Source organism: Pseudomonas sp. Sample_22, assembly GCF_004307635.1.
Taxonomy (GTDB): domain Bacteria; phylum Pseudomonadota; class Gammaproteobacteria; order Pseudomonadales; family Pseudomonadaceae; genus Aquipseudomonas.
The window spans coordinates 1-115,343 of sequence record NZ_RCNY01000022.1 but is presented as its reverse complement, the minus strand read 5'-3'; the positions used below and the strand labels follow the sequence as shown (position 1 = coordinate 115,343).

General features: G+C 60.0%; 101 protein-coding genes (1 of these 101 running past the window's edge). 36 read left to right on the top strand and 65 right to left on the bottom strand.

Going from position 1 to position 115,343, the window contains the following annotated elements:
• From D8U73_RS05575 to D8U73_RS05465, 22 genes are all read right to left on the bottom strand, one after another.
• Positions 1-354, bottom strand: partial view of a type II secretion system protein GspK gene (locus D8U73_RS05575; protein WP_130903913.1) — the 5' portion only. The gene continues 477 nt to the left of window position 1, outside the view; 354 of the gene's 831 nt are visible here — the first part of the coding sequence; its start codon is at positions 352-354; its stop codon lies off the left edge, out of view.
• Positions 351-884: a type II secretion system protein GspJ gene (locus D8U73_RS05570; protein ID WP_130903912.1), complete on the bottom strand. Its 534-nt coding sequence runs from the start codon at positions 882-884 to the stop codon at positions 351-353. The genes D8U73_RS05575 and D8U73_RS05570 overlap by 4 nt, the downstream gene beginning before the upstream one ends.
• A complete protein-coding gene (gene gspI / locus D8U73_RS05565; protein WP_130903911.1) occupies positions 877-1,260 on the bottom strand; it encodes a type II secretion system minor pseudopilin GspI in 384 nt (127 codons plus the stop codon). Before gspI ends, D8U73_RS05570 begins: the two co-directional genes overlap by 8 nt.
• Positions 1,253-1,720, bottom strand: a complete 468-nt coding sequence (gspH, locus tag D8U73_RS05560) for a type II secretion system minor pseudopilin GspH (RefSeq protein WP_056852276.1) — start codon at positions 1,718-1,720, stop codon at positions 1,253-1,255. The genes gspI and gspH overlap by 8 nt, the downstream gene beginning before the upstream one ends.
• Positions 1,721-1,723: 3 nt before the next feature.
• Positions 1,724-2,173, bottom strand: a complete 450-nt coding sequence (gene gspG, locus D8U73_RS05555) for a type II secretion system major pseudopilin GspG (protein ID WP_056852275.1) — start codon at positions 2,171-2,173, stop codon at positions 1,724-1,726.
• A gap of 3 nt (positions 2,174-2,176) precedes the next feature.
• Complete coding sequence (gene gspF, locus D8U73_RS05550) at positions 2,177-3,385, bottom strand: type II secretion system inner membrane protein GspF (protein ID WP_130903910.1); 1,209 nt, start codon at positions 3,383-3,385, stop codon at positions 2,177-2,179.
• Positions 3,386-3,388: 3 nt separating this feature from the next.
• Positions 3,389-4,870 (bottom strand): type II secretion system ATPase GspE, encoded by a 1,482-nt coding sequence (gene gspE, locus D8U73_RS05545; protein ID WP_130903909.1) that lies wholly within the window; start codon positions 4,868-4,870, stop codon positions 3,389-3,391.
• The gene (gene gspD / locus D8U73_RS05540) at positions 4,867-6,795 is read right to left on the bottom strand and encodes a type II secretion system secretin GspD (protein WP_130903908.1); all 1,929 of its coding nucleotides are present in this window, start codon (positions 6,793-6,795) and stop codon (positions 4,867-4,869) included. The genes gspE and gspD overlap by 4 nt, the downstream gene beginning before the upstream one ends.
• Before the next feature lie 8 nt (positions 6,796-6,803).
• Entirely contained in the window at positions 6,804-7,319 is a 516-nt protein-coding gene (locus tag D8U73_RS05535; RefSeq protein WP_130903907.1) for a type II secretion system protein N, read from the bottom strand.
• A gap of 7 nt (positions 7,320-7,326) precedes the next feature.
• Positions 7,327-7,893 carry a cytochrome b/b6 domain-containing protein gene (locus D8U73_RS05530; RefSeq protein ID WP_347238261.1) on the bottom strand — a complete coding sequence of 189 codons (567 nt, stop codon included), beginning with the start codon at positions 7,891-7,893 and terminating at the stop codon, positions 7,327-7,329.
• Between the two features lie 49 nt (positions 7,894-7,942).
• The gene (gene gbpA / locus D8U73_RS05525; protein ID WP_130903906.1) at positions 7,943-9,409 is read right to left on the bottom strand and encodes an N-acetylglucosamine-binding protein GbpA; all 1,467 of its coding nucleotides are present in this window, start codon (positions 9,407-9,409) and stop codon (positions 7,943-7,945) included.
• Positions 9,410-9,702: 293 nt separating this feature from the next.
• The gene (gene hemE / locus D8U73_RS05520) at positions 9,703-10,770 is read right to left on the bottom strand and encodes a uroporphyrinogen decarboxylase (RefSeq protein WP_056852270.1); all 1,068 of its coding nucleotides are present in this window, start codon (positions 10,768-10,770) and stop codon (positions 9,703-9,705) included.
• 246 nt (positions 10,771-11,016) lie between these two features.
• On the bottom strand, positions 11,017-12,435 hold the full coding sequence (locus tag D8U73_RS05515) for an FAD-dependent oxidoreductase (protein WP_056852269.1): 1,419 nt from the start codon (positions 12,433-12,435) through the stop codon (positions 11,017-11,019).
• Positions 12,436-12,468: 33 nt separating this feature from the next.
• Entirely contained in the window at positions 12,469-16,914 is a 4,446-nt protein-coding gene (gene gltB, locus D8U73_RS05510) for a glutamate synthase large subunit (protein ID WP_130903905.1), read from the bottom strand.
• 350 nt (positions 16,915-17,264) lie between these two features.
• On the bottom strand, positions 17,265-18,857 hold the full coding sequence (locus D8U73_RS05500) for an AAA family ATPase (RefSeq protein WP_130903904.1): 1,593 nt from the start codon (positions 18,855-18,857) through the stop codon (positions 17,265-17,267).
• 10 nt (positions 18,858-18,867) lie between these two features.
• Entirely contained in the window at positions 18,868-19,968 is a 1,101-nt protein-coding gene (aroB, locus tag D8U73_RS05495; RefSeq protein ID WP_056852266.1) for a 3-dehydroquinate synthase, read from the bottom strand.
• Positions 19,969-20,119: 151 nt separating this feature from the next.
• On the bottom strand, positions 20,120-20,638 hold the full coding sequence (gene aroK, locus D8U73_RS05490) for a shikimate kinase AroK (RefSeq protein ID WP_056725695.1): 519 nt from the start codon (positions 20,636-20,638) through the stop codon (positions 20,120-20,122).
• Between the two features lie 4 nt (positions 20,639-20,642).
• Positions 20,643-22,718 carry a type IV pilus secretin PilQ family protein gene (locus D8U73_RS05485; protein WP_130903903.1) on the bottom strand — a complete coding sequence of 692 codons (2,076 nt, stop codon included), beginning with the start codon at positions 22,716-22,718 and terminating at the stop codon, positions 20,643-20,645.
• A gap of 13 nt (positions 22,719-22,731) precedes the next feature.
• The gene (locus D8U73_RS05480) at positions 22,732-23,259 is read right to left on the bottom strand and encodes a pilus assembly protein PilP (RefSeq protein WP_056852264.1); all 528 of its coding nucleotides are present in this window, start codon (positions 23,257-23,259) and stop codon (positions 22,732-22,734) included.
• Positions 23,256-23,879, bottom strand: a complete 624-nt coding sequence (pilO, locus tag D8U73_RS05475; RefSeq protein ID WP_056852263.1) for a type 4a pilus biogenesis protein PilO — start codon at positions 23,877-23,879, stop codon at positions 23,256-23,258. Before pilO ends, D8U73_RS05480 begins: the two co-directional genes overlap by 4 nt.
• Positions 23,876-24,442, bottom strand: coding sequence for a PilN domain-containing protein (locus D8U73_RS05470; RefSeq protein ID WP_130903902.1), 567 nt, complete (start codon positions 24,440-24,442; stop codon positions 23,876-23,878). Before D8U73_RS05470 ends, pilO begins: the two co-directional genes overlap by 4 nt.
• Positions 24,442-25,503, bottom strand: a complete 1,062-nt coding sequence (locus D8U73_RS05465) for a pilus assembly protein PilM (protein ID WP_130903901.1) — start codon at positions 25,501-25,503, stop codon at positions 24,442-24,444. Before D8U73_RS05465 ends, D8U73_RS05470 begins: the two co-directional genes overlap by 1 nt.
• Positions 25,504-25,716: 213 nt before the next feature.
• On the opposite strand from D8U73_RS05465, the gene D8U73_RS05460 reads away from it, so the two are divergent.
• On the top strand, positions 25,717-28,158 hold the full coding sequence (locus D8U73_RS05460) for a penicillin-binding protein 1A (RefSeq protein WP_056852260.1): 2,442 nt from the start codon (positions 25,717-25,719) through the stop codon (positions 28,156-28,158).
• A gap of 244 nt (positions 28,159-28,402) precedes the next feature.
• Here the strand turns inward: D8U73_RS05460 and D8U73_RS05455 are convergent, their stop codons facing one another.
• The 3 genes from D8U73_RS05455 to rpmE all read right to left on the bottom strand — a co-directional run bounded on the left by D8U73_RS05455 (position 28,403) and on the right by rpmE (position 30,896).
• A complete protein-coding gene (locus D8U73_RS05455; protein ID WP_056852259.1) occupies positions 28,403-29,671 on the bottom strand; it encodes a malic enzyme-like NAD(P)-binding protein in 1,269 nt (422 codons plus the stop codon).
• A 182-nt stretch (positions 29,672-29,853) separates the two neighbouring features.
• Positions 29,854-30,642 (bottom strand): thermonuclease family protein, encoded by a 789-nt coding sequence (locus D8U73_RS05450; protein WP_130903900.1) that lies wholly within the window; start codon positions 30,640-30,642, stop codon positions 29,854-29,856.
• Positions 30,643-30,677: 35 nt separating this feature from the next.
• Positions 30,678-30,896, bottom strand: coding sequence for a 50S ribosomal protein L31 (gene rpmE, locus D8U73_RS05445; RefSeq protein WP_008047849.1), 219 nt, complete (start codon positions 30,894-30,896; stop codon positions 30,678-30,680).
• A gap of 166 nt (positions 30,897-31,062) precedes the next feature.
• Between rpmE and D8U73_RS05440 the strand changes: the two genes are divergently transcribed.
• The 10 genes from D8U73_RS05440 (at position 31,063) to D8U73_RS05395 (ending at position 44,060) form a co-directional block, all read left to right on the top strand.
• A complete protein-coding gene (locus D8U73_RS05440; protein WP_056852257.1) occupies positions 31,063-33,282 on the top strand; it encodes a primosomal protein N' in 2,220 nt (739 codons plus the stop codon).
• 270 nt (positions 33,283-33,552) lie between these two features.
• A complete protein-coding gene (gene argS, locus D8U73_RS05435; RefSeq protein ID WP_130903899.1) occupies positions 33,553-35,289 on the top strand; it encodes an arginine--tRNA ligase in 1,737 nt (578 codons plus the stop codon).
• 1 nt (position 35,290) lies between these two features.
• Positions 35,291-36,001 (top strand): SPOR domain-containing protein, encoded by a 711-nt coding sequence (locus D8U73_RS05430; protein ID WP_056852256.1) that lies wholly within the window; start codon positions 35,291-35,293, stop codon positions 35,999-36,001.
• A gap of 232 nt (positions 36,002-36,233) precedes the next feature.
• Positions 36,234-36,764, top strand: coding sequence for an ATP-dependent protease subunit HslV (gene hslV, locus D8U73_RS05425; protein ID WP_007975582.1), 531 nt, complete (start codon positions 36,234-36,236; stop codon positions 36,762-36,764).
• 55 nt (positions 36,765-36,819) lie between these two features.
• Complete coding sequence (gene hslU, locus D8U73_RS05420) at positions 36,820-38,157, top strand: HslU--HslV peptidase ATPase subunit (protein WP_056852255.1); 1,338 nt, start codon at positions 36,820-36,822, stop codon at positions 38,155-38,157.
• A 119-nt stretch (positions 38,158-38,276) separates the two neighbouring features.
• On the top strand, positions 38,277-38,648 hold the full coding sequence (locus tag D8U73_RS05415) for a DUF971 domain-containing protein (RefSeq protein WP_130903898.1): 372 nt from the start codon (positions 38,277-38,279) through the stop codon (positions 38,646-38,648).
• A gap of 261 nt (positions 38,649-38,909) precedes the next feature.
• Positions 38,910-40,589, top strand: a complete 1,680-nt coding sequence (gene phaC, locus D8U73_RS05410; protein WP_130903897.1) for a class II poly(R)-hydroxyalkanoic acid synthase — start codon at positions 38,910-38,912, stop codon at positions 40,587-40,589.
• A gap of 141 nt (positions 40,590-40,730) precedes the next feature.
• Positions 40,731-41,585, top strand: coding sequence for a poly(3-hydroxyalkanoate) depolymerase (phaZ, locus tag D8U73_RS05405; protein WP_056852252.1), 855 nt, complete (start codon positions 40,731-40,733; stop codon positions 41,583-41,585).
• Positions 41,586-41,699: 114 nt separating this feature from the next.
• Complete coding sequence (phaC, locus tag D8U73_RS05400; RefSeq protein ID WP_056852251.1) at positions 41,700-43,382, top strand: class II poly(R)-hydroxyalkanoic acid synthase; 1,683 nt, start codon at positions 41,700-41,702, stop codon at positions 43,380-43,382.
• A gap of 60 nt (positions 43,383-43,442) precedes the next feature.
• Positions 43,443-44,060, top strand: a complete 618-nt coding sequence (locus D8U73_RS05395) for a TetR/AcrR family transcriptional regulator (RefSeq protein ID WP_130903896.1) — start codon at positions 43,443-43,445, stop codon at positions 44,058-44,060.
• A gap of 58 nt (positions 44,061-44,118) precedes the next feature.
• Here D8U73_RS05395 and D8U73_RS05390 read toward each other — a convergent pair whose 3' ends face one another.
• From D8U73_RS05390 to D8U73_RS05380, 3 genes are all read right to left on the bottom strand, one after another.
• Entirely contained in the window at positions 44,119-44,991 is an 873-nt protein-coding gene (locus tag D8U73_RS05390) for a phasin family protein (protein ID WP_056852249.1), read from the bottom strand.
• Between the two features lie 10 nt (positions 44,992-45,001).
• On the bottom strand, positions 45,002-45,424 hold the full coding sequence (locus tag D8U73_RS05385; protein WP_130903895.1) for a phasin family protein: 423 nt from the start codon (positions 45,422-45,424) through the stop codon (positions 45,002-45,004).
• A 242-nt stretch (positions 45,425-45,666) separates the two neighbouring features.
• Positions 45,667-45,942, bottom strand: a complete 276-nt coding sequence (locus D8U73_RS05380; RefSeq protein WP_056852247.1) for a polyhydroxyalkanoic acid system family protein — start codon at positions 45,940-45,942, stop codon at positions 45,667-45,669.
• A 154-nt stretch (positions 45,943-46,096) separates the two neighbouring features.
• Here D8U73_RS05380 and ubiE point away from each other — a divergent pair, with 154 nt between their 5' ends.
• The 10 genes from ubiE to D8U73_RS05330 all read left to right on the top strand — a co-directional run bounded on the left by ubiE (position 46,097) and on the right by D8U73_RS05330 (position 54,236).
• Complete coding sequence (gene ubiE, locus D8U73_RS05375) at positions 46,097-46,867, top strand: bifunctional demethylmenaquinone methyltransferase/2-methoxy-6-polyprenyl-1,4-benzoquinol methylase UbiE (RefSeq protein ID WP_007989286.1); 771 nt, start codon at positions 46,097-46,099, stop codon at positions 46,865-46,867.
• The gene (locus D8U73_RS05370) at positions 46,867-47,490 is read left to right on the top strand and encodes an SCP2 domain-containing protein (protein ID WP_130903894.1); all 624 of its coding nucleotides are present in this window, start codon (positions 46,867-46,869) and stop codon (positions 47,488-47,490) included. Before ubiE ends, D8U73_RS05370 begins: the two co-directional genes overlap by 1 nt.
• Entirely contained in the window at positions 47,487-49,091 is a 1,605-nt protein-coding gene (gene ubiB / locus D8U73_RS05365) for a ubiquinone biosynthesis regulatory protein kinase UbiB (RefSeq protein WP_056852245.1), read from the top strand. Before D8U73_RS05370 ends, ubiB begins: the two co-directional genes overlap by 4 nt.
• 81 nt (positions 49,092-49,172) lie before the next feature.
• Complete coding sequence (gene hisI / locus D8U73_RS05360) at positions 49,173-49,580, top strand: phosphoribosyl-AMP cyclohydrolase (protein WP_056852244.1); 408 nt, start codon at positions 49,173-49,175, stop codon at positions 49,578-49,580.
• Positions 49,573-49,905, top strand: a complete 333-nt coding sequence (locus tag D8U73_RS05355) for a phosphoribosyl-ATP diphosphatase (protein WP_046816939.1) — start codon at positions 49,573-49,575, stop codon at positions 49,903-49,905. The genes hisI and D8U73_RS05355 overlap by 8 nt, the downstream gene beginning before the upstream one ends.
• Positions 49,906-49,930: 25 nt before the next feature.
• On the top strand, positions 49,931-50,203 hold the full coding sequence (locus tag D8U73_RS05350; RefSeq protein ID WP_056852243.1) for a twin-arginine translocase TatA/TatE family subunit: 273 nt from the start codon (positions 49,931-49,933) through the stop codon (positions 50,201-50,203).
• 10 nt (positions 50,204-50,213) lie between these two features.
• On the top strand, positions 50,214-50,654 hold the full coding sequence (tatB, locus tag D8U73_RS05345; protein WP_130903893.1) for a Sec-independent protein translocase protein TatB: 441 nt from the start codon (positions 50,214-50,216) through the stop codon (positions 50,652-50,654).
• On the top strand, positions 50,651-51,445 hold the full coding sequence (tatC, locus tag D8U73_RS05340) for a twin-arginine translocase subunit TatC (protein ID WP_056852241.1): 795 nt from the start codon (positions 50,651-50,653) through the stop codon (positions 51,443-51,445). Before tatB ends, tatC begins: the two co-directional genes overlap by 4 nt.
• Complete coding sequence (locus D8U73_RS05335; protein WP_130903892.1) at positions 51,442-52,149, top strand: 16S rRNA (uracil(1498)-N(3))-methyltransferase; 708 nt, start codon at positions 51,442-51,444, stop codon at positions 52,147-52,149. The genes tatC and D8U73_RS05335 overlap by 4 nt, the downstream gene beginning before the upstream one ends.
• 170 nt (positions 52,150-52,319) lie before the next feature.
• Entirely contained in the window at positions 52,320-54,236 is a 1,917-nt protein-coding gene (locus D8U73_RS05330; RefSeq protein WP_056852239.1) for a methyl-accepting chemotaxis protein, read from the top strand.
• A 175-nt stretch (positions 54,237-54,411) separates the two neighbouring features.
• On the opposite strand, the gene mdoH is transcribed toward D8U73_RS05330, so the two are convergent.
• From mdoH to hutC, 17 genes are all read right to left on the bottom strand, one after another.
• Positions 54,412-56,982: a glucans biosynthesis glucosyltransferase MdoH gene (gene mdoH, locus D8U73_RS05325; protein ID WP_056852238.1), complete on the bottom strand. Its 2,571-nt coding sequence runs from the start codon at positions 56,980-56,982 to the stop codon at positions 54,412-54,414.
• The gene (locus D8U73_RS05320) at positions 56,975-58,789 is read right to left on the bottom strand and encodes a glucan biosynthesis protein G (RefSeq protein ID WP_130903891.1); all 1,815 of its coding nucleotides are present in this window, start codon (positions 58,787-58,789) and stop codon (positions 56,975-56,977) included. The genes mdoH and D8U73_RS05320 overlap by 8 nt, the downstream gene beginning before the upstream one ends.
• Positions 58,790-59,110: 321 nt before the next feature.
• On the bottom strand, positions 59,111-59,548 hold the full coding sequence (dtd, locus tag D8U73_RS05315; RefSeq protein WP_056852236.1) for a D-aminoacyl-tRNA deacylase: 438 nt from the start codon (positions 59,546-59,548) through the stop codon (positions 59,111-59,113).
• Entirely contained in the window at positions 59,545-60,516 is a 972-nt protein-coding gene (gene pip / locus D8U73_RS05310) for a prolyl aminopeptidase (RefSeq protein WP_056852235.1), read from the bottom strand. The genes dtd and pip overlap by 4 nt, the downstream gene beginning before the upstream one ends.
• A gap of 104 nt (positions 60,517-60,620) precedes the next feature.
• Complete coding sequence (locus tag D8U73_RS05305; protein WP_130903890.1) at positions 60,621-61,538, bottom strand: alpha/beta hydrolase; 918 nt, start codon at positions 61,536-61,538, stop codon at positions 60,621-60,623.
• Positions 61,538-62,485 (bottom strand): choline ABC transporter substrate-binding protein, encoded by a 948-nt coding sequence (locus D8U73_RS05300; protein ID WP_130903889.1) that lies wholly within the window; start codon positions 62,483-62,485, stop codon positions 61,538-61,540. The genes D8U73_RS05305 and D8U73_RS05300 overlap by 1 nt, the downstream gene beginning before the upstream one ends.
• Positions 62,486-62,691: 206 nt before the next feature.
• Positions 62,692-63,492 carry an N-formylglutamate deformylase gene (gene hutG, locus D8U73_RS05295; protein ID WP_130903888.1) on the bottom strand — a complete coding sequence of 267 codons (801 nt, stop codon included), beginning with the start codon at positions 63,490-63,492 and terminating at the stop codon, positions 62,692-62,694.
• Between the two features lie 10 nt (positions 63,493-63,502).
• Positions 63,503-64,708 (bottom strand): imidazolonepropionase, encoded by a 1,206-nt coding sequence (hutI, locus tag D8U73_RS05290; RefSeq protein ID WP_130903887.1) that lies wholly within the window; start codon positions 64,706-64,708, stop codon positions 63,503-63,505.
• A gap of 131 nt (positions 64,709-64,839) precedes the next feature.
• Positions 64,840-66,378, bottom strand: coding sequence for a histidine ammonia-lyase (gene hutH, locus D8U73_RS05285; RefSeq protein ID WP_130903886.1), 1,539 nt, complete (start codon positions 66,376-66,378; stop codon positions 64,840-64,842).
• A gap of 111 nt (positions 66,379-66,489) precedes the next feature.
• On the bottom strand, positions 66,490-68,013 hold the full coding sequence (hutH, locus tag D8U73_RS05280; RefSeq protein WP_056852230.1) for a histidine ammonia-lyase: 1,524 nt from the start codon (positions 68,011-68,013) through the stop codon (positions 66,490-66,492).
• A gap of 168 nt (positions 68,014-68,181) precedes the next feature.
• Positions 68,182-69,012 (bottom strand): glycine betaine/L-proline ABC transporter ATP-binding protein, encoded by an 831-nt coding sequence (locus D8U73_RS05275; RefSeq protein ID WP_056852229.1) that lies wholly within the window; start codon positions 69,010-69,012, stop codon positions 68,182-68,184.
• Positions 69,009-69,860 carry a proline/glycine betaine ABC transporter permease gene (locus D8U73_RS05270; protein WP_008058061.1) on the bottom strand — a complete coding sequence of 284 codons (852 nt, stop codon included), beginning with the start codon at positions 69,858-69,860 and terminating at the stop codon, positions 69,009-69,011. The genes D8U73_RS05275 and D8U73_RS05270 overlap by 4 nt, the downstream gene beginning before the upstream one ends.
• Positions 69,861-69,930: 70 nt before the next feature.
• Entirely contained in the window at positions 69,931-70,899 is a 969-nt protein-coding gene (locus D8U73_RS05265; protein WP_130903885.1) for an ABC transporter substrate-binding protein, read from the bottom strand.
• 69 nt (positions 70,900-70,968) lie between these two features.
• Positions 70,969-72,441 carry a cytosine permease gene (locus tag D8U73_RS05260; protein WP_130903884.1) on the bottom strand — a complete coding sequence of 491 codons (1,473 nt, stop codon included), beginning with the start codon at positions 72,439-72,441 and terminating at the stop codon, positions 70,969-70,971.
• Positions 72,442-72,573: 132 nt separating this feature from the next.
• A complete protein-coding gene (gene hutU / locus D8U73_RS05255; RefSeq protein WP_130903883.1) occupies positions 72,574-74,241 on the bottom strand; it encodes a urocanate hydratase in 1,668 nt (555 codons plus the stop codon).
• A 578-nt stretch (positions 74,242-74,819) separates the two neighbouring features.
• On the bottom strand, positions 74,820-75,389 hold the full coding sequence (locus D8U73_RS05245) for a HutD family protein (protein ID WP_130903882.1): 570 nt from the start codon (positions 75,387-75,389) through the stop codon (positions 74,820-74,822).
• Entirely contained in the window at positions 75,386-76,096 is a 711-nt protein-coding gene (hutC, locus tag D8U73_RS05240; protein ID WP_162135916.1) for a histidine utilization repressor, read from the bottom strand. The genes D8U73_RS05245 and hutC overlap by 4 nt, the downstream gene beginning before the upstream one ends.
• A gap of 146 nt (positions 76,097-76,242) precedes the next feature.
• On the opposite strand from hutC, the gene D8U73_RS05235 reads away from it, so the two are divergent.
• Entirely contained in the window at positions 76,243-77,607 is a 1,365-nt protein-coding gene (locus D8U73_RS05235; RefSeq protein ID WP_130903881.1) for a formimidoylglutamate deiminase, read from the top strand.
• Positions 77,608-77,659: 52 nt separating this feature from the next.
• Here the strand turns inward: D8U73_RS05235 and D8U73_RS05230 are convergent, their stop codons facing one another.
• Both D8U73_RS05230 and D8U73_RS05225 read right to left on the bottom strand, forming a co-directional pair.
• Positions 77,660-78,229 carry a lipocalin family protein gene (locus tag D8U73_RS05230; RefSeq protein WP_056852223.1) on the bottom strand — a complete coding sequence of 190 codons (570 nt, stop codon included), beginning with the start codon at positions 78,227-78,229 and terminating at the stop codon, positions 77,660-77,662.
• Positions 78,230-78,260: 31 nt separating this feature from the next.
• The gene (locus tag D8U73_RS05225) at positions 78,261-78,515 is read right to left on the bottom strand and encodes a hypothetical protein (protein ID WP_130903880.1); all 255 of its coding nucleotides are present in this window, start codon (positions 78,513-78,515) and stop codon (positions 78,261-78,263) included.
• A gap of 279 nt (positions 78,516-78,794) precedes the next feature.
• Here D8U73_RS05225 and D8U73_RS05220 point away from each other — a divergent pair, with 279 nt between their 5' ends.
• On the top strand, positions 78,795-80,687 hold the full coding sequence (locus D8U73_RS05220) for a methyl-accepting chemotaxis protein (RefSeq protein ID WP_201783970.1): 1,893 nt from the start codon (positions 78,795-78,797) through the stop codon (positions 80,685-80,687).
• A gap of 133 nt (positions 80,688-80,820) precedes the next feature.
• Here the strand turns inward: D8U73_RS05220 and D8U73_RS05215 are convergent, their stop codons facing one another.
• From D8U73_RS05215 to D8U73_RS05195, 5 genes are all read right to left on the bottom strand, one after another.
• Positions 80,821-81,423 carry a DUF924 family protein gene (locus D8U73_RS05215; RefSeq protein WP_056852221.1) on the bottom strand — a complete coding sequence of 201 codons (603 nt, stop codon included), beginning with the start codon at positions 81,421-81,423 and terminating at the stop codon, positions 80,821-80,823.
• A gap of 3 nt (positions 81,424-81,426) precedes the next feature.
• Complete coding sequence (locus tag D8U73_RS05210) at positions 81,427-82,437, bottom strand: class 1 fructose-bisphosphatase (protein WP_015093094.1); 1,011 nt, start codon at positions 82,435-82,437, stop codon at positions 81,427-81,429.
• Between the two features lie 214 nt (positions 82,438-82,651).
• Complete coding sequence (locus tag D8U73_RS05205; RefSeq protein ID WP_130903879.1) at positions 82,652-84,016, bottom strand: DUF3999 domain-containing protein; 1,365 nt, start codon at positions 84,014-84,016, stop codon at positions 82,652-82,654.
• Positions 84,013-87,228, bottom strand: coding sequence for a DUF2339 domain-containing protein (locus tag D8U73_RS05200; protein WP_130903878.1), 3,216 nt, complete (start codon positions 87,226-87,228; stop codon positions 84,013-84,015). Before D8U73_RS05200 ends, D8U73_RS05205 begins: the two co-directional genes overlap by 4 nt.
• Before the next feature lie 163 nt (positions 87,229-87,391).
• Positions 87,392-89,842, bottom strand: coding sequence for a glycogen/starch/alpha-glucan phosphorylase (locus tag D8U73_RS05195; RefSeq protein WP_056852218.1), 2,451 nt, complete (start codon positions 89,840-89,842; stop codon positions 87,392-87,394).
• A gap of 255 nt (positions 89,843-90,097) precedes the next feature.
• Here D8U73_RS05195 and D8U73_RS05190 point away from each other — a divergent pair, with 255 nt between their 5' ends.
• The gene (locus tag D8U73_RS05190; protein ID WP_056852217.1) at positions 90,098-90,535 is read left to right on the top strand and encodes a YkgJ family cysteine cluster protein; all 438 of its coding nucleotides are present in this window, start codon (positions 90,098-90,100) and stop codon (positions 90,533-90,535) included.
• A 215-nt stretch (positions 90,536-90,750) separates the two neighbouring features.
• Here D8U73_RS05190 and typA read toward each other — a convergent pair whose 3' ends face one another.
• Positions 90,751-92,571 (bottom strand): translational GTPase TypA, encoded by a 1,821-nt coding sequence (typA, locus tag D8U73_RS05185; RefSeq protein WP_046815270.1) that lies wholly within the window; start codon positions 92,569-92,571, stop codon positions 90,751-90,753.
• Positions 92,572-92,710: 139 nt separating this feature from the next.
• Positions 92,711-94,165 carry a tRNA uracil 4-sulfurtransferase ThiI gene (gene thiI, locus D8U73_RS05180; protein WP_056852216.1) on the bottom strand — a complete coding sequence of 485 codons (1,455 nt, stop codon included), beginning with the start codon at positions 94,163-94,165 and terminating at the stop codon, positions 92,711-92,713.
• Positions 94,166-94,493: 328 nt separating this feature from the next.
• On the opposite strand from thiI, the gene glnA reads away from it, so the two are divergent.
• The 6 genes from glnA (at position 94,494) to ntrC (ending at position 100,399) form a co-directional block, all read left to right on the top strand.
• Positions 94,494-95,900 carry a type I glutamate--ammonia ligase gene (glnA, locus tag D8U73_RS05170; RefSeq protein WP_056852215.1) on the top strand — a complete coding sequence of 469 codons (1,407 nt, stop codon included), beginning with the start codon at positions 94,494-94,496 and terminating at the stop codon, positions 95,898-95,900.
• A gap of 184 nt (positions 95,901-96,084) precedes the next feature.
• Positions 96,085-96,504: a cupin domain-containing protein gene (locus tag D8U73_RS05165; protein ID WP_056852214.1), complete on the top strand. Its 420-nt coding sequence runs from the start codon at positions 96,085-96,087 to the stop codon at positions 96,502-96,504.
• A gap of 25 nt (positions 96,505-96,529) precedes the next feature.
• A complete protein-coding gene (locus D8U73_RS05160; RefSeq protein WP_130903877.1) occupies positions 96,530-97,039 on the top strand; it encodes a DUF4124 domain-containing protein in 510 nt (169 codons plus the stop codon).
• Complete coding sequence (locus tag D8U73_RS05155; RefSeq protein WP_130903876.1) at positions 97,036-97,650, top strand: DUF4124 domain-containing protein; 615 nt, start codon at positions 97,036-97,038, stop codon at positions 97,648-97,650. The genes D8U73_RS05160 and D8U73_RS05155 overlap by 4 nt, the downstream gene beginning before the upstream one ends.
• Before the next feature lie 230 nt (positions 97,651-97,880).
• A complete protein-coding gene (gene glnL, locus D8U73_RS05150) occupies positions 97,881-98,966 on the top strand; it encodes a nitrogen regulation protein NR(II) (RefSeq protein WP_056852211.1) in 1,086 nt (361 codons plus the stop codon).
• Positions 98,963-100,399, top strand: a complete 1,437-nt coding sequence (gene ntrC / locus D8U73_RS05145; protein ID WP_056852210.1) for a nitrogen regulation protein NR(I) — start codon at positions 98,963-98,965, stop codon at positions 100,397-100,399. Before glnL ends, ntrC begins: the two co-directional genes overlap by 4 nt.
• 532 nt (positions 100,400-100,931) lie before the next feature.
• Here ntrC and D8U73_RS05140 read toward each other — a convergent pair.
• The gene (locus tag D8U73_RS05140) at positions 100,932-101,372 is read right to left on the bottom strand and encodes a hypothetical protein (protein ID WP_130903875.1); all 441 of its coding nucleotides are present in this window, start codon (positions 101,370-101,372) and stop codon (positions 100,932-100,934) included.
• Here D8U73_RS05140 and D8U73_RS05135 point away from each other — a divergent pair.
• Complete coding sequence (locus tag D8U73_RS05135) at positions 101,371-101,826, top strand: tRNA (cytidine(34)-2'-O)-methyltransferase (protein ID WP_056852208.1); 456 nt, start codon at positions 101,371-101,373, stop codon at positions 101,824-101,826. The genes D8U73_RS05140 and D8U73_RS05135 overlap by 2 nt on opposite strands.
• A gap of 172 nt (positions 101,827-101,998) precedes the next feature.
• On the opposite strand, the gene secB is transcribed toward D8U73_RS05135, so the two are convergent.
• Genes secB through D8U73_RS05120 form a run of 3 tightly spaced genes read right to left on the bottom strand, consistent with a single transcriptional unit; the run spans position 101,999 to position 103,196 of the window.
• Entirely contained in the window at positions 101,999-102,484 is a 486-nt protein-coding gene (gene secB / locus D8U73_RS05130) for a protein-export chaperone SecB (protein WP_056852207.1), read from the bottom strand.
• A 42-nt stretch (positions 102,485-102,526) separates the two neighbouring features.
• A complete protein-coding gene (gene grxC, locus D8U73_RS05125) occupies positions 102,527-102,781 on the bottom strand; it encodes a glutaredoxin 3 (protein WP_008058538.1) in 255 nt (84 codons plus the stop codon).
• Between the two features lies 1 nt (position 102,782).
• Positions 102,783-103,196, bottom strand: a complete 414-nt coding sequence (locus D8U73_RS05120) for a rhodanese-like domain-containing protein (RefSeq protein WP_056852206.1) — start codon at positions 103,194-103,196, stop codon at positions 102,783-102,785.
• Between the two features lie 154 nt (positions 103,197-103,350).
• Between D8U73_RS05120 and gpmI the strand changes: the two genes are divergently transcribed.
• The 5 genes from gpmI to D8U73_RS05095 all read left to right on the top strand — a co-directional run bounded on the left by gpmI (position 103,351) and on the right by D8U73_RS05095 (position 109,909).
• On the top strand, positions 103,351-104,880 hold the full coding sequence (gene gpmI / locus D8U73_RS05115) for a 2,3-bisphosphoglycerate-independent phosphoglycerate mutase (protein ID WP_130903874.1): 1,530 nt from the start codon (positions 103,351-103,353) through the stop codon (positions 104,878-104,880).
• Positions 104,881-105,133: 253 nt separating this feature from the next.
• Positions 105,134-106,426: a murein hydrolase activator EnvC gene (locus D8U73_RS05110; RefSeq protein ID WP_056852204.1), complete on the top strand. Its 1,293-nt coding sequence runs from the start codon at positions 105,134-105,136 to the stop codon at positions 106,424-106,426.
• Between the two features lie 31 nt (positions 106,427-106,457).
• A complete protein-coding gene (locus D8U73_RS05105) occupies positions 106,458-107,777 on the top strand; it encodes a S41 family peptidase (RefSeq protein WP_056852203.1) in 1,320 nt (439 codons plus the stop codon).
• Position 107,778: 1 nt separating this feature from the next.
• Positions 107,779-108,570, top strand: a complete 792-nt coding sequence (locus tag D8U73_RS05100) for a divergent polysaccharide deacetylase family protein (RefSeq protein ID WP_056852202.1) — start codon at positions 107,779-107,781, stop codon at positions 108,568-108,570.
• Between the two features lie 103 nt (positions 108,571-108,673).
• Entirely contained in the window at positions 108,674-109,909 is a 1,236-nt protein-coding gene (locus D8U73_RS05095; RefSeq protein WP_130903873.1) for a trypsin-like peptidase domain-containing protein, read from the top strand.
• Between the two features lie 3 nt (positions 109,910-109,912).
• Here the strand turns inward: D8U73_RS05095 and D8U73_RS05090 are convergent, their stop codons facing one another.
• From D8U73_RS05090 to D8U73_RS05060, 7 genes are all read right to left on the bottom strand, one after another.
• Entirely contained in the window at positions 109,913-110,668 is a 756-nt protein-coding gene (locus D8U73_RS05090; RefSeq protein ID WP_056852200.1) for an ABC transporter substrate-binding protein, read from the bottom strand.
• 78 nt (positions 110,669-110,746) lie between these two features.
• Positions 110,747-111,517, bottom strand: a complete 771-nt coding sequence (hisF, locus tag D8U73_RS05085) for an imidazole glycerol phosphate synthase subunit HisF (RefSeq protein WP_056852199.1) — start codon at positions 111,515-111,517, stop codon at positions 110,747-110,749.
• A gap of 9 nt (positions 111,518-111,526) precedes the next feature.
• Positions 111,527-112,264: a 1-(5-phosphoribosyl)-5-[(5-phosphoribosylamino)methylideneamino]imidazole-4-carboxamide isomerase gene (gene hisA, locus D8U73_RS05080; RefSeq protein WP_015093076.1), complete on the bottom strand. Its 738-nt coding sequence runs from the start codon at positions 112,262-112,264 to the stop codon at positions 111,527-111,529.
• A gap of 42 nt (positions 112,265-112,306) precedes the next feature.
• On the bottom strand, positions 112,307-112,567 hold the full coding sequence (locus D8U73_RS05075) for a DUF2164 domain-containing protein (protein WP_056852198.1): 261 nt from the start codon (positions 112,565-112,567) through the stop codon (positions 112,307-112,309).
• Complete coding sequence (gene hisH, locus D8U73_RS05070) at positions 112,568-113,206, bottom strand: imidazole glycerol phosphate synthase subunit HisH (protein ID WP_008080553.1); 639 nt, start codon at positions 113,204-113,206, stop codon at positions 112,568-112,570. It lies immediately after the preceding gene.
• A complete protein-coding gene (hisB, locus tag D8U73_RS05065; RefSeq protein ID WP_007939452.1) occupies positions 113,206-113,799 on the bottom strand; it encodes an imidazoleglycerol-phosphate dehydratase HisB in 594 nt (197 codons plus the stop codon). Before hisB ends, hisH begins: the two co-directional genes overlap by 1 nt.
• Before the next feature lie 374 nt (positions 113,800-114,173).
• The coding region (locus D8U73_RS05060; RefSeq protein ID WP_130903872.1) for an OFA family MFS transporter at positions 114,174-115,343 on the bottom strand (1,170 nt) is incomplete at its 5' end.

Sequence of the window (115,343 nt, the reverse complement as noted above, 5' to 3'; positions counted from 1 at the left end):
GCGCGCCCAACGCTTGAGCGTGACCTGATCAACCTGCCCCTGAATCAACAGGGCATTAAGATTGAAGCGTCCGGCCAGATCCTCGATGGCAAAGCTGATCTGCGCGTCCTCCATGACGAAAGCCGGGATCTGATCAGGTAGACGGTCGCTGTCTTTGTGCTGTGCCATCAACAATGACAGCGCCAAGGTTTCTCCGGCCATGCCGAGCTGACGCAAATGCAGTTGATGCAGTTGTTGCCCGGTGCTTTGCAGCAACAGTCGATGACTGCGCAGCACGCCACCGATGATCACCAGTGCCAGGCTCATGACCAGCAACACGCTGATCAGCGCCACACCGCGTTGGCGTGTCCTCACAACAGTGCACCCGGCAACAACATCACTCGACGGATCGCCTGGTATCGTCCCGTCGATACCTGCATTTCCACGGCCAGCGGTGCCTCTGCGGTAAGCCAGTCGCCGCGCCAGCCGGTGCGAGCGTCGAACAGACGCCAACGCAAGTCGCGGACATCATCGAGCAGCTTTTGCCGCTGCACCACCGACGAGCCTTCTGCCCGGCTCTCTCGCCACAACGCGCCATTGTCGAGACGGTAAGTCAGCGCTTGCCGCTCGCTGCGCGGCAGGTCCAGCGGGTTGCGCCAATTGCCGCGCTGCCATTGCAATTGCGTCTGTTGCAATACGACTGGCTGTTGCGTGATGTGCAGCACGTCACGCTCAATCACGGCGATGGCGCGCTGCAAACTACGCAACTCACGCTCATGGGCAGTACTGCCCTGCTGCACCCGTACCACACCATCGAACAGCGTCCAGCTGGCCAGCCCCAACACGGCGAAGATCGCCATGGCGATCACCAGTTCCAACAGGGTGAACCCGATCTGCTTATTCATCACGATCAGCGATCCAGGCAGTGACTTGATGCAGGGACTGGTCACGATCGGCCAGGCTGACTTCAATGTCGACTGTGAGCAGGCGCGGCTCCGAGCTGTCACCAACACGCTGGCGCAGCAGCCAGTCGCGACTGGCCATGTGCACCGTGTGCTGCGACTGCCCATTGGCTGGAGCGGATTGCAGACGTAGTTCATTGAGTTGATTGTCCGCCACCCACGCCGCCAACAGCCGTTGTTCGACGACAGCCGATTGCTTGACCACGTATTGGCTCGCAGACAGCACAGCAGTCGCCAGGGTCGCAAAAACCGCCAGCGCCACCATGATCTCCAGCAGAGTGAAGCCGTCCATGCGTGAGGCCAGACAGGGCTTAACCATCAATCACCACCTCACCAATGCCATCGCTGGAAAGGCTCGACCAGATCCGGTCCCTGGCCTCGAACGTCAATGTGAACGTGCTGGTTTCATCACTGCTCAGCATCAGTAGTTGAGGCGGGCCTTCGTCAGCGCCCAGGCTGACGGAATAACCATCCTGCTTCAGGCGCAACCGCAGATGATCGGGCCATCGATAAACAGCGGTCAGCGCTTCCCAACCCCGCACCTCGAGCCGCATCGCCCGGTATCCTTCGGCACTCAAGCGCACGCCGTATTCCTGCCCGTCGATGACCGCTCTTTCGCGCAATTGCCGAATGACCCCGGCGAGGGCGTCCGCTTCGCGTCGAGCCTGTTGCGCGGGGTTCATGCCGGTGGCGAAACTGACCATGCCCGCCAGCACGCCGATCAATACGATCACGATCATCAATTCCAGCAAGGTAAATCCTCGACAACGACGCGGCATCAATCAACCGCCCCAGTTGCCGATGTCGGCCGCATGCCCTTCACCGCCCACCACGCCATCGGCACCAAGGGAGTACAAATCGTAAGTGCCGTCGACCGATTGCACACCGGGATTGAGGTACTGATAGGGTGTATTCCACGGATCCACCGGCACAGATTTCAAGTAGCCATTGGGGTTCCAGTTGCGCGCTGCAGGCAGGCCGGACGGGCGTTTGCTCAAGGCTTCAAGCCCCTGTTGCGTCGAGGGATAGTTGAAATTGTCGAGGCGATACATCTCCAGGGCAGTGGCGATGGCCTGGATGTCGACTTTGGCGGCGGTGACTTTGGCCTGATCGGGACGGCTCATGAACTGCGGTACCACAATGGCCCCCAGAATGCCGATGATGACCACCACCACCATGATTTCGATGAGGGTAAAACCGCGTTGCAAAGGACTGCGACGTAAAGCGTTCATGGATCAATTCACCAATTGGTTGAGGCTGAGTATCGGAAGCAGAATCGCCAGCACGATCAGCAGCACCACGCCGCCCATCAGCACCAGCATCGCGGGCTCGAATAGACTCACTACCAGCGCGATCCGCGCGGCGAGGCTGCTTTCCTGTTGTTCGGCGGCGCGGCTGAGCATGCGGTCGAGTTCGCCGGCCCGTTCGCCACTGGCGATCATGTGCAGCATCATCGGCGGGATATCGCCGCTGATTTCCAGGCCACGGGTCAGGGTGCCGCCTTCGCGGACCGCACGGGCAACGTCGGCCATGCGCGCGCGAATGCTCAGGTTGCCGATCACAGCGGCGGCGATTTCCAGTGCGTCGACCAGGGGAACCGCGCTTTTACCGAGAATTGCCAGGGTGCTGGCGAACCGTGCGGCTTCCATTTCCCGCAGCAATTGACCGGCGATCGGCAGATTCAAGACCGACCGATGCCAACGCATCCGCCAGAGCGGCTGACGCAGACTCCAGCGCCAAAGGCCGCCCACCATCGCCAGCGCGCCAAACAGCCACAGGCCATGGCTGCGCAGCCCGTTACTGACACTGATCAAGGCCCGGGTCAGCCAGGGTAAGGGTTGCCCGCTGTCGACGAAGATTTTCACCACGTCCGGCACCACGTAACCCAGCAGAAAGCCGACGATGACAACGCTGGCGAGCATCAGGATCAACGGGTACACCAGCGCCATCTGAATTTTTTGTCGCGACGCCTGGCGGGCCTGGGTATACGCCGCCAGCTGCTCCAGCACATGCCCCAAATGGCCCGAACGTTCACCGGCCGCCACGGTTGCGCGGAACAATTCAGGGAATGCCTTGGGAAATTGCGCCAGCGCCGCGGCCAGTGCATGGCCCTCCATCACCCGGCTTCTGACGGCTGACAGCAGCCCGGCAATCCGACGTCTGGCACTTTGTTTCGCAACGGCCTCAAGGGCTTCTTCCAGAGGCAAACCCGCCTGAACCAATGTCGACAACTGCAATGTCAGCAGTGCCAGATCGGCGGCACTCAGCCGCCCAGCGCCCGGTGTGGAATTCATGCCGCCAGCAGTCCGGATCTCACTCACGTCGCGGGGCCACAGCCCGCGCGCACGTAACAGTTGCCGGGCGTGGCGAGGGCTATCGGCCTCCAGCCGCCCTTTGCAGCGACGGCCCTGAGCATCATCTGCGCGGTAATCGAAGGTCGGCACGTCCTAGTCCTCCCGAGTCACGCGCAGCAACTCGTCGAGGCTGGTCTGGCCGTCGATCACCCGCTGTCGGCCATCCTGAAACAGGCTGCGCGCTCCCTTGCGAGCCTCGTCGGTCAATGCCTGCTCGCTGGCACCCTGATGAATCAGCGTCGAGATTGCCGGCGTCACGCTGATCAATTCATAGATGCCGATCCGCCCGCGATAACCGTGCTGACATTGTTCACAGCCCACGGCCCTGAACAGTTGCAACGTCGTCGCCCTGCCCAGCCCCAGTCGCTGGCAAGCCGCCGCATCAGCGCCGTACGGCGCCTTGCAATGCGGGCACAACGTTCGCAGCAACCGTTGGGCCAACACCCCCACCAGTGACGAGGCCAACAGATAGGCATCCACCCCCATGTCCACCAGACGCGTCACGGCACCGACCGCGCTGTTGGTGTGCAACGTCGACAGCACCAGATGACCGGTCAGCGAAGCCTGCACGGCAATTTCCGCCGTTTCGCGGTCGCGGATTTCACCGACCATCACCACGTCCGGGTCCTGCCGCAGAATCGCCCGCAACCCCCGGGCGAAGGTCATGTCGACTTTCGGATTGACCGGCATCTGCCCGACGCCGGGCAGGTGGTATTCGATGGGATCCTCGACCGTCAGAATGTTGCGAGTCTGGTCGTTCAGGCTGCTCAACGCAGCGTACAGGCTGGTGGTTTTGCCCGAACCGGTAGGCCCGGTCACCAGCAAAATCCCGTGGGGTTTACTCAGCAATTGCTGCAACGCCAAGAGGATGTCATCCGGCATCCCCAGACGCGACAACTCCAGGCGCCCGGCCTGTTTGTCGAGCAGGCGCAAGACTACCCGCTCACCGTGGGCTGAGGGCAACGTCGAAACCCGCACATCCACTTCATGCCCGGCCAGTCGCAGGGCTATTCGGCCATCCTGCGGCACCCGCTTTTCGGCAATATCCAGCCGCGCCATGACCTTGATCCGCGACACCAGCAGCGTCGCCAGTTCCCGCCGTGGCCGAAGCATTTCCCGCAGCTGCCCGTCGACGCGCATACGCACGCAAAGGTACTGCTCGAAGGTTTCCAGATGTACATCCGAGGCATGCTCGCGTACCGCTTCACTGAGCAGCGCGTTGATCAGGCGGATGATCGGCGCATCACCCTGTTGTTCAAGCAGGTCGGCGGTTTGCGGTACCTGGTCCGCCAGACTCAGCAGGTCCAGTTCTTCGTCCAACCCTTGAGCGACTTGCTCGGCAGCGCTCTGGCCTTCGCGGTATGCCGTCGCCAGCCGAGTCGCAAATTCATCCGCAGGCAACAGCCGCATCGGAAGGTCCCGAGCACAGCGCCGACGGACTTCGGTCAGGGCGGTCAGCGGTGTATCACTGCGCAGCACAATGCTGGGCTCGCCTTCCTCCCACACCAACAGCACGCCGAAACGCCGTGCGAAACCAAAGGGCAACGACTCTGCACCCTCCATCGGGCGGCTCATGGCGCCGGTGGCGCCGACTGGCGCAGGTCGAACACCGGCGCATTGGAAACCGGCTCAAACAACTGACGCGCATCCGCTGGCAGCAGCAACGAGTTGTTTTCCCGCGCCCCTGGCTGACTCAAGTCCCGCAGTGCGTTGTAGCGTCGCTGGCTGACATCGCTGAGGTCTTCTGTACTGCGCACAATGGTCGGCCGCAAGAACACCATCAGATTGCTTTTGGTTTGCGTTTCCCGGGTCCAGCGAAACAACGCCCCCAGGTATGGAATATCGCGCAGCAGCGGCACTCCGCTTTTTTGCGTGCGCACGCTGTCGCGGATCAGGCCGCCAATAACGATGATTTCACCGTCATCGGCCAGAATGGTGCTCTTGAGCGCGCGTTTGTTGGTGATCAAGTCTGAAGAGTCGATGCCTGAAACCGACGGCGCGATATCCGACACCTCTTGCTCGACCTCAAGGCGCAGGGTCGAGCCTTCGTTGATGTAGGGTTTGATCTTCAGGCTGATGCCGACGTCCTTGCGTTCGACCGTGGTGAACGGATTGTCCGCACCACTGCTGTTGGTGGCGTAGGAACCGGTTTTGAACGGTACGTTCTGGCCGACGATGATTTCCGCTTCCTGATTGTCCAGGGTCAACAGGCTCGGGGTGGACAACAGGTTGCTATGGGTATTGCTGGCCAGCGCTGAAATCAACGCGCCGAAACGATCACTGCCCAGGTGCAGCAGCGCGCCTTCCGGCGCCGATTTTTTCTCGTCGAACTTCAACCCGCCGACGATAGGAATGTCGGTGCCGGGAAAGTTGATGAAGCCTTTCGCGTCACCAGTGTTCAAGCCCCACTGCACGCCAACGGCTTCGGCAATGTCGCCGGAAATCTCGACGATGGCAGCATGGATCAGCACCTGCGCTCGCGGCTGATCCAGCTGACGCACGATGCTTTCGATGGTCCGGACCTGTGCCGGCTCGGCAATCAGTACCAGCGCATTCTGGCTCTCGTCGGCCTTGATCATGAATGTCGTACTGGGCGCAATGTCCTTGCCTGCGCCAACGGCCGGAGCGACTTTTCGGCCCTGGCCCATGCTTTCCAGAATTTCCGCCAGCTGCCTGGCATCACTGTGACGCAGACGAATCACCCTGGCGTTGTCCGGGGTCGCGGTCGCCGGGATATCCAGACCACGAGCCAGCTCGGTCAAGCGTTGGCGAACCGCCGGCGGACCGATGAGGATCAGACGGTTGGTTCGCGTGTCAGCCAACACCTGAATCGAGGTATCGGCATTACGCTTGCCCAGTGACGATTCCATCACCGACACCACGTCGCTGACCTGAGCGTGGCGCAGCTGAACCACGGCGTGCATGCTGCTCTGCCCGGAATCCAGTTGTCGCACCACGTGGGCGATTCGTTGCGCATTGGCCGCCGTGTCGGTTATCACCAACGCATTGGCGGATACCGAAGGCCCGACGTAGCCATTGACCGAGACCAGTGGCCTGACCAGGCCTGCAATGTCGTTGGCGCTGCTGGTGTTCAATTCGATGACCTGAGTGACGAATTGCGACGCCGTGGTGTTTTTTGCCGAACCGGTGCCGGCACGGGTTTTTGCTTCGGTCACGGGCGTGATCAGGATCCGGTCGCCTTCATCGATGACCGTGAAGTTATGGGCATCGAGCACCGAGTAGAACAGGCGCCGAACACCCTCACGATCGAGGGCCTGACGGGACATCACCGTGACGCGCCCGGAGACCCTGGGATCGAGCACCACGGTAGTGCCGAGAATGCTGGAAATTTCCTCGACAATGTCCCGCAGCTCGGCGTTATTCATCGCCAACTGCCATTTTTCTTCTGCTGCCTGAAGTCCCCAGGGGAAGGCCAGGCTCAACAACAATGCAAGCAAAAGCAGCGGGCGAAAACGACGTACGCCAAGGAAAAGCTTCATGACTGTGATCACTCTGACGGCCCGGATAACGGGTGTAGATAACGCGCGGGAACAGCGGAGTCGTGCAGGTCGTCCGGCGACTCGAGTTGACGCAGAAAACGCTCGGCGGGTGGTAGCAGTGCGAGTCGCTCTTCTCGCCCCTTGTTCCACAGCACCACTTGATTCGCCTCGACACGACGCAGCACGCTGCCACCCGGCAAGCGCTCGCCTACCTGATACATGCGCGAGCCTTGAGCATCGACCAGCAACGCTCTGGACGCACCGTTGCTGACGACAAAACTGGCCTGCAAGGTCAGTGGCTCGGCACTGGCCAGCAGCGTTGTGCCTTTCATCAGCCCCATGACGGTTGCCACGGCCGTGGCATCCGAAGGCGCTTGGGAGGGTGACGGCGCTGCCGCAAGAACCGGCAGAGGCATGGCCAGATGTTCACGAAAACGCCACTCTTGCCACAGCAGAAATACCGCGTAGCCAATGGGCACCATCAGCAGGCAAAAACGGCCCGCTACGTTCAATGAATGCTTCATTGGCGGATCACTCGAACCTTTCGTTAGAACGATTGCCGCACAATCGCAGAGACATCCGGCGCAATATCCGGTGCCCGCGTGCCTCGTGCACGATCACCGCGCCCACGTGCAGTGCAATCAGTGCCGCAAGCACCCCACACGCCCACACATGCACCGTGGTGAACAGCGCGAGAAGGTCGGCGTCGTCCAGCGGCTGAGCAATCTGGAACAAGCCGAACACATCGATCGGGCGGTCCATCATCAGGACACCCGTGATCAAAACCAGACTTACGGTGAAATAAATCAGCACGTGAGCAAGCAATACCAACCGTTCCATGAGTGCTGAAGCCAGCACATTCATGTGCTGGAGATGCCAGGCAAAAATAAACAAACGCCAGAAGAAAACCGGAATGAACACTGTGGTCAATGAAACATTGATAAAAGCCACCCGGTGCTTGATCGGCGCCGGCACATCAATGCCGGCTGCATAGAAACCGGATGCCAAGGTCCAAACGATGACCATGGCCGATATCCAGTGCAGCAGCACACGTTGCCTGGAGTAACCCAAAACCGTCATTTTCAACTCGATGTTCAAAAAAACTTCAGGCGACCTTCACAGGCCACCTGAAGTCATGCGAAAGGATTTAGAGTTTGTTCCACGCCATGTGCCAATGCGCACCGACGCCAGGCTCAAATCCATTAGCGCTTGGGCTGAATTGCTTGCAATAACCCGACTCAGGGAAAGGTTTGCACTCAAAGACTTCGTTGGTCTTGGGTTGCAGCACTTTGGTCCCGGCGGTGTAGCCGCTGATGCCTTCCGGGAACACGAAGTCGTAGTCGACGCCTGCACCTTCACCGGACAGTTTCGTGGTCTGGGTATCCTGGCGAGTGGTCCGACCGTCGAGGGTTGTGCCGACCAGGGTCAGGGTATGAGCTCCAGGATTACTGCGAACATCAATCGCCAGCCAGGAAGCACCGCTGTCCACTTGAGCAGAAGTGGAGCCAACCGGCTTGTTGCTCGCGTCGAACAACGTCGCTTCGACGTTCATCTTGCGATTGGACATGATGCTGAAATCGACCTTGGCCAGGCCTTTGTCCAACACATACTCAGCTTGTTGCGAGGCTACCGAGAGACGAGCCGCGGTATCTTCCTCCATCTTCAATTGCACTTCGTAACGGGTCACGCCGCTTTCTTTCTGTGCGTATACGCTGTTGTTGCCTTTGACCGGTTCGATGTTGCCGCTTTCATCGCGAACGCCTGCGCGAACCAGTTTATGAGCCTTGTTGATAGCTTCTGCCAACTTGAACGACCAATTGGCGGGCGAGCCTTCATCGGCCGACTCGATGGCAATCTCGACACTGTATTCAGGGTTCTCGCCATTGGCGGAGAACGCACGTGCCTTGACCTTGTCCCCGACCAGCAACGCGGTCGAAGGCGAAATGCTGCCCACGGAAGCCCAGCCACCCGGCAGCTCGGGTTCTGCCAGGATGTTCACGTCTGCCACGTTGTAGAACGCGGCGTCGGTGTCGCCGACGGTCCAGATTGCCAAAAGGACGTGGTGACCGGATTTGTCAGCAGGGATGGTGCAGTTGTGTTTGTCACTGTTTGACGGCTTCTGATTGCCGCCGTCGATGGTGCAGAACGGCGTGCTTTCGAACGTGGCACGCTTGAGCGCTTCGTTAGGGTTCCAGCCGTTTCGGCTAATGAAATATTCGTGTTTGGTGGCTGGGTGAGCGGCCGTGTAGCGCCACTGGAAATCAATCGTGCGGTCCTTGATTTCCGTCAGTTGCCAACGGGTCGCTGATTGGGCGTCCAGGGCAGAGAAGCTCGAGTGACCGCCGCTTGCAATCTTGCCATCGACCGGCCCCTGCAAAGGCGCGCCACCGACACCAGCGGGAAAGCCCTTGAAGGTTTCACCGACACTTTGTGGCTCGTATTGCGCGCCGCCACAGTTGGTATTCACACCTTTCTGACAGGCCAGTGCACGCGACGGCGGAGTTTCCAGATAACCATGAGCAAAAGCACCTTGAGATGCCAACATTGCCGATAACAGGATCATTGAAGAAGTGCAGGCAGCAAACGCACTTCCCTTGTAAGAAGTATTTTTCATCAAATGAATTCCAGACTGCTTATCGAAATTTAAGGCGCGCATTGCTGGCGCCACTGTTTGCGATGTTGCTCATCCTCGGGGATGAACAAGTGTCTGAAACCTTACTTGGATGATGGCGTTTTCTATGTAGGGAAAGTCTCTCCTAGCCGCGGGAACAGTCTCTACGACTAATACTCTGACACGAGACGACATAGTTCTTACAAGCGGTAACCCAAAAGCAAACAGCAAAAGGTGGGCATGAAAAAGCCTGTCGGGCGCCAGGCCGGACAGGCTGTCAATTACCGCAAAAACAGTTACTCGTGATACTGCGCCGACAACTCATGCACCGCGCGCAAGAACGCGCCGGCATGTTCCGGGTCGACTTCCGGCGTGATGCCGTGCCCCAGGTTGAACACGTGGCCACTGCCCTTGCCGTAGCTGGCGAGGATGCGGCCCACTTCATTGCGAATCGCTTCAGGCTTGGCGTAAAGCACGGTCGGGTCCATGTTGCCTTGCAGCGCGACCTTGTCACCGACACGGGCACGGGCGTTACCGATATCGCAGGTCCAGTCCAGGCCCAGTGCATCGGCGCCCGCCTCGGCGATGCTTTCCAGCCACAGACCGCCGTTCTTGGTGAACAGGATCACTGGCACCTTGCGCCCTTCGTGCTCTCGAATCAAACCGCTGACGATTTTCTTCATGTAGGCCAGCGAGAACTCCTGGTACGCCGCTGCCGACAGGTTGCCGCCCCACGTGTCGAAAATCTGCACCGCTTGCGCACCTGCCATGATCTGGCCGTTGAGATAGCTGGTGACCGACTGTGCGAGCTTGTCCAGCAGCAGGTGCATGGCTTGCGGGTTGTCGTAGAGCATCGCTTTGGTCTTGCGGAAGTCTTTCGACGAGCCGCCTTCGACCATATAGGTGGCGAGGGTCCACGGGCTGCCGGAGAAACCGATCAGCGGAACGCGCCCGTTCAGTTCCCGGCGAATGGTGCTGACCGCATCCATCACGTAGCCCAGGTCTTTGTGTGGATCGGGGATCGGCAGGGCTTCGATGTCGGCCAGGGTGCTGACGACTTTCTTGAAGCGCGGACCTTCGCCGGTTTCGAAGTACAGGCCCTGGCCCATGGCATCAGGGATGGTCAGGATGTCGGAAAACAGGATGGCCGCGTCCAGTTGTGGATAGCGGTCCAGCGGCTGCATCGTGACTTCGCAAGCGAACGCCGGGTTCATGCACAGGCTCATGAAATCGCCGGCCTTGGCACGGCTGGCGCGGTATTCAGGCAGATAGCGACCAGCCTGACGCATCATCCACACAGGGGTGACGTCAACAGGTTGCTTGAGCAGGGCGCGCAGGAAACGGTCGTTCTTCAGGGCAGTCATGTCGGCATCCGGAAAAAAAGTGCGGGCATTTTCTCAGAGCCGGACGCAAAAGGCACGGCAAGCGCCGCACCTTTTGTCTATCGGGTCAATTTGTCGCGGGGAAACCCGTAACTCGCAACACCACAAAGCACTGTGGGAGCTGGCTCGCCAGCGATGGCACCACTTCGGTCTACGTTGAAAACCGAGGTTTCTGCATCGCTGGCAAGCCAGCTCCCACAGGTATTGCGTTGCAGTTTCGACCGGGGGTCAGACGCCCAGGTAATCCAGGATCCCTTCAGCCGCATTGCGGCCTTCGAAGATCGCCGTTACCACCAGGTCGGAACCGCGAACCATATCGCCACCGGCGAAGATTTTCGGGTTGCTGGTCTGGTGCTTGTACTGACCTTGTTCCGGCGCCACGACGCGGCCCTGGCTGTCGGTCTGGATGCTGAACTGCTCGAACCAAGGCGCCGGGCTCGGACGGAAACCGAAGGCGATGACCACGGCATCGGCCGGGATGATCTCTTCGGAGCCCGGGATCGGCTCTGGGCTGCGGCGGCCACGGGCATCCGGCTCGCCGAGACGGGTCTCGACCACCTTCACGCCTTCGACCTTGTCTTCGCCGACAATCGCGATCGGCTGGCGGTTGTAGAGGAATTTCACGCCTTCTTCCTTGGCGTTCTTCACCTCTTTGCGCGAGCCTGGCATGTTCGCTTCGTCACGACGATAAGCACAGGTCACCGACTTGGCGCCCTGGCGGATCGAGGTACGGTTGCAGTCCATCGCCGTGTCGCCACCGCCAAGTACCACGACTTTCTTGCCTTTCATGTCGACGAAATCTTCCGGCGACTTTTCAAAGCCCAGGTTGCGGTTGACGTTGGCGATCAGGAAGTCCAGCGCGTCGTACACGCCCGGCAGGTCTTCCCCGGCAAAGCCGCCCTTCATGTAGGTGTAGGTGCCCATGCCCATGAATACCGCATCGTATTCTTCGAGCAGTTGCTCGATGGTCACGTCCTTGCCCACTTCGGTGTTCAGACGGAACTCGATGCCCATGCCGGTGAAGACTTCACGGCGATTGCTCAGCACGGTCTTTTCCAGCTTGAACTCGGGGATGCCGAAAGTCAGCAGACCGCCGATTTCCGGGTTCTTGTCGAACACCACCGGGGTCACGCCGCCACGTACCAGCACGTCCGCACAGCCCAGGCCAGCAGGGCCTGCGCCGATGATCGCGACACGCTTGCCGGTCGGCTTGACCTTGGACATGTCCGGGCGCCAGCCCATGGCGAACGCGGTGTCGGTGATGTATTTCTCGACCGAACCGATGGTCACCGCGCCGAAACCGTCGTTGAGGGTGCAGGCCCCCTCGCACAGACGGTCTTGCGGGCACACCCGGCCGCAAACTTCCGGCAGAGTGTTGGTCTGGTGCGACAACTCGGCGGCCTGGAGGATGTTGCCCTCGGCCACCAATTTGAGCCAGTTGGGAATGAAGTTGTGCACCGGGCACTTCCATTCGCAATACGGGTTGCCACAACCCAGGCAGCGGTGGGCCTGATCGGCCGACTGCTGGGGTTTGAACGGTTCGTAGATTTCGACGAACTCTTTCTTGCGTTGACGCAACAGTTTCTTCTTCGGATCTTTGCGCCCGACATCGATGAACTGGAAGTCGTTATTCAGACGTTCAGCCATTGTTAAAACCTCATCAAACTCTTCAGGCGCATATCACTGCGGATTGGCACGGGTGCTGGAAAGCAACGATTTCAGGTTGGCAGCCTTCGGCTTGACCAGCCAGAAGCGACGCAAGTAATCATCGAGATTCTCGGCGAGCTCACGCCCCCACTCGCTGTCGGTTTCCTCGACGTACTCGTTCAGCACGCGTTGCAAATGGCTGCGGTAGGCTTCCATCGCCTCGCCGCTGATCCGCTGGATTTCCACCAGTTCGTGGTTGACCCGGTCAACGAAGGTGTTGTCCTGGTCGAGCACGTAGGCGAAACCGCCGGTCATGCCAGAGCCGAAGTTGTAACCGGTCTTGCCCAGTACGCAGACGAAACCACCGGTCATGTACTCGCAGCAGTGATCGCCAGTGCCTTCCACCACGGTGTGGGCACCGGAGTTACGCACAGCAAAACGCTCGCCTGCGGTGCCGGCGGCGAACAGCTTGCCCCCGGTGGCGCCGTACAGGCAGGTGTTGCCGATGATGGCACTGTCCTGAGTCTTGTAGACGCTGCCCTTGGGCGGAACGATGACCAGCTTGCCGCCGGTCATGCCCTTGCCGACATAATCGTTGGCGTCGCCTTCCAGGTACAGGTTCAGGCCGCCGGCGTTCCATACGCCGAAGCTCTGGCCCGCAGTACCCTTGAAGCGGAAGGTGATCGGCGCATTCGCCATGCCCTGGTTGCCATGCTTGCGAGCGATTTCGCCGGAGATCCGCGCGCCGATGGAACGGTCGCAGTTGCAGATATCCAGGTCGAACTCGGCACCGCTCAGGTCGTTGATCGCCGAAGCAGCCATCTCGACCATTTTCTCGGCCAGCAGGCCTTTGTCGAACGGCGGGTTGCGGTCTACGCCACAGAACTGCGGCTTGTCCGCTGGCACATGGTCGCTGCCCAGCAACGGGGTCAGGTCCAGGTGATGCTGCTTGGCGGTCTGGCCTTCGAGGACTTCCAGCAGATCGGTACGACCGATCAGCTCTTCGAGGGAGCGCACGCCCAGCTTGGCCAGCCACTCACGGGTTTCTTCGGCGACGTAGGTGAAGAAATTCACCACCATGTCGACGGTACCGATGTAGTGGTCCTTGCGCAGTTTTTCGTTCTGGGTCGCGACGCCGGTGGCGCAGTTGTTCAGGTGGCAGATGCGCAGGTATTTGCAGCCCAGGGCGATCATTGGCGCGGTGCCGAAGCCGAAGCTTTCAGCGCCGAGGATCGCTGCCTTGATCACGTCGAGGCCGGTTTTCAGGCCACCGTCGGTCTGCACCCGAACCTTGCCGCGCAGGTCGTTGCCGCGCAGGGTCTGATGGGTTTCGGCCAGGCCGAGCTCCCACGGGGCGCCCGCGTACTTGATCGAGGTCAGCGGCGATGCGCCGGTGCCGCCGTCGTAGCCGGAGATGGTGATCAAGTCCGCGTAGGCCTTGGCCACACCGGCGGCGATGGTGCCAACGCCCGCTTCCGCTACCAGCTTCACCGAAACCAGCGCCTTCGGGTTGACTTGTTTCAGGTCGAAAATCAGCTGCGACAAGTCTTCGATGGAGTAGATGTCGTGGTGCGGCGGTGGCGAAATCAGGGTCACGCCCGGCACTGCATAACGCAGCTTGGCGATCAGGCCGTTGACCTTGCCGCCTGGCAACTGACCGCCTTCGCCCGGCTTGGCGCCTTGAGCGACCTTGATCTGCAGCACTTCGGCGTTGACCAGGTATTCCGGGGTCACACCAAAACGGCCCGTCGCCACCTGCTTGATTTTCGAGCTCTTGATGGTGCCGTAGCGTGCCGGGTCTTCGCCGCCTTCGCCGGAGTTGGAACGCGCACCGAGGCGGTTCATGGCTTCGGCCAGGGCTTCGTGAGCTTCCGGCGACAGGGCACCCAGGGAGATACCGGCGGAGTCGAAGCGCTTGAGCACCGATTCCAGCGGTTCGATCTCGCTCATATCCAATGGCGTGTCGAGGGTTTTGACTTTCAGCAGGTCGCGGATCATCGACACCGGGCGGTTATCCACCAGCGAGGTGTATTCCTTGAACTTGCTGTAGTCGCCCTGTTGCACGGCAGCTTGCAGGGTGTTGACCACGTCAGGGTTGTACGCGTGGTATTCGCCACCGTGGACGAACTTCAGCAAACCGCCCTGCTGGATCGGCTTGCGCGGGCTCCAGGCTTCGGCGGCCAGGGCCTTCTGCTCGGCTTCGATGTCGACGAAGCGCGCACCCTTGATGCGGCTTGGCACGCCACGGAAGCTCAGGTTGCAGACTTCCTCGGACAAACCGATGGCTTCGAACAACTGCGCACCACGGTACGAAGTAATGGTCGAGATGCCCATCTTCGACAGGATCTTCAGCAAGCCCTTGGTGATGCCTTTACGGTAGTTCTTGAACACCTCATAGAGGTCGCCCAGCACTTCACCGGTACGGATCAGGTCACCCAGCACTTCGTAGGCCAGGAACGGATAAACGGCAGAAGCACCGAAACCGATCAATACGGCGAAGTGATGCGGATCGCGAGCGGTCGCGGTTTCCACGAGGATGTTGGAGTCGCAACGCAGGCCTTTTTCGGTCAGGCGGTGGTGCACCGCGCCGGTGGCCAGGGAGGCGTGGATCGGCAACTTGCCCGGGGCAATGTGACGGTCGCTCAGCACGACCTGGGTACGACCGGCGCGCACGGCTTCTTCAGCCTGATCGGCGACGTTGCGGATCGCCGCTTCGAGGCCGACGCTCTCATCGTAGTTAAGGTCGATGATCGCGCGCTCGAAGCCTGGGCGATCGAGGTTCATCAGCGAGCGCCATTTGGCCGGGGAAATGACCGGCGAGCTTAGGATCACGCGCGAGGCGTGTTCCGGCGACTCCTGGAAGATGTTGCGTTCGGCGCCGAGGCAGATCTCCAGCGACATGACGATCGCTTCACGCAGCGGGTCGATCGGCGGGTTGGTGACCTGCGCGAACTGCTGGCGGAAATAGTCGTACGGCGTGCGCACGCGCTGGGACAGCACGGCCATCGGCGTATCGTCGCCCATCGAGCCCACGGCTTCGTAGCCCTGCTCCCCGAGCGGACGCAGCACCTGATCACGCTCTTCGAACGTGACCTGGTACATCTTCATGTATTGCTTGAGCTGATCGACGTCGTAGAACGCCGATCCGTGGTCGTTGTCTTCCATGGTCGCCTGGATGCGCAGGGCATTCTTGCGCAGCCATTGCTTGTACGGATGACGCGACTTCAGACGGTTGTCGATGGCGTCGGTGTCGAGGATCTGCCCGGTTTCGGTGTCAACGGCAAAGATCTGGCCCGGCCCGACACGGCCCTTGGCAAGCACGTCTTCAGGCTGGTAGTTCCAGACACCGATTTCCGAAGCCAGGGTAATGAAACCGTTCTTGGTGGTGACCCAACGCGCCGGACGCAGACCGTTACGGTCGAGCAGGCACACCGCGTAGCGACCGTCGGTCATTACCACGCCGGCCGGGCCGTCCCACGGTTCCATGTGCATCGAGTTGTATTCATAGAACGCACGCAGATCCGGGTCCATGGTTTCGACGTTCTGCCACGCAGGCGGAATGATCATCCGCACGCCACGGAACAGATCGATGCCACCGGTGACCATCAACTCCAGCATGTTGTCCATGCTCGAGGAGTCGGAACCCACGCGGTTGACCAGCGGACCGAGTTCTTCCAGGTCCATCAGATCGTTGGTGAACTTGGTGCGACGAGCCACGGCCCAGTTGCGGTTGCCGGTGATGGTGTTGATCTCGCCGTTGTGCGCCAGGAAGCGGAACGGTTGAGCCAGCGGCCATTTCGGCAGGGTGTTGGTGGAGAAGCGCTGGTGGAACACGCAAATCGAAGTTTGCAGGCGCTCATCGCTCAGGTCTGGATAGAAGGCGGTCAAATCCGCCGGCATCATCAGGCCTTTATAAATGATGGTCTTGTGCGAAAAGCTGCACACGTAATGGTCGGTGTCAGCAGCGTTGGCCACGGACGACTTGCGACGGGAAGTGAACAGCTTGACGGCCATGTCCTGATCGCTCAGGCCTTCACCGCCGATGAATACCTGCTCGATCTGCGGCAGACGCTCGAGGGCCAGGCGCCCGAGGACGCTGGTGTCGATCGGCACTTTGCGCCAGCCGACGAGCTGCAGGCCGGCGGCCAGGATCTCGCGGTTCATGTTCTCGCGAGCGGCTTCGGCCTTGACCGGGTCCTGGTTGAAAAAGACCATGCCCACGGCATATTGCTTGGGCAGTTCGACGCCAAACGTTTCCTGGGCGATGGCTCGCAGGAACACGTCAGGCTTTTGAATCAGCAGACCGCAACCGTCACCGGTCTTGCCGTCGGCATTAATCCCACCGCGGTGGGTCATGCAGGTCAGGGCCTCGATGGCCGTTTGCAAAAGGGTATGACTGGGCTCGCCCTGCATATGGGCTATCAGGCCGAAACCGCAGTTATCCTTGAATTCATCGGGTTGGTACAGACCTGCTTTCATAGACACTTTCTCACCAGGCTGCCCCTTATCGAGGCAAATTTCTTTTCAATTCAACCACTTACCTTCCACGCTGGACGTACGCCAGCTTTGCGGGGGCAAAAGGGAGGTCATTGTACACACCGACACGGAGGCTCACAAATTTGACGACGAAATGTCGCAAATCTATGTCGCATTCATGAAAGGTTTAAAGCGATCTGCTGTGCTAGTCAAAACTTTTTTAATTCTGACCGCAACGACTCAAAGACTACTGTGACGCAGACACCACAAGGCACGCGGCCTGTGGGGCCAGCGCGCGCTTGCAGAAATTTTGAGGTGCTTGGAGAGGCGGCCTGGGTAAGGCCGCCGAATCTTCAGCGAGTTGTTGCCAGTTCCTGTTGGACGCTGGCGACAGTGCGAGGCCAAGGTTTACCAGCCTGAACCTTCGCTGGCAAGGCCTTGATGGCTGAAACGGCTGCATCACGACTGGCGAAGTTGCCGTAGGTGATCACATAAAGTGGCTTGCCGTTGAGGACCTTCTTGAAATAACGGTATTCACCGCCCTGCTCCTTGACGAAGCTTTGTGCGGCCGTTTCGGAGCTGGTGCCGAGGATTTGCACCACGTAATTACTCGGCGCCTGACCGGCGTACCAGGTACCTCCGGCAGCCTTGGTGGCGGCGGCTGGTTTTTCGGCAGGCTTGGCTGCGGCGACCGCCGGCTTGGCCGGAGCTGGAGCAGGCTTGGCGGCTGGCGCCGGAACCGGTGCAGGCTTGGCGGTAGCGACCTGCGTCGGGGCCGGAACCGGCTTGGCCGCAGGAGTCGGCGCAGGCCCGGCCGGAACGCCCGCAGGAGGCGCAGTGGTAGTTACGGTCGGCGGTGTCTCGCTGGAGCCCTCGAGCGGAACGCCATCGTCACCTTCGGTAATACCGCCCGCTGCTTCGGCCAGAGGACCACGCATGACAGGCTGCGAATTACCGACCAACGGCAGCGGCATCGGCTGCGTATTGCCGGCGAATTCGACGGCTGGTGCACCGCCGTTCGCCTGAGGCGCGCCCTGGCCGAGCGGCAATTGCGCCTGCTCGTTGGCCGGAGCACCGGTGGTCGGTGCTTTGCTGCGACCTGGCATCAACCAGGCGGCGGCTACCGCGACCACGACGACGGCGGAAATCGCCAATACGTGTTTCTTCGGCATATTGAACCCCATACTTGGACGCTTCACCGCTGAGCGGCTGGCAATCATGGCTTCGATCATTGCATCGCGGGCAACCTGGTTGATATTGCCAGGCCAACCCTCGGAGCTTTCGTGAATATCAGAGATCTGATCTGCGGTGAAAAGTTCTATACCCCGACCTGCACCTTCGAGGCGCTGATCCAGATATTCGCGGGTCTCTTCTTCGGTGTACGGCTGTAACTCGATGACGTGGAAGCGCTCTTCCTCGAGGCTCAATTGCTCCAGCTGAGCAATCATCGACGACTCGCCAAACAGGAACACATGCGGGCGACCTTCCGGTGCACCGGCACCCAGCGCCATCAACGCTTCGAGCGCGGATTCGTCGAGCTGCTCGGCATCATCCACCAGCAAATAGACTTCCTGACCGGTGAGTGCCAGTTGCACCACCTGAGCCAGGATTGCGCCGATCTCGGCCTGGGCAACGTCCAGTGCCTGGGCCACCTGCCGCAGTACACCAGCCGCATCGCCGGCGCCACGGGCGGAAACCACCACGCTCTGCACCGATTGTTTGTTGGTGCTGGCCACCAGGGCCTGACGCAGCAGGGTCTTGCCGCTGCCTTGTGGCCCTGTGACCACCAGCAGCAACTGGCTATAGCGCGCTAGATGATGCAACTGCCCCAGCACGGGTTTGCGCTGGGCCGGGAAAAACTTGAAGCCAGGCACCCGTGGAGCAAAAGGGTCATGACTCAACTGGTAATGGCCGAGGAAAGCCTCGTCGGCATGCAAACTAGTCATCGCGTTCTTATTAACCTTTAAGCTGAGCCAGGGCGCGGTAATCCGCTCCCAGCGTGGCCTGTAGAACCTCTTTCGGATAATCGTCGGTCACCACCGCTTCGCCCATGTGGCGCAGCAGCACCAGGCGCAAACGACCGTCGATTACTTTTTTGTCAATTGCCATGTGTTCGAGGAAATTGGCTGGCGTCATCTCTTCAGGCGGAATGACCGGCAACCCGGCGCGCTGGAACAGCCGAATGCCGCGATCACGCTCCTGCTCGCTGATCCAGCCCAGGCGCGAGGACATCTCTAGCGCCATCACGGTGCCGGCAGCCACAGCCTCGCCATGCAGCCAGACACCATAGCCCATGTGGGTTTCGATGGCATGACCGAAGGTGTGGCCGAGGTTGAGCGTGGCTCGCACACCGGTCTCTTTCTCGTCGGCACCGACCACCGCCGCCTTGGCCGCGCAAGAGCGTTCGATGGCGTAGGTCAGGGCTTGCTGATCCAGGTTGCGCAGGCGATCGACATTGTCTTCGAGCCAGGTCAGGAATGGCTCATCGCAGATCAGACCGTACTTGATGACTTCCGCCAGACCGGCGGACAGTTCGCGGGCCGGCAGGGTATTGAGCGAGGTCGTGTCGATCAGCACGACGTTCGGCTGATAAAAGGCGCCGACCATGTTCTTGCCCAGCGGGTGGTTGATTCCGGTCTTGCCACCCACGGAAGAATCTACTTGCGACAACAGCGTGGTCGGGACCTGTATGAAATCGACACCACGCTGATAGCAGGCCGCGGCAAAACCGGCCATGTCACCGATAACGCCGCCGCCAAGGGCAATCACTGTGGTGCGGCGATCGTGCCGGGCGGTCAACAGACCGTCGAAAATCAGTTGCAGGGTTTCCCAGGTCTTGAAAGCTTCGCCATCGGGCAGCACCACGGAAATCACCGAGAACTGCGCCAGACTGCGGGTCAGACGTTCGAGATAGAGCGGCGCAACGGTTTCGTTGGAAATGATCGCCACTTGCCGCCCGCGAATATGCGGGGCCAGCAGCTCAGGCTGATCCAACAAACCTTCGCCAATATGAATCGGGTAGCTGCGCTCGCCTAGATCGACCTTGAGTGTCTGCATGTGTCCCCACAGTGAAGATGGAATCAGGCGTCCTGCCTTGAATTAACGAATGTCCACGGCCCCTGCTGGTCTGACGCCGTCCGGTAGCCATCCGCCACAACCGATTGCGGTCATGGCAGGACGCCGAGGATAGCGCATTTCGTGCAGCGCTTTAACGGGGCGGCAATTGCTGCAGACGCTCCAGAATATCGAGCACGACCATTCGCGGTGGCCGCTCATCGGTTTCCACCACCAGATCGGCGATTTCCCGATAGAGCGGATCGCGGATCGCCAGCAGATCCCGAAGGGTCTTGGCCGGATCGGCGGTGCGCAGCAAAGGGCGATTGCGGTCACGCGAAGTGCGCCCGACCTGCTGCTCAACGGAAGCATGCAGATAAACCACGCGTCCGCCGGCGTGCAGTGCCCGACGATTGGCTTCGCGCATGACTGCGCCACCGCCGGTCGCCAGCACCACGCCGTCGTAATCGCATAGTTCGGCAATCATTGCCTGCTCGCGATCGCGAAAGCCCGGTTCGCCTTCTTTATCGAAGATCCATGGGATATTGGCGCCCGTGCGTAATTCAATTTCCTTATCGGAATCTTTGAATGGCAAGCGCAGCTCTTTGGCCAGCAACCGGCCGATGGTGCTTTTTCCAGCGCCCATCGGTCCTACAAGAATCAAATTTCGCACAGAATCAACGACTCACAGCAATCGCCTGGTTATTCATGATACGCGGAGTGAGAAACACCAACAGCTCGGATTTTTTCTCCGAAACCACGTCACGCCGGAAAAGGCGGCCAAGATACGGCACATCGCCAAGAAATGGCACCTTATCTACAACCTTGCTCTGAGTATTTGAGAAAACGCCGCCAATAACGATGGTCTCCCCGTCGTTGACCAGGACCTTGGCGTTGACTTCGTTTTTCTTGATCGGCGGCACATCCTGGACTTTGTTGAGGTAGTCCGGCTCGTCCTTGGTGACCTTCACTTCCATGATGATACGGTTATCCGGCGTGATTTGCGGCGTTACTTCCAGCGACAGCGAAGCCTCCTTGAACGACACGGAAGTGGCGCCGCTGGAACTGGCTTCCTGGTAAGGAATCTCGGTGCCCTTGAGGATCTTGGCCGTTTCCTTGTCGGACGTGACCACCTTGGGCTGCGAGACAATTTCGCCGTTACCGGTTTTCTCCATGGCTGTCAGTTCAAGGTCCAGGAGGACATTGTCGGTGATGAAGGCAATGCCGATACCCGAGGTATTGTTGACCGCCCCCAAATCGACGAACGGCGAGTTGGTGCTGGTGCTACCCGGTGTACCGATGGTCGATGACGAATTGGCACCATTGCTGACCCCCGAAGTATTCCAGTTGCCTTTATTCTGGATCGAGCCACCCCAGCGCACGCCAAGACTCTTGTCGTAATCGACGTTGGCTTCGACGATTCGGGCCTCGATCATCACCTGGCGCACCGGAATATCCAGTTGCGCCACGATCCGCCGCAGCTCATCGAGCCGGTCCTGCGTCTGGTAGGCAATGATGTTGTTGGTGCGTTCATCAACGGTGATTGATCCACGTTCGTCGACTTTCGCTTCGGCACTGGTTACCGACTGGAACAGCTTCGAGATATCGGCTGCCTTGGCGTAATTGACCTGAAGCAGCTCCCGCCGCAGCGGTGCCAGATCGGCGATCTGTTTCTGCGACTCCAGTTCCTGACGCTCTCTTGCGGCGATTTCATCGGCCGGCGCCACCAACAGGACGTTACCAATCTTGCGCTTGTCCAGCCCCTTGGTCTTCAACACCAGGTCCAGCGCCTGGTCCCAAGGCACGTTTTGCAGGCGCAATGTGATGCCACCCTGCACCGTGTCACTGGCCACCAGATTGAGATTGGTGAAATCGGCGATCAATTGCAGTACCGAGCGCACATCGATGTCCTGGAAATTCAGCGAGAGCTTTTCGCCGCTGTAGGCGTAGCGGTCGGCATTGCGCTTTTGCAGGTCGTCGACGGTCATCGGGCGGATGCTGACGGTCAGCTTGTTGTCGGTCTGGTAAGTCGAATAATCGAAGGCGCCGCTGGGCTCGATGGTGATGGTGGCTCTGTCGCCGGTGACATTGGCATTGACGAACTGCACAGGCGTGGCGAAATCCTTGACGTCCAGGCGTACTCGCAACGGTTCGGGCAGACGGGTCCTGGCGAAACCGAGAATGATCTTGCCCTCGCGCTCCTGTATGTCGGGCGCAATGGAAGGGTCCGACAGATCAATCACTACATTGCCTTCTCCTTGCGTGCCACGCTGAAAATCCACTCCGCGTATGGCTTTGCTTGCCGTCGCAACCGGGCGTGCCGGGGTCGGGGCGGCAGTGGTAGTGGCAACCGGCCTGCGAGTCGCGCTTTTGACACCCTGCCCAACCACTACAAACAGATTATTTCCTTCGATTCGGGTGTCGTACGGCGTCAGCTGGGTCAAATTGATGATCAGCCGCGTACGATCCTTGGCCTCGACCACGGTTGCGCTGCGGGCGTTACCCGCCCCCAGGTCACGAGTCTTGCTGGCCAGTTGGCTGACCACACCTGGCAGGTCGAGTGCGATCCGTGCTGGCGACTCAGTGGTGTACCCATGGGGAGCCGGCGGTGGCTCATCGAACGCCAGCTTCAACTCGACGCGGTCGCCCGGCAGTGCAGCGACATCGAGCGCTTTGAGGTTGGCCGCTTGTACCATCGGCGACAGCAACGCTATCCATAGCGACATTCCGAGGGTGGAGAAAATCCTGTTCATTTTTCGAATCCCACTATGAGTGCTCTTTCAAAGGGATGGTCCGCGGCCTTTCCAGCCAGGCACCCTGGCCATCCGGGACGATTTCGACCACATCGACCTGGGCGCTGCTGATGGCGACTATCCGGCCTTCGTTGCGCCCCAGGTAATCGCCGACCTTCAGCCGATGCACTCCGCCAGCCCCGCGTAACAATGCAAAGGAGCCAGCCGCATTGGAAATTGTGCCGACCATTTCAAACTGCTCGATATTGAATCCCTCGAGGTACTGCTTGACCCGGTTCGGGTCCGGCTTGACGTTGCGCGACCCGTGTTTCTGACCGGCCAGGTCGATTCTGACTTGCCGGGAAAACGGGCTGCGCAGGTTGGCAGCGTTGTAGGTGAATGTCGGGTAAGACCGGAATGTGGGCGTTGGTTCAATCTTCCCCGGTGCTCGCAGACGCATTTCGTTCATGTAGGCGTCCAGGTCGCTGAAGTCTTCGCCACTGTTACAACCGCCGAGCACGACCAGCAACATCGCCATGCAAAGTCCGCGAACAAGGCTCATTGCTGCAGCCCTTTGTCGTTGTAGCGGTAGGTCTTGGCCAGGATGCTCATGCGCAGTTTCGGCCCGCCGTCAGGGTTGGCCGGGGCCAGGTCGAAATCGTGCAGGGTGACGATGCGCGGCAGACCGGCTACACCGCTGACGAACGTCGCCAGGTCGTGATAAGCGCCGGTGACGGTAATCTGGATCGGCAATTCGATGTAGAACGGCTGGGTCACCTCCGGCAGCAGTTTGATTTCTTCGAATTCCAGGCCACTGCCCAGACCGGTGCGAGTGATGTCTTCCAGCAGACCGGGCACTTCGGTATCACTGGGCAATTGCCGCAGCAGCACGCCAAAGGAGTTTTCCATCTCTTTCATCTGTTGCGTGTAAAGCTCGAGGTTTGCCGCCATGTGCGCCTTGGTGGCGAACTGCTCTTTGAGGGTCGACTCTTCCTCACGCTTGAGATCTAGCTGATTCTCAAGCTCGCTGGTGGACATGCTGTAACCCAGCGACAACACCAGAACCATCAGCAGCACACCCACCAACACCTTGATCGCGGGCGGCCAGGAACCGATATTGCTCGTATCCAGTTCGTTTATATCGATCTTGCGCAGCCCTTCGAACCATTCAGACGGAGTCATTTCCCGCCCTCCACCGCAGCCGGCTGGGTCTGCCGCACGCTCAACTGAAAGACGTTGGCTTGATCCAGTTGTCCGGCAGTGGTCGCTTTCACCTCGGTCAGGCTGGGGGCATCAAACCAATCGGAGGCATCCAGGTTGCGCATCAAATCGGATACACGATTGTTCGACTCTGCCGCACCGGTGATCGACAAGGTCTTGCCTGACATTTTGACTTCAGTGAAATACACCCCATCCGGCAGGGTTCGCGCCAGCTGATCAAAAATCCGCCCGCTAATCGGCCGGTTGCCCTGCAAGTCCTGGATGATCCGCATGCGCTCGACCAGTTGCTGACGGCGAGCCTTGAGCTCACTGATCTGCTTGATCCGCTCGTCGACCACGACAATTTGCTTGCCGATGTAATCATTGCGCGCAATCTGACGGTTGATGGCACCGTCGATGGCCTGATTGGCGATCAGCACAGCGCCTGTCGATCCCACCAGCACGCCGACCAGAGTCAGCAGAAAGCGTTTGCGACGTTGCTCGCGCAGTTCTTCCCGCCAAGGTAAAAGATTGATCCGTGCCATCAGTCGAAACTCCTGAGGGCCAGCCCGCAGGCAATCATCATGGCCGGGGCATCGCTGGTCAGGGCCGCGGCATTGACCTTGTTGCTCAGGGTCATCTCGAAAAACGGATTGGCTACCTGCGTCGGCGTGCCCAATTGCTGCTCGATCAATTGGTCCAGCCCCGGAACCGAAGCGGTCCCGCCTGCCAAAAGGATCTGATCAACGGAGTGGTACTGACCGGAAGCAAAGAAAAACTGCAACGAGCGGGATACCTGCTGAACCAGAGCTTCGCGAAAAGGCTGCAACACTTCACGCTCATAGTCGTCAGGCAGCCCGCCCTGCTTCTTCGCCCGCCCCGCCTGTTCAACGGTCAGGTTGTAGCGACGCTGGATTTCCTCGGTCAGTTGTCGCCCGCCAAACAGTTGTTCGCGGGTATAGATGATCCGCCCTTTGTGCAGCACGCTCAGGGTGGTCATGGTTGCGCCGATATCGACCACCGCTACCAGGCGCTCCTTCGACGCCGCCAACTGATTGGCCAGCAAGCCGAACGAACGTTCCAGCGCGTAGGCTTCGACATCAACCACCCGTGCAGTCAGGCCGGCGAGGGTCAATGCCGCTTCGCGAACCTCGACGTTTTCCTTGCGACAGGCGGCGAGCAGCACATTGACCCGCTCGGGGTTACGTGTCGACGCGCCCTGGACTTCGAAATCGATGGCGACTTCATCCAGCGGATAAGGGATGTACTGATCGGCCTCGATCTTGAGCTGGCTTTCCATCTCGTCATCGGAAAGCCCCGCATCCATTTCGATAGTCTTGGTGATCACCGCCGAGCCGGCCACGGCGACGGCGACGTTCCTGACATTGGTTCTGGCCTTGACCAGTACGCGGGAAAGGGCCTGGCCCACACCTTCGAGCTCTGCGATGTTTTTCTCGATAACCGCACTGGCAGGCAGTGGCTCGACCGCGTAGGCCTCCACCCGGTAACGGTCGCCCTGACGGCTCAGCTCCAGGAGCTTCACCGAAGTTGAGCTGATGTCGATCCCTAAAAGCGTATTGGCTTTTTTGTTGAAGAGTCCTGGCACTAGCAATTCCCTATGACTATCCGTGAGTTACGGACTCTGTAATGTGTATTGCGTTCCCTCCGCCCGTCTTGACAGCTGCCGTCAATGACGCCTGCGGCGGAAAAATGCTTATAATGCCCAGCGTTTTTTTTCCGCTTTCTCAAGCGCGGGTCGTTCGCCTTTAGCCTGAACCCTGATGCCTAATTCATTTTTTGCCCTGGATATCCAAAAGCCTTGATTCGTCTGCTGAAATTTTTCGGTTGGTCCATCGTCGCGGTTTTCTGCGGACTGCTTCTGGGTCTGAGCGGGGCGTTTCTTTACCTTAGCCCCGGATTGCCGTCCGTGGAGGCTTTGAGAAGCATTCAGTTGCAGATTCCATTGCGGGTCTACAGCAGCGATAACAAGTTGATCGCAGAATTTGGCGAAATGCGCCGTACCCCGATCAAGTTCGCCGACATTCCACCCAATTTCATAAATGCGTTACTAAGTGCTGAAGACGACAACTTCGCCAACCATTACGGCGTCGACCCCAGCAGCCTGATGCGCGCGGCGACCCAACTGGTCAAAAGTGGCCACATCCAGTCCGGCGGCAGCACCATTACCATGCAGGTAGCGAAGAACTTCTTCCTGACCAGCGAACGCAGCTTTTCCCGCAAGACCACGGAAATCCTCCTGGCGTTGCAGATTGAACGCCAGCTGACCAAGGACGAAATCCTTGAGCTGTACGTCAACAAGATCTACCTGGGCAACCGTGCCTACGGTATCGAAGCTGCCGCGCAGGTGTATTACGGCAAGTCGATTCGCGACGTCAGCCTGGCGCAGATGGCCATGATCGCCGGCCTGCCCAAGGCCCCGTCTCGTTTCAACCCGTTGGCCAACCCGGCCCGCAGCAAAGAGCGGCGCGACTGGATCCTGGGGCGCATGTACAAACTGGGCAAAATCACTGAAGCCGATTACACCGCGGCGATCAACGAACCGCTGAACGCCAGCTATCACGTGCCGACACCGGAAGTGAACGCCCCTTACATCGCCGAGATGGCCCGCGCCGAAATGGTCGGCCGCTATGGTAGCGACGCCTATACCGAAGGTTTCCGCGTCACCACTACCGTGCCCAGCAACCTTCAGGAAATGGCCAACACCGCCCTCCACGAAGGCCTGATGACCTACGACCAGCGTCACGGCTACCGAGGCCCTGAATCACGCCTGCCGGGCAAGACCCGCGAAGCCTGGGCCACCGAACTGACCAAGCAGCGCACCATCAGCAGCCTTGAGCCGGCCATCGTTACCCAGGTCGACAAGACCGGGCTGCAGGTGCTGACCCGCACCGGACAGGAACACGTCAGCTGGGAAACCATGAAATGGGCTCGCCCTTTCCTGAACACCAACAGTATGGGACCCAATCCGAAGCAGCCGTCGGATGTCGCCCAGGTTGGCGACTTGATCCGTGTACAACGCCAGCCGGACAATTCGCTGAAGTTCAGTCAGGTTCCCCAGGCTCAGGGTGCGCTGGTGTCCCTCGATCCACAAAATGGCGCGATCCGCTCTCTGGTGGGTGGCTTTGCCTTTGAGCAGAGCAACTACAACCGCGCACTGCAGGCCAAGCGCCAGCCCGGGTCGAGCTTCAAGCCATTCGTGTACAGCGCTGCGCTGGACAATGGCTACACCGCCGCCAGCCTGGTGAACGATGCGCCGATCGTTTTCGTCGATGAGTACCTGGACAAGGTCTGGCGCCCGAAGAACGATACCAACACCTTCCTTGGCCCGATTCGTTTGCGTGAGGCGCTGTACAAGTCGCGCAACCTGGTATCGATCCGCTTGCTGCAAGCGATGGGCGTCGGCAAGACCATCGACTACATCAGCCGCTTCGGCTTCAACAAGCAGGATTTGCCACCCAACCTGTCGCTGGCACTGGGCACCGCAACGCTGACGCCGATGGAGATCGCCACCGGTTGGGCCACGTTTGCCAACGGTGGCTACAAGATCACTCCTTACATCATCGACAAAATCGAAAGCCGCAACGGCGACACGCTTTTCGTCGCCAATCCGCCCAGCGTGCCGAAGGGCGGCGCAGCCACCGACGGCATTGCCGCGCCAGTTGCCGAAGCTTTCACGGTCAACGCAACGCCGAGCGATGCCATGAACGCACAACCGACACCCCAAGCACCGGCGGTGGCTGAACGCATTGTTGATGGCCGCACGACCTACATCCTCAACAGCATGCTCGAGGACGTTATAAAACTCGGCACCGGGCGTCGTGCGCTGGCCTTGGGTCGCAGCGACATCGCGGGTAAAACCGGTACCACCAACGAATCCAAGGACGCCTGGTTCTCCGGTTACAACGCCGATTACGTGACCACCGTCTGGACCGGCTTCGACCAGCCTGAAAGCCTGGGGCGCAAGGAGTTTGGCGGCACCGTAGCCCTGCCGATCTGGATGAACTACATGGCCGCCGCGCTCAAGGACCTGCCGCCGCATACGCAGCCAGAGCCCGAAGGCATCCTCAGCTTGCGAGTCGACCCGATCAGCGGCCGCGCCGCCACTCCAGGCACGCCGGGCGCCTACTTCGAGCTGTTCAAGGCCGAGGACACGCCACCGTCGATGAACGAGCTGGGTAACGGCATTACGCCGGGCAGCCCGCTGCCGGCGGATGAAGCGGCGCCGATCGATTTGTTCTGATTTCAGCGCCAACAGAAAGCCCTGCCTTCGTGAAAGTGCGGGGCTTTTTTGTGCCTGCAGGATTGATCGTTCCCACGCTTCGCGTGGGAATGCAGCCAGGGACGCTCCGCGTCCCATCCAGAGCCGAACGCAGAGCGTCCGCAGAGGCATTCCCACGCGGAGCGTGGGAACGATCACCCGCCAGACACAAAAAAGCCCCGACTCAAAACGAGCCGGGGCTTTTCGGTTGAAGCGCTACAACGACTTAGCCGTTGAACACGTCATCCACGCTTTTGAGCGGGTAGTTCTTCGGATACGGCAGGGTTGCCACACCGGTCTCGATTGCGGCTTTAGCCACGGCATCGGAGATCAGGGTGATCAGACGCTTGTCCATTGGCTTCGGAATGATGTACTCACGACCGAATTCCAGCTTGATGCCGCCGTAGGCGTCGCACACTTCCTGAGGTACCGGCAGTTTGGCCAGTTCGCGCAGGGCGTTGGCTGCTGCCACTTTCATTTCTTCGTTGATGCGCTTGGCGCGAACGTCCAGGGCACCACGGAAGATGAACGGGAAGCCAAGTACGTTGTTGACCTGGTTCGGGTAGTCCGAACGGCCGGTGGCCATGATCACGTCGTTACGGGTGGCATGGGCCAGTTCCGGGGAGATTTCCGGATCAGGGTTCGAGCAAGCGAACACGATCGGGTTAGGCGCCATGGACAGCAGGCCTTCAGCGCTCAGCAGGTTCGGGCCGGACAGGCCGACGAACACGTCAGCACCTTGCAGTGCATCAGCCAGGGTGCGCTTTTCGGTCGCGTGAGCGAAAACAGCCTTGTACTGGTTCAGGTCGTCACGGCCGGAGTGGATCACGCCGGTACGGTCGATCATGTAGATGTTTTCGATATTGGCGCCCATGCTCACCAGCAATTTCATGCAGGAGATGGCGGCAGCACCGGCGCCCAGGCAGACGATCTTGGCTTGCGGCAGGGTTTTGCCGGCGATTTCCAGGGCGTTGATCATACCGGCTGCGGTCACGATCGCGGTGCCGTGCTGGTCATCGTGGAATACCGGGATGTCGCACTGTTCGATCAGAGCGCGTTCGATCTCAAAGCACTCAGGTGCCTTGATGTCTTCCAGATTGATGCCACCGAAGGTGATGGAGATACGCTTGACGGTGTCGATGAAGGCTTGCGGGCTTTCGGAGTCGACTTCGATGTCGAAAACGTCGATGCCGGCGAAGCGCTTGAACAGCACGCCTTTACCTTCCATCACTGGCTTGGAAGCCAATGGGCCGAGGTTACCCAGGCCGAGAATCGCGGTGCCATCGGAAATGACTGCAACCAGGTTGCCTTTGCCGGTGTATTTGTAGGCCAGTTCAGGATCGCGGGCGATTTCGCGTACTGGTTCGGCTACGCCGGGGCTGTAGGCCAGCGACAGGTCGCGGGCGGTAGCGGTGGCCTTGGTGAGCTCGACACTCAGCTTCCCTGGACGAGGATGGGCGTGATATTCGAGAGCGGCAGTTTTCAGATCAGACATTTTGGCATTCCGCTTTTACTGTTGGACAGACTGGTCAGCGAGGATACGCGCCTCGCAAAATCCCCACAAGACTGACCGGTCACCCCTGTCAAGCGCCCGGCCATACGACTTTGGCCCAAGAGCCACGGAACACAAGGGATAGACTGTTCACAATCGATAGAAAAAATGTCTACAATTTTTTATCAATGTGCCACTTGCAGCATCGCCGGATCGGTCAGCGGCAACACCCAGCGCGCCTGACCCTCCTTGAGACCGCCACGACGGGAACGGTCCAGCACCCAGCCACGCGCCTCAATCTGCTTGCCCTTGAGACTTTCCAGCGAGGCCACATCGAATCGGGTCAGCAAGTTGGGTGCAACGCGCAATACAACCGAGTCCTGCAACTCGATCCAAATCCCGCCACGATTGCGCTGAACCCTGCTCACACGGCCACTGAGCAGAGCGAATCCGGAAACGCTGATTTGATCCGCCTGCAACACGGGCGACTGGCGCCACACGCCGAGTCCGGAATGGCGGGCACTGCGTTCCGCTGCCTGCTGACAGTCGATCAGATCGGTATTCGGCGCGACTGCCACGAGAAACCCCAGGCCTTCGGCGAGCATTTGCGCTTCGAGGTTGGCGCCGTCGGCACCATAGACATGGGCCAACGTCCGGCCATAGCGGTCTTTGCTTTCTTTGCCGGGCCGCAGGCCGACTCGCCCATCACTCGCCGCCACCAAATCTTCCAGGCGTTTTCGTGCAGCGACGGCGAACGGCTCGTCGGAGCGCCCTTTCTTGCCCAACTCCGGCGTATTCAAGCCGATCATGCGCACATTGCGACCATCGCTCAGGCGCAGCGTGTCGCCGTCGACCACTCGCTGGACTGCGACCGATGTCAGCCCGGCCGGAGCCGGACAAAAGGCCTGGGCCGCTGAGAGCCAAATCGCAGACAGAAAAAAGGCGCCCGCAAGGGACGCCTTTTTCATCAGCATGGAAAAACCGCAACGGCCTCCCAAGTTGATCGGCCTTAGGCCTTTTTCGCGCCGAAAGCACCGAAACGGTCTGCGAAGCGCTGAACGCGGCCGCCAGTGTCCAGAGTCTTCTGCTTACCGGTGTAGAACGGGTGGCATTCGTTGCAAACGTCGATCGCCAGGGCTTTGCCGAAGGTCGAACGGGTTTCGAACTTGTTGCCGCAGCTGCAGGTAACAGCAACTGCTGGGTATTCTGGATGGATATCAGCTTTCATGGTGTTTTCCTCAGGCTAGCGTGCCGCCACCCAACACTATTGTTGAATACCGCACGTAATTAGGCCGCGGATTCTACCAGACAATGCCAATCACGCAAGCTGTCCCTCAAACCGGTCGTCTGCTAGGCTCGCGGCCTGCTACTTCACCCCTACATCGAGAAAACGCGTGCCCGACGCCATTCTGCGCCTCGCCCTGCCTTCGCCGCTGCGCCGCCTGTTCGACTACCGCGCTCCGGCTGGCGTGCGGCGCGAACAGTTGCACCCCGGCATGCGCCTGCGAGTGCCATTTGGCCGTCGCGAGATGATCGGGATCCTGGTGGAAGTCACTGACACCAGCGAAGTGCCAGCGGAAAAACTCAAGCCCGCGCTGGCCCTGCTCGACGCCACACCACCACTTCCCCCGGCGTTATTCAAGCTGTGCCTGTGGACCTCCCAGTATTACCAGCACAGCCTCGGCGATACCTTGAGCTGGGCCTTGCCCGTATTGCTGCGCCAGGGCGAACTGGCCGAAGCGCGGCAGGAACGCTTCTGGTCTGCCGCGCCGGGTGCGAGTCTCGATGACCCGCGTATCGCCCGCGCCCCGCGCCAGCGTGAAGCTTTGGCGACACTGGCGCAGCACCCCCATGGCGTCGCCCATCAACTGCTGAGCAAGCTGATGCTGAGCAAAGACAGCCTGGATTTGCTGCTGGCCAAGGATCTGGTGCAAGTTGAAATCCGCCGCCACGCACCTGGTGTCCGCCATGAACACTGGCTGGCCCAGCCCGAATTGCCGCTCAACGCGGAACAGCGTGCAGCGTACGAAGCGATCCGCGCCGGGTTCGACAGTTATCACGCTTTTCTGCTGGCCGGTGTCACCGGCAGCGGCAAGACCGAAGTCTACTTGCAGCTGATCCGCGAGACCCTTGAGGCCGGCAAGCAAGCGTTAGTGCTGATCCCGGAAATCAATCTCGGTCCGCAAACCCTGGCGCGATTCGAGCAGCGCTTCAATGCGCGCATCGCGCTGATCCACTCGGCGGTCAACGACCGCGAACGACTTGAGGCCTGGCTCGCCGCCCGAGATGGCGAAGCCGACATTATTATCGGCACCCGCTCGGCGCTGTTCACACCGATGAAAAACCCGGGGCTGATCATCATCGACGAGGAGCATGACGGCTCCTATAAACAGCAGGAAGGCCTGCGCTACCATGCCCGCGACCTGGCATTGGTGCGGGCACGGCAGGAAAACATCCCGATCGTGCTCGGCTCGGCCACGCCCTCTCTGGAAAGCCTGCACAACGCCTATACCGGTCGCTACGGCTTGCTGCGACTGAATGAACGCGCTGGCGGTGCCAAGCAACCGCGCTTCCTGCGCCTGGATGTGAAGAGCCGTCCGCTGGACAGCGGCATTTCCGGGCCGATGCAACAAGCCATCGGCCAGACCCTGGCTGCCGGGCAGCAGGTGCTGGTGTTCCTCAATCGCCGAGGCTTTGCGCCGACCCTGCTTTGCCATGACTGCGGCTGGATGTCCGAATGCCAACGCTGCGACGCACGCATGACCGTGCACCAGCGTTACGGCGAACTGCGTTGCCACCATTGCGGCTATGTCGAACGCGTACCCCGCCAATGCCCTAAGTGCAACAAGGTCGACTTGCGCCCGGTGGGTGCCGGCACCGAACGGGCTGAAGAGCGCCTGGCGATCCTGTTTCCGGACTATCCGGTCCTGCGGGTCGACCGCGACAGTACCTCACGAAAGGACGCGATGAACCAGTTGTTCGCGACCATCCAGAAAGGCCAACCGTGCATTTTGATCGGCACGCAAATGCTTGCCAAAGGTCATCACTTTCCGCGAGTGACGCTGGTGTCGATTCTCGACGCCGACGGCGGGCTGTTCTCCGGCGACTTCCGTGCCAGTGAACGCATGGCGCAATTGATTGTTCAGGTCGCGGGCCGCGCAGGCCGTGCCGAAGAACCGGGCAAGGTGATCATCCAGACGCATCTTGCTGACCATCCGTTGTTGATCCAACTGACCGAACAGGGCTATTTCGCCTTTGCCGAACAAGCCTTGAGCGAACGCCGCGCAGCGGGCTTGCCGCCGTTTGCGCACCTGGCGTTGCTGCGCGCCGAAGCGCATAAACCAGGGCAAGCGGAAGGCTTTCTCGATGAGGCGTGCAGCGAGGCCGAGCGCCTGCTGATCGAACAGAACCTGACCGGCATCGAGCTGCTGGGCCCGGTGCCAGCGCCGATGGAGCGCCGGGCAGGGCGGTATCGCGCGCAGTTGCTGTTGCAGGCGACCGCCCGGGCGCCGCTGCATCGATTGCTGGCCAGTTGGTTGCTGGTACTGGAGCAGATGCCGAGTGGGCGTGCGGTGCGCTGGTCTTTGGATGTTGATCCAGTCGATTTGTATTGATGGCAACTGTGGCGAGGGAGCTCGCTCCCGCTCGACTGCAAAGCAGTCGTAAATATGGCACCTCGAGCCGTTCAGTGAGACCGCGGGGCCTGAATTCAGGGCCGCTCCGCGCCCCACCGGGAGCAAGCTCCCTCGCCACAGGTTAATCGTCTGCCGTAAGTCCGCAATGAACCTACAATGGTTGGCAAGCCCGCTCCGGCAACGGATAATGCCCAGTTTTTCCACCAGCGCATGATGCGCCCGCCGCGCCAGCGGTCGAAAGAGAAGACCATGAAAGACACCATTCGCCAGCTGATCCAACAAGCCATCACCCAACTCGTCAACGAAGGTGTGTTGCCTGAAGGCCTGTCGCCGGCGATCCAGGTGGAAAACTCGCGCGACAAGAAAAACGGCGATTTCGCCAGCAACATCGCCATGATGCTGGCCAAACCGGCGGGAATGAAACCGCGCGACCTGGCGGAAAAAATCATCGCCGCGCTGCCGGCCGACGAAAACGTCAGCAAGACCGAAATCGCCGGTCCCGGCTTCCTGAATTTCTTCCAGAACACCGATGCCCTGGCCTCACGCCTCGACGTGGCCCTGGCCGATGGCAATATCGGCGTGCGCAAGGCTGGCCCGCTGCAGCGCACCGTGGTCGACCTGTCGGCACCGAACCTGGCCAAAGAGATGCACGTCGGCCACTTGCGCTCGACCATCATCGGCGACGGCGTGGCTCGCGTATTGGAGTTCCTGGGCGACACCGTGATCCGTCAGAACCACGTCGGCGACTGGGGCACCCAGTTCGGCATGCTGATGGCGTACCTGCAGGAAAACCCGATCACCAGCGACGAGCTGTCGGACCTGGAGAACTTCTACCGCGCCGCCAAGCAACGCTTCGACGAATCCGCAGAGTTCGCCGACCGCGCCCGCGGCCTGGTGGTCAAGTTGCAGGCTGGTGACGCCGACTGCCTGGCGCTGTGGACCAAGTTCAAGGACATCTCGCTGTCGCACTGCCAGAAAATCTACGAGCTGCTCAACGTCAAACTGACCATGGCCGACGTCATGGGTGAAAGTGCCTACAACGATGACCTGATCAACGTGGTCAACGACCTCAAGGCCGCCGGCATGCTGGTCGAGAGCAACGGCGCGCAATGCGTGTTCCTTGACGAGTTCAAGAATGCCGATGGCGACCCGCTGCCGGTGATCATCGTCAAGGCCGACGGCGGCTACCTCTACGCCACCACCGACCTGGCGGCCGTGCGCTACCGCAGCGGCACACTCAAGGCTGATCGCGCGCTGTACTTCGTCGACCAGCGTCAGGCCCTGCACTTCCAGCAAGTGTTCGCCGTGGCGCGCAAGGCCGGCTTCGTGACCCATCCGATGGAGATGGAACACATGGGCTTCGGCACCATGAACGGCGCCGATGGCCGTCCGTTCAAGACCCGAGACGGTGGCACCGTCAAGCTGATCGACCTGCTGACCGAAGCCCAGGAACGCGCCTACACCCTGGTGAAAGACAAGAACCCCGAGCTGGCCGAAGCCGAGTTGCGCAACATCGCCAAGGTGGTGGGCATCGGTGCGGTGAAATACGCCGACCTGTCCAAGCATCGCACCAGCGACTACAGCTTCAACTTCGACCTGATGCTCAACTTCGAAGGCAACACCGCGCCGTACTTGCTGTACGCCTACACCCGCGTGGCCGGTGTGTTCCGCAAACTCGGCAAGGACTTCAGCGAAGTCGAAGGCCAGATCGTGCTCGAAGCGGCCCACGAACACGAGCTGGCAGCGAAACTCGCGCAGTTCGGCGAGATCCTGAACAACGTGGCTGAAAAAGGCACGCCGCACATCCTCTGCACCTACCTGTACGACGTCGCCGGCCTGTTCTCCAGCTTCTACGAGAACTGCCCGATCCTCGCCGCCGACACCCCGGCACAAATGCAGAGCCGTCTGCGCCTCGCCGCGCTGACCGGTCGCACTCTCAAGCAAGGCCTGGAACTCTTGGGCCTGGAAACACTGGAGCGCATGTAAGTTGGCTGCCAAGAAAAAACCTGCACCCAAACGTGGCGCCAGCCGTTACCAAGCTCCAGCGAAGCAACCGATCCCGGGTTGGTTGTGGATGGCCATCGGCCTGACGGTCGGTGCATTCATCGTGTTCCTGATGAAACTGGAGCCGGGCAAAGGCAGCGATACGGTCAAGCGCGAGAAGGTCGAGCAACAGCAGAAAGCCAGCAAGATTGCCGAGGCCAACAAGACTCCGCCGAGCCCGACGCAACCGGTAAAGCCGAAATACGACTTCTACACCCTGCTGCCGGAATCGGAAGTCATCGTGCCGCCGGATGCCGTGCCGGAGAAAACCCTGCCGACGCCACAAGTGCCAGCCATTCCCACCACGCCGGTGACCCCGGCCGAAGCGGCGAAGATCGACACCGCCCGCGCCCAGGCAGCTCTGGCCGGCATTACGCCGCCACCCGCGCCACCTGTCACCAAGGCCGCGCCGGTAACCAAGTTCTTCCTGCAGGCCGGTTCGTTCCGCAAAGAGACTGATGCGGACAAGGTTCGGGCGCAGATCATCCTGCTCGGCCAGGCGGTGGCGGTGGAATCGGGAACGGTGAAAGACGAAACCTGGTACCGGGTACTGGTCGGACCGTTCAGCAATCGCGAACAACTGACCACTGCACAGAAACAACTGGCCGGCGCCGGGTTCAGCAACCTGCTGTTACAACAACGCCAGAGCCGCTAACGCCGTGTTCGATCGTTCCCACGCTCTGCGTGGGAACGCCTCAAGGGACGCTCCGCGTTCCAGCGCCGGGAGGGACGCAGAGCGTCCCGGGCTGCATTCCCACGCAGAGCGTGGGAACGATCACGCTAAACACCGCTCGTCCCCTCTCCCGTCCCGCAGTTGAAATCCACTCCACCACCCCCATATGAAGGGGCATAAGGCATTTTCGCCCCGCTGCGTGGAGACTCTTCCCTTGACCACCATCGTTTCAGTTCGCCGCCACGGCAAAGTCGTCATGGGCGGCGACGGCCAGGTTTCGCTTGGCAACACCGTGATGAAAGGCAACGCGAAAAAAGTTCGTCGCCTGTACCACGGCCAGGTCATCGCCGGTTTTGCCGGTGCCACCGCTGACGCCTTTACCCTCTTCGAACGCTTCGAAGGCCAGCTGGAAAAACACCAGGGCCATCTGGTCCGCGCCGCTGTCGAGCTCGCCAAAGAATGGCGTACCGACCGTTCCTTGAGCCGCCTCGAAGCCATGCTCGCCGTCGCCAACAAAGACGCGTCCCTGATCATCACCGGCAACGGTGACGTGGTTGAACCCGAAGACGGTTTGATCGCCATGGGTTCCGGCGGCGCCTACGCTCAGGCAGCCGCCAGCGCGCTGCTGAAAAAAACCGATCTGTCGGCCCGGGAAATCGTCGAGACCGCCCTCGGCATCGCCGGCGACATCTGTGTATTCACCAACCACACCCAGACCATTGAGGAGCAGGACTGCGCCGAGTAAGCCCGTGCAGGCCATCGCGCCACGGCTCATTCTTGCTTGAGGTCCGCTAAATACTATGTCCATGACTCCCCGTGAAATCGTCCACGAACTCAATCGCCATATCATCGGCCAGGACGATGCCAAGCGCGCCGTCGCCATTGCCCTGCGCAATCGCTGGCGCCGGATGCAGCTGCCCGAAGAGCTGCGCGTCGAAGTAACGCCGAAGAACATCCTGATGATCGGCCCGACCGGTGTCGGTAAAACCGAGATCGCCCGGCGCCTGGCCAAGTTGGCCAATGCTCCGTTCATCAAGGTCGAAGCGACCAAGTTCACCGAAGTCGGCTACGTTGGCCGTGATGTCGAGTCGATCATTCGTGACCTTGCCGATGCGGCCATCAAGCTCTTGCGCGAGCAGGAAATCGTCAAGGTTCGCCACCGCGCCGAAGACGCCGCCGAAGAGCGCATCCTCGACGCCCTGCTGCCGCCGGCGCGCATGGGCTTCAGCAACGACGACACCCCGACAGCCGATTCCAACACCCGCCAACTGTTCCGCAAACGCCTGCGCGAAGGTCAGCTGGATGACAAGGAGATCGAAATCGAAGTCGCCGAAATGGCCGGCATCGAGATCGCCACGCCGCCGGGCATGGAAGAAATGACCAACCAGCTGCAAAGCCTGTTCGCCAACATGGGCAAGGGCAAAAAGAAGTCCCGCAAGCTCAAGGTCAAAGAAGCGCTGAAACTGGTGCGCGACGAAGAAGCCAGCCGCCTGGTCAACGATGAGGAATTGAAGGCCAAGGCCCTGGAAGCGGTCGAGCAGCACGGCATCGTGTTCATCGACGAAATCGACAAGGTCGCCAAGCGCGGCAATTCCGGTGGCGTCGACGTGTCCCGCGAAGGCGTGCAGCGCGACCTGCTGCCACTGATCGAAGGCTGCACCGTCAACACCAAGCTGGGCATGGTCAAGACCGACCACATCCTGTTCATTGCCTCCGGCGCCTTCCACCTGAGCAAGCCGAGCGACCTGGTGCCCGAGCTGCAAGGTCGCCTGCCGATTCGCGTCGAACTCAAGGCGCTGTCGCCGGAAGATTTCGAGCGCATCCTCAGCGAGCCGCACGCTTCGCTCACCGAGCAATATTGCGCACTGCTGAAAACCGAGGGCCTGGGCATCGAGTTCCAGCCGAGCGGCATCAAGCGCATCGCCGAGATCGCCTGGCAGGTCAACGAGAAAACCGAAAACATCGGTGCCCGTCGCCTGCACACGCTGCTCGAGCGCCTGCTGGAAGAGGTGTCGTTCAGTGCCGGCGACCTGGCCAGCAGCCACGACGGCAAGGTCATCCAGATCGACGCTGACTACGTCAACAGCCACCTCGGTGAATTGGCGCAGAACGAAGACCTGTCCCGTTATATCCTGTAAGCCATGCGACCCCTTGTAGGAGCACAGCTTGCTGGCGATGGCGCATTTGAAATCGCCATCGCCGGCAAGCCGTGCTCCTACAGGTGGCTGACCATACGCCTACAGACGGATACCCGGTCATGATCCCCACCGACATCAAACTGCACAAAGCCTCGAAAACCCTGACGCTCAAATATGCGTCTGGCGAGGAATACACCCTTCCCGCGGAATTCCTGCGCGTGCACTCGCCTTCCGCCGAGGTCCAGGGCCACGGCAAACCCATCCTGCAATTTGGCAAGATCAACGTAGGACTGAGCAAGGTAGAACCGGCCGGTCAGTACGCACTTAAACTGACCTTCGACGACGGCCACGACAGCGGCCTTTTCACTTGGGAATATCTTTACGAGCTGGGGCGACGTCATAACGCACTCTGGGAAGATTATCTCGCAGAGCTCAAAGCCGCCGGAAAAACCCGCGACCCCAACGAATCTGTCGTCAAGCTGATGCTCTAGCCTGAGCCTCTTGCTCTTTAGAGGGCATTTTCTAATTTCATCTGTTTGAATGCTCCGCTTCAGCGCCGGTGATTGGCCTGCTTGCGAAAAAAATTAAACTCGGGTAACCAATGGAGCTGGCAAGTTCCCTGCAGTGTTCTCTGCGAACAAAAAGCAGCGATGCAGTATTAACGGTCACCCCGAGCAGTAGTACCTGGCATTGGCTGTGTGACTGCACAGCGAGGCCCCGGGTACTCGTCTCAGGACAATGGAGCGTCGTAGATGAGTAACAAGAATAACGATGACTTGAAGTATCAGGCCTCGGAAAACACCTTGGGACTGAATCCTGTCGTTGGGCTGCGTGGAAAGGATCTACTGGCTTCTGCTCGAATGGTGCTCAGGCAGGCCATCAAGCAACCGGTGCACAGCGCGAAACACGTTGCGCATTTCGGTCTTGAACTCAAGAACGTGCTGTTCGGTAAATCCGAACTGCAACCGAACAGCGATGACCGTCGCTTCACTGATCCGGCCTGGAGCCAGAACCCGCTCTACAAACGTTATCTGCAAACTTACCTGGCGTGGCGCAAGGAACTCCACGACTGGATTGACGAAAGCAACCTCCCGGCCAGCGATGCAGCTCGCGGGCACTTCGTGATCAACCTCATGACCGAAGCCATGGCCCCGACCAACAGCGCGGCCAACCCGGCAGCGGTCAAACGCTTCTTCGAAACCGGTGGCAAGAGCCTGCTCGACGGTCTCTCGCATCTGGCCAAGGACATGGTGCACAACGGCGGGATGCCGAGCCAGGTCAACATGGGCGCGTTCGAGGTCGGCAAGAGCCTGGGTGTGACCGAAGGCGCGGTGGTGTTCCGCAACGACGTGCTGGAGCTGATCCAATACAGGCCGATCACCGAGCAGGTCTACGAACGGCCACTGCTGGTGGTGCCGCCGCAAATCAACAAGTTCTACGTTTTCGACCTGAGCCCGGACAAGAGCCTGGCGCGATTCTGCCTTCGCAGCAACGTGCAGACTTTCATCGTCAGCTGGCGCAATCCGACCAAGGAACAGCGCGAGTGGGGCCTGACGACCTATATCGATGCGCTCAAGGAAGCGGTTGACGTCGTCACCGCAATCACCGGCAGCAAGGATGTGAACATGCTCGGCGCCTGCTCCGGTGGCATCACTTGCACCGCGCTGCTGGGTCATTACGCCGCGATCGGCGAGAACAAAGTCAATGCCCTCACCTTGCTGGTCAGCGTGCTCGATACGACCCTGGACAGCGACGTCGCCCTGTTCGTCAACGAACAGACGCTCGAAGCCGCCAAGCGCCACTCCTACCAGGCCGGCGTGCTGGAAGGCCGTGACATGGCGAAAGTCTTCGCCTGGATGCGTCCCAACGACTTGATCTGGAATTACTGGGTCAATAACTACTTGCTGGGCAATGAGCCTCCGGTCTTCGACATCCTGTTCTGGAACAACGACACCACGCGGTTGCCAGCAGCGTTCCACGGCGACCTGATCGAGATGTTCAAAAACAATCCATTGATTCGTCCAAATGCACTGGAAGTGTGCGGCACCGCTATCGACCTCAAGCAAGTGACGGCCGACATTTTTTGCCTGGCCGGCACCAACGACCACATCACCCCGTGGAAGTCCTGCTACAAGTCGGCGCAACTGTTCGGTGGCAACGTTGAATTCGTGCTGTCCAGCAGCGGGCATATCCAGAGCATCCTGAACCCGCCGGGCAATCCGAAATCCCGCTATATGACCAGCACCGAAATGGCGAGCACTGCAGATGAATGGCAAGAGAATGCCACCAAACACACCGATTCCTGGTGGCTGCATTGGCAGGCCTGGCAGGCCCAGCGTTCCGGCGAACTGAAAAAGGCCCCGACGAAACTCGGCAACAAGGCGTATCCGGCGGGCGAAGCTGCACCGGGCACATATGTACACGAACGCTAGACGCACAGACCTGTAGGAGCCGGCTTGCTGGCGATGCGAGCACCGCGGTGCATCATGTACACCGCGCAGATTCAATCGCCAGCAAGCCGGCTCCTACGGAATGGGAGTCAGGGACAACGATCCACCCACAGGGCTTGAAGCATGCCGCAACCGTTCATATTCCGTACCGTCGACCTGGATGGTCAGACCCTCCGCACGGCGGTACGTCCCGGCAAGCCTCATTTGACGCCCTTGCTGATTTTCAATGGCATCGGCGCCAACCTTGAGCTGGTGTTTCCGTTTGTGGCAGCGCTGGATCCGGACCTGGAAGTGATTGCTTTCGATGTTCCCGGTGTCGGTGGTTCGTCGACGCCCAACCGGCCTTATCGCTTTCCCGGCCTGGCCAAGCTGACGGCGCGGATGCTCGATTATCTCGACTATGGTCAGGTCAACGTGATCGGCGTGTCGTGGGGCGGTGCCCTTGCGCAGCAATTCGCTTATGACTATCCGGAGCGCTGCAAGAAACTGGTGCTGGCGGCGACGGCGGCAGGCGCGGTGATGGTGCCGGGCAAGCCAAAAGTGCTGTGGATGATGGCCAGCCCGCGACGCTACATCCAGCCGTCTCACGTGATCCGCATTGCCCCGATGATCTACGGCGGCGCGTTCCGACGCGACCCGACGCTGGCCGCCAGCCATGCGGCGAAAGTGCGTTCGGCGGGCAAGCTCGGTTACTACTGGCAGCTGTTCGCCGGGCTCGGCTGGACCAGCATTCACTGGCTGCACAAGATTAATCAGCCGACCTTGGTGCTGGCGGGGGACGACGATCCGCTAATCCCTCTGGTCAACATGCGTCTACTGGCCTGGCGGATTCCCAATGCCCAGTTGCACATCATCGATGACGGGCACCTGTTCCTGATCACGCGTGCCGAAGCGGTGGCGCCGATCATCATGAAATTCCTCCAGGAAGAACGGCAGCGTGCCGTGATGCACCCGCATCCGGCGCCATTGGGCGGTTAACCGACGCATTGTCGGTCGGCAGGATGCCGCGCCGCGCAACAACCCGCTACAGCGTCTATGGTGTTCTGGTTCGGTGTGTTTGTTTTTGGCCTGAAGACGAAGGAGTGTTGACTGATGCGTGAAAAACCAGCGAGGGAGTCTTTGCCCACTCCCGCCGTGTTCATCAACGCACAGAGTGCGATTACCGGTCTGCGCGGCCGGGATCTGATTTCGACGTTGCGCAGTGTTGCTGTCCATGGCTTGCGCAACCCGGTACACACGGCTCGGCATGCCTTGAAACTGGGCGGGCAACTAGGGCGAGTGTTGTTGGGCGATACCCTGCACCCGACCAATCCGCACGACAGTCGATTCGCCGACCCGGCATGGAGCCTCAATCCGTTTTATCGTCGCAGCCTGCAGGCCTACCTGAGCTGGCAGAAAGAGGTCAAAAGCTGGATCGACCAAAGCACCATGAGCCCTGATGATCGTGCTCGTGCGCACTTTGCCTTCGCCCTGCTCAACGATGCCGTATCGCCATCCAACAGCCTGCTCAATCCCCTGGCGATCAAGGAAATCTTCAACACTGGCGGCAACAGCCTGGTGCGCGGCATCAGTCATCTGGTTGACGATCTGCTGCACAACGACGGCCTGCCCCGGCAGGTCACCAAACAGGCATTCGAGGTCGGCAAGACCGTCGCCACCACGACGGGCTCCGTGGTGTTTCGCAACGAATTGCTGGAGCTGATCCAGTACAAGCCGATGAGCGAAAAGCAGTACTCCAAACCGCTGCTGGTGGTGCCGCCGCAAATCAACAAGTACTACATTTTCGATCTGAGCCCGCACAACAGTTTCGTCCAGTTCGCGCTCAAGAATGGCTTGCAGACCTTCATGATCAGTTGGCGCAATCCGGACGTACGCCATCGCGAATGGGGACTGTCGACTTACGTTGAAGCGGTCGAAGAGGCCATGAACGTCTGCCGCGCGATCACCGGCGCCCGCGAGGTCAACCTGATGGGTGCCTGTGCCGGCGGACTGACCATCGCCGCCCTGCAAGGCCATCTGCAGGCCAAGCGCCAACTGCGCCGTGTCTCCAGCGCAACCTACCTGGTCAGCCTGCTCGACAGCGAGCTGGAGTCTCCGGCGACCTTGTTCGCCGACGAGCAGACCCTGGAAGCCGCCAAACGTCGCTCCTATCAAAAAGGCGTGCTCGATGGCCGCGACATGGCCAAGGTCTTCGCCTGGATGCGCCCCAACGATTTGATCTGGAGTTACTTCGTCAACAATTACCTGCTGGGCAAGGAGCCGCCCGCCTTCGACATCCTCTACTGGAACAACGACAACACGCGCCTGCCTGCGGCTTTGCATGGTGACCTGCTGGACTTTTTCAAGCACAACCCGCTGAGCCATCCGGGCGGTCTCGAAGTGTGTGGCACGCCGATCGACTTGCAGAAGGTCACTGTCGACAGCTTCAGCGTCGCCGGAATCAACGACCACATCACGCCGTGGGATGCGGTGTACCGCTCAACGTTACTGCTGGGTGGCGAACGTCGCTTCGTCCTGTCCAACAGCGGCCATGTGCAGAGCATCCTCAACCCGCCGAGCAACCCGAAAGCCAATTACGTCGAGAATGGCAAATTGAGTAGCGACCCACGGGCCTGGTATTACGATGCCAAGCGTGTGGATGGCAGTTGGTGGACGCAATGGCTGGCCTGGATACAGCAACGCTCGGGTGCGCAAAAGGAAACCCACATGGCCCTCGGCAACCAGAACTATCCACCGATGGAGGCGGCGCCCGGTACTTACGTGCGCGTGCGCTGACGTTCAAACGAACCACGGCCGATGTCGGCCGTGGCAGGACCCGAACACTAAGAAGACTGGATGAAAACCCGCGACCGCATCCTCGAATGTGCCCTGCAGTTGTTCAATCAGAAGGGCGAACCGAACGTTTCCACCATGGAAGTTGCCAACGAAATGGGCATCAGCCCGGGCAACCTCTACTACCACTTCCACGGCAAGGAGCCATTGATCCTCGGGCTGTTCGAGCGCTTTCAGGCCGAATTGGCGCCGCTGCTCGACCCACCGGCGGACGTCGAGCTGGCCCCTGAAGATTACTGGCTGTTCCTGCACCTGATCGTCGAACGCTTGGCCCACTACCGGTTTCTGTTCCAGGACCTTTCGAATCTGGCCGGACGCCTGCCGAAACTGGCCAAAGGCATTCGCAACCTGCTAAACGGGCTCAAACGCACGCTGGCTTCATTGCTGGCGCGCTTGCAAGCTCAAGGGCTGCTGGTCAGCGATACCCAGGCACTGGGGCAACTGGTGGAGCAGATAACCATGACGCTGCTGTTCTCACTGGACTACCAGCGGATTCTTGATCGAGCGGGGGAAGTACGTCTGGTGGTGTACCAGATCATGATGCTGGTGGCGCCTCACCTGCTGCCATCGATGAAAGCTGCGACCGAGCAGATGGCGATGCAGTATCTGGAAGAACATTAAGATCAAAACAAAAACGCCCGACCTTGGCAGGCCGGGCGTTTTCTAGAGCCCTGAAGAATCAGGACTGACTGGTTGGCGTCGATGGAGCCGGCGCGACAGTCGGGGTGACAGCAGGCGTTGGCGCGGTCGCGGAGTTCGATGCGCTGACTGGAGCTGCGGTCGGGGTTGCCGGCTTGGCCGCTGCCACAGCTGGCTTGGCAGCGGCTTTAGGAGCTGCCGGCTTCTTCACCGCTGGCTTCTTCGCAGCAGCAGGTTTTGCCGCTGGTTTGGCTGCAGGTTTAGCGGCGGCGGTTTTAGCGGCTGGCTTTGCTGCCGGTTTGGCTGCTGGCTTGGCAGCCGCTTTAGCGGCGACCGGTTTGGCCGCTGCCTTGGCTGCTGCAGGTTTCGCTGCGGCAGTTTTTGCCGCTGGCTTGGCGGCAGGTTTGGCTGCGGCTTTTGCCAGTGGTTTAGCCGCGGTCTTTGCGGCCGGTTTGGCAGCAGGTTTTGCCGCTGCAGTCTTCGCCGCAACAGGCGCGACCTTGGCACCGGTCAGTTTTTCGATTTGCTTGGTCAGGGTATCGACCTTGCTGTGCAATGCTTTTACTTCATTGCGGCTCGGTACGCCCAGACGCGAAATGGCGCTGTTCAGACGCTTGTCGAAAGCGCCTTCGAGCTCATCCCACTTGCCCAGTGCGCGGTCTTTCACGCCGCTGATGCGCGATTTGGCCGAAGAAGCGGAGTCCTTGGCGGCGTCGACTTTTTTGCCCACGGCGCTCTTGGTGAGCTTCTCGGCTTTCTCGCCGTCCTTAACCAATGCATCGAAGAGTTTGCTGCCGTCAGTGTCGATCTTCGAGTACACGCCCAAACCAGCCAGCCAGATTTTACGGGAGTAGTCTTCGACTTTCCCGATCCACGAGCTGCCTTCTTTTTCGGTGTTCTTTTTAACAGCCATCCCGTTCTCCTTAAGATTTACGCGCGACACGTTCGAGCAATGCCGTCAGCTCATCGAGCTTAGCAGAGAGTGTCTCAACGTCATGTTTAGACGGAATGCCGATACGATTCAAGGCACTTGCGACACGCGTGTCGAACGCCTTCTCGACCCTGTCGAGTTGAACTTCGACCTTGCCCTTGAAAGTGCTCACTTCACTCTTGGCTTCGTCGATCTCGGCATTCGCTGCTTCAAGTTTCTCGGCAACTACTTTTTTGCCTTTCTTTTCAACAGATTGGCCAGCTTTCACCAACTCTTGAAAGTATTCGCTGCCCTCTTGCCCAACCTTGGCGTAGGCACCCAGGCCTGCCAGCCAGACCTTGCGGGCATAGGATTTGACGTCGCCCAGAGTACTGGTCGATGCGTCGATTTTTTTCTTCAAAATTGCTTTGGCCATGGTCCACCTCACGCGCAGAAGGTTTGAGGAACTGCCCGCGAAATTGTCGGGCTCTGGCACAAAGTAGGGAGAAAAATTAGAAACGGCACCCTAACAACTGACATAAAAGCTCGGGTGCAGCGCAAAAAAGTGTAGGAGTGAGCCTGCTCGCGAAAGCGGACTTTCAGTCAAATTGCCAGTGACTGACAGACCGCTATCGCGAGCAGGCTCACTCCTACAGGGAATCGAATTTCAGACAAAAATCAGACCAGCGCTTTATCCAGCGCCTTCTCGATTTCCGCTTTGATCATGCCGCTCATGGCCGACATCATCAGGCCGAGCTCTACATCGACCTTGATCGAATCTTCGGTGACATGCACCGCGCCCTTCACACCCGAACGCTTGAGGTTGAGGGTATCTCCGGACCACTGCGGCTCCAGGCCATATTGCTCGGAGAGTTTCTGCGCCAGCTTGTCGGCCTTCTCGCGCGCCGCTTCTTTGCCCAGGCCATGGGCACGTTCAACACTAATACGGGCCATCGAATGACTCCTGCTTATGAATGCTTTCCCGGAGCATCTTGACCTCTGCTGCGTCAAAACGTCCCGATGGTTGCCCATCTTACCTTCAGCCTTGCCAAGACAAAGCATCCCTTGGGGATTAGAATGTCGCGCATTCTCTTTTGGTGACAGCGATATGACTGATCAGCGCAAAGGCAGCGATGCCGAACCCACCACTCACTTCGGCTTCAAAAACGTTCCGGAAAGCCAGAAAGCGGAAAAAGTCGCTGAGGTTTTTCACTCGGTAGCCGCCAAATACGACCTGATGAACGACCTCCTGTCGGGCGGCATGCACCGTCTGTGGAAGCGTTTCGCGATCGAACTGTCGGGCGTTCGCACCGGTAACCGCGTGCTCGATATCGCCGGCGGCACCGGTGACCTTACCCGGAAATTCTCGCACCTCGTCGGCCCGACCGGCCAGGTGGTGCTGGCCGACATCAACGAGTCCATGCTCAAGGTCGGTCGTGACCGCTTGCTGGACCTGGGTGTGGCGGGCAACGTCGAATTCGTCCAGGCCGATGCGGAAAAACTGCCGTTCCCGGACAATCATTTCGACTGCGTGACCATCGCCTTCGGCCTGCGCAACGTGACGCACAAGGAAGACGCCCTGCGCTCCATGCTGCGTGTACTCAAGCCGGGCGGCCGTCTGCTGGTCCTCGAGTTCTCGAAGCCGACCAACGCGCTGATGTCCAAGGCCTACGACGCCTACTCGTTCGCCTTCATGCCACTGATGGGCAAGCTGATCACCAATGACTCGGAAAGCTATCGCTACCTGGCCGAATCGATCCGCATGCACCCGAACCAGGAAACCCTGAAGTCGATGATGGTCGAGGCCGGTTTCGACCGTGTGACCTATCACAACATGACCGCAGGCATCGTTGCCCTGCATCGCGGCATCAAGCCCTGATGCTGCTCGCAGGCCTGCTCGCCAGCGTTGAACTCGGTCTGAACCGGGTGCTTCGTCTCGACAGCACGGCGCTGCCGCGGCTCGCGCATTTGAGCGGCAAAGTGATTGCCGTCGATTGCCGCAGCCCGGCACTGCAATTGTTCATCCTGCCCAGCGACGAAGGCCTGATGCTGGCCTCCCAGTGGGAAACCGGCGCCGACTGCACCTTGCGCGCACCGGCTTCCAGCCTGTTGAAACTGGCGATGAGCAAGGACAAGACCTCCGTTCTGCATGGCCCTGAAGTCGAACTCGACGGTGACAGCGGTGCGCTGCTGGAACTGGCGGCGATCCTTCAGGACCTGGAGCTGGACTGGGAGTATGAACTCTCACGCTGGCTAGGCCCGGTCGCCACGCAGCTGGTCGGTGGTCATTTGCGCAGTCGCGCGCGCTGGTATCAGCAAGGATTTACCAGCCTGGGCCAGAACCTGGGCGAATACCTGGCCGAAGAGTCGCGCACCCTCGTTGGCCAGCGCGAAGCCGAAGCGCGATTCAGTGAACTGGACCAGATCAAGCTCGATCTGGAACGTCTCGAGGCGCGTTTCGAGCGCCTTTCCCGATCCCCCGACCCAAGCGATAACGCATGAAGCTGCTTGCCGTCCGCCGTTTGTTGCGCATCCAGCGCGTCGTGATTCGCTACCGCCTCGATGACCTGCTGTTCGCCCTGCCGCTGCCCTGGTTCCTGCGGGTATTGCGTTATGCCTTGCCGTGGCGCTGGTTCCCCCGCAGGACCCTGGACCTGAGCCGCGGCGCGCGACTGCGTCTGGCACTGCAGGACCTGGGGCCGATCTTCATCAAGTTCGGTCAGATCCTGTCTACCCGCCGCGACTTGCTGCCAGAAGACATCGCTGATGAACTGATGAAGTTGCAGGACCGCGTGCCGCCATTCGACTCGCAGGTCTCGGTCAAGCTGATCGAAGAACAGCTCGGCAAGAAAATCAGCGAGGTGTTCAGCCGTTTCGACGTCGAACCACTGGCCTCGGCCTCGGTGGCGCAGGTGCATGCCGCGCAGCTGAAAACCGGCGAAGAAGTGGTGGTCAAGGTGATCCGCCCGGGCCTCAAACCGGTGATCGCCCAGGACCTGGCGTGGCTGTTCATCCTCGCCCGCGCCGCCGAAAAACTCTCGGCCGATGCACGCCTGTTGCACCCGGTGGACGTGGTCAGCGACTACGAAAAAACCATCTATGACGAACTCGACCTGCTGCGCGAGGCGGCCAACGCCAGCCAGCTGAAGCGCAATTTCGAAGGTTCGCCGCTGCTGTATGTGCCGCAAGTCTACTGGGACTGGTGCCGTCCGAAAGTGCTGGTGATGGAGCGTATCTACGGCATTCAGGTGACCGATCTGGCGACCCTGGCCGACCAGCGCACCGACATGAAAATGCTCGCCGAACGCGGTGTGGAGATCTTTTTCACCCAAGTGTTCCGCGACAGTTTCTTCCACGCCGATATGCACCCCGGCAATATTTTCGTCAGCACCGTGAGCCCGTGGAGCCCGCAATACATAGCGATCGACTGCGGCATCGTCGGCAGCCTGACCCCGGAAGACCAGGATTACCTGGCACGCAACCTGTTCGCCTTCTTCAAGCGTGATTACCGGCGCGTGGCGCAGTTGCACATCGATTCGGGCTGGGTGCCGGCGGAAACCAAGCTCAACGAATTCGAAGCGGCGATCCGCACCGTTTGCGAGCCGATTTTCGAAAAACCGTTAAAAGATATTTCATTTGGCCAGGTGCTGATGCGCCTGTTCCAGACCGCGCGCCGCTTCAACATGGAAGTGCAGCCGCAACTCGTTCTGCTGCAGAAAACCCTGCTCAATATCGAAGGCCTGGGACGTCAGTTGTACCCGGATCTCGATTTGTGGAACACCGCGCAGCCATTTCTCGAACGCTGGATGCGCGAAAGGGTCAGCCCCAAAGCCTTGATTGGCAATGTGCAGAGCCAGTTCGAACAGCTCCCGCACCTGGCCAACATGGCCCGCGATCTGCTCGAACGCATGTCCCAACCCCACGCCTACGACCCGCCGCCACCGTGGCACCGTCGTCGCGATGACTGGTTCTTGCGTCTGCTCGGCACGGCGCATCTGGCGGGTGGCGCGATCCTCGCCGCTGGTGGCCCGCTGAATGAACTGGCCTATTGGCCCGCCGGGATCATGATGGCGGTCGGCTTGTATCTGGTCGTTCGCCGATAGCCAGTTGCGTGAACGACTGGCACACTGTTTCAACGCTTGGGTTCGACTAATGAAGTGTTGAACCCGCTGTCGGAGTCGAAGATGAAAAACTGGCTGGACGAGATCAAGTGGGACGCTGACGGCCTGGTGCCCGCGATTGCCCAGGATCACAAGACCGGGCGCGTCCTGATGATGGCCTGGATGAACCGCGAAGCGCTGGAACTGACCGCTGCCGAAAACCGCGCGATTTACTGGTCACGTTCCCGTGGCAAGCTGTGGCGCAAGGGCGAAGAGTCCGGCCATGTGCAAACCCTGCATGAGATGCGCCTGGACTGCGACGCCGACGTGATCATCCTGATGGTCGAGCAAATCGGTGACATCGCTTGCCATACCGGCCGCCAGAGCTGCTTCTACCGCGTCTACAAAAACGGCGACTGGACAACGGTCGACCCGGTTCTGAAAGATCCGCACGCCATCTATTCCGCTTTTGCAGGACACAAACATGAGTGACACTCTGACCCGCCTGGCTCAAGTGCTGGAGGAGCGCAAAGGCGCCGCCGCCGACAGTTCCTATGTCGCCAGCCTGTACCACAAGGGCTTGAACAAGATTCTGGAAAAAGTCGGCGAAGAGTCGGTCGAAACCATCATTGCCGCCAAGGACGCCGCCGTCAGTGGTGACTGCAGCGATGTGATCTACGAAACCGCCGATCTGTGGTTCCACAGCATGGTCATGCTCGCCCAACTGGGGCAGCATCCACAGGCTGTACTCGATGAACTGGACCGTCGTTTCGGTCTGTCGGGACACGCCGAGAAAGCCTCGCGTCCGTCCGCCTGAATAACTATTAGAGAGGAGCAGCAACATGGGCATTTTTGACTGGAAACACTGGGTCGTCATCCTGGTTGTTGTCGTACTGGTGTTTGGCACCAAGAAACTGAAAAACCTCGGCACCGATGTCGGCGAATCGATCAAGGGCTTTCGTAAAGCCATGAACGATGACGAAAAACCGGCCGACCCGACGGCCACTCCAGCCCAACCGGTTCCGCCGGTTCAGCCTCAGGCCTCTGTCAATCAGCCGCACACCATTGACGTGCAGGCGCAGAAAGTCGAAGAGCCGATTCGCAAAGACGTGTGAGCACTGACTAATGTTTGGTATCAGCTTCTCTGAACTGCTGCTCGTCGGCCTCGTTGCCCTGCTGGTGCTGGGTCCCGAGCGCTTGCCGGGCGCAGCGCGCACCGCCGGCCTGTGGGTCGGGCGACTGAAGCGCAGCTTCAACGCGATCAAACAGGAAGTTGAACGTGAAATCGGTGCCGACGAGATTCGTCGGCAACTGCACAACGAGCACATCCTGTCGCTTGAACAGGAGGCGCGGAAAATTTTCACGCCGACCCAGCAGGAGCCTGCGCCGGTCGAGCACGTGGGAGGGCAGACGATTCAAGCACTTGCCCCTGCGACAGCACCGGCAGTTGCAGCTGTCGAGTCTGCTCCCCCTGTAGCAGCCACTCCGGTTGAACCCGTTACACCTGCGGCTGCGCCCGTTGCGCCGGCCCCTCATGACCCAACACTGCCGCCGCGAGCCCCATGAGCGATCTCCCAGAAAACGACCAGCACATGCCGCTGGTTTCGCACCTCACCGAGTTGCGTACCCGTCTGCTGCGCTGTGTAGCGGCGATCTTCATCATTTTTGCCGGGCTGTTCGCCTTCACCCAGCAGATCTACACCTTCGTTTCGACGCCGCTGCGTGCTTATCTGCCGGCCGGCGCGACGATGATCGCCACCGATGTGTCGTCGCCATTCCTGACGCCGTTGAAGCTGACGATGATGGTCTCGCTGTTCCTGGCGATCCCGGTGATCCTGCATCAGATCTGGGGCTTCATCGCACCCGGCCTGTACAAGCATGAAAAACGCATCGCCGTGCCCTTGCTGGTCTCCAGCATCTTTCTGTTCTATGCCGGCATGGCGTTCGCCTACTTCCTGGTGTTCCCGCTGATCTTCAAGTTCTTCGCCGCCGCCACGCCGGCCGGTGTGGAAATGATGACCGACATCACCAGCTACCTCGATTTCGTCATGACGCTGTTCTTCGCCTTCGGCGTGGCGTTCGAAATTCCGGTGGCTGTGGTGTTGCTGGTGTGGATTGGCGTGGTCGACGTCAAATACCTGAAGAAAATCCGTCCGTACGTGATCATCGGCTGCTTCGTGGTCGGCATGATCCTGACCCCGCCGGATATCTTCTCGCAGACCCTGCTGGCCGTACCGATGTGGATGCTGTTCGAAGTCGGCATCCTGTTCAGCAGCCTGATCAGCAAGCGTGGCGAGCATCCGGACGATCAACCGGCTGACGATCACAACGACCAGCCGCCAGCGACCCAAGCGTGAACCTGCTGTTACTGGAAGAGGCCGATTTCATTGCGGCCGACCGGGTGATCCTGCGTGATCGCCGGTTGACCCACATGCAGGAAGTCCATCGCTGCGAAGTCGGCGACAGCCTGCGTGTCGGGCGCATCGGCGGGCTCATGGGCTCGGCCGAAGTGCTGCGCCTGGATACTGCCGAAGCCGAATTGCGCGTTACCCTCGATCAACCACCGCCGACCAAGCTGCCGTTGACCCTGGTGCTGGCCCTGCCACGCCCCAAAATGCTGCGCAGGGTGTTTCAGACTGTTGCAGCCATGGGTGTGCCACGCATCGTGCTGGTGAACAGCTACCGCGTCGAGAAGAGCTTCTGGCAGACGCCATTCCTGGAGCCTGAAGCCATTCGCGAGCAACTGATCCTCGGCCTGGAACAAGCGCGGGACACTGTGCTGCCGGAAGTTGTGATCGAGAAACGCTTCAAACCCTTCGTTGAAGACCGCCTGCCTGCGATGACCGAAGGCACCCTCGGCCTGGTTGGCCATCCGGGCAACTACCCGCCCTGCCCGCGTGCCTTGAGCGAACCGGTAACCCTGGCCATCGGCCCTGAAGGTGGCTGGATTCCCTACGAAATCGACCTGCTGGGCAAATCCGGCCTGCAACCGGTGCAACTGGGCGAGCGCATCCTGCGCGTCGAAACCGCCGTGACGGCCTTGCTCGCACGACTCTTCTAACCGACTCTGAGAAATCCGTAGGCGCGAGCCTGCTAGCGATGGCGGTGTACCAGCCAACATTGAAGTGGCTGACACTCCGCCGTCCGCTTATCGGGCAGCGCCTACAGAACCCCACGCCACTGCCGATATACCTCCCATAAAACCAATGTGTGGTCCGAGGGAGTTACAGCATGTACCAATGGTTGGCCGATAAGCTGGGAAATGTAGGTGTAAACCGCAAGTTGGGCGTCGGCTTCGGTCTGGTGCTGCTGCTGACATTGCTGATCACGTTTACCGGCTGGACCGGTCTCGGTGAAGTGACGAGTCGCGGCGACAAGCTCGGTTTCATTTCCGAGATCAACGGCCTGACCAAGGACCTGCGCATCGCCCGCCTCGACTACGAAATGCGCCGTGGCGAACAAGGTCCTGGTGCGGTCAATGACCTGCTGGGCAAGCTCGAAACCGGCCTGCAAGCGGCTCGCCAGATGATCGAACAACCCGCCGACATCGCCATGATCGACCAGCAACTGGCCGCTGTCAGCCTGTACAAACAAGGCTTCACCGCCCTGACCCAGGCCGGTGCCAACCGTGAAGATGCCCGCAGCAAACTCGGCGCTACCGCCGACAACGCCGTTGCCAAAGTCGCTGAAGTCGAAAAATCCATGCTGCAAGGTGACAGCGTGACGGCATTCAACAGCGTGATCGAGCTGAGCAAACTGATCCAGCAGGCGCGCTTCCAGGTTCGCGGCTACACCTACAGCGGCAAGAGCGAAGCCGAGCAGCCGGCCCTCGATGCGATCGACAATGCCCTGAAATACCTCGAAAGCCTGCCCGCCAAACTGCCTGAAGAACACCTCGCCAACCTGCAACTAGCCACCGACTCGCTCAAGGCTTACCGCGCCGCGGTGAGTCAATACCGTGACTCCCAGGTCGCCAGCGTCGACGCCCTGAAACGCATGGCGGCCCAAGGCGAAATCCTGCTCCAGGTGAGCAACAAACTGACGGTTTCGCAAACCCTGGTACGCGATACCGATGTAGCGCATGCCAAAAACATGCTGTTGGTGGCCACCGCCCTGGCACTGGTCTTCGGTCTGTTCGCTGCCTGGGCCATCACCCGGCAGATCGTGATTCCGCTCAACCAGACCCTCAAAGTGGCCGAACGCATTGCTTCCGGCGATCTGACCCACAACCTCGAATCCAAACGCCAGGACGAACTGGGGCAGCTGCAACGTGCGATCCAGAGCATGACCCAGGGCCTGCGCGAGCTGATCGGCGGCATCAGTGATGGCGTCACGCAGATTGCCAGCGCCGCCGAAGAGTTGTCGGCAGTTACCGAACAGACCAGCGCCGGGGTCAACAGTCAGAAGGTCGAGACCGACCAGGTGGCCACGGCCATGAACGAAATGACCGCCACGGTGCAGGAAGTTGCACGCAACGCCGAGGAAGCCTCCGAGGCCGCGGTCGCCGCCGACCAGCAGGCCCGCGAAGGTGACAAAGTGGTGGGCGAAGCCATTGCCCAGATCGAGCGCCTGGCCAAGGAAGTGGGAAACTCCACCGAAGCCATGGGCGAGCTCAAGCGCGAGAGCGACAAGATCGGCAGTGTGCTCGACGTGATCAAGTCCGTGGCACAACAAACCAACCTGCTGGCGCTCAACGCTGCCATCGAAGCCGCCCGTGCCGGTGAAGCCGGACGCGGCTTTGCCGTGGTCGCCGACGAAGTGCGCAGCCTGGCCCAGCGCACCCAGAAATCCACCGAAGAAATCGAAGAGCTGATCGTCGGCCTGCAAAACGGCACCCAGCAAGTGGCGACCATCATGGACAACAGCCGAAGCCTGACCGACAGCAGCGTCGAACTGACGCGCCGCGCCGGTGGCTCACTGGAAAGCATCACCCGCACGGTTTCGGCAATCCAGGCGATGAACCAACAGATTGCCGCCGCCGCTGAACAACAGAGCGCCGTGGCTGAGGAGATCAACCGTAGCGTGCTGAACGTGCGGGATGTCTCGGACCAGACCTCGGCCGCCAGTGAAGAGACCGCGGCCTCCAGTGTTGAGCTGGCGCGGTTGGGAACGCATCTGCAAATGCTGGTGGGACGGTTCAAGGTTTGAGGTGATCCGATCTACTTGATCGTTACTTGATCGTTCCCACGCTCTGCGTGGGAATGCATCCTCTGTCGCTCTGCGTCACGCCCGAGAAAGGACGCGGAGCGTCCTGGGCGGCGTTCCCACGCGGAGCGTGGGAACGATCAGGCCATAAAAAAACCCGCTTTCGCGGGTTTTTTCATTACGCCATCTGAGGCTGTACGCTCAACGGTTTGAGCGGCAACAACGGGGCATGAGGGTCGGCCTTGACCGACTTGCGCCACGCGCCCAGCCACTCCGGATGGCCTTCGTTCCAGACCTGCTCATGCAAGCGGGCCAAAGCTACCGGATCGCTCAACAGCTGCACACGCTCGTTGTTGGTCAGGCCTTGCGGCCCAACTTTCATCGCGTGCCGCACGCGCTCGATCCGTAGCCATTCAATCGGCTCGGCCTCACGGTGACGCGAGGTCGCCAGCGAGCACGCCAAGGCGTTCTGCTGCGGATCGACCACCGAACGGACGAAGCCGTCGTTCAGCGCATGCCAACGGTTTTCGTGGGTGTACTGGTCAGTAGCCAGCAATGCCTGCGGCGGATTGTATTCCTCAGGGATCAGGAACAGGCTCTCGTCGCGGGATTTCAGGCCCAGTCCGACACGGCTGGAAATCACCGAGACCGGGATCGACAGCATCAGCGAACCGACGATCGGCACCAGCCACCACAGGAAGCTCGGGTTCAGCCAGATCACCAGCAAGGCCCAGAAGAAGCCCAGCAAGGTTTGCGGGCCGTGGCGCTTGACTGCTTCGCTCCAGGGCGTGGAGTCGTCGTCACGTTGTGGCGAATTCCAGGTGGCAGCCCAGCCGAGGAACGCGGCAAGCACGAATCGGGTGTGGAAAATCATCCGCACCGGTGCCAACAGCACGGAGAACAGCATCTCCAGCAGCATCGACAATGTCACCTTGAACTTGCCGCCGAACTCTTTCGCGCCCTTGGCCCAGATCAGGATGATGCTCAACAGCTTCGGCAGGAACAGCAGCACGATGGTGGTCGAGAACAGCGCGATGGCCTTGTCCGGGTGCCATTGTGGCCACAGCGGATAAAGCTGGCGCGGTTCAAGGAAGTACTGCGGCTCCATCAACGTGTTGACTGCCAGCAGCGCCGTCGACAACACCAGGAAGAAGAACCACAGCGGCGCCGACAGGTAAGACATCACACCGGTCAGGAACACGGCACGGTGCACCGGGTGCATGCCCTTGACCAGGAACAGCCGGAAGTTCATCAGGTTGCCGTGGCACCAGCGACGGTCACGCTTGAGTTCATCCAGCAGGTTTGGCGGCAGTTCTTCATAGCTGCCCGGCAAGTCGTAGGCAATCCACACGCCCCAACCGGCACGACGCATCAACGCGGCTTCAACGAAGTCGTGGGACAGGATCGCACCCGCGAACGCGCCTTTACCGGGCAGCGGCGCCAGGGCGCAGTGCTCGATGAACGGCTTCATGCGAATGATCGCGTTGTGGCCCCAATAGTGCGATTCACCCAGTTGCCAGAAGTGCAGACCGGCGGTGAACAGCGGACCGTACACTCGGGTCGCGAACTGCTGCATGCGTGCATACAGCGTGTCCATGCCCGACGCACGCGGCGCGGTCTGGATGATCCCGGCGTCCGGCGTGGCTTCCATCAGACGCACCAGACTGGTCAGGCACTCACCGCTCATCACCGAGTCGGCGTCGAGTACGACCATGTACTTGTAGTCACCGCCCCAGCGACGGCAGAAGTCGTCGAGGTTACCGCTCTTGCGTTTTACCCGACGGCGGCGGCGGCGATAGAAGATCTTGCCGAAGCCCTTGGCTTCCCGGCAGACGTCCAGCCAGGCCTGCTGCTCGGCCACGCAGATGTCGGCGTCGTTACTGTCGCTGAGCACAAAGAAGTCGAAACGATCCAGATCACCCGTGGCCGCGACCGATTCGAACGTTGCACGCAGACCGGCGAATACCCGCGGCACGTCTTCGTTGCAGATCGGCATCACCAGAGCGGTGCGTGCGTCCTTTGGAATCGCCTCGTTGCCGGCGCTTTTACCGGAAATGCGGTACTTGTCGTGGCCGGTGAGCAACTCGAGGAAGCCCATCAGCGCGGTCCAGAAACCGGCCGAAACCCAACAGAACAGGATCCCGAACAGAATCAGGATGCTGGTCTGCAATGCATACGGCAGCACTTGGGTAGCGGTTTGCAGCAGCGGTTGATGCAGGACTTCTTCGAGGTCGACGAACGACCAGCCCTGATACGGCATGATGCCTTTCATGTACCAGCCGGCCACGATGGTCTGGCCGAGCATCAACACCAAAAGAATGTAGCGACGGATCGAACCCACGGTACGCCAGCGTGCTGCGGGCAGGACGCGTTCGTCCTTCGGCGGCTTCGGCGGGTTGGTACGACCGGTCATCCGGCGCCAGCCACGTACCAGGATGTTGGTACGCCAAGGCTCGGGCACGACCTTGGTCCGGCGAATCGGCGGAGTGGCCTTCAGGCAAACCCGACCGCTGGCGTCGAGCGCCAGCATTTCGGCATCCTGCAACTCTTCGGCGGTGCTCAGGGTCAGGCGCTTGCCCACCGAAGCCTGGGCGGCCTCGGTGGGGGCGTCGAACGTGGAGGACGACAGGCGTTCGTGCAACTCGCTGAAGGACTTGCAGCCCGCGAGCTCCGCGCGCTGCTGGTCGGTCATCGGCAGATGCGCCAGATACTCCGAAAGAGTTTCTGGCTGTACTAGAGAATTACTCATCGGCAGGCAACTGATAGCTCCAGGTCTCGGTCAGGACTTCTTCAGTCGGTGCCGATTCCGGTGTGGCTGGGGCCGCGTCAGCAGCGACAGGCTGCTTGGCGTCTGTATTGGCCTTGTCCTTGGCATCTGCAACCGGTTTGGCTTCGGCATGCTTGGCCTCGGCTTGCTTGGCTTCCTTGTCCATCTTCTCTTGTTGCTTGGCGGCGACTTTGTCGGCCTTGGCAACGGACGAGTTCGACGCTGGAACCGCCGACTTGGCCAGGTCAGCCGTCACAATTGGCTGCACCAGCGCAGCGCGCATTTCGGTGGACTTGCTCGGGTCCTTGATCTTCATGCGCAAGGTCAGGCGCCAGCCCTTGGTTTCAGGGTTGTAACGGACGCTGTTTTCCACGACCTCGGCGTTGTCACCCACGCTGACCTGGCTGCGAACGTCGGCATCGGCCGGCAATGCCGCCAGCGATGGACCTTCGAAATCCACCAGGTACGCCACGCTACCGTCCGGCTGACGAATCAGGTTGGACTGCTTCACGTCACCGGTGGAGCGCAAGGTTTGCTTGACCCAGGCGCTGTCCGGCGCGTGAATCGAAGCCTCATCCATGGTCCAGTGCATACGATAAGCGACATCAAGCGGCTGGCCGGGTTCCGGCATCTTTTCCGGGCTCCAGAACGCCACGATATTGTCGTTGGTTTCGTCAGCGGTCGGAATCTCTACCAGATCGACGGAGCCTTTGCCCCAGTCGCCTTTCGGTTCGATCCAGGCACTTGGGCGCTTGTCGTAGCGGTCGTCGAGGTCTTCGTAGTGGCTGAAGTCGCGGCCACGTTGCAGCAGACCGAAGCCGCGCGGGTTCTCTACGGAGAAGTTGCTCACGGCCAGGTGTTTAGGGTTGTTCAGAGGGCGCCAGATCCACTCGCCGTTACCGGCATGGATCGACAGACCGCTGGAGTCGTGCAGTTCACGACGATAATTCAGGACTTTCGATGGCTGATTGGCGCCGAACAGGTACATGCTGGTCAGCGGCGCAACGCCGAGCTTGGTGACTTTGTCACGCAGGAACATCTGCGCCTTGACGTCGACAATGGTGTCGCTGCCCGGACGCAGGGTCAGGCGATAGGCACCAGTAGCGCGAGGCGAATCGAGCAACGCGAAGATCACCAGATGCTTGTCGCCCGGCTTGGGCTGTTGAATCCAGAACTCGCGAAAGCGCGGGAACTCTTCGCCCGATGGCAACGCGGTATCGATCGCCATGCCGCGCGCGGACAAGCCATAGACGTGACCCTTGCCGACAACGCGGAAATAACTCGCGCCGAGCATGGTCATGATTTCGTCTTGCTTGTCGGCCTTGTTGATCGGGTACAGCACACGGAAACCGGCATAACCGAGTTGCTCAGTGGCTTTGGGATCAAACTTGAGGTCGCCGAAATCGAACCGGGTTGGATCGTATTTGATCTCTTCGACGGTGTTCGCCGTGATTTCGTTGATTTTCACCGGCGTGTCGAAATGCATGCCCTGGTGATAGAACGACAGCTTGAACGGGGTTTTCTGGTCCGCCCACTCGGCCTTTTCAGTCAGGAACCGAATTTTCTGATAGTCCGCGAATTTCATTTCGCGGAATTCGTTTGGCAGGTTACTGCGCGGCGCTTCGTACTTCTGTCCGGCCAGCTCTTTTGCCTTGACCGATACATCATCCAGATTGAATGCCCAAAGCTGACCGGCGCTGAACAGGCAGAGCAGTGCCGAGCCCGCTACCAGAGCGCTACGTAACCGTTTGGCAGACAATTTTGGTGCGTTACAGGGACTAACAATCACGAGCAACCCTCGCCGAAAACAGATCAAAAAACCAACGGCCAGTTAAAGGGTCTGTACGGTATCCGGTACATGAAAACCGGTCCTGCAGACCACTCTTGCCAAGTTGGCGAGCATTGTTCCGACTCCGCTGGGGCAAAATGATTCCCCAATCGGATCCAGACAAGTCTCTACCTAAGTCAAAATGGACCAACGAACGCTGATCCCCGTAGCGCGCGATTATCTAGCAGGCCGCGTTACAACGCATCAGGGGTAACAAAGTATTTATTGGGAAAAACACCTGTTTTCAGCCGAAATGCGCTTAAAAAGATGTTTCAAGCGCTTTCAGGTCTGTAACAGGAAGGTGACCGGGCCATCATTGACCAGGTGCACCTGCATATCCGCGCCGAATCTACCTGATGCCACAGTGCCATGCACCTGTTTCGCTTTGCCCAATAGATAGTCGAAAAGCTCCTCGCCCAGGGCCGGAGGGGCGGCGGTCGAGAAACTCGGGCGCAACCCGCTCTTCGTATCGGCGGCCAGGGTGAACTGCGAGACCAGCAGCAACCCGCCGCCCACGTCCGCCAGGGACAGATTCATCTTGCCCTCGGCGTCGCTGAACACCCGATAGTTAAGCAGCTTATTGAGAAGTTTGTCGGCGCTGGCTCGCGTGTCGTCGGGCTCGACGGCCACCAGCACCAGCAAACCCTGATCGATTGCACCGACCACTTCCCCCGCTACCTCGACTCGCGCGCCTCGCACGCGTTGCAGCAAGCCCTTCATGCTTCGTCAGGGGTCAGATCGAGCAGGCGTCGTGCCATCTGATCAGCGGCACGCACCAAAGCGTCGGTGATGCCCGGTTCGGAAGCGGCGTGCCCGGCGTCGCGGATGACTTGCAGCTCACTGTTCGGCCAGGCCTGGTGCAGCTCCCAGGCGTTGTCCAACGGACAGATCACGTCATAACGGCCATGGACGATCACGCCGGGCAAGTGGGCAATCTTGCCCATGTCGCGAATCAGTTGATCCGGTTCAAGGAACGCGTTGTTGGTGAAGTAGTGGCATTCGATCCGGGCAATGGACAGCGCGCGCTGAGGCTCGGAGAAACGGTCGACCACCAGCGGGTTCGGCCGCAGGGTGGCGGTCCGGCCTTCCCAGAGTGACCAGGCCTTGGCCGCATGCATCTGGGCAATCTGATCATTGCCGGTCAGGCGCTTGTGGAAAGCACTGAGCAGGTCGTCGCGCTCGTCCAGCGGAATCGGCGCCAGGTAGTCCTGCCAGTAGTCCGGGAACAGACGGCTGGCACCGGCCTGATAGAACCACTCGATTTCCTGCGGACGGCAGAGAAAGATCCCACGCAGGATCAGACCGTGCACCCGCTCTGGATGGGTTTGCGCGTAGGCCAGCGCCAGGGTCGAGCCCCAGGAGCCACCGAACAGCACCCATTTGTCGATACCCAGGTGTTTGCGGATGCGCTCGAGGTCGGCGACCAGATCCCAGGTGGTGTTGTTTTCCAGGCTCGCGTGGGGTGTGGAGCGACCGCAACCGCGTTGATCGAAAGTGACAATGCGATACAGGTTCGGATCGAAATAGCGGCGGCTCTGGGCATCACACCCGGCCCCGGGGCCGCCGTGAATGAACACTACCGGCAAACCTTCCGGCGAACCGCTCTCGTCGACATACAGCGTGTGAGTCGCGTCGACGGCCAGATCGTGCCGGGCGTGGGGTTTGATCTGTGGGTACAAAGTCTGCATTGCGCGCTCCGTAAGGGGTCGAGGTCATCCCTGGGGGGACTTCTATTATTCTGCCGTTGGGCATCATAAACCCGATTTACGTCAATGAGCATGCCCTTGCAGGGTCAGAGTTTGTCCGCGAGATAACGGAGCAGCGTTTCGTACAACGCATCCACCTCTACAGCCTGCCCCCGCGCCCGTAAACAACCATGAACCAGGCCCTCGCCGTAATACAGCGTCGCGCTCACGCCGGCGCTGTTCAGTCGCTCGGCGTAAAGCACACCGTCATCGCGCAGCGGATCGAACTGCGCCACCGCAATCAATGCCGGCGGCAGGCCGCTGAAATTGCCGGCCAGTAGCGGCATCGCACAGGCACCCGGCTTCGCTGTGCCACCCAGGTACAACGCGTGGTAGCAATCGACATCGCTGCTGCTCAGCAACGGAGCATCGACGCATTCACTGCGAGACGCCAATTGCTGATCGCCACCCAGCCCCGGATAGATCAACACCTGCGCCGCCGGCAAGGGTTCACCCGCATCGCGCAATGCCAGGCACAGGGCGGCCGCGAGATTGCCGCCGGCGCTGTCGCCAGCCACCAGCGTGCGAGCGCGATCCAGTTGAAACGGCCCAGTGCGCAGTGCGCGCCAGACTTTCAGGCAATCGTCGAAGGCCGCGGGAAACGGATGCTCCGGCGCCAGACGGTAATCGACAGCGATCACCAACACGTTAAGCGTCGAGGCCAGTTCGGCACAGATGAAGTCGTGGGAATCCAGGTCCCCCACCACCCAGCCGCCGCCATGCAGGTAGACGATGCACGGCATGCCAGCAGCAGAAGGTGAAACCGGCGGCTGATACGAACGAACGGCAACCCCCGCCAATTCGAAATCGACCACGTACAACCCTGCCGGACGCGGCGGCGTGAATGCCCGACACATCTCGCTGTAGGCCTGACGCAATCCGCTCAGGCTGCTTTCGGTGCTGTTGAAACTCAGGGTTTTGTCGACGAACGCCGAAAGCTGTTCTGATAAAGGATAGGTCGTCATCAGTTTTTCAGGCTGGCCTGAACCGTGGCTACGCCGTCCTTGCCATCGAAACTGTTGACACCGGCCAGCCAGCGCTCAAGATCTTCCGGGTGCTCGCGCAGCCATTTTCTGGCGACGTCTTGGGGCGTCTGGCGCTCCATGATCGGCACCATCAACTGGCTTTCCTGGGCGGCGGTGAAGGTCAGGTTTTCCAGCAGGCGATTGACGTTCGGGCAACGCTGGGCGTAATCGGGAGCGGTCACGGTCGAAACGGTCGCGGCGCCTTCGTTCGGGCCGTAGACGTCTTCGCTGCCGGTCAGGTAGGTGATGTTCATGTTGATGTTCATCGGGTGCGGAGTCCAGCCGACGAAGACCACGAACTCCTTGCGATTCACCGCACGCTGAACGGCGGCGAGCATACCGGCCTCACCGGATTCGATCAGCTTGAAGTCCTTGAGACCAAAGTGATTGGTTTCGATCATGGTCTTGATCGTGGTGTTGGCGCCGCTGCCCGGTTCGATGCCGTAGATCTTGCCACCAAGCTGATCCTTGAACCTGGCAATGTCGGCGAAAGTTTTCAGGCCCGCTGCGGCAACGTAGTCAGGAACGGCGAGCGTGGCCTGGGCATCGGCCAGGCTTGGTTTGTCCATGACCTTGACTTGATTGGCGGCCAGGAACGGCGCGATGTTTTTATCCATCGCCGGTTTCCAGTAACCGAGGAAGATGTCCAGGCGCTTGTCGCGAATCCCGGCGAAAATGATTTGCTGCACGGCGCTGGTCTGCTTGCTTTCGTAACCAAGACCATTGAGCAACACGTCGGCCATGCCGCTGGTGGCGATCACGTCCGTCCAGTTGACCACGCCCATGCGCACGGTTTTGCAGGAGGCGTCGTCCGCCGCCATGGCGCCGGCACTCAACAGCGCGGTACCGCAGAAGATTGAGAGACAGCGGGTAAACAGTCTTTTCATCAGGATGATCTCGTGCGGCAGCGGATTATTGTCGGGCCGGTGTCTTTGTGCACCGTGGTCGAAACATTACGCAGCAGACGAGCGCTAAAAGCGAACTGTGGCGACCGAGATTTGCACGGAGGCGACTGTCTCGATCAATCGTTCCCACGCTTTGCGTGGTAATGCAGCCAGGGAGGGATTCCCACGCGGAGCGTGGGAACGATCAGTCACCGGTAGTGTTGCTCGCCCCATGCGAGCAAGCCTTGCAGCAGTTCCTTCAACACCATCCGCGTCGGCTCTGCCAGATCCGCTCGATAGCGGAACGGCTCGAATTCTTCCATGTACGTGCACTGGCCCAACTCCAGTTGCACGGCATGGATGTTTTCGGCTGGATTACCGTAGTGTCGGGTGATGTGACCGCCCTTGAAGCGACCGTTAAGCACATGGCTGTAGTCGCCGTGGCGCGCGCAGATGGCTTCCAGCTGACCGGCCAATTGCGGGTCACAACTGGCGCCGTTGAAAGTGCCGAGGTTGAAGTCCGGCAACTTGCCGTCGAACAGGTGCGGGATGATCGAGCGGATCGAATGTGCATCGAACAGCAGCGCGTAACCGAACTCGGCTTTGAGGCGCGCCAGCTCGGTTTGCAAGGTGCTGTGATATGGCGTCCAGATCTGCTGCAGATACGTCGCACGCTCCTCTTTCGAAGGTTCCATGCCCTCACGGAACAATGGAATGCCATCGAACAGCGTCGCCGGATACAGGCCGGTGGTAGCGCCGACGTATAAAGGTTTGTCGTCGGACGGCCGGTTGAGGTCGATGACGAAACGCGAATACTCGGCGGCCAGGGTGCTGGCACCCAGCTCGGCGGCGAAATCGTAAAGCTGCGGGATGTGCCAGTCGGTGTCCGGCAGGCTTTTCGCGTCGGGTATCAGCCCGGCTTCGACTGCAGGCGTCAGGCGAACACCGGCGTGGGGCATGCTGATCAGCAGCGGTACGCGGCCTTGTTTGAAGTTCAGAACCTTATCCACAACTGCTCTCCTACAGACTCGTTTCGACGCCGTGACGCACGACGCGTTTTTCCAGGTCGCCGCCCAGCCAGTAACACAGGTCGGCCGGACGATCGATTTGCCAGGCGACGAAATCCGCGACCTTGCCGGCCTCCAGTGAGCCGTGGGTGTCGGCCATGCCCAAGGCAGTGGCGGCATGAAGGGTCGCGCCGGCCAGGGCCTCTTCCGGGGTCATGCGGAAACAGGTACACGCCATGTTCAGCATCAGGCGTAGCGACAGTCCCGGCGATGTGCCCGGATTGAGGTCGCTGGCGATGGCGATTTTTACCCCGTGTTTGCGCAGGGCATCCATCGGCGGCAATTGGGTTTCGCGCAGGAAGTAAAAGGCTCCGGGCAGCAGCACGGCGACCGTGCCGGCCTCGGCCATGGCGATGGCGTCGTCTTCGGTCATGAATTCCAGGTGATCGGCGGACAATGCGTGGTAACGCGCGGCCAGACTCGAACCGTGCAACGACGACAATTGCTCGGCGTGCAGTTTCACTGGTAAACCCAATTCCCGGGCAGTGATGAAAACACGCTCGACCTGCGCCGGCGAGAACGCCAGGTATTCACAGAACGCGTCCACCGCGTCCACCAACCCTTCGGCGGCCAGGGCCGGGAGCATTTCTGCGCAGATGTGCTCGATGTAGTCGTCAGCACGATCCTTGTATTCCGGTGGCAAGGCGTGCGCCGCCAGGCAGGTGCTGCGCACGCTGACCGGCAGTTCGGCACCGAGACGACGGGCCACGCGCAACATCTTGCGTTCGTTGGCCAGGTCCAGGCCGTAGCCGGATTTGATTTCAATGCTGGTGACACCATCACGCATCAGGCTTTTCAGACGCTTGGCGGCACTGGCGAACAGTTCATCTTCGCTGGCAGCACGGGTGGCGCGCACGGTGCTGGCGATTCCACCCCCGGCTGCGGCGATTTCCGCGTAGCTGACGCCTTGCAGCCGCTGCTCGAATTCACCGCTGCGGTTGCCGCCGAACACTGTATGCGTGTGGCAGTCAATCAGGCCCGGCGTGACCCAGGCCCCTTTCAAATCGTTGACCGCCGGGTATTCGCCCGCCGGCAGTTCGGCGCGAGGGCCGATCCACTCGATGAGTGCACCGGACGTCACGATGGCGGCGTCCTCGATGATCGAGTAAACGCCCTGCGCCATGGTTGCGACGTGGCAGTGTTGCCAGAGGGTTTTCATCCCGAGTTCCTCGTCTTTGATCGTTCCCATGCTCCGCGTGGGAATGCCTCAAGGGACGCTCTGCGTCCAGTGACGCGGAGCGTCACGGGCTGCATTCCCACGCAGAGCGTGGGAACGATCGGTGGGTGGGGTTAGAGGCTAGGCAGCAATTTCGCCGACACCAATTCGCTCAGGCAACGCGAAGCCAACAACTCGGTCGCCGCATTGATATCCGGTGCAAAGAACCGGTCCTTCTCATAAAACGGCACTTCCTTGCGCAGAATCGCCCGAGCCTGCTCCAGCTTCGGCGAGGTCTTCAGACCATTGCGCAGGTCCAGCCCCTGAACCGCTGCCAGCCATTCCACCGCGAGAATCCCGCGAGTGTTCTCGGCCATTTCCCACAGGCGCTTGCCGGCTGCCGGAGCCATGGACACGTGGTCTTCCTGGTTGGCGGAGGTCGGCAGGCTGTCCACCGAATGCGGATGGGACAGCGCCTTGTTCTCGCTGGCCAGTGCCGCGGCGGTCACCTGGGCGATCATGAAACCGGAGTTCACACCACCGTTGGCCACCAGGAACGGCGGCAATTGCGACATGTGCTTGTCCATCATCAGCGAGATACGGCGCTCGCTCAGGGAGCCGATTTCCGCAATGGCCAAGGCCATGTTGTCCGCGGCCATCGCCACCGGCTCGGCGTGGAAGTTGCCACCGGAAATCACGTCGCCTTCAGCAGCGAATACCAGCGGGTTGTCCGACACAGCGTTGGCTTCGACGGCCAGCACTTCGGCCGCCTGACGGAATTGGGTCAGGCAGGCGCCCATGACCTGTGGCTGGCAACGCAAGGAGTAAGGGTCTTGAACCTTCTCGCAGTTTTCATGGGAATCGGAGACTTCGCTGCGCTCACCCAGCAGGTCGCGATACGCGGCGGCGGCGTCGATCTGGCCTTTCTGGCCACGGGCCGCGTGGATGCGTGCGTCGAACGGCGAGCGCGAGCCCAATACCGCCTCAACGGTCAGGCCGCCCAGCGCCAGGGCACCGGCGAACAGGTCTTCACCCTCGAACAGGCCACGCAAGGCAAACGCAGTGGACACTTGGGTGCCATTGAGCAGTGCCAAACCTTCTTTCGCCGCCAGGGTCAGCGGGGTCAAGCCGGCGACTTTCAGCGCTTCGGTAGCTTCCATCCACTCGCCCTTGTAGCGCGCCTTGCCTTCGCCCAGCAGCACCAGCGACATGTGGGCCAATGGCGCCAGGTCACCGGATGCACCGACCGAACCTTTCAATGGAATGTGCGGGTAAACCTCGGCGTTGATCAGCGCGATCAGCGCGTCGATCACCACCCGGCGGATGCCGGAGAAACCACGGCTGAGGCTGTTGACCTTGAGCACCATGATCAGTCGGACCAGGTCGTCGCTGATCGGCTGGCCGACACCCGCGGCGTGGGACAACACCAGCGAACGCTGGAGGTTTTCCAGGTCTTCACTGGCGATGCGGGTCGAAGCCAGCAGGCCGAAACCGGTGTTGATGCCGTAGGCCGTGCGGTTTTCGGCGAGGATCTGCTCCACGCAGGCAACGCTGGCTTCGATCTGCCTTGATGCGCTGTTGTCGAGGGTCAGTTTCACCGGTTGCTGATAGACATCACGCAGTTGAGCGAGCGTCAGTTGGCCAGGGATCAAATTAAGCGCAGTCACATTCATTCTCCTTTTGAGAGTATTTATTAACTAACCAGACGCTCCGGAGATGTCCGTTGTCCGTCGCTTCCCACCTTTTGGGGGGCTGGCGCCTTGGCACGCTGGCTTATGTTGAAATCAGTTGAGGTTCGGTAAAGCCTTGTGCAACAAATTCGGTTCTTTCAGTACAGCAGCAGCGGCGGCAATGTCCGGCGCCAGCCAACGATCCTGATCGTAGGCTGGCACACGTTCACGCAGCAGACGCCAGGCGGCATCGGTACCAGCGCCGAAGCGTTGTTCCTTGAGGAATTCGAATGCCTGGGCCGCCAACAGGTACTCGATGGCGAGGATCTGCGTGCAGTTTTCCAGCGCGCGATGCAGTTTCAGCGCGGCGTTGGTGCCCAGGCTCAGGTGATCTTCCTGCAGGCCCGAGGTCACGTAGTTGTCCAGCACCGCGGGTTGCGCCAGTTGGCGGTTTTCCGCACACAGCGAAGCGGCGACGTATTGCACGATCATCATTCCGGAGTTCACCCCCGGATTGGCCACCAGAAACGCCGGCAGACCACTGACGTGCGGGTTGATCAAACGATCCAGGCGACGCTCGGCGATGGAGCCGATTTCCGCCATGGCGATGGCCAGCAGATCCGCCGCCAGCGCCACGGACTGGCCGTGCGGGTTGGCTTGGGACATGACGCGGAAGTTGTCCGGCGTACCCAACAGCAGCGGGTTATCGGTGCAGCCGTTGAGTTCGATTTCAATCTGTTTGATCGCATGCTCGAGTTGATCGCGAGCGGCGCCATGCACTTGGGGAATCGAGCGGATGCTCAAGGCATCCTGGGTGCGAATGCCTTTGCTCTGGGCGATCACTTCACTGCCATCGAGCAGCGCGCGCAGGTTGATGCCGACCTGTTGCATGCCCGGGTGCGGCTTGAGCGCAATGATCTCGGCATCGAATGCGGCGATCTGGCCACGCTGGGCTTCGAAGCTCATGGCACTGATTACGTCGGCCCACTGCAACAGACGCGTGGCGTCGGCAATTGCCAGGCTGCTGAGGCCGGTCATGCACGGGGTGCCGTTGACCAGGCACAGACCGTCCTTGGCACCGAGCTGGACCGGTTGCAGGCCTTCTTGCGCCAGCGCCTGCTGCGCCGGCACGATTTGCCCGCGATAGCTGACGTTGCCGACGCCCAGCAGCGCAATGCCGATGTGCGCCATGTGGGTCAGGTAGCCAACCGAGCCCTGAGAGGGCACTTGTGGGGTGATACCGCGATTGAGCAGCGCCAGCAGCGCTTCGACGACCCGGCGGTGAATGCCGGATTTTCCCTGGCTGTAATTGCGGATGGCAGCGCAGATGATTGCGCGCGTCTGCTCGTCGGCCAGCGGTGCGCCAACGCCACAGGCATGGCTGAGCAAGGTGTTGCGCGAGAGTTGGCTGAGTTGTTCGTCTTTGAGCGAGACGTTGCACAAGGCGCCCAGGCCGGTGTTCACGCCGTAGGCGCGCTCGCCGCTGGCGACGATGCGCTGGACGATCGCCTGGGCGTTTTCGATGCGGTCCCACACCTGCGCCGACAGCTCGAGCTGTGCGCCATGGCGGGCTACGGCAACCACATCCTGCCAACGCAACGGCGCGTCGGCGATAACGATTTTTTCAGCCTGGGACATCTTCAACCTCGTGCTTACAACCTGAATATTGATGCAACTTCACCGGCCTCATCGCTGGCAAGCCAGCTCCCACAGGGACGGGTCATATTGCCCCTATTTTGTTCACACACCAGAACACTGTGGGAGCTGGCTTGCCAGCGATGGGGCCGGTACAGACACCGCCAGTTTTTAGACCACCGCAGCCCGCCGCTGCACGAACCGGTCGACATATTCATCCGCCGGCGAATGCAGGATCTCTTTCGGCGTGCCGACCTGGATCAGGCGGCCGTCCTTGAGGATCGCGATGCGATTGCCGATGCGTACGGCCTCGTCGAGGTCGTGGGTGATGAAGACGATGGTCTTGTGCAGGGTCTTTTGCAGCTCCAGCAACTGGTCCTGCATCTCGGCGCGGATCAGCGGATCGAGGGCACTGAAGGCTTCGTCCATCAGGATGATGTCGGTGTCGGCCGCCAATGCACGGGCCAGGCCCACGCGCTGACGCATGCCACCCGAGAGCTGATGCGGGTATTTGTTTTCGTAGCCCTTGAGGCCCACGGTGTTGATCCAGTGCAGCGCGCGTTCGTTGCACAGGGCTTTGCTTTCGCCACGGACTTTCAGGCCGTAGGCAACGTTGTCCAGCACGCTCTTGTGCGGCAACAGGCCGAAGCTCTGGAACACCATGCTGATCTTGCGCCGGCGAAATTCGCGCAGGGCTTCCATGTCGTATTGCAGGATGTCCACACCGTCCACCAGGATCGCACCGCTGGTCGGGTCGATCAGGCGATTGAAGTGGCGTACCAGCGTCGACTTGCCGGAGCCCGACAAGCCCATGATCACGAAAATCTCGCCGCTGCCGATGCTCAAGGACAGATCGTTGACCCCGACCACGCAGCCGGTTTCGGCCAGCACCTGTTCTTTGGTCTTGCCCTGGCCGACCATGGCCAGCGCGTCTTTGGAACGGTTGCCGAAAATCTTGAAGACGTTTTTGACTTCGATCTTGCTCACGGTTGCGTTGTTCATTTGCTCACCTCATGCCGTGCGCGACCGTACGCCTGTGTAATGCGGTCGATCACCACAGCCAGAATCACGATCGCCAGACCGGCTTCAAGGCCACGTCCGACGTTGAGGGTCTGAATCCCCACCAGCACGTCTTCACCCAAACCACGGGCACCGATCATCGAGGCGATCACCACCATCGACAGGGCCATCATGGTTGTCTGGTTGATACCCGCCATGATGCTCGGCAGAGCCAGCGGCAGTTGCACGCCGAACAGTTGCTGCCAGCGGTTGGCGCCGAAGGCATTGATCGCTTCCATCACTTCGCCGTCGACCTGGCGAATGCCCAGGTCAGTCAGGCGGATCAGCGGCGGCGCGGCGTAGATCACCGTGGCGAAAATCGCCGGGACCTTGCCCAGACCGAACAGCATCAATACCGGGATCAAGTACACGAAGCTCGGCATCGTCTGCATGATGTCCAGCAGCGGCATCAGTACCGAACGCAGGCGATTGCTGCGCGCCGACAGGATGCCCAGCGGAATGCCGATCAGCACCGATATGACCGTCGCCACCATCATCAGCGCCAGGGTCTGCATCAGTTTGTCCCAGAGGCCGACCGCGCCCACCAGGAACAGCAGGCCGACAATGACGGCAGTGGTCACGACTTTACGGGTCGCATGCCAGGCAACGCCCGCGACGATCGCCAGCATCAGCCACCATGGCGCGGCACGCAGCAGGCCTTCGAGATTGACGATGGCCCACAGCAGCGTATCGGAGATGCTGCGGAACACGTCGCCGTAGTTGGTCACCAGCGAATCGACCCAACCGTTGACCCAGTCGGCGATGGAAAAGGTAAAGCTTTCGGGAAACATAAGAGACTCTCAATCAAGGGGTTGCGATCAAGTTTCCGACTGCCGTCGCCGGCAGCCGGAGACACTCGACCTACAAGGCCGCGTCGATCTTTTTGGCTGCGTCTTCGCTCACCCATTGGTGCCAGACTTCAGGATGTTCCTTCAGGAAGATCTTGGCCAGTTTTGGCGACTCGATACGTTCCTTGCTCATGCGACCCAAATTCTGGTTCAGCAGGTCGATTGGCAAGTTGACCTTTTCCAGCACGGCCACCAGTTCCGGGGCTTCTTCGTGGAAGGTCTTGGACAGGCCGACCTTGATGGTCACGGTCTTGTCCACGCCTGGTTTTTCTTCCAGTTTGACTACGTCGACCTGGCCCATCAGCGGAGTTGGCGACCAGTAGTAGAACAGGATCGGCTCGCCACGCTTGTAGCTCGACAGCACGGCGGCATCCAGCGCCGGGCCAGTGCCCGGGCGGAAGTTGGTGTAGCTGCTTTCCAGGCCGTAGCTTTTCAGCATCTCACTGTTGTCGAGCTCACAGGTCCAGCCAGCCGGGCAGTTGTAGAAACGGCCCTTGGATGGTTCTTCGGCGTCCTTGAACACGGCGGAATATTTGCCCAGATCGGCAATGGTTTTCAGGTCAGGTGCTTTAGGTTCCAGCTTGCGCTTGGCGTCGCCTTCGATCACATAGCGCGGCACGTACCAGCCTTCGACCGCACCGACCACCGGCGCGCCGACACCGACGACCTTGCCGGCCTTCTCGGCTTTGTTCCAGACCTCGCTACGGCCGACCCACTCTTCGGCGAACACCTGGATGTCGTTACTGCTCAGGGCGTTTTCCATGGTGATGGAGTTGCCCGGCAGGCTGTCGGTCTTGCAGTCGTAGCCTTTCTCCAGCACGACTTGCATCACGTCGGTCAGGAGCATGGCGCTTTCCCAGTTCAGGCCGGCGAATTTCACCGGTTTGCCCGACTCGCACCAACCCGCCGCCTGAGTGGCGCCAGCGCTGGCCAGCAGGCCCATGGAAAGCAATGCGGTCAGCAGGGTCTTGTTCGATTTCATTGTTGTGACGCTCCTAATCATGAATGGGCTTACGGCAGTCAAGAGGCATCCAGCCCTGTCCACGTCCAGTCAGGCCTGCGCCGCAGCGCGACCGGCCCCGATTGTTTTGGTTTGTACAACGCTGTCCTGCTCGACCGGCAGAATCAGGTGATCGGGTACGCTGCCATGCCACTTTTTCGCACACACGTAATACACGGCTGCGGGCAGCACCAGACCGATGATCCAGGAAATATCCACATCACCCAGAGCGGCCACCAGTGGGCCGGTGTAGAACTTGGTGGCGATGAACGGCAGCTGCACCAGCACACCGAAAACATAGACGCTGATACCGAGGGCGTTCCAACGGCCGTAGCGCCCGTTCGGATCGGCCAGCGCCGGCACGTCGTAGCGCTCGCGGGTGATGCAGTAGTAGTCCACCAGATTGATCGCGCTCCATGGCGTGAAGAACGCCAGCAGGAACAGGATGAAGGACTTGAACGCACCGAGGAACGAGTGCTGGCCGAGCAACGCCATCAGGGTCGCGGCACCGACGATGGCCAGTACGAAGACCAGACGCTGCAGGCGCGTGACCTTCAGTTCGCCACGGAAACCGCTGATGATGGTCGCGATGCACATGAAGCTGCCGTAGGAGTTCAGTGTGGAAATGGTGACCTTGCCGAACGCGATGCTGAAGTACAGCAGCGCAGCGGTGGCACCGGTACCGCCCAGCCCCACGATGTAGGCCACTTCGTGACCGGCGAATTGGCCGTTGGCCGAAGCCACGGCAAACACCCCGAGAACCATTGCCACCTGGGCACCAATGACCGAACCCGCACCGGCGGCAAAAAAGGTTTTCACCGAGGAAACCTTGCTTGGCAGGTAGCGCGAATAGTCAGCCACGTAGGGGCCGAAGGCGATTTGCCAGGACGCCGCGAGCGACACCGCGAGCAAGAAGCTGCTCCAGCTGAAGTGGCGGATTTGCAACAGGGCGCCAACGTCAACCTGGCTCACCAGACGGCTGAACAGATAAACAAAGGCAATCACGCCAATGACACTGGCGACTCGACCGATCCAATGGATCACCCGATAACCGAGCACCGTCACCAGCACGATGACACTGGCGAAGATGAGAATACCGACGGTGTCGCTGACCCCAAACAACTGGCCCAGCGCCTGGCCGGATAACACGGTTCCCGTTGCGGTGAACCCCAGGTACATCAGGCACACCAGCACGATCGGGATGGCCGCACCGTAGACCCCGAACTGTACCCGGCTCGAGATCATCTGCGGCAAGCCAAGCTTCGGACCTTGCGCGGCATGCAGCGCCATCACGCCGCCACCGAGTACTTGACCGATCAACAGCCCGATCAACGACCAGAACACGTCACCGCCCAGCACCACGGCCAAGGCTCCGGTAACAATCGCGGTGATTTGCAGGTTGGCCCCCATCCACAGGGTGAACTGGCTGAACAGACGACCGTGTCTTTCCGCTTCCGGGATGTAGTCGATCGAACGTTTCTCGATCAACGGTTTGCTGCCTGCACGTTCGCTGTTAACAGCCATGGTTCAACCTCTGTGGATTGTTATTGGAATTCATTCGGTCCCTGTAGGAGCTGAGCTTGCTCGCGATGGCGGTGTATCTGATGCACCACGTTATCGTTCATCGCGAGCAAGCTTTGCTCCTACGGGCAAGCGTTACTTGCCGGTAATCATCGGCAGGTTCAGCCCTTGTTCCTTGGCGCAATCGATGGCGATCTGGTAACCGGCATCGGCGTGACGCATGACGCCAGTGGCCGGGTCGTTGTGCAGCACGCGTGCGATACGGTCGGCCGCTTCATCAGTACCGTCGCAGACAATCACCATGCCCGAATGCTGGGAGAAGCCCATGCCGACGCCGCCGCCGTGGTGCAGCGAAACCCAGGTCGCGCCGCTCGCGGTGTTGAGCAAGGCGTTGAGCAGCGGCCAGTCGGACACGGCGTCGGAGCCGTCCTGCATCGATTCGGTTTCGCGGTTCGGGCTGGCGACCGAACCGGAGTCCAGGTGGTCGCGACCGATCACGATCGGTGCCGACAGCTCGCCGCTGCGCACCATTTCGTTGAACGCCAGACCGAGCTTGGCGCGCAGGCCCAGGCCAACCCAGCAGATACGCGCTGGGAGCCCCTGGAAGCTGATGCGCTCGCGGGCCATGTCCAGCCAGTTGTGCAGGTGAGCGTCGTCCGGGATCAGTTCTTTTACTTTGGCGTCGGTCTTGTAGATGTCTTCAGCGTTGCCCGACAGCGCAGCCCAGCGGAACGGGCCGATGCCGCGGCAGAACAGCGGACGGATGTAGGCCGGTACGAAGCCCGGGAAGTCGAATGCGTTTTCCACACCTTCTTCCTGCGCCATCTGACGGATGTTGTTGCCATAGTCGAAGGTCGGCACGCCCATTTTCTGGAAGTCCAGCATCGCCTTGACGTGAACGGCCATCGATTGCTTGGCGGCTTTGATTACAGCGGCAGGCTCGGTCTTGGCGCGCTCGCGGTATTGATCCCAGGTCCAGCCGGCCGGCAGGTAGCCGTTGAGCGGGTCGTGGGCGCTGGTCTGGTCGGTGACCATGTCCGGACGCACGCCACGCTTGACCAGTTCCGGCAGGATTTCCGCCGCGTTGCCCAGCAGCGCGATGGAGATTGCCTTGCCTTCGGCGGTGTACTTGGCGATACGGGCCAGTGCGTCGTCGAGGTCAGTGGCTTGCTCGTCGACATAACGGCTTTTCAGGCGGAAATCGATGCTGACCTGCTGGCATTCGATGTTCAGCGAGCAAGCACCGGCCAGGGTTGCAGCCAGAGGCTGGGCGCCCCCCATGCCACCCAGGCCAGCGGTCAGTACCCACTTGCCTTTCAGGTCATCGTTGTAGTGTTGGCGACCGGCTTCGACGAAGGTTTCGTATGTGCCCTGAACGATGCCCTGGCTGCCGATGTAGATCCAGCTGCCGGCGGTCATCTGGCCATACATGGCCAGGCCTTTGGCGTCGAGTTCGTTGAAGTGTTCCCAGCTCGCCCAGTGCGGCACGAGGTTGGAGTTGGCGATCAGCACGCGCGGGGCATTGGCGTGAGTCTTGAACACGCCGACCGGCTTGCCGGATTGCACCAGCAGGGTCTCGTCATCGTTCAGGTTGGTCAGGCTTTCAACGATCTTGTCGTAGCATTCCCAGTTACGTGCCGCACGACCGATGCCACCGTAAACCACCAGTTCTTTCGGGTTCTCGGCGACTTCCGGGTCGAGGTTGTTCATCAGCATGCGCAGCGGCGCTTCGGTCAGCCAGCTCTTGGCGGTCAGCGTGTTACCGCGGGCAGCGCGGATTTCAACGTCACGAAATTTAGTCACGAACAGAACTCCTCAGCAATCAATCCAAAACCAACCCAGGCAGTGGGCGAGCAAGCCGATGAGCATCAGTGCACACCGGCGAATCAGTGGACGACGGTTGAGTCTCCGTGACTCATACGCATACGTCTTTACTTGTACATACAAGCATATGCAATCAAGCGGCCAACTTGCTGGATGTGTGTTCAAGAAAAATCCTGAATCGGCCTGGAAAGCCTGTAGATCAAGGGGTCTGAGGAAGATGAAATTTTTCGCAGGGCTTTGTGGCAGGAGAGAGGGCTTGTTACTTGAGCGAGGTTTTGCGCCACGCTGGGGCGTTAGGTAACAAGTTGGTGCGCAGTTTCGAATCAGATGATCGTTCCCACGCTCTGCGTGGTAACGCCATCATGGACGCTCCGCGTCCGCTTCTTGCGACTGTGACGCGGAGCGTCACGGGATGCGTTCCCACGCAGAGCATGGGAACGATCAGTAACGATTCAATCGAGATCGGTCAGATGTACCCGACTAGTTGAATTGACGACTGCTACGCAGCCAAGCGGGAGCAAGCTCCCTCGCCACAGAGAGGCTCATTGGCCGGGGAATCAGCGTGTGGTCAGTTCGATCACGCAACATGGGCCGTTGACGGAGATTTCCAGCAGGCCGGTGTTACCGTCCAGTTGCAGGCAATCATGCCGATCCAGTTGCGAAGCGCTGTTACCGACCTTCACTTCCAGTGCTTCGCTGATGCTGAACACCAACACCGTGCCCGCCTCGCTGAAAAACCGCTGCTCACCACTCAACCACTGCAACCGTGCGCCATAACGCTGCGGTGCGTAGATCAGGTTGAAATCGCGAATCGGCCCACCGAGCAATGTGCAGGAAACCTTGCTCTCTCCGCTGAAGGCAAACGGGTCCAGCGGTAACAACGACCGCGTGTGCTGACCGTCAACCGATAAGGTCATGCCGTCACCCTGCAACACGGTGATGATTCGCTCATAACCGGCGAAGGTGGAAAACCCGCCTGACTCGCCAATGTCGGCAATCGACAGGCGCCAGCCAAACCCGTCCAGACCGGTGCCGGCATCACGGGTAATTTCTTCGGTGCTGCCGCCGCCGTTTTTCCACGGCATGCGCGGGTAATCGACTGCGCGTAAAACTTTCAGACTGCTCATTTATGGAACCGACCTTCCAGACGATGACGGGAACCGGGGTGGATCAAACGGGCAGCGGTCACCGGCTGACGGCCGGACCAGGTGCGGCGACGGATCAGCAGGCACGGCTCGCCCTTTTCAATCTGCAGCAATTTGCATTCGGACGGCTCGGCCAGGATCGCCTCGACCACGTGTTCGCCTTCAGTCAGCGGCGCGACCTGATTCAGATAGGCATAAGGCGTTTGCAGGGTGAAGTCCTGCTTGAGGTAGTCCGGGGCCACCAGTGCGTTGACGAAACGGTCTTCGATTTGCACCGGAATATCGTTTTCGAAATGCACGATCAGCGAGTGGAACACCTTCTGCCCTTCACGCATGTCCAGGGCCAGGGCGCGCTCGGAACCGGCAGCCTCTTCTTCAAGCGTGATGACCTTGCAGGTGTGGCGATGACCGCGAGAGGCGATTTCGTCGGCGATGTTGTGCACTTCAAACAGCGCGGACTGGCTTTTAGGTTCGGCGACGAACGTACCCACGCCTTGCATACGCACCAGCAGACCGTCGGCGGTCATCTCGCGCAAGGCGCGATTGATGGTCATGCGGCTGAAACCCAGCTGGCTGACCAGCTCGCTTTCCGACGGCACGCGATAGTGCGGCGGCCAGTTTCCACTGTCGATTTGCTGGGTGATCATTTGTTTGACGCGGGCGTACAAGGGCGCCGGACTGTCGCCCATGTTCGCGGCCAACGGAGAGACTGGAGGCGGAGTCGGCACGGTTAATCCTTGGTCGTTTAGTGAATATCGCTAGCTTGCCGGAGTTTACCGGGCAGGCAAACGTCTGTATATGTATATACAAATAACACACGATGGGGTGCTGAACCATGTCCGCCTTCTTTGCCGAACGCGCGCTGCTGCCTAGTGGATGGGCCAACAATGTACGTCTTGAGGTCAGCGCCGACGGCGTATTGACCCATATCCAGGCCAATTCCCATGCAGATGGCGCCGAACGGTTGAGTGGTCCGCTGCTGCCCGGCATGCCGAATCTTCACTCTCACGCCTTCCAGCGGGCCATGGCCGGGCTGGCGGAAGTGGCGGGTAATCCGAACGACAGTTTCTGGACCTGGCGCGACTTGATGTACCGCCTCGTCGGAAAAATCAGCCCGGAGCAACTCGGGGTCATCGCCCGTCAGCTGTACATCGAGATGCTCAAGGCCGGCTACACATCGGTGGCGGAATTTCATTACGTACACCACGACACCAGTGGCCAGCCTTATGCCGACCCTGCCGAGCTGGCCCAGCGCATCAGCCAGGCGGCCAGTTCGGCGGGAATTGGTTTGACCCTGCTGCCGGTGCTCTACAGCCATGCTGGTTTCGGCGGTCAGACACCCAATGAAGGTCAGCGCCGTTTCATCAACAGCACTGAAAACTACCTCAAGCTGCAGTCGCGATTGCAGCCCATACTGGCGCAGCAAAAGGCGCAGACACTCGGTTTGTGCTTCCACTCGCTACGTGCGGTCACGCCACAGCAGATCAGCGAAGTGCTGGCGGCCAGCGACCAGCACTGCCCGGTGCACATCCACATCGCCGAACAACAGAAGGAAGTCGACGATTGCCTGAGCTGGAGCGGTCGACGTCCGGTGCAATGGCTTTATGAGCATGTCGACGTCGATCAGCGCTGGTGCCTGGTTCACGCCACCCACGTCAATCCCGAAGAAGTCTCGTCGATGGCCAAGAGCCGGGCCATTGCCGGTCTGTGCCTGACCACCGAGGCCAACCTGGGCGACGGGATCTTCCCGGCAGTGGACTTCCTCGCCCAGGGCGGCCGCATGGGTATCGGTTCCGACAGTCATGTATCGCTGAGCGTGGTGGAAGAATTGCGTTGGCTGGAATATGGCCAACGTCTGCGCGACCAGCGGCGCAACCGCTTGTATGGCGCCAAGCAACCGATGGTCGGGCGCACGCTGTTCGATGCGGCGCTCGATGGCGGCGCGCAGGCGCTGGGTCAACCGATTGGTGCGCTGGAGGTGGGCAAGCGTGCGGATTGGCTGGTGCTGGACGGCAACGACCCGTATCTGGCAACGGCCAGTGGCGACGGGATCTTGAATCGCTGGTTGTTTGCCGGTGGCGATCGGCAGGTGCGGGATGTGCTGGTCAATGGCCAGTGGGTTGTGCGTGACGGGCGGCATGAGGGCGAAGAGGAAAGCAACCGGGCATTCACCCAAGTCCTGCGCGATTTGTTGGGTTAACCCCCGCTGATCATTCCCACGCTCTGCGTGGGAATGATCAGTAGCGCAGTGATCAGTTCGAGGTCTTGGCCATCTGCGTATCCGACGCTCGCCAGATCAGTCGCGTGGTGTCGTAGCCCTGCTGGCGTGCCTTGCTCAGCAGTTCTTCACGCACCACACCGTTCACGGTCGGTGTGCGTGACAGGAGCCACAAATAGCGACGGCTTGGGTCACCGACAATGGCTGTCTTGTAGTCATCGCTGACATACAGCACCCAGTATTCGCCCTTCGCCACACCCGGAATCAGCCTCGAAAACCAGGTATCGAACTCGACCCACAACTTGTCGGTTTTACCCGGCACCTGTGGATAAGCCGTGCCCTTGACCTCTTCCCATTGCCACTGCGCCGTCAGGCAGCGGTTCAGCACCGCGACGTTGCCATCGGGCAACAGCGTGTAATGGGCTTCGGATTGCGCGCAATCGCGCTGGAAATACATCGGCAGACGGGCCAACTCGTACCAGGTGCCCTGGTAACGCTTGAGGTTGACGCTGTTGGCTGTCTTGGGCGCCAACGGATCCTGGCCAGAAGTGGCACAACCGGCCAATACCAGGCCGGCAAAAAGCATCATCAATAACCGCTTCATTGTTTTTCTCCCGTGGGCACTTCGCCCCGGTTTACTTCAGGCCTTGGCCGGAAAACATCAACACTTTGTCACCGGCGAATTGCACGCTGATAAAGCTGTTCTTGTCGCCCCATGTGCAACTGGACATGCCGAGTGCGCCGGAGCAATCGGCGGGTTTGCCCAACAGGGTTTCAACTTCGGCCTTGGCCATGCCGGCCGAGAGCTTCGAGTAGTTTTCCTGATTGACTTTGCTGCACGCAACCAACAACACGCAGAACGAAAGCAGGGCGATGGATCGCAGCGACATGTGAACTCCAGAGGCGGTGGGGAATGGCATGACTGCCAAACTGAACCTTAGAAGAGAAAACCCTAATCTGGTTCCCTGAGCGACCGGCTATTTGTTGGGCCGCTCGTCTACCTCTACCCGGCAAATCAGCCACTTTGCATGGCGATCGAGTATTTCGTCGGTTTTGCGCACATTCGCCTAATCTTTGGCGCCGCCCAGTCGACACAAATGCAACGCAAAGCCACGCCTGTGGCCATTGCCCCTCCTTTGTTGACCAGATTCCCTGCGGTAGCTCATCCAATGACCCGAAACATGAAGTTCAGCCACAAGATCTTGTTGGCTGCCGCCCTCGTGGTGGCCGTCGCATTCGCTTGTTTCATCCTGTTCAACGACTATCGCCAACGGCAGACCTTGCGCAGCAGCACCGAAGCATCGATGCAGGAACTCGGCAGCCTGACCACCAGCAACATCCAGACCTGGCTGGAAAGCCGCATGCAGTTGCTGCAATCGATGGCCCAGCAAGTCACTGCCGATGGCAATGCCCCGGCCAGCCTGAAACGCATCATCGACCTGCCCGCCTACACTGGTAATTTCCAGCTGAGTTACTTCGGTGGTGCCGACGGTGTGATGTTCTCGGTTCCGGCAGGCAACCGAGCAGCTGATTACGACCCACGGGCCCGTGGCTGGTACAAGGCTGCCAACAGTGCGCAACAGACCATCGTCACCGAACCGTACATCGCCGCTTCGTCCGGCAAACTGGTGATTACCGTTGCAACGCCGGTACAGCGCCAAGGCCAGATGATCGGCGTGGCCGGCGCCGATATCGACCTGTCCAGCGTCAGTGCGATCATCAACTCGCTGAACTTCGGCGGTCACGGACATGCCTTCATCGTCGGCGCTGACGGCAAGATCCTGATCCACCCGGACAGCAAGCTGGTACTCAAGAACCTGAGCGAGGCTTACCCCAACGGTGCGCCAAAGGTCAGCCCCGGCATGAAAGAGGTCGAGATCGATGGCAAGCGCCAGTTCATCTCGTTTACTCACGTCAACGGGGTGCCGTCGGCCGATTGGTACGTGGCACTGGTGCTCGACCAGGACACCGCGTTCTCGATGCTTAGCGAATTCCGCACCTCGGCCATCATTGCCATGGTGATTGCGGTGGTGATCATCATTGCATTGCTGGGCATGCTGATCAGCCTGCTGATGCAACCGCTGCTGACCATGGGCCGCGCCATGCACGACATCGCCGAGGGCGAAGGTGACTTGACCAAACGCCTGACCATTCATGGCCACGACGAATTCGGCGCGCTGGGGCTGTCGTTCAACCGCTTCGTCGAGCGCATTCACACCTCGATCATCGAAGTGTCCTCGGCCACCGGTCAGGTCAACGAAGTCGCCCTGCGCGTTGTCGCAGCTTCCAATTCGTCGATGTACAACTCCGACCAGCAAGCCTCGCGCACCAGCAGCGTGGCCGCGGCGATCAATCAGCTTGGCGCCGCCGCCCAGGAAATCGCCCAGAACGCTGCCCTCGCCTCGCAGCATTCGAGCGATGCCCGCAGCCTGGCCGAAGACGGCCAGCAAGTGGTGGATAAAACCATTGCGGCGATGCAGCAGCTCTCGGCGAAGATCAGCGATTCGTGCGGCAACATCGAGACGCTCAACAGCAATACGGTGAACATCGGACAGATTCTGGAAGTGATCACCAGCATCTCCCAGCAGACCAACCTGCTGGCGCTTAACGCGGCCATCGAAGCAGCGCGGGCCGGTGAGGCCGGACGCGGTTTCGCAGTGGTCGCCGACGAAGTGCGCAACCTGGCCCATCGCACCCAGGATTCCGCGCAGCAAGTGCAGACCATGATCGAAGAACTGCAAGTCGGCGCCCGCGCGGCCGTGGGCATCATGACCGACAGTCAGCGCCAGAGCGAAAGCAGCGTCGGCATCGCCAACCAGGCCGGTGAGCGGCTGGGGAGCGTGACCCAGCGCATCGGCGAAATCGACGGCATGAACCAGTCCGTCGCCACGGCGACCGAAGAGCAAACGGCTGTGGTGGAATCGATCAACGTCGACATCACCGAGATCAACACGCTGAACCAGGAAGGTGTAGAGAACCTGCAGGCGACCTTGCGCGCGTGTGCCGATCTTGAGCAGCAGGCGGCACGGTTGAAGCAGTTGGTGGGGAGTTTCAGGATCTAAGGTGCCCACACCGGCCCTTTCGCTGGCAAGCCAGCTCCCACAATGTTTTGCAGCGGACACAATTTTTGTGTACGACGCAAAACCCTGTGGGAGCTGGCTTGCCAGCGATGGCGGCCTCAGCAGTAACGAAAAACTAGAATCGTGAACCCGGCTTGGAGAGAAACGCCAACTCCTCAGGCGTAGACTCCCTTCCCAACACCGCATTGCGATGCGGAAACCGCCCAAACTGCGCGATCACTTTCTGATGCTTCTGGGCGTAGTCCAGGTAATCGGCAAACAGCGCCTGGTCACTTTCCGGCTGTTGCGCCACCAACTCGATGTACCGCGAGACACCTTCGTTCTGCACCGCGAGGTTTTCGCTGTGCTCGAACACCAGATAGATGAACACCCGCTGAATCGGCGGCAATTGCCGATCGAAGTCCGCCGCAATGCCTTGGGCAACGAGTTGCTGTGCCCGGGAATCGCCGGAAAACGCTTTGGGAGAATCGCGAAAGATCATTCGCGGCAGTTGATCGAGCAACAGCACCAGGGCCAGCCAACCTTCGGGACGTTGCGTCCACTCGGTCAATCCACCGGTCAATGCCTGCTCGACCCAGTCCCCGAAACGCTCGCGCGCTTCGAGGTCCTGGCTGTCACGCTTGCCGAACCACAACTTGCCCTTCTGTGCCGCCACTTGCTTGGCTGATTCAGACGTTCCGAACCACCATTCGAGCAACGGCTGCCAGGGCGCAGTCATGATTTACTCCTTGTGGTAAGCCGTGACGCGGGCCACTTCTTCTTTCGAACCGAGGAACACCGCTACGCGCTGGTGCAGGCCTTCCGGCTGAATGTCGAGGATGCGCTGGTGACCGTCGGTGGAGGCGCCACCCGCTTGTTCCACGAGGAACGACATCGGGTTGGCTTCGTACATCAGGCGCAGCTTGCCCGGCTTCGACGGCTCGCGGCTGTCACGTGGGTACATGAACAAACCGCCACGGGTCAGGATGCGATGCACATCGGCCACCATCGCGGCCACCCAGCGCATGTTGTAGTTCTTTTTCAGCGGGCCTTCATCGCCTGCCAGCAATTCGCCGACGTAGCGCTGCACCGGTGCTTCCCAGTGACGCTGGTTGGAGGCGTTGATGGCAAATTCCTGGGTGGCTTCCGGAATGGTGATGTTTTCGTGAGTCAGTACGAAGCTGCCCATTTCACGGTCCAGGGTGAAGCCTTTGACGCCGTCGCCCAGGGTCAGGATCAGCATGGTCTGGGGACCGTAGATCGCGTAACCGGCGGCCACTTGCTGGGTACCTGGCTGCAGGAAGGCTTTTTCGTTCAGGGGTTCGTTCTGGCTCAGGTATTCGTTCGGGCAACGCAGTACCGAGAAGATCGTGCCGACCGGGGCGTTGATGTCGATGTTCGAAGAGCCGTCCAGCGGGTCGAATACCAACAGGTAGGCGCCTTTCGGGTATTTGCCCGGGATCTGGTAGGCGTTGTCCATTTCTTCGGACGCCATGCCGGCCAGGTGACCGCCCCATTCATTGGCCTCGAGCAGGATCTCGTTGGAGATCACGTCGAGCTTTTTCTGCACTTCGCCCTGGACGTTTTCAGTGCCCATGCTGCCCAGAACGCCGCCGAGGGCGCCTTTGGACACGGCGTGGTTGATTTCCTTGCAAGCACGCGCCACCACTTCGATCAGGAAGCGCAGATCGGCAGGAGTGTTGTTGCTACGGGTCTGCTCAATCAAATAGCGACTCAAGGTAACGCGGGACATGGAAGGCTCCGGAGGAATGGGGGGGCTAAAAACCCGCGCAGTTTAACGCGAGTCGGGGCGCATTTCCTCCTATCAGACGTGATCGGCTGAAGAGAGTTCATGCTCCGGGTTTAGCGTAGTAGGAAACGGCTTAGATATGAGGCGTCGACGGGCGCCAATTTCGATATTCATGCAGGAGCCCGCCTGCTCGCGATCGGGTGCCAAGCAACCGGTTTCAGGGCTTGACCGGTGGTTTGCGCAACAGGCTGAACGCCATCGCCGCCAGGAACAATACGCTGAGCAACAGCACCGCCCACAGGCCGAATTTCTTCCAGTCGGTGCCCACCACTGCCGGCCCTGGCGTAGCCGAAGGCGTAACCACAACCCCGGCATCCACCGCTGCCTTGCCCAATGTCGCCAGTTTCGCCGCGTTGAAGTCCGGTATCAGGGTCGACAATGGCAGGTTTGCCGCCTTCACCGTCGAGTTGCCCAGCGCCAGCGTATAAGGCCCCGGCCCTCGCGCCAGAAAGACCAGGTGCGTCGCCCGCACGGCGAACTTTATTACCGGCACCTGCGCCCCCAATCCACCGCCGCGCTCGTCCACGGTCAGCTTCAATTGCTGCACGGTCTGCCCCGACAATTGCAACTGATCCTGAACCACATCCTGACTGCCCTGGGTCAGGCGATAAAGCAGACCGTTGCTCAGAGGTTGCCACGGCAGGCTACCATCGCGACGACCGGACAACGTGACCGGCGCCAGACTGTTGGCCTGGCTCAGTTCGACCTGCACTCGCTCGACGCTGACGCTCATCGGCAATTGCCAGGTGTACTCGCCGGCCTTCACGCTGCTGCCGGCCAACGCTTGCGACCAGACCAACGGCAACGGCAGACTGCGGCTGCTTTGCAGTTGCGCCGACGTCAGGGTCGGCGCCAATTGCGGTGCCTCCCACAGCAATCGCAAGTAGCGCGCCGACTGCCCGGGCAGAGCGACTTCGTGTTGCTCGACTCGCTCATCGGCAAAAGTCAGCCGCGCGACCTGCCCTTCTCCCCATGACTGCCAATGCTGCAAATCGTCACTGGCCTCGATGGTAAAACGCTGGAAGCCATCGCGCTCGCTGGTCCAGTCAAGAACCAACTGCTGCAACGGCGCCTTGATGGCACTGGCGTCGAGCAGCCAGCCGCGCAACGCTTCCTCGCCCGCCTCCAACTGAGTGGAGGGCTGCACTTCGACCAACGCGCCGTTGGCAGTCGATTGCACGCGCACGCTCGGCGCATGCTCGGTGGCGTCTACCGAGTTGTACAGCGGGAACCATTTGACGTCGGTCAGCGTGCGGCCGTCTTCAGCTTGCGGGGTGGCCCGCGCCAGCGCGTAGGCCTGTGGTTCGCCATTGGCATTGAACACGCGCACATCGCTCAGGTCGGTTTGCCGGGCATTCAGTTGCACGGCCAAGGGCAGCTCAAGTCGATACCACGGCCCCTCACCGCTGACGGACAACGGCACTTGTGTGGTGAAGTCTGCGAGTTTTTCCTGGGCGCCAGCCGAGAGCGCCATCCCCATGGCTACCACGCCCAACCAGCACAGGTTCAGCTTCTGACTCAAGACGACACTCCTCCAGTTTGCGGGGCCGGTTTCTCGGCATCCTCCGCAGCCTCGGCACGCTTGGGCGGCAACGGGGCAAAGTAGCCCACCACCAGCAGCAACACGCCAACGCCAATAAACGACACGATCCGCGCCAGCCCGCCACGGTTACTCAATTCGACAAAGAACAGTTTCGCCACAACCACGCCGATCAGCGCCGCGCCGATCAGCCAGACTTCACGGCGATGCCGCAAATGGCCGCCGATCATCAGGCTCAGGGCGATCATCGTCCAAATGATCGACAGGCCGGCCTGCACCCGCATGGATTCAAGCAACGCATCGAGCTGGAACGGCACCCCGCCCCAATGGTGGGCCGCACGCATCACCAGTGCAGTAAAGAACACGAACAACGAGACGCCAGCGATCAGCTGTGTGGCGCGGGCGACGTAGTCCTTGTTGAACTGCAGTTGCGTCAGCGCGTTGCGTGACCAGACGTAAGCGCCGAACAGCGCAAACAACAAACCCAGCTCCAGCGGATTGATCAGCGGTACGTAGGGCAGCGGCTCAGCCATGCCGTCACTGACAGCGTTGGCCAACCAGAACCAGCCGAGCATCAACAAGGCCAAGGGCGCGGCGGCATACACACGGTATTCGCGCGCATGGTCCGACATCGGCCACGGCCACTGTCGGGGCGCGGCCACCAGCACCAGATACAGGCTTGGCAGAATCGCCCAACCCAACCAGCGCCAGGCGTTGTACTGCTCGGACAGCAGCAAAAGTCCGTAACGCAATTCCAGGGCCAGTACGCCGATCAGCAGCCAGCAACCGAGCACATGGGCGACACTGAGCACCCGCGCTGGCAGCATCGGAGCCAGGCGACGCAGCGAAATGAAATGCACAACAAACAGTGCCGTCCACGCCAGCCACCCAAAATTAACCGCCGGGTGAAAACGCGGATGCCACGCGGCGAGCAAAACCACACCGGCAGCTGGGATCAGCAACGTGCAAAGCAAACCCAGTGACGTCCAATTCAGACGCAAGGCCAACACAGCCCACAACGTTGCGCTCAATAGTGCGACCGCCAGCAGCAACGTCACTTGCAGGTCAAGCGGAGCAAACCGCAGCACTTCGCTGACCCACGCCAGCGACCACCAACCCGCGCCCCAAATCAGCGACGCCTGAGACAAACGTTGCAGAGTCAGCCCGTCAAACACCGTGACGGCGTTGCCGGTTTGCAAGCGCCAGGCCCCGACCAGCCCTGTCAGGCCGAGTAGCAGCGGCGTCCAGAATCCACCGTGGGCCATGGGGCGCAAGTCTTCATAGAACGAGGGCGCGGCGACCAGGAACAACATGCCCCCAAGCCACTGAACGGCCATGGCGCTGAACACAAACGTGCACGACGGCAGACGCAGGCCGACAAACAACGTGATCAACCCGGCCAGCGCCCAACTGATCGTCGTGCCTTCGGCGAAGAAAAACAGCGGCGCCAGCAGATAGATGAACGACAGGCCAAGACAGGCCAACAGCGGTACGCCTTTGCGTTCCCACGGTGAAGTCTGCCCGGGCAGTGCTTTATGCAATGAGTAGAAACTGAACAACAACGCGACGCCAAGCAACAGCGCGCCCAAGGGCGCACCTTCAAGCAGACTATTCTCACCCGCGCCCAGCTCGCTGAGAAACGTCAGTGCCGAGCCCAATTGCAGCAGTAAGGCGAATGCTCGGGCCAACGGTCGTTGCTGACGCAGACCCAGCCAGAAAATCCCTGCGCCCTCTACGGCCCAGGCTGCTGTTGTCCAGCGCGCATCGAGCCCCAGTGGAATCGCCAGGCTGGTGAAAATCACACCCAGGGCAAGACAGGTTTCTGCCAGCAGCAACGTTCGGCCGCCAAACAGCAGACGGGCCAATCCCATGTAGATGATGCCCAGCGCCAAGGCACTGAACGCGGCGGCGAATTCCAGGTGTTGCACCAAGGCGAACTGCAAGCCGAAGCCCACCAGCGGCGGACCGAATAGCAAGGTACCGTCGACATAGTCGCCCTTGCGTGCCGACCACTGCAGTAGAGCCTCACGGCCACCGCCCTCGGGCGCGTCGCCGAGCTCGAGTAACTTGCGGCGGGCGAACAGCAGACCGATGGCCAAGTACATCAGGAAGAACAGAATCAGAAACGGCTCGGTGCTCCACAACAGTTCCGGCGTGTAGGTGCGCGCACCCCAGGCGAAACCAATGCCGAAAGTGCCGACAAAGCCGATCACGTTCAGCGTTCGCCAGGCCTTGAACCAGGCGATGGCCAGGATGCCGGCATTGAGCAAGGCAAAATAGCTGAACAACGCGACGTGGCTACCGCTACCGGTAGACGCCAGGATCGGCGCGGCAAAACCGCCCAATGCCGCCGCACAGGCCAGCCCCAAGGAGTCCTGGGTGATGGCCAGAATCGCCGAAAACACGGTGACCGCCACCAGCAGCCCGAACGCCGCCGAAGGGTCGAGCAGCGGATGCAATCGCATCGCTGCAAACACCGTCAGATACAGCACCGCAACCCCGGCGCCTTGCAACATCAAAGCATAATTGTTGTTACGACGCCGCAGCCACCATCCAAGGCCAAGCAGCCCCAATGCCGCCGCCGCGACACCGGCATAACGCAGCTCGATCGGCACCACCATGCCTTCAGTTGCGTAGCGCAGCAGGAACGCCAGACCGAGAAACAACAGCACCACGCCCACTCGCAGTACGGTGTTGCCACCGAACAGCCATGCTCGAGCGCCATTGATAGCGCGTTCGATGAAATTGGGGCCGCGAGGTGGGGCCGGTTGTTGCGAATCGCGAACGTCCGGCGCAGGTTTCCAGGCATCAAATGATGGTGCGGGATGGTTTACGGTGGCGGCCGCGGTGCTGAGGGGTTCGAGTTCGGGCGGAAGCTCCCAGACCAGCTCAACAGGGGGATGCGCGACCGCAGAGTCGGGGATGGGGTCGGTTTCGCTGATGACAGGCGCAGTGACTTCGGGGGCTTTGGCGCCAGACACCTCCAACACCGCCAGCCGTTGCTCGACGGCATGCAACGCAACTTGAGCCTGCTCCAACAAAAGGCGTTGCGAGTCGGCCTGCGAAGCCAGACGGCCAACTCGAATCGCCTGGCCGATTGCCAAGCCAAGCAGCGCGCCCAGCAGTGCATCGCTGAACGACTCGTCGAGTATCCAGCCCAGCACCAGGCCAATCAGCGTCAACATCCATTGCATGGTCGATATCCTTGAGCGCAATCCAGAAAGATTAGCGTAGCCACGGCCAAAAGATCGCAGCCTTCGGCAGCACCTGCAAAAACGCTTTAATTCGCGATTTTGCAGGTGCTGCCGAAGGCTGCGATCTTTTGCGGCGCGTCAGTATATCGATCCGACCGAAGACTTACTCCAGCGCTTTCCAGATATCCGTGGCGTACTCGCGAATCGTCCGGTCAGACGAGAACCAGCCCATCCGCGAGGTGTTCAACACCGCCGAACGCCACCACTCCTTGGAATCGTGCCAATGGGCTTCGACCCGCATCTGCGCGTTCCAGTAGGAATCGAAATCGGCGCAGACCAGGAAACGGTCGTAATCCACCAGCGAATCGATCAGCCCGCTGTACCGCGACGGATCATCCGGCGAGAACACCCCGCTACGAATCGCTTGCAGCACATCGTTGAGCCGGTGAGACGCAGCGATGTCCGGCACTGCACTGAACTCGTGGTTTTGCTTGCGCGCTTCCACCTGCTGCGCGCTGAGCCCGAAGATGAACATATGCTCGGCGCCGATGCGCTCGCACATCTCCACGTTGGCGCCGTCCAGCGTGCCGATGGTCAGCGCACCGTTGAGACCGAATTTCATGTTGCTGGTGCCCGACGCCTCGAAACCGGCGGTGGAGATCTGTTCGGACAAGTCAGCCGCCGGAATGATGCTCTCGGCGAGGCTGACGTTGTAATTGGGCAGGAACACTACTTTGAGCAAGCCACGCACGGTCGGATCGTTGTTCACCACCCGGGCGATGTCGTTGGTCAGCTTGATGATCAGCTTGGCCTGGTGATAACTGGCCGCCGCCTTACCGGCGAAGATCTTCACCCGCGGTACCCAATCGATTTCCGGCTCGGCGCGAATTGCCTGGTACAACGCCACGGTGTGCAGCAGGTTGAGCAACTGGCGCTTGTACTCGTGGATCCGTTTGACCTGCACATCGAACATCGCCGCCGGGTTGACCGCCACGCCCAGCCGTTCGTGAATGAGATACGCCAGGGCTTTTTTGCTGTGCAAACGCTGCTCGGCAAACGCCTTGCGGAACGCGGTTTTTTCGGCGAACGGCTCAAGATCGAGCAATCGCGCTTCGGGGTTATCCAGCAGATCCGGGCCGAGTGCATCGACCAGCATCGAGGTCAGCTCGGAGTTGGCCTGATAGAGCCAGCGGCGGAAGGTAATGCCGTTGGTTTTGTTGTTGATCCGCTCCGGGTAGAGCTTGTGCAGCTCGGAGAACACCGTTTTGCGCATCAGTTGCGTGTGCAAACCGGACACGCCATTGACGCTGTGGGAGCCCAGGAACGCCAGATTGCCCATGCGTACCCGGCGGCCATTGTCTTCTTCGATCAGCGACACCGCGCGCAGCACGTCGAAATCGTGAATGCCTTTGGCGCGCAACGAATCGATGTGCTGGGCATTGATCAGGTAAATGATCTGCATGTGACGTGGCAGCATGCGTTCCATCAACCCCACCGGCCAGGTTTCCAGCGCTTCGGGCAGAAGCGTGTGATTGGTGTAGGACAGCGTGTCGACCGTAACCTGCCAGGCGGCATCCCAGGCCACGTCGTAGACGTCGACCAATTGGCGCATCAACTCGGCAACGGCAATCGATGGGTGCGTGTCATTGAGCTGGATCGCCGCGTGATCCCCCAGGGTCAGTACCGAGGTGTGCATGTTGCGATGGCGACGCAGCAAGTCCTGCAATGATGCCGCGACAAAGAAGTATTCCTGACGCAGACGCAGTTCCTGGCCGGCTTCGGTGCTGTCCGCCGGATACAGCACGCGGGAGATACTCTCGGCGCGGGCCACTTCGGCCACTGCGCCAAGGTGGTCACCGGCGTTGAAACGCTCAAGGTGCAAGTCTTCCATGGCCCGTGCGCGCCACAGTCGCAGGGTGTTCACGCTCGCTCCTCGCCAGCCGACCACGGGTGTGTCGTAGGCAATGGCCCGCACGGTTTCCGCCGGGTGCCAGACTTGCTTGGACTTGCCACTTTCATCGGTCACGGTCTCGACGCTGCCACCAAAACCGATCGGATATACCACCTCCGGACGCTCGAACTCCCAAGGGTTGCCGAAATCCAGCCAGTGTTCGGTTTGCTCCTGCTGCCAGCCGTCGACAATCGCCTGACGGAACAGGCCGTGTTCATAGCGAATGCCGTAGCCATGACCGGCGATGCCCAGGGTCGACATGCTTTCCATGAAGCACGCCGCCAGACGACCGAGGCCCCCGTTGCCCAGCGCGGCATCGGGCTCCAGCAGGCGGATGCGCTCGAGGTCGACGCCAAGTTCGGTCAGGGCCTCGCGCGCGACGTCGAGCAGGCCAAGGTTGCTCAGGCTGTCGTAGAGCAAGCGACCGATGAGAAATTCCAGGGAGAGGTAGTAAACGCGCTTCTGACCTTTGCGATAAATCTGACGCGTGTGGTCCATCCAGTGCTCGACCATGTGATCACGCGCTGCAAGGGCAATGGCTTCGAACCAGTCGTGGTCGAAGGCGTGATCCGGGTCTTTGCCCACCGCATAGGTGAGTTTGGTCAAGACGGCGTCGCGGAATGCGGCCACCTCTGCTTCGCGAACAAGTGGTTCTTGAGTCATCGATAGGACCTCGAGCGAGCGTTGAGTTGTCTGAGCCTAGACGGTCTGACAGGTGGTAGAGGCTCTGGTTCGGCAGTTTTTCCCGCAAGTGCGAAACAGATCGGCAATACATTGTCGTGTACCGGAATCAATGCAGGGGCCGTGCCGGATTAGCGGTTCGCCGCACGCCGATGAAAAAATCTGGCGAAAGGTTGTTCAAAAATCCACCAGTCCCGGTATGATCGCGCGCCCTGATGCACACGCTGGTAACAACCGATGATGAAGCCCAACCTGATCGCCGCCGCGGAGATCGACCGACTCGATACCTGGGCAAAATATTCTGCCCCCATGTGCGGTTCGTGCATATCCAGCTGCTGCACCCTGCCGGTCGAGGTCAAGATCAAGGATCTGATCCGTATCGGCGTGGTCGATGAGTTCGAGATGGGTGATCCGCCGAAGAACATCGCCAAGCGCCTGCAAAAGGAAGGTCTGGTCGAGCGTTTTAACCAGAAGTCGGGAATCTTCACCCTCCAGCGCATGAGCAACAACGATTGCCTGTACCTGGATCGCAAGAGCCGTCTGTGCACTATTTATGAAAAGCGCCCGGATACCTGCCGCAACCACCCGAAAATCGGCCCGCGGCCAGGGTATTGCGCGTACAAGCCCAAGGAAGTGGTGCGCGAACAGAATTCGCGGTCGATCGAGCGGTTCTGATAGTTCCTGATTTTTTTGGCGGCTGATCGGCCGCCATCGCTGGCAAGCCAGCTCCCACAGTGATTGTTGTCGTACACAAATTTCATGTACGACTCAAATCGTGTGGGAGCTGGCTTGCCAGCGATGGGGCCAGCAAAACACCACACATATCCCGGACAAACAAAAACGCCCCCGGCCTTTCGACCGGGGGCGTTTTCGTCAAGCCGGGCTAAATGTTATGCCTTGGCTTTCTTGGCAGCGCGGGTACGCTCGCTTTCGTCCAGGATCTTCTTGCGAAGACGGATGGACTTAGGCGTCACTTCACACAGCTCGTCGTCCTGGATGAATTCCAGAGCCTGTTCCAGGGTGAAGCGAACAGGTGGAACCAGAGCGATGGTTTCGTCTTTACCCGAAGCACGCATGTTGTCGAGCTTCTTGCCCTTGGTAGGGTTAACGCCCAGGTCGTTGTCACGGCTGTTCAGACCAACGATCTGACCGTTGTAGATTTCCTGACCGTGTTCTACGAACAGCTTGCCACGTGCCTGCAGGGTTTCCAGGGAGTAGGTCAGCGCCTTGCCGGTTTCAACCGAAACCAGAACGCCGTTCTGACGACCGGACATGTCGCCGGACTTCATCACGTCGTAACGGTCGAAGATCGAAGTCAGGATGCCAGCACCGTTGGTCAGGGTCAGGAACTGGTTACGGAAACCGATCAGACCACGAGCAGGGATGTTGTATTCCAGACGTACACGGCCCTTGCCATCCGGCACCATGTTGGTCAGGTCGCCTTTACGCAGGCCCATCTCTTCCATCACCTTGCCCTGGGATTCTTCCGGCAGGTCGATGGTGACGTTTTCGAACGGTTCGTGCTTCACGCCGTCAACCAGACGGATGATCACTTCCGGACGGCCTACAGCCATTTCGAAGCCTTCGCGACGCATGGTTTCGATCAGTACCGAGAGGTGCAGTTCGCCACGGCCGGAAACCTTGAACTTGTCAGCCGAGTCGCCTTCTTCAACGCGCAGTGCAACGTTGTACAACAGCTCTTTGTCCAGACGTTCCTTGATGTTACGGGAAGTCACGAACTTGCCTTCTTTACCGCAGAATGGCGAGTCGTTTACCTGGAAGGTCATGGAAACGGTTGGCTCGTCGACGGTCAACGGCTTCATCGCTTCAACGGTGTCCGGGTGGCACAGGGTGTCGGAGATGAACAGCGAGTCCATACCGCTGATGCACACGATGTCGCCTGCAGCAGCTTCTTCAACGTCTACACGGTGCAGACCGTGGTGACCCATCAGCTTCAGGATACGACCGTTACGCTTCTTGCCGTCGGCGCCGATAGCAACAACCGGGGAGTTCGGCTTGATGCGACCACGAGCGATACGGCCAACACCGATAACACCCAGGAAGCTGTTGTAGTCCAGTGCGGAGATCTGCATCTGGAACGGACCGTCACGGTCAACAGCCGGCGCCGGTACGTTGTCGACGATCGACTGGTACAGCGGGGTCATGTCTTCAGCCATTTCGTTGTGGTCCAGACCGGCAATACCGTTCAGGGCCGAGGCGTAGACGACTTTGAAGTCCAGCTGTTCTTCGGTGGCACCCAGGTTGTCGAACAGATCGAAGATCTGGTCCAGAACCCAGTCCGGACGCGCGCCTGGACGGTCAACCTTGTTGATGCACACGATCGGACGCAGGCCGGCTTCGAAAGCCTTCTTGGTCACGAAACGGGTTTGCGGCATAGGGCCGTCTTGAGCGTCAACCAGCAGCAGAACGGAGTCAACCATCGACATTACGCGTTCAACTTCGCCGCCGAAGTCGGCGTGGCCCGGGGTGTCCACGATGTTGATGTGGTAGCCGTTCCAGTTGATGGCGGTGTTTTTCGCCAGAATGGTAATACCGCGCTCTTTTTCCTGGTCGTTGGAGTCCATCACGCGCTCGTCGTTGAGCTCGTTGCGCTCCAGAGTGCCGGATTGACGCAAGAGTTTGTCTACCAGGGTGGTCTTACCATGGTCAACGTGAGCAATGATGGCGATGTTGCGTAGATTTTCGATCACTTGTGTATCTCGATCAGAGGATTCGGTGCGCTGACAAGTCTTGGCAGCGATTTACAGTAGAGTCAGGCCTTGCCGTTACAGCTTGACGGCGGCGTCGGGGGGCCGGTGACGCAAGCCACAGGCAAACAGCCCCGGGCACTTAGCTCGGTCGATAAACGCGCACATTGGCATGCCCCTCACTGAGCAAATGGTGGGCATGCAGGCGACTCATCACGCCTTTGTCGCAATAAAGCAGGTACTGGCGAGTAGGGTCCAGTTCCTTGAAACGAGCGTTCAGTGCATAAAACGGCATCGTTTGTACCTCGATGCCAGCGAGATCCAGCGGGTCGTCTTCAGCGGCGTCCGGGTGACGGATATCGATGACGATCTGACCGGCCAGCGCTTCGCTGACTTCTTCAATTTGCAAATCCTGGCCCAATTCATCGATCACGCGATCGATCGGCACCAGTTTGGCGTTTTCGAGCGCTCGCTCGAGTACCGCCATATCGAATTCTTTCTCTTCATGCTCGACGCGATGGCGCTTGGCTGCGGTCTTCGGGTTGACCGAGATGACGCCGCAGTATTCCGGCATGTGCCGGGCGAAATCGGCGGTGCCGATTTCGTTGGCCAGATCGATGATGTCCTGCTTGTGGCTGGCGATGAGCGGTCGCAAGACGAGCTTGTCGGTCACGCAGTCGATCACGCTCAGGTTCGGCAATGTCTGGCTCGATACCTGGGAGATCGCCTCGCCGGTCACCAGCGCATCAATGTGCAGTCGATCGGCAATTTGGGACGAAGCGCGCAACATCATACGCTTCAATACTACGCCCATATGACTGTTATCGACTTTGCCGAGAATTTCTCCCAGCACTTCCTCGAACGGCACACTGACAAATAACACGCGTTGGGAGCTGCCGTACTTCTTCCAGATGAAATGCGCGACTTCCATGACGCCCAGTTCGTGGGCACGCCCGCCCAGATTAAAGAAGCAGAAGTGGGCCATCAGGCCGCGTCGCATGATCTGGTAAGCCGCAACGGTGGAGTCGAAGCCACCGGACATCAGCACCAGCGTCTGCTCCAACGCGCCCAGCGGATAACCGCCGATGCCGTTGTGCTGGCTGTGGATCACAAACAACCGTTGGTCGCGAACTTCGATGCGAACTTCGATTTCAGGCTTTTTCAGGTCGATTCCGGCGGCACCACACTGACGACGCAACTGGCTGCCGACGTATTTCTCGATGTCGATCGAGCTGAACGGGTGCTTGCCCGCGCGCTTGCAACGCACCGAAAAAATCTTCCCGGCCAGCGCATCGCCGTAGTGCTGCTTGCACTTTTCAACGATGTCGTCGAAATCCCCCAGCGGGTACTCGTCGATTTGCAGGAAGTGTGCGATGCCCGGCATGCAGCTCAGGCGCTCGCCCATCTCTTTCAGGGCCTTGGGGTCGCTGACGCGGGTTTCCAGCTCGAGGTTGTCCCACACGCCGTTCACCACCACAGCCGGGTCCAGATCGCGGAGCACGGCACGGATGTTCTTGGCCAATTGGCGGATGAAACGCATCCGTACCGGGCGGCTCTTGATGGTGATCTCGGGGAAGACTTTTACGATTAATTTCATGGAAACAGCGCGCGCAGGGCCTGCCGAAAAAGGGGGGCGCGGATTATAGCGGAAATTGCTCAAGGTTTAACCAGTTAATGTGCAGAAGGTTTTGCCCGCACCAAAAGAGGTCATTTTTAGCTTTAGGCGCCACATTGTAGGGCGATAATTTGTTCTTTCAGGCGCCTTGCACCTTTATAAGCGTGAATTTGGGGCAAAAAACCCATGGTGGGGCACTGGCATGCAATTTGCTCCCTTGTGAGGCAGGTTGCCTTGGCAGAGTATTCGCGCCGGCATCACAAACATTTAAGGGCATCCACTACCAGCCCTAAGCCACCCGGAGGACACTATGTCGAAGTCGGTTCAACTCATCAAAGATCATGACGTCAAGTGGATTGATCTGCGCTTCACAGACACCAAAGGCACTCAGCACCACGTGACCATGCCGGCTCGCGATGCGCTGGATGAAGACTTCTTCGAAGTCGGCAAGATGTTCGACGGCTCTTCCATCTCTGGCTGGAAAGGCATCGAAGCCTCCGACATGATCCTGATGCCGGACGACTCCACCGCCGTTCTCGACCCGTTCACCGAAGAGCCGACCCTGATCCTGGTCTGCGACATCATCGAACCTTCGAGCATGCAAGGCTACGATCGCGACCCACGTGCGATCGCCAAGCGCGCTGAAGAGCACCTGAAAGCCACCGGTATCGGCGACACCGTATTCGCCGGTCCAGAGCCAGAGTTCTTCATCTTCGACCAAGTGAAGTTCAAGTCCGACATTTCCGGCTCCATGTTCAAGATCTACTCCGAACAAGGTTCCTGGATGTCCGACCAGGACATCGAAGGCGGTAACAAGGGCCACCGTCCTGGCGTCAAAGGCGGCTACTTCCCGGTTCCACCGTTCGACCACGACCACGAAATCCGTACCTCCATGTGCAACGCACTGGAAGAAATGGGCCTGACCGTCGAAGTTCACCACCACGAAGTGGCAACTGCCGGCCAGAACGAAATCGGCGTCAAGTTCAACACCCTGGTGAAGAAAGCCGACGAAACCCAAACCCTGAAGTACGTTGTGCACAACGTTGCTGACGCCTACGGCCGTACCGCTACCTTCATGCCTAAGCCTCTGTACGGCGACAACGGCTCGGGCATGCACGTACACATGTCCATCTGGAAGGATGGCAAGAACACCTTCGCAGGCGAAGGCTATGCCGGTCTGTCCGACACCGCTCTGTACTTCATTGGCGGCATCATCAAGCACGGTAAGGCCCTGAACGGCTTCACCAACCCGGCGACCAACTCCTACAAGCGTCTGGTACCAGGTTTCGAAGCCCCGGTAATGCTGGCCTACTCGGCCCGTAACCGTTCCGCTTCGATCCGTATTCCTTACGTGTCGAGCCCTAAAGCCCGTCGTATCGAAGCACGCTTCCCGGATCCGGCTGCCAACCCGTACCTGGCTTTCGCAGCACTGCTGATGGCTGGCCTGGACGGCATCCAGAACAAGATCCACCCTGGCGATGCAGCTGACAAAAACCTGTACGACCTGCCGCCTGAAGAGGCGAAAGAGATCCCACAAGTTTGCGGCAGCCTGAAAGAAGCCCTGGAAGAGCTGGACAAAGGTCGTGCGTTCCTGACCAAAGGCGGCGTTTTCTCCGACGACTTCATCGACGCTTACATCGCTCTGAAAAGCGAAGAAGAAATCAAGGTCCGCACCTTCGTACACCCACTGGAATACGAGCTGTACTACAGCTGCTGATCCGGTAGCGCCTGCGCAAGCGGTGTGACTAAAAAGAGGCCTCCTTCGGGAGGCCTCTTTTTTTTGGTCATTTTCCGACAGCGGTTATCCCCTTCTCCTCGGACATTCACAGCATCGTCCGGCATCAATCCGCTCAAGTTGTTCGTAGCCTGCTCCGTCTTGCCCGAACTCAACGGATAAAACAATGAAGACCTACCTGCTGACTCCCCTGCTCGCCACCTTGACCACTGCATTGCTGGGCTGCAGCCCGGCATCGCAACCGGCAGGCATCGAACGGAAAATTCTCCTGCAAAGCAGCACCTCCTGGGACAACACCCCCTACACTCGCTACCCCGCAGCCGCCCCTGAACTGACACTGCTCAAACTCAAGATACCGGCCAACACTGAACTCGACTGGCATACTCATCCAATCCCCAACGCGGCCTACATTCTCGCGGGCGAGTTGACGGTTGAGGGCAAGGACAATGGCTTGGTCCAGCACTTCAAACAGGGCGAGGCGCTGGCTGAAATGGTCGACACCACGCATCGTGGAAAAACCGGTGACAAGCCGGTAGAACTCATTGTGTTCTATGCTGGCAGCCAAGGAATTCCATTGTCGGAGTAATTCTCGCTGCCCACAGGGAGGCTGAATGCGGCCACTTTTTATGCTTTTGCTGCTGCCTTTGGCTTTTCCCGTGGTGGCCCAGATCTACAAATACACCGATGCGGATGGCAATACCGCGTACAGCAATCAACCGCCCGACGGAGTACCGGCCCAGCCGGTCGAGCTGCCGCCACTCAACAGCGTTGTACCCCAGACAGCTCCGGGGTCAACCACGCCAACCAATACGGACGAACAATCGCGCAATGCCTACGAAGTACTGGAGCTGACCGGCCTGCCCACCACCGAAGCCCTGCGCGCGAACAACGGCACCTTCACCGTCAATGTGTTGGTCAAACCGCGATTGAAAGGCCCGCACCTGTTCAGACTGGTCCTGGATGACCAACCCTACGGTCAGCCCGGCAATGTGCCGATCCTGCAACTGGTGAACATCGACCGCGGCCTGCACAGCCTGGCGGTGCAAGTAATAGACGGGGAAACCGTGGTCCAGCAAAGTCCCAGTGTGACGTTTACCGTGCAACGGGTGCACAAGCCTTGAAGGGTTGGTTGCTGATCGGCCTGCTGTTGGCCTTGCCCGCTTCGGCGCAGGTGTTTACTTACATCGACGCCCAGGGCAATCGGGTCTTTACCGATCAGCCCAGACCCGGCAATGCCAAGCGTGTCCCGCTGGCAACCAGTAACCGAATGGCCGTCCCAGACTCCGCACCAGCGCGCAGCGCAAAGAATCCAGAGCAAAAACCTCTGTTCCACTATGACCTGCTGCGCATTCTGGTGCCGGAGCCCGATGCCACTGTACGCAGCACTGCTGGCGAAATCATCGTCAGTATCACCAGTGAGCCAGGCCTGCAAAAAGGCCATCGCTACCGCTTATTGCTCGATGGCCAACCCACGGCCGAGCCCGGTATCAGCCCGGTATTCCCGCTGACCAACATCGACCGCGGCACCCACCAGCTGTCCGTGGAGGTCCTCGACGAACACGGCCGAACCGTTGAACGTACCGCCAATCAGCCTTTCCACATGCAGCGCATGTCCCTGGCGCAAAAGCGCAAGGTCAAACCGTGCGCAATCGATGACTATGGCCAACGGCCGGAATGCCCGCTTGCCGAGAAGCCAGTCGAAGAAAAAAGTCCGTTTTTACGCTTCTTCTAAATTGGCTCAGGTTTGCGCACTATATTGGTGCGATTGGTTGCACCTTCGCCAAATTCCAACCCATTTTGGTTCGAAACTACTCGCCGAAGGTGGCAGAGCGCCACTCAATCGAGCGCCGAACGCCCATTTCGGGCGATCCGCGCTTCTTTTCGGAGCCTTGGTTTAGTTTTTGCATTTTCCTCGCGTCAGCGCTTTTTTCTTGCGCATGCTTTGCCCTAAAAGAGGTCCCGATGACCATTAGCGACGCACTCCACCGTTTGCTACTCGACAACCTCACCACCGCGACCATCCTGCTCGATGCCGAATTGCGCCTTGAGTACATGAACCCGGCGGCGGAAATGCTGCTGGCCATCAGCGGCCAGCGCAGCCATGGGCAGTTCATCAGCGAGTTGTTCACCGAATCCACCGAAGCGCTCAATTCGTTGCGTCAGGCCGTGCAGCAGGCGCACCCGTTCACCAAGCGCGAAGCGATGCTCACCGCCCTCACCGGCCAGACCCTGACGGTCGATTACGCGGTCACACCGATCCTCAGCAATGGCGATACGTTATTACTGCTCGAGGTACATCCCCGCGATCGCCTGCTGCGCATCACCAAGGAAGAGGCGCAACTGTCGAAGCAGGAAACCAGCAAGATGCTGGTGCGCGGCCTGGCCCACGAAATCAAGAATCCGCTGGGCGGCATTCGTGGCGCGGCGCAATTGCTGGCCCGCGAACTGCCGGAAGAAAGCCTGCGCGATTACACCAATGTGATCATCGAGGAAGCTGACCGCCTGCGAAACCTGGTCGATCGCATGCTCGGTTCCAACAAGCTGCCGTCGCTGGCCATGTGCAACGTCCACGAAGTACTGGAGCGCGTCTGCCATCTGGTCGAGGCCGAAAGCCAAGGTTGCATCACATTGGTGCGCGACTATGACCCAAGCATCCCTGACGTGCTGATTGACCGCGAACAAATGATCCAGGCCGTGCTGAACATTGTGCGTAACGCAATGCAGGCCATCAGTAGCCAGAACGAGCTGCGCCTGGGCCGCATCAGCCTGCGTACCCGTGCCATGCGTCAGTTCACCATCGGCCACGTGCGCCATCGCCTGGTGACCAAGATCGAAATCATCGACAACGGCCCGGGCATTCCTGCGGAACTCCAGGAAACCATTTTCTTCCCCATGGTCAGCGGCCGTCCGGACGGTACCGGGCTGGGCCTGGCCATTACCCAGAACATCATCAGCCAGCACCAGGGCCTGATCGAGTGTGACAGCCACCCCGGCCACACCACGTTCTCGATCTTTCTGCCACTGGAACAAGGAGCCACATCGACATGAGCCGTAGTGAAACCGTGTGGATCGTCGATGACGACCGTTCTATCCGTTGGGTCCTGGAAAAAGCCTTGCAACAGGAAGGCATGACCACGCAGAGCTTTGACAGCGCCGATGGCGTGATGAGCCGCCTGGCGCGCCAGCAGCCGGACGTGATCATCTCCGACATCCGCATGCCCGGCGCCAGTGGCCTGGACCTTCTGGCGCGGATTCGCGAACAGCACCCGCGGCTGCCAGTGATCATCATGACCGCGCACTCCGATCTGGACAGCGCTGTCGCGTCCTACCAGGGCGGTGCCTTCGAGTACCTGCCCAAGCCGTTCGATGTCGATGAAGCCGTCTCCCTGGTCAAGCGCGCCAACCAGCACGCACAGGAGCAACAAGGCCTGGAAGTCGCTCCGACCCTGACCCGCACCCCGGAAATCATCGGCGAAGCACCGGCGATGCAGGAAGTGTTTCGCGCCATCGGCCGCTTGAGCCACTCCAACATCACTGTGTTGATCAACGGCGAGTCGGGTACCGGCAAGGAACTGGTGGCCCACGCCCTGCATCGTCACAGCCCTCGTGCGGCATCGCCGTTCATTGCGCTGAACATGGCGGCGATCCCGAAAGACCTGATGGAGTCGGAACTGTTCGGCCATGAGAAAGGCGCGTTCACCGGCGCCGCCAACCTGCGTCGCGGCCGCTTCGAGCAGGCTGATGGCGGTACGCTGTTCCTCGATGAAATCGGCGACATGCCGGCCGACACCCAGACCCGCTTGCTGCGCGTACTGGCCGATGGCGAGTTCTATCGCGTTGGCGGTCATGTGCCGGTCAAGGTTGATGTGCGCATCATCGCCGCCACTCACCAGAATCTGGAAACCCTGGTGCACGCCGGGAAATTCCGTGAGGACTTGTTCCACCGCCTCAATGTAATCCGCATCCATATCCCGCGCCTGTCGGACCGCCGCGAAGACATCCCGACCCTGGCCAAGCACTTCCTCAGCCGTGCCGCGCAAGAACTTGCCGTGGAACCAAAGCTGCTCAAGAGCGAAACCGAGGAATACCTGAAGAATCTGCCGTGGCCGGGCAACGTGCGTCAGCTGGAGAACACTTGCCGCTGGATCACGGTCATGGCTTCGGGCCGCGAAGTGCATATCGGCGACCTGCCACCTGAGCTGCTGAGCCTGCCGCAGGATTCGGCGCCAGTGACCAACTGGGAGCAAGCACTGCGCCAGTGGGCCGACCAGGCATTGGCACGCGGTCAGTCGAGCCTGCTCGACAGCGCCGTTCCGGCCTTCGAGCGCATCATGATCGAAACAGCCCTCAAACACACCGCTGGCCGTCGCCGTGATGCCGCCGTATTGCTGGGTTGGGGGCGCAACACCCTGACTCGCAAAATCAAGGAATTGGGCATGAAGGTCGATGGCGGGGATGATGATGAGGGGGATGAGGGCTAGTTTCACCGCTTGATTTTCATCGCTCTTGAGCTCCATTCGCGGGCAAGCCTCGCTCCTACGGGATTACTGCCATTCAGGCCCCGTAGGAGCGAGGCTTGCCCGCGATGCTTTTAGGGGCCGGATGCACCGCCGCAATGCACCGTGAACCGCAATCGCGCACTGTGACCGCTCTGAAATCCAGTCTGCACTCGCAATCGAAGCCCTGCCGAAAAAACGCAAAAGCCCCGGATTACGGGGCTTTGCACATCACGACAGGGCTTTTTGTTTCAACTTATGAAAACCTGGCATGCCCCCTGCAATAGTCCATTCAGTGGTTCAGACCACTACCCAGTTTCGGGGACCTTGGTACAGGCAGGCTGGGGATTCCCCTCTTTACACCGGGCTCACACCGCACAAGCGACGAGCCCATCCCGTTTTGGGGTCCTTGGTACAGGCAGGCCGGGGATTCCCTCTTTACACCGGGTTCACGACGCCATGCGCGAACCCTCCCGTTTTGGGGACCTTGGTACAGGCAGGCCGGGGATTCCCTCTTTTATTGCTCCCGGAGATGGACCTCCAGCCGCCAGCGGTCATTGACCTCGCTACCGGCCCACTCACCCTGCAGGGGACGGGCCGCCACCACCGTCAGCAACAACCCCCCATCGCTCAACCGCACCCGCCAGTTCACGCTCTTGTCGTTAAGCTTGAGCTGACCTTGCTGCGCCTTGCCCTCGGCCTCGAACAACAACGCGACGCTGCCATCGACGATCTCGCCGTGGGTCTTGGGTTCGTTGTTGAACCACACCACCAGTGCGTCGCCCTTTACTTCGATTTGCTGCATGACGCTGGGGTCGGGCGTGGTCAGGCGACCGATCATCAGCCCCACCATCACCCCGACAATGGCCAGCGACATCATCACCCGCGGGAATAGTTTCGAACGCGAGTCGGCTTGCGGCGTAGAATGCCGCTCATCTTTACCTTCGGAGCCGTGCATGTTTCACGTCATCCTTTTCCAACCAGAAATTCCGCCGAATACCGGCAACGTTATCAGGCTGTGCGCCAACAGTGGCTGCCACCTGCATTTGATCGAGCCGCTGGGCTTCGAGATGGACGACAAGCGCCTGCGCCGGGCTGGCCTCGATTACCACGAGTATGCCACCCTGCAGCGCCACGCGGACCTTGCCAGCTGCCTGGAAAGCCTCGGTCATCCACGGGTGTACGCTTTTACCACCAAGGGCTCACGGCCATTTCACGATGCCAGTTTCGTCCCCGGTGATGCTTTTCTGTTCGGCCCGGAAAGCCGTGGCCTGCCCGCCGACGTGCTCGATGCCCTGCCCGCCGAACAGCGCTTGCGCCTGCCGATGCGTGAAGGCTGCCGCAGCCTGAACCTGTCGAATACCGTGGCGGTGGCGGTGTACGAAGCCTGGCGCCAGAACGACTTCAAATAAAGCAGAGACTGATCGTTCCCACGCTCCGCGTGGGTACGCCTCAAGGGACGCTCCGCGTCCAGTGACGCCGAGCGTCACGGGCTGCATTCCCACGCGGAGCGTGGGAACGATCATCTCCCGCCCAAGAAAAAAGCGCCTTTGATGGCGCTTTTTTCGTTAGTGCATCGAACGCTTACTGAACGGTCGGCGTCTCGCCCGCTGCCTGCATGCGTTGCAGCTCTTGCGCGTACAGCGCGTCGAAGTTCACCGGGGCCAGCATCAGCGCCGGGAACGAACCGCGGGTCACCAGGCTGTCCAGGGTTTCGCGAGCGTACGGGAACAGGATGTTCGGGCAGAACGCACCCAGGGTGTGGCTCATCGAAGCGTCGTCCAGGTTCTTGATCAGGAAGATACCGGCCTGTTGCACTTCGGCGATGAACGCCACTTCGTCACCGTTCTTCACGGTTACCGACAAGGTCAGTACGACTTCGTGAAAGTCGCTCTCCAGAGCCTTTTGACGGGTGTTCAGATCCAGACCGACACTCGGCTCCCACTGCTGGCGGAAAATCGCCGGGCTTTTCGGGGCTTCGAAGGACAAGTCACGTACGTAGATGCGCTGCAAGGAGAATTGCGGTGCGTTTTCTTCTTCGCTGGCTGCAGTGTTCTGTTGGTCAGTCATCTCAGATCCTTTCTGATCTTGGGCTTTTATAAGGTATGGAACTCAGGCCTTGAGCAGTGCGTCGAGCTTGCCGGCGCGCTCCAGGGCAAACAAATCGTCACAACCGCCGACGTGGGTGCTGCCGATCCAGATCTGCGGCACGGAGGTACGTCCGGCCTTCTGAGCCATTGCAGCACGCACCTGCGGCTTGCCATCGACCTTGATCTCTTCGAAGGCCACGCCTTTGTTCTCGAGCAGGTACTTGGCTCGGGAGCAATAAGGGCAGTAATCGCTGGAGTAGACGACGACGTTGCTCATATCACTTCACCAGCGGCAGATTGTCGGCTTTCCAGCTGGAAACGCCACCGGACAGCTTGGCGGCGGTGAAACCGGCTTTCATCAGCTCGCGAGCGTGGGTGCCCGCAGTCTGGCCCATGGCGTCGACCAGAATGATGGTCTTGGCCTTGTGCTTTTCCAGCTCGCCAACGCGAGCAGTCAGTTTGTCGTGCGGAATGTTCAACGCACCAACAATGTGACCGGCGGCAAAATCCTTCGCCGGACGAATGTCGATCACCACGCCCGCGTCTTTGTTGACCAGGCCGGTCAGTTCACCGGTGCTCAGGCTACGGCCGCCGCCCTGCATCTGATAAGCGATCAGCGCGGCCAGCAGTACGACGAAGATACCGACGAGAATGTAGTGGTTAGTGGCAAATTCAATCAGGTGAGCAACCATCGAAGGAGGTTCCAGGGCGTTAAAATGTCGGCCAGTATACACAGCCACTATGGTGGGCCAAACCCCGTCCGGCGGTGACGCGGCAGGAACTTCGCTTTAAACTGCGACTCCCTTTTTCCATCATCCCCTTTTACCTCAGCCACGAGTGGATTCCATGACTACCACGCCTAAACCTTTGGTCCTGATGATTCTCGACGGCTTCGGTCACAGCGACAACCCTGAATCCAACGCGATCTTTGCCGCGAAAAAGCCTGTGCTGGACCGCTTGTGGGCCACCGTACCGAACGGCCTGATCTCGGGCAGCGGCATGGACGTCGGCTTGCCGGATGGCCAGATGGGCAACTCCGAAGTCGGCCACATGAACCTCGGCGCCGGCCGCGTGGTGTATCAGGACTTCACGCGCGTTACCAAGTCGATCCGCGACGGCGAGTTCTTCGAGAACCCGACCATCTGCGCTGCCGTCGATAAAGCCGTCGCCGCCGGCAAAGCCGTGCACTTCATGGGTCTGCTGTCCGATGGCGGCGTTCACAGCCACCAGGACCATTTGGTGGCGATGGCTGAACTGGCCGCCAAGCGTGGCGCCGAAAAAATCTACCTGCACGCGTTCCTCGATGGCCGTGATACGCCACCGAAAAGCGCGCAGTCGTCGATCGAACTGCTCGACGCCACTTTCCAGGCGCTGGGCAAAGGTCGTATCGCCAGCCTCATCGGCCGCTATTTCGCGATGGACCGTGACAACCGTTGGGACCGCGTATCCCAGGCCTACAACCTGATTGTCGACGGTATTGGTGAATTCAACGCCGCCACCGCCCAGGAAGGCTTGCAAGCTGCGTATGAACGTGGCGAGAGCGACGAATTCGTCAAAGCCACCTCGATTGGCGAACCGGTAAAAGTCGAAGACGGCGATGCGGTGGTGTTCATGAACTTCCGCGCCGACCGTGCCCGCGAACTGACCCGCGTGTTCGTGGAAGACGATTTCAAGGAATTCGAACGCAGCCGCCAGCCAAAACTGGCCGGTTTTGTCATGCTGACCCAATACGCCGCCAGCATTCCTGCGCCATCGGCCTTCGCCGCGGGCAGCCTGGAAAACGTGCTGGGCGACTATTTGGCGAAAAACGGCAAGACCCAGCTGCGCATTGCTGAAACCGAGAAGTACGCGCACGTGACCTTCTTCTTCTCCGGCGGCCGCGAAGAACCGTTCCCGGGCGAAGAACGCATCCTGATTCCGTCGCCAAAAGTCGCCACTTACGACTTGCAGCCGGAAATGAGCGCACCCGAAGTCACTGACCGCATTGTCGATGCCATCGAAAACCAGCGCTACGACGTGATCGTCGTCAACTACGCCAACGGAGATATGGTTGGCCACAGCGGTGTGTTCGAAGCGGCGGTCAAAGCTGTCGAATGCCTGGACACTTGCGTCGGCCGAATCGTCGAGGCGCTGGAAAAGGTTGGCGGCGAAGCGCTGATCACCGCTGACCACGGCAACGTCGAGCAAATGTCCGACGCCTCCACCGGCCAGGCGCACACCGCACACACCACCGAACCGGTGCCGTTCATCTATGTCGGCAAGCGCGACCTCAAGGTCCGCGAAGGTGGTGTGCTGGCGGACGTGGCACCGACCATGCTCAAGCTGCTGGGCCTGGAAAAACCGGCGGAAATGACCGGGACTTCGATTCTCGTCTAATCATCATTAATACCTGTGGGAGCTGGCTTGCCAGCGATAGCAATCTGACAGCAAACATTCATGTTGTTGCCAGGCCGCCATCGCTGCGATGCGGCGACCCGACAAGCCAGCTCCCACAGTGGTTTCTGGTGGTTTTCAGGACTAATTTCCCGCACATCCCTCTCCAGTTATCACACAGCCCCAATTGGGCATTTTTTTTGCTGCCCATGGCGGGCATACTAGGCCGTCCCTTTCCCTGGTGTCGCCCGCCTCTATGCTTCGCGTCCTGATAGCCCTTGCTCTGACTTGCCTGCTCCAACCGGCCTTTGCTGACGAGCGCGCGCAAACCCAACAACAGTTGGACGCCACGCGTCAGGACATTGCCGAGCTGAAAAAGCTGCTGGGCAAGTTGCAGGAAGAAAAATCCGGGGTGCAAAAAGAACTCAAGGGCACCGAGACTGAAATGGGCAAGCTCGAGAAGCAGGTCGAGGCCCTGCAAAAAGAGCTGAAGAAAAGTGAAGCCGAGCTGCAGCGGCTCGATGCGGAGAAAAAAAAACTCCAGAGCGCGCGCACTGAACAACAGCGACTGATCGCCATCCAGGCCCGCGCGGCCTACCAGAACGGCCGACAGGAATATTTGAAGCTGCTGCTCAACCAGCAGAATCCCGAGAAATTCGCCCGCACCCTCACCTATTACGACTACCTGAGCCAGGCCCGCCTGGAACAGTTGAAGAGCTTCAACGAAACGCTGCGCCAACTGGCCAATGTCGAAAAAGACATCGACATGCAGCAAGCGCAACTGCTGGTACAGAAAAGCAGCCTCGACACCCAGCGCGACGAGCTGGACAAAGTCCGCCGAGAGCGCCAGCAAGTCCTGGCCAAGCTCAATGACGACGTGAAGGCCCGCGACCAGAAACTGGCGGCCCGCGAGCAGGATCAGGCAGATCTGTCTAAAGTCCTTAAAACCATTGAGGAAACCCTGGCTCGCCAGGCTCGTGAGGCAGAAGAAGCGCGACAAAAAGCGCTGATTGCCCAGCAGGAAGCCGAAAAAAAGCGCTTACGTGAGGCCCAGGCTCAAGCAGACGAGACTGACGCCCCACGCAAACCGGTTAAATCAACGCCTGGTGCGTTGGTCTCAAGCTCCGGCGAAACCTTTGGCGGTCCGTTTGCTTCAACTCGCGGCAAACTTCCGTGGCCTGTCGATGGTCGACTGTTGGCACGCTTCGGTGAAAGCCGTGGCGACGACGCCCGGACCAAGTGGGATGGCGTGATGATCGGCGCTTCCGCCGGCAGTACCGTGCATGCGGTGCATGGCGGTCGCGTGGTGTTCGCCGACTGGTTGCGCGGCGCAGGGTTGCTGGTCATTCTCGACCATGGCAACGGTTTTTTGAGTCTTTATGGTCACAACCAGACACTGCTCAAGTCTGCGGGTGACGTGGTAAAAGCCGGTGAATCCATCTCCACTGTAGGTAGCAGCGGCGGTCAAGACACACCGGCCTTGTATTTCGCGATTCGTCAGCAGGGTCACCCGAGTGACCCTGCACAATGGTGTCGCGCGCAAGGATAAGCGCGCCATCCAATTCAGGAGTTCGTTCGACATGCTGCATTTGTCCCGCCTTACCTCGCTGGCCCTGACGATCGCCCTGGTGATCGGCGCGCCTCTGGCGTTCGCCGCTCAACCGGCCCCGGCGGTTGCGCCTGCGGGCACTGCTGCGACCACCAAGGCGCCATTGCCGCTGGAAGAGTTGCGCACCTTTGCCGAGGTCATGGATCGGATCAAAGCCGCCTATGTCGACCCGATAGACGACAAGACCCTGCTGGAAAACGCCATCAAGGGCATGCTCAGCAACCTTGATCCACACTCGGCCTATCTCGGGCCTGAAGACTTCGCCGAGTTGCAGGAAAGCACCAGCGGCGAGTTCGGCGGCCTGGGCATCGAAGTCGGCGCCGAAGACGGATTCATCAAAGTGGTGTCGCCAATCGACGACACGCCGGCCTCCAAGGCGGGCATCCAGGCGGGCGATTTCATCGTCAAGATCAACGGCCAGCCAACCCGTGGCCAGAGCATGACCGAAGCCGTGGACAAGATGCGCGGCAAGATCGGCCAGAAAATCACCCTGACCCTGGTTCGCGACGGTGGCACGCCGTTCGACGTGACCCTGGCCCGCGCCATCATTCAAGTGAAGAGCGTGAAGAGCCAGTTGCTGGAATCGGGCTACGGCTACATCCGTATCACCCAGTTCCAGGTCAAGACCGGCGAAGAGGTCTCCAAAGCGCTGGCCAAGCTGCGCAAGGACAACGGCAAGAAGCTCAAAGGCATCATTCTCGACCTGCGCAACAATCCGGGCGGCGTGCTGCAGTCGGCGGTTGAAGTCGTCGACCACTTCATCACCAAAGGCCTGATCGTTTACACCAAAGGCCGGATCGCCAACTCCGAGCTGCGCTTCAACGCCACTGGCAAAGATGAAAGTGAAGCCGTGCCAATGGTTGTGCTGATCAATGGCGGCAGTGCCTCGGCCTCGGAAATTGTCGCCGGCGCCCTGCAGGACCAGAAGCGTGCGGTGGTCATGGGGACGCCAAGTTTCGGCAAAGGCTCGGTGCAAACCGTGCTGCCGTTGAACAACGACCGCGCTCTGAAAATCACCACGGCGCTGTATTACACGCCTAATGGCCGCTCGATCCAGGCCCAGGGCATCGTCCCGGACATCGAAGTGCGCAGAGCCAAGATTACCAACGAGCAGGATAGCGAGTACTTCAAGGAAGCCGATCTGCAAGGTCACCTGGGCAATGGTAACGGCGGCGCCGACAAGCCAAGCAGCTCCGGCGGCAAAACCAAGCCGATGCCGCAGGACGACGATTACCAGTTGGCCCAGGCCCTGAGCCTGCTCAAAGGGCTGAGCATTACGTCCGGCCGCTGAGATGCTTCTTCGGCTGACCCTGGCGCTGTTGTGCAGTCTGGCGTGCGTGGCTCACGCCACCCCCGCCGTTACCGCGCCGCAAAAAGCCTACCTGAGCTTGATCATCGACGACCTGGGGCAAAGCCTGCCCCGGGATCGCCGCGTGCTGGGCCTGCCCGGCCCGGTAACCGCAGCGATCATGCCCGATACCCCCCACGCCACCGAATTCGCCCGCGAAGCCCATCGCGCCGGCAAGATCGTCATTCTGCATATGCCGATGGACCCGGCCACAGGACCATTTGCCTGGCATCCCGATCTACCCATCGAGGAGCTTGAGAGACGCCTGAACGCTGCGTTCAAAAGGGTTCCCTACACCGCCGGCATCAACAATCACATGGGTAGCCGCATGACCGCGCAACCCGCCGCCATGGCCTGGTTGATGGCCGACCTGCAGCGTCGTCACAAATTTTTCGTCGACAGCCGCACCAGTGCGCAAACCGTGGCGGCGCAGCAAGCGCAGAAGATCGATCTGGCGAGCGTTTCTCGGGATGTGTTTCTGGATGATGAGCGCACTGAAGACGCTATTTTTGCCCAACTCCAGACAGCGATCAGCCTCGCACACCGACAGGGCTCGGCAGTGATGATCGGACATCCGTATCCGCAGACACTGGCAGTGCTGGAGCGAGAGCTGCCCAAGCTGAAGGCCCAGGGAATCGAGTGGATCGATATCCGGCAGATGATCAGCGTACGCGGTAATCGCGCCACGGCGGCGCATGGCAAGGACGGCCAGTACCGCCTGCCGACTTCACAGTAACCTGCAGATCCATTCCCGTTTCGCGATACATATATACATCTGCAGGTGCATTGGCCCGTGCCACGATAGCGCTCACCCTGAATTTCATCACCAAGGAATGGATATGAAATACCTCATGCTCTTTTGTTTCGCCGCCCTGGTTGTCCTGGCCAATCCTGCAGTACAGGCACGCGATCTCGGCGAGGGCGCCGTCAATGACTCGCCGTCAAGAGCGCTGCGCAACAGCGATAATTTTTATGAAATCTGGAGCGGTGTGGGACGACTCAGCCTCCAATCAGGCGAGACGTGCAGTGCCGTCCTATTGGATACGCGAAACAGGCAGGGTCGAGCCACCGGCCCTGCCTACTTGCTCACCAGCGGTCATTGCGTGTTTTTTAGATACGGTTCGGCGCGGACCGATTTGCCTTTGAGCGCCAGCGTCACTTTCCATTACTTTCATGACGTGCCACAGCGTAAGCGCCAGTACCCGATCCGAATTGCCTTGTGGAGCAGTCTGGTCGGGACCGATCTTGCCGTGCTGGAGATAGACGCGACATTGGCGTCGCTGATACAGGCCGGGGTCAACCCGCTCAAGCTCGCCTCACATCTGACTTACGAGAATCTGGATGTGCTCAACGTTGGCGCGCCGGGTGGTTTTACCGAAGCCGGGCTTCGTTTGAGTGCCTGCGCTGAACGAACCGCCGGAACATTCATCGATCACCCTGGGGTGTTCCCATTAGCCATGAAAAACAGCTGCGATCTACACGCTGGAAGCTCTGGCAGTCCGATGCTGAACAGACTCACCAATGAAATTACCGGCATCGTCAGTAAGGTCGCGATATCGCGAAATCATCCGGCGCAATCCGATTGTGAGCACTCTACGTCTTGTCAGGCCGCTCGATTCAACTACAGCTACAGCGCCAGCTTCCTGTACGCGTGCTTTATTGATGGCGTCTTCACCCTCGCGGCACCGAACTGTTCGTTGGAGCCGGTAGAGCTGACCGTCACGGAACCCTGGAAACTAAAATCACATGTCTATAAAACGCAAAATGCGAATGGGCAGGTGGTCTTGCCCAAGTGGGATTTCCGGTTCTCCCTCAAGGCGCCCTTCTATCGCTATAAAATGGTCCGTAACGCTCGGGATTGTCAGGTGCCTACTTTCTACAGTCCGGCCATCAGTACAGAAAATGCCTATATCAACAGTGGAATCGGCCCACAAAGCGGCGCGTACGCGCTCTGCATCATCGGGGTCGCCTCAGCCGATTCGAAGCTGACAAGGGGGGCTTTGAACAATGTGTTTACCAGTGCCGTGAACATAAGCACGACGCCGGGCACCCTGCCTGAAATGGCCTCGCAGTGAAAATTACAGATACTTCGACATGATCTCGTCAACTTTGCCTTCCTGGCGCATCTGATCCAGCGCGGCCTGCAGTTTGGCGACGGTTTCGTCCGGCACGTCCTTGTTCAAGGCCAGGTACAACTCGGCGCTGTTGAACCGCAACACAGTCTTGAGCCCGATCACGCCTTCCTGACGCGCCAGGTAGCGCCCGGCCGGATCACCGGTAGCCCATAGATCGATCTGGCCATTGACCAGTTTCTTCGCGTTGTCCTGATCGCGCAGGACCACCACAGGCTTCAAGCCTTGCTTGGCGAGCGTCGTGGCAATGGCGTCGCCCTTGTACGCACCGATTTTGTACTTTCGCGCATCGTCCAGGGATTGGAGGGTGATTTTGCTGTCAGCCTTGGCCAGCATGATCCAGTCGTCCGGGCCAATCGGCCCGACCCATTTGAAGAGCTTCTCGCGATCGGGTAACCGCGCCATCACGAATGCACCGTAACCGGGGTTTTCCAGAGCGAGTTTGTACACTCGCTCCCAGGGGAAACGCAGCGTCAGGCTGTAGGTAATATCGGCACGCTTGAATATTTCGCGGACGATGTCCGTGGCGATGCCATCAATGTTCTCGCCTTGGGCGAAATTCTTGCCGTTCTTCGCCATGTTGTACGGAGGGAAGTTTTCCGTCAGCAACACCATGTCGGTGTTGGGGTTGTCTGCGGCGTGTACCGCACTGACGAACAACAGGGAAGCACTGGCGAGGGCAAAACGAAGACGTTTGAGCATGTCTGGCTACCGAAATCCATGGCGTGCCCAAGAGTGCCTTGAGCCCGCCATGATGTCCACTGGCCTGTATGGGTTTGTTCAGCGCATCACGATTCCGCGATGAGCCATGTAGGCCTTGGCTTCCTGAACGGTGTATTCGCCGAAGTGGAAAATACTCGCCGCCAGGACTGCACTGGCGTGACCTTCGAGGATACCGTCGGCCAAATGCTGCAGGTTGCCAACGCCACCGGAAGCGATCACCGGAATGCCCAGGGCATCGCTGATGGCGCGGGTCACGCCAAGGTCGAAGCCGTTTTTCATGCCGTCCTGGTCCATGCTGGTCAGGAGGATTTCACCGGCTCCCAGGCCTTCCATCTTCTTTGCCCACTCGACAGCGTCAAGGCCGGTCGGCTTTCGACCGCCGTGGGTGAAGATTTCCCAGCGCGGGGTTTCGCCCGCAGCGGAAACTTTTTTCGCATCGATGGCAACGACAATGCACTGCGAGCCGAAATGCTGCGCCGCTTCGCCGACGAATTCAGGGTTGAACACCGCAGCGGTGTTGATCGAAACCTTGTCCGCACCGGCATTGAGCAAGTTGCGGATGTCCTGCACGGTGCGCACGCCACCGCCGACGGTCAGCGGAATGAACACCTGGCTGGCCATGCGCTCGACGGTATGCAGCGTGGTGTCGCGGCCGTCGACGCTGGCGGTGATATCGAGAAAGGTAATCTCGTCGGCACCCTGCTCGTCGTAGCGACGGGCGATTTCCACCGGGTCACCGGCGTCGCGGATGTTTTCGAATTTCACACCCTTGACCACCCGGCCGTTGTCCACGTCCAGGCAAGGGATGATGCGTTTGGCCAGCGCCATGGTCAGTCCTCAGCCTTTGTACGAGTCGCAGAAAGCTTGCGCTTCAGCGACGTCGAGGGTGCCTTCGTAGATCGCCCGGCCGGTGATCGCGCCGATGATGCCCGGCGCCTTGGCGTCGAGCAGGGTCTTGATGTCACCCAGATTGTGGATGCCACCGGAAGCGATGACCGGAATCGATGTGGCAGCAGCCAGCGCGGCGGTGAACGGTACGTTGCAGCCCTGCATCATGCCGTCTTTGGCGATGTCGGTATAAACGATGGCGGACACGCCGTCGGCTTCGAACTGCTTTGCCAGGTCGATCACCTGGATGGTGCTGATTTCAGCCCAACCGTCGGTAGCGACGAAACCGTCCTTGGCGTCCAGACCGACAATCACTTTGCCAGGGAAAGCGCGGCAGGCTTCGGCGACGAAGGCTGGATCTTTCACAGCCTTGGTGCCGATGATCACGTAGCTCACGCCAGCCTTGACGTAGTGCTCGATGGTTTCCAGGGAGCGGATACCGCCGCCGATCTGGATCGGCAGGTTCGGATAGCGCTTGGCGATCGCGGTGACCACTTCGCCGTTGACCGGTTGGCCTTCGAACGCGCCGTTCAGGTCGACCAGATGCAGACGACGGCAACCGCCCTCCACCCACTTGGCAGCCATGCTCACCGGGTCATCGGAGAACACTGTGGAATCTTCCATGCGGCCCTGGCGCAGGCGAACACAGGCACCGTCTTTAAGATCGATAGCGGGAATAATCAGCATCTGGCAAACCTTCAAATTCGAATGTTCAGCTTGGCTCGGAAATCAGTTTTTCTCGAGCGCCCACAGGTCGCTTTCGATGCTTTCGAACCTCTCTTTGAGATGCGTCTGCACATCGAAAATCGCCCTGTTGTAATAGTGCGGAGCAATTTCGCGGGTAAACAACTCAAGAATCTCAGCCGCCTCGAACGAGCCGAGGTCGAGTTCAAAGCGGTCTTCCATGAATCGCTTGATCTTGCTGTTGGCCTCGCTCTCCTGTTCGGGAGTGAGGGTCAGGATCGGCGGCCTGGATTTCTTGACAGCCATTTACCAGCGACCGTCCCACGCAGCGAAGTTCTGCAGCAATTGCAGGCCATGGGTATGGCTTTTCTCCGGGTGGAACTGCACGGCGAAACGCGAGCCATCGGCCAGCGCTGCGGCGAAATCGACGCCGTAATGACCACCACCGACCACCTGGCGCGCATTAGCCGCAGCGATGTAGTAGCTGTGCACGAAGTAGAAACGCGCCATGTCCGGAATGTCGTGCCACAGCGGGTGACTGACCTTCTGCTTCACTTCGTTCCAGCCCATGTGCGGGACTTTCAGGTGTTCGCCGTCTTCGTGCAGATCTTTGCCAAAGAACTTTACTGCGCCCGGAAACAGCCCGATGCAGTCGACACCGTCGTTCTCTTCGCTGGTGTCGAGCAAGGCTTGCATGCCGACGCAGATACCGAGGAAAGGCCGGTCCTGGCTGACCTCACGTACCAGCGAGTCGAACCCGAGGCGACGGATCTCCGCCATGCAATCGCGAATCGCACCGACGCCGGGGAAAACCACCCGGTCGGCTTCGCGAATCACGTTGGCATCGCTGGTGATCAACACCTTGCCGGCACCCACGTGCTCGAGGGCCTTGGCCACCGAGTGCAGGTTGCCCATGCCGTAATCGATAACCGCGACTGTCTGCATTACAGAACGCCCTTGGTCGATGGCATTTGCCCGGCCATACGGTCATCGAGCTCCACGGCCATGCGCAACGCACGGCCGAAAGCCTTGAACACGGTTTCGATCTGGTGGTGGGTGTTGTGCCCACGCAGATTGTCGATGTGCAGGGTGACGTTGGCGTGGTTGACGAAGCCCTGGAAGAACTCCTGGAACAGATCCACGTCGAAACCGCCGACGGTGGCGCGGGTATACGGAACGTGCATCTGCAGGCCGGGACGGCCGGAGAAGTCGATCACCACGCGCGACAGCGCTTCATCGAGCGGCACATAGGCGTGGCCGTAGCGACGGATGCCTTTCTTGTCGCCGATGGCTTTGGTAAATGCCTGGCCGAGGGTGATACCGACGTCTTCCACGGTGTGGTGGTCATCGATATGCAGGTCGCCCTTGCTGACAATATCCAGGTCGATCAGCCCGTGACGGGCGATCTGGTCCAGCATGTGCTCAAGAAAAGGAACACCGATATCGAATCGGGCCTTTCCGGTGCCATCGAGGTTGATCGAGGCTTTGATCTGGGTTTCCAGAGTGTCGCGCTCGACAGACGCCATACGTTCGGCCATCACCAGCTCCGCAAAATCATTGGGCGAAAAAGGCATCCATTATAGGCACGCGGGGCCGAAACAGAAACACGCGACGTGATATGGCTGACGGACAGAAGCCCCGGCTGTCGCGGGTAGACATGTCCATACAAGCACGACAGGCTACTGATCGCTCCCACGCTCTGCGTGGGAGTGCAGCCTTGGACGCTCCGCGTCCGCTTTGACTGTGACGCGGAGCGTCACGGGAGGCATTCCCACGCAGAGCGTGGGAACGATCAGAAACAACTGTAGGAGTGAGCCTGCTCGCGATAGGGCTCTCACATTCAACATTTCTGTCGACTGTCAGACCGGTATCGCGAGCAGAGCTCACTCCTACAGGGGTATTGCGTTTTTACTTAGTGGAACAGTACCGCCGTCTTCTGCAGGGTCACCCACACACCCCACGCCAACGGAATACCCACCGCCAGCCAGGCAGCAATTGCCAGAGGCTTGGTGCCCGGCGCCGCTTTCCACTCCAGCGACGTGCTGGCGTCAGCACCTTTGTCGTGGCCCAGCGCCTGTTCGGCAGCCAGTTCAGCGTCGGTCATGAAGTACTTGTCGGCCACCGGACGCACCAGCAGATTGCAGATGAAACCCAGCACCAGCAGGCCGGCAAGGATGTACAAGGTGATGTCGTAAGCTGCGGCACGTTCAACGCCGATGCTCAGCTGATACTCACGCAGGTAGTTCACCAGCACCGGACCCAACACACCCGCTGCTGCCCACGCGGTCAGCAAGCGACCGTGGATAGCACCGACCATTTGCGTACCGAACAGGTCCGCGAGATAAGCAGGAACGGTGGCAAAACCGCCGCCGTACATCGACAGGATGATGCAGAACGCGGCCACGAACAGCGCGACGTTGCCCAGGTGGCCAAGATTCGGAATCAATGCGTACAGCGCAAAGCCAAGGGCAAAGAACACGAAGTAGGTGTTTTTACGGCCCAGGTAGTCCGAGAACGATGCCCAGAAGAAGCGGCCACCGATGTTGAACAGGCTCAGCAAACCGGTGAAACCGGCGGCGATCGCGGCGATCGAAGCCAATTGACCTGCATCCAGCTGACCGAACGGCAGATCGTTGCCCAGCAATTTACCGCCGAACACTTCCTGCAGCAGTGGCGAAGCCATGCCGAGGATGCCGATACCTGCGGATACGTTCAGGCACAGCACCAGCCACACCAGACGGAATTGCGGGGTTTTCCATGCCACGTTCACGTGTACATGACGGTTGGTGATCATGGCGTTCGACGCTTTTTTCGCAGGCGCCGTCCAGCCTTCAGGCTTCCAGCCGGTTGGCGGCACGCGGTAGGACAGTGCGCCACCGATCATGAACACGAAGTAGATCGCGGCCATCGCCACGAAGCTCTGCCATACGCCAACGCCTTCTGGCGAGCCGAAGTGGCTCATCAGGGCAGTCGCCAACGGCGCTCCGACCATCGCACCACCGCCGAAGCCCATGATCGCCATGCCGGTCGCCATGCCGCGCTTGTCCGGGAACCACTTGATCAGGGTCGACACCGGCGAGAT

What these genes read in the sequence shown, in the direction of transcription:
- D8U73_RS05350 (WP_056852243.1), top strand. Translation starts at nt 49,931, where the DNA reads ATGGGCATTTTTGACTGGAAACACTGGGTCGTCATCCTGGTTGTTGTC.
- D8U73_RS05370 (WP_130903894.1), top strand. Translation starts at nt 46,867, where the DNA reads ATGCTGCTCGCAGGCCTGCTCGCCAGCGTTGAACTCGGTCTGAACCGG.
- gspG (WP_056852275.1), bottom strand. Translation starts at nt 2,173, where the DNA reads ATGAACGCTTTACGTCGCAGTCCTTTGCAACGCGGTTTTACCCTCATC.
- D8U73_RS05305 (WP_130903890.1), bottom strand. Translation starts at nt 61,538, where the DNA reads ATGACGACCTATCCTTTATCAGAACAGCTTTCGGCGTTCGTCGACAAA.
- gpmI (WP_130903874.1), top strand. Translation starts at nt 103,351, where the DNA reads ATGACTACCACGCCTAAACCTTTGGTCCTGATGATTCTCGACGGCTTC.
- phaC (WP_056852251.1), top strand. Translation starts at nt 41,700, where the DNA reads ATGCGTGAAAAACCAGCGAGGGAGTCTTTGCCCACTCCCGCCGTGTTC.
- tatB (WP_130903893.1), top strand. Translation starts at nt 50,214, where the DNA reads ATGTTTGGTATCAGCTTCTCTGAACTGCTGCTCGTCGGCCTCGTTGCC.
- D8U73_RS05260 (WP_130903884.1), bottom strand. Translation starts at nt 72,441, where the DNA reads ATGGCTGTTAACAGCGAACGTGCAGGCAGCAAACCGTTGATCGAGAAA.
- hutI (WP_130903887.1), bottom strand. Translation starts at nt 64,708, where the DNA reads ATGAAAACCCTCTGGCAACACTGCCACGTCGCAACCATGGCGCAGGGC.
- D8U73_RS05450 (WP_130903900.1), bottom strand. Translation starts at nt 30,642, where the DNA reads ATGCTGATGAAAAAGGCGTCCCTTGCGGGCGCCTTTTTTCTGTCTGCG.
- gbpA (WP_130903906.1), bottom strand. Translation starts at nt 9,409, where the DNA reads ATGAAAAATACTTCTTACAAGGGAAGTGCGTTTGCTGCCTGCACTTCT.
- D8U73_RS05135 (WP_056852208.1), top strand. Translation starts at nt 101,371, where the DNA reads ATGTTTCACGTCATCCTTTTCCAACCAGAAATTCCGCCGAATACCGGC.
- ubiE (WP_007989286.1), top strand. Translation starts at nt 46,097, where the DNA reads ATGACTGATCAGCGCAAAGGCAGCGATGCCGAACCCACCACTCACTTC.
- grxC (WP_008058538.1), bottom strand. Translation starts at nt 102,781, where the DNA reads ATGAGCAACGTCGTCGTCTACTCCAGCGATTACTGCCCTTATTGCTCC.
- D8U73_RS05215 (WP_056852221.1), bottom strand. Translation starts at nt 81,423, where the DNA reads ATGACTGCGCCCTGGCAGCCGTTGCTCGAATGGTGGTTCGGAACGTCT.
- D8U73_RS05570 (WP_130903912.1), bottom strand. Translation starts at nt 884, where the DNA reads ATGAATAAGCAGATCGGGTTCACCCTGTTGGAACTGGTGATCGCCATG.
- D8U73_RS05470 (WP_130903902.1), bottom strand. Translation starts at nt 24,442, where the DNA reads ATGGCACGGATCAATCTTTTACCTTGGCGGGAAGAACTGCGCGAGCAA.
- D8U73_RS05535 (WP_130903907.1), bottom strand. Translation starts at nt 7,319, where the DNA reads ATGAAGCATTCATTGAACGTAGCGGGCCGTTTTTGCCTGCTGATGGTG.
- D8U73_RS05455 (WP_056852259.1), bottom strand. Translation starts at nt 29,671, where the DNA reads ATGTCTGATCTGAAAACTGCCGCTCTCGAATATCACGCCCATCCTCGT.
- D8U73_RS05210 (WP_015093094.1), bottom strand. Translation starts at nt 82,437, where the DNA reads ATGTCCCGCGTTACCTTGAGTCGCTATTTGATTGAGCAGACCCGTAGC.
- gspI (WP_130903911.1), bottom strand. Translation starts at nt 1,260, where the DNA reads ATGGTTAAGCCCTGTCTGGCCTCACGCATGGACGGCTTCACTCTGCTG.
- hisB (WP_007939452.1), bottom strand. Translation starts at nt 113,799, where the DNA reads ATGGCCGAACGTATGGCGTCTGTCGAGCGCGACACTCTGGAAACCCAG.
- D8U73_RS05120 (WP_056852206.1), bottom strand. Translation starts at nt 103,196, where the DNA reads ATGGTTGCTCACCTGATTGAATTTGCCACTAACCACTACATTCTCGTC.
- mdoH (WP_056852238.1), bottom strand. Translation starts at nt 56,982, where the DNA reads ATGAGTAATTCTCTAGTACAGCCAGAAACTCTTTCGGAGTATCTGGCG.
- D8U73_RS05230 (WP_056852223.1), bottom strand. Translation starts at nt 78,229, where the DNA reads ATGAAGCGGTTATTGATGATGCTTTTTGCCGGCCTGGTATTGGCCGGT.
- D8U73_RS05140 (WP_130903875.1), bottom strand. Translation starts at nt 101,372, where the DNA reads ATGCACGGCTCCGAAGGTAAAGATGAGCGGCATTCTACGCCGCAAGCC.
- hisH (WP_008080553.1), bottom strand. Translation starts at nt 113,206, where the DNA reads ATGCAGACAGTCGCGGTTATCGATTACGGCATGGGCAACCTGCACTCG.
- D8U73_RS05330 (WP_056852239.1), top strand. Translation starts at nt 52,320, where the DNA reads ATGTACCAATGGTTGGCCGATAAGCTGGGAAATGTAGGTGTAAACCGC.
- aroB (WP_056852266.1), bottom strand. Translation starts at nt 19,968, where the DNA reads ATGCAGACACTCAAGGTCGATCTAGGCGAGCGCAGCTACCCGATTCAT.
- D8U73_RS05265 (WP_130903885.1), bottom strand. Translation starts at nt 70,899, where the DNA reads ATGAAATCGAACAAGACCCTGCTGACCGCATTGCTTTCCATGGGCCTG.
- argS (WP_130903899.1), top strand. Translation starts at nt 33,553, where the DNA reads ATGAAAGACACCATTCGCCAGCTGATCCAACAAGCCATCACCCAACTC.
- gltB (WP_130903905.1), bottom strand. Translation starts at nt 16,914, where the DNA reads ATGAAAGCAGGTCTGTACCAACCCGATGAATTCAAGGATAACTGCGGT.
- D8U73_RS05500 (WP_130903904.1), bottom strand. Translation starts at nt 18,857, where the DNA reads ATGACTAGTTTGCATGCCGACGAGGCTTTCCTCGGCCATTACCAGTTG.
- hisA (WP_015093076.1), bottom strand. Translation starts at nt 112,264, where the DNA reads ATGCTGATTATTCCCGCTATCGATCTTAAAGACGGTGCCTGTGTTCGC.
- pilO (WP_056852263.1), bottom strand. Translation starts at nt 23,879, where the DNA reads ATGACTCCGTCTGAATGGTTCGAAGGGCTGCGCAAGATCGATATAAAC.
- D8U73_RS05245 (WP_130903882.1), bottom strand. Translation starts at nt 75,389, where the DNA reads ATGAGCAGTCTGAAAGTTTTACGCGCAGTCGATTACCCGCGCATGCCG.
- thiI (WP_056852216.1), bottom strand. Translation starts at nt 94,165, where the DNA reads ATGAAATTAATCGTAAAAGTCTTCCCCGAGATCACCATCAAGAGCCGC.
- D8U73_RS05160 (WP_130903877.1), top strand. Translation starts at nt 96,530, where the DNA reads ATGCGGCCACTTTTTATGCTTTTGCTGCTGCCTTTGGCTTTTCCCGTG.
- D8U73_RS05390 (WP_056852249.1), bottom strand. Translation starts at nt 44,991, where the DNA reads ATGGCTGTTAAAAAGAACACCGAAAAAGAAGGCAGCTCGTGGATCGGG.
- D8U73_RS05105 (WP_056852203.1), top strand. Translation starts at nt 106,458, where the DNA reads ATGCTGCATTTGTCCCGCCTTACCTCGCTGGCCCTGACGATCGCCCTG.
- D8U73_RS05190 (WP_056852217.1), top strand. Translation starts at nt 90,098, where the DNA reads ATGATGAAGCCCAACCTGATCGCCGCCGCGGAGATCGACCGACTCGAT.
- glnA (WP_056852215.1), top strand. Translation starts at nt 94,494, where the DNA reads ATGTCGAAGTCGGTTCAACTCATCAAAGATCATGACGTCAAGTGGATT.
- D8U73_RS05195 (WP_056852218.1), bottom strand. Translation starts at nt 89,842, where the DNA reads ATGACTCAAGAACCACTTGTTCGCGAAGCAGAGGTGGCCGCATTCCGC.
- D8U73_RS05090 (WP_056852200.1), bottom strand. Translation starts at nt 110,668, where the DNA reads ATGCTCAAACGTCTTCGTTTTGCCCTCGCCAGTGCTTCCCTGTTGTTC.
- hslU (WP_056852255.1), top strand. Translation starts at nt 36,820, where the DNA reads ATGTCCATGACTCCCCGTGAAATCGTCCACGAACTCAATCGCCATATC.
- gspH (WP_056852276.1), bottom strand. Translation starts at nt 1,720, where the DNA reads ATGCCGCGTCGTTGTCGAGGATTTACCTTGCTGGAATTGATGATCGTG.
- D8U73_RS05380 (WP_056852247.1), bottom strand. Translation starts at nt 45,942, where the DNA reads ATGGCCCGTATTAGTGTTGAACGTGCCCATGGCCTGGGCAAAGAAGCG.
- D8U73_RS05110 (WP_056852204.1), top strand. Translation starts at nt 105,134, where the DNA reads ATGCTTCGCGTCCTGATAGCCCTTGCTCTGACTTGCCTGCTCCAACCG.
- D8U73_RS05220 (WP_201783970.1), top strand. Translation starts at nt 78,795, where the DNA reads ATGACCCGAAACATGAAGTTCAGCCACAAGATCTTGTTGGCTGCCGCC.
- dtd (WP_056852236.1), bottom strand. Translation starts at nt 59,548, where the DNA reads ATGAAGGGCTTGCTGCAACGCGTGCGAGGCGCGCGAGTCGAGGTAGCG.
- D8U73_RS05515 (WP_056852269.1), bottom strand. Translation starts at nt 12,435, where the DNA reads ATGGCTGAACGTCTGAATAACGACTTCCAGTTCATCGATGTCGGGCGC.
- D8U73_RS05395 (WP_130903896.1), top strand. Translation starts at nt 43,443, where the DNA reads ATGAAAACCCGCGACCGCATCCTCGAATGTGCCCTGCAGTTGTTCAAT.
- D8U73_RS05235 (WP_130903881.1), top strand. Translation starts at nt 76,243, where the DNA reads ATGTCCGCCTTCTTTGCCGAACGCGCGCTGCTGCCTAGTGGATGGGCC.
- phaZ (WP_056852252.1), top strand. Translation starts at nt 40,731, where the DNA reads ATGCCGCAACCGTTCATATTCCGTACCGTCGACCTGGATGGTCAGACC.
- ntrC (WP_056852210.1), top strand. Translation starts at nt 98,963, where the DNA reads ATGAGCCGTAGTGAAACCGTGTGGATCGTCGATGACGACCGTTCTATC.
- D8U73_RS05385 (WP_130903895.1), bottom strand. Translation starts at nt 45,424, where the DNA reads ATGGCCAAAGCAATTTTGAAGAAAAAAATCGACGCATCGACCAGTACT.
- D8U73_RS05480 (WP_056852264.1), bottom strand. Translation starts at nt 23,259, where the DNA reads ATGAGCCTTGTTCGCGGACTTTGCATGGCGATGTTGCTGGTCGTGCTC.
- hisF (WP_056852199.1), bottom strand. Translation starts at nt 111,517, where the DNA reads ATGGCGCTGGCCAAACGCATCATCCCTTGCCTGGACGTGGACAACGGC.
- D8U73_RS05355 (WP_046816939.1), top strand. Translation starts at nt 49,573, where the DNA reads ATGAGTGACACTCTGACCCGCCTGGCTCAAGTGCTGGAGGAGCGCAAA.
- D8U73_RS05200 (WP_130903878.1), bottom strand. Translation starts at nt 87,228, where the DNA reads ATGCAATGGATGTTGACGCTGATTGGCCTGGTGCTGGGCTGGATACTC.
- D8U73_RS05075 (WP_056852198.1), bottom strand. Translation starts at nt 112,567, where the DNA reads ATGGCTGTCAAGAAATCCAGGCCGCCGATCCTGACCCTCACTCCCGAA.
- D8U73_RS05270 (WP_008058061.1), bottom strand. Translation starts at nt 69,860, where the DNA reads ATGTTTCCCGAAAGCTTTACCTTTTCCATCGCCGACTGGGTCAACGGT.
- gspD (WP_130903908.1), bottom strand. Translation starts at nt 6,795, where the DNA reads ATGAAGCTTTTCCTTGGCGTACGTCGTTTTCGCCCGCTGCTTTTGCTT.
- D8U73_RS05165 (WP_056852214.1), top strand. Translation starts at nt 96,085, where the DNA reads ATGAAGACCTACCTGCTGACTCCCCTGCTCGCCACCTTGACCACTGCA.
- D8U73_RS05485 (WP_130903903.1), bottom strand. Translation starts at nt 22,718, where the DNA reads ATGAACAGGATTTTCTCCACCCTCGGAATGTCGCTATGGATAGCGTTG.
- D8U73_RS05300 (WP_130903889.1), bottom strand. Translation starts at nt 62,485, where the DNA reads ATGAAAAGACTGTTTACCCGCTGTCTCTCAATCTTCTGCGGTACCGCG.
- hisI (WP_056852244.1), top strand. Translation starts at nt 49,173, where the DNA reads ATGAAAAACTGGCTGGACGAGATCAAGTGGGACGCTGACGGCCTGGTG.
- ubiB (WP_056852245.1), top strand. Translation starts at nt 47,487, where the DNA reads ATGAAGCTGCTTGCCGTCCGCCGTTTGTTGCGCATCCAGCGCGTCGTG.
- hutH (WP_130903886.1), bottom strand. Translation starts at nt 66,378, where the DNA reads ATGAATGTGACTGCGCTTAATTTGATCCCTGGCCAACTGACGCTCGCT.
- rpmE (WP_008047849.1), bottom strand. Translation starts at nt 30,896, where the DNA reads ATGAAAGCTGATATCCATCCAGAATACCCAGCAGTTGCTGTTACCTGC.
- gspE (WP_130903909.1), bottom strand. Translation starts at nt 4,870, where the DNA reads ATGAGCCGCCCGATGGAGGGTGCAGAGTCGTTGCCCTTTGGTTTCGCA.
- secB (WP_056852207.1), bottom strand. Translation starts at nt 102,484, where the DNA reads ATGACTGACCAACAGAACACTGCAGCCAGCGAAGAAGAAAACGCACCG.
- glnL (WP_056852211.1), top strand. Translation starts at nt 97,881, where the DNA reads ATGACCATTAGCGACGCACTCCACCGTTTGCTACTCGACAACCTCACC.
- hutH (WP_056852230.1), bottom strand. Translation starts at nt 68,013, where the DNA reads ATGTCCCAGGCTGAAAAAATCGTTATCGCCGACGCGCCGTTGCGTTGG.
- D8U73_RS05225 (WP_130903880.1), bottom strand. Translation starts at nt 78,515, where the DNA reads ATGTCGCTGCGATCCATCGCCCTGCTTTCGTTCTGCGTGTTGTTGGTT.
- D8U73_RS05275 (WP_056852229.1), bottom strand. Translation starts at nt 69,012, where the DNA reads ATGAACAACGCAACCGTGAGCAAGATCGAAGTCAAAAACGTCTTCAAG.
- pip (WP_056852235.1), bottom strand. Translation starts at nt 60,516, where the DNA reads ATGCAGACTTTGTACCCACAGATCAAACCCCACGCCCGGCACGATCTG.
- hemE (WP_056852270.1), bottom strand. Translation starts at nt 10,770, where the DNA reads ATGACTGCCCTGAAGAACGACCGTTTCCTGCGCGCCCTGCTCAAGCAA.
- hutC (WP_162135916.1), bottom strand. Translation starts at nt 76,096, where the DNA reads ATGGGCGACAGTCCGGCGCCCTTGTACGCCCGCGTCAAACAAATGATC.
- phaC (WP_130903897.1), top strand. Translation starts at nt 38,910, where the DNA reads ATGAGTAACAAGAATAACGATGACTTGAAGTATCAGGCCTCGGAAAAC.
- D8U73_RS05095 (WP_130903873.1), top strand. Translation starts at nt 108,674, where the DNA reads ATGAAATACCTCATGCTCTTTTGTTTCGCCGCCCTGGTTGTCCTGGCC.
- tatC (WP_056852241.1), top strand. Translation starts at nt 50,651, where the DNA reads ATGAGCGATCTCCCAGAAAACGACCAGCACATGCCGCTGGTTTCGCAC.
- D8U73_RS05415 (WP_130903898.1), top strand. Translation starts at nt 38,277, where the DNA reads ATGATCCCCACCGACATCAAACTGCACAAAGCCTCGAAAACCCTGACG.
- D8U73_RS05100 (WP_056852202.1), top strand. Translation starts at nt 107,779, where the DNA reads ATGCTTCTTCGGCTGACCCTGGCGCTGTTGTGCAGTCTGGCGTGCGTG.